Origin of the sequence: Limnohabitans sp. MMS-10A-192 (assembly GCF_003063335.1) — a bacterium.
Classification (GTDB): Bacteria; Pseudomonadota; Gammaproteobacteria; order Burkholderiales; family Burkholderiaceae_C; genus Limnohabitans_A.
This window is the reverse complement of the sequence record NZ_NERX01000006.1, coordinates 56,367-167,602: the sequence shown is the minus strand read 5'-3', so window position 1 is coordinate 167,602 and position 111,236 is coordinate 56,367. Positions and strand designations below refer to the sequence as shown.

114 protein-coding genes and 1 tRNA gene (2 of these 115 cut by a window edge) are annotated in these 111,236 nt (G+C 60.3%); 74 read left to right on the top strand and 41 right to left on the bottom strand.

The features are described from left to right. The 5 genes in view from gspK to gspG are tightly spaced (each overlapping or abutting the next) and all read right to left on the bottom strand, a layout consistent with a single transcriptional unit that may run on beyond the window. On the bottom strand, window positions 1–464 hold the start of the coding sequence (gspK, locus tag B9Z43_RS13370; protein ID WP_108326436.1) for a type II secretion system minor pseudopilin GspK. The gene continues 502 nt to the left of window position 1, outside the view; 464 of the gene's 966 nt are visible here — the first part of the coding sequence; its start codon is at window positions 462–464; the stop codon falls past the left edge of the window. Continuing rightward, window positions 461–1,189 carry a type II secretion system protein J gene (locus B9Z43_RS13365; RefSeq protein WP_108326435.1) on the bottom strand — a complete coding sequence of 243 codons (729 nt, stop codon included), beginning with the start codon at window positions 1,187–1,189 and terminating at the stop codon, window positions 461–463. The genes gspK and B9Z43_RS13365 overlap by 4 nt, the downstream gene beginning before the upstream one ends. Further along, the gene (gene gspI / locus B9Z43_RS13360) at window positions 1,189–1,551 is read right to left on the bottom strand and encodes a type II secretion system minor pseudopilin GspI (RefSeq protein ID WP_233249975.1); all 363 of its coding nucleotides are present in this window, start codon (window positions 1,549–1,551) and stop codon (window positions 1,189–1,191) included. The genes B9Z43_RS13365 and gspI overlap by 1 nt, the downstream gene beginning before the upstream one ends. Further along, window positions 1,548–2,021, bottom strand: a complete 474-nt coding sequence (locus B9Z43_RS13355; protein WP_108326433.1) for a prepilin-type N-terminal cleavage/methylation domain-containing protein — start codon at window positions 2,019–2,021, stop codon at window positions 1,548–1,550. Before B9Z43_RS13355 ends, gspI begins: the two co-directional genes overlap by 4 nt. After that, window positions 1,996–2,433 carry a type II secretion system major pseudopilin GspG gene (gene gspG / locus B9Z43_RS13350; RefSeq protein ID WP_108326505.1) on the bottom strand — a complete coding sequence of 146 codons (438 nt, stop codon included), beginning with the start codon at window positions 2,431–2,433 and terminating at the stop codon, window positions 1,996–1,998. Before gspG ends, B9Z43_RS13355 begins: the two co-directional genes overlap by 26 nt. A 21-nt stretch (window positions 2,434–2,454) precedes the next feature. Between gspG and B9Z43_RS13345 the strand changes: the two genes are divergently transcribed. From B9Z43_RS13345 to B9Z43_RS13335, 3 genes are all read left to right on the top strand, one after another. Continuing rightward, window positions 2,455–2,913, top strand: a complete 459-nt coding sequence (locus tag B9Z43_RS13345; protein WP_108326432.1) for a type II secretion system protein N — start codon at window positions 2,455–2,457, stop codon at window positions 2,911–2,913. A 211-nt stretch (window positions 2,914–3,124) separates the two neighbouring features. Continuing rightward, window positions 3,125–4,873, top strand: a complete 1,749-nt coding sequence (locus B9Z43_RS13340; RefSeq protein WP_108326431.1) for an ATP-binding protein — start codon at window positions 3,125–3,127, stop codon at window positions 4,871–4,873. Continuing rightward, window positions 4,870–6,639: an ATP-binding protein gene (locus tag B9Z43_RS13335; protein ID WP_108326430.1), complete on the top strand. Its 1,770-nt coding sequence runs from the start codon at window positions 4,870–4,872 to the stop codon at window positions 6,637–6,639. Before B9Z43_RS13340 ends, B9Z43_RS13335 begins: the two co-directional genes overlap by 4 nt. A 107-nt stretch (window positions 6,640–6,746) precedes the next feature. On the opposite strand, the gene ilvA is transcribed toward B9Z43_RS13335, so the two are convergent. Further along, window positions 6,747–8,291, bottom strand: a complete 1,545-nt coding sequence (ilvA, locus tag B9Z43_RS13330; protein WP_108326504.1) for a threonine ammonia-lyase, biosynthetic — start codon at window positions 8,289–8,291, stop codon at window positions 6,747–6,749. A 308-nt stretch (window positions 8,292–8,599) separates the two neighbouring features. On the opposite strand from ilvA, the gene B9Z43_RS13320 reads away from it, so the two are divergent. Beyond that, window positions 8,600–9,049: an OsmC family protein gene (locus tag B9Z43_RS13320; RefSeq protein ID WP_108326428.1), complete on the top strand. Its 450-nt coding sequence runs from the start codon at window positions 8,600–8,602 to the stop codon at window positions 9,047–9,049. Window positions 9,050–9,078: 29 nt separating this feature from the next. Here B9Z43_RS13320 and B9Z43_RS13315 read toward each other — a convergent pair whose 3' ends face one another. The 4 genes from B9Z43_RS13315 to B9Z43_RS13300 form a co-directional block, all read right to left on the bottom strand. Then, window positions 9,079–10,047 carry a cupredoxin family protein gene (locus B9Z43_RS13315; protein ID WP_108326427.1) on the bottom strand — a complete coding sequence of 323 codons (969 nt, stop codon included), beginning with the start codon at window positions 10,045–10,047 and terminating at the stop codon, window positions 9,079–9,081. A 109-nt stretch (window positions 10,048–10,156) separates the two neighbouring features. Beyond that, the gene (gene groL / locus B9Z43_RS13310; RefSeq protein WP_108326426.1) at window positions 10,157–11,809 is read right to left on the bottom strand and encodes a chaperonin GroEL; all 1,653 of its coding nucleotides are present in this window, start codon (window positions 11,807–11,809) and stop codon (window positions 10,157–10,159) included. Between the two features lie 43 nt (window positions 11,810–11,852). Next, complete coding sequence (groES, locus tag B9Z43_RS13305) at window positions 11,853–12,140, bottom strand: co-chaperone GroES (protein WP_019426307.1); 288 nt, start codon at window positions 12,138–12,140, stop codon at window positions 11,853–11,855. 128 nt (window positions 12,141–12,268) lie between these two features. Then, window positions 12,269–12,922, bottom strand: a complete 654-nt coding sequence (locus B9Z43_RS13300) for a helix-turn-helix domain-containing protein (RefSeq protein WP_108326425.1) — start codon at window positions 12,920–12,922, stop codon at window positions 12,269–12,271. Between the two features lie 192 nt (window positions 12,923–13,114). Between B9Z43_RS13300 and B9Z43_RS13295 the strand changes: the two genes are divergently transcribed. Beyond that, window positions 13,115–13,945, top strand: coding sequence for a lysophospholipid acyltransferase family protein (locus B9Z43_RS13295; protein WP_108326424.1), 831 nt, complete (start codon window positions 13,115–13,117; stop codon window positions 13,943–13,945). Beyond that, window positions 13,942–14,805: a lysophospholipid acyltransferase family protein gene (locus B9Z43_RS13290; protein ID WP_108326423.1), complete on the top strand. Its 864-nt coding sequence runs from the start codon at window positions 13,942–13,944 to the stop codon at window positions 14,803–14,805. The genes B9Z43_RS13295 and B9Z43_RS13290 overlap by 4 nt, the downstream gene beginning before the upstream one ends. On the opposite strand, the gene B9Z43_RS13285 is transcribed toward B9Z43_RS13290, so the two are convergent. Together B9Z43_RS13285 and yihA are read right to left on the bottom strand one after the other, a co-directional pair. After that, window positions 14,799–15,749, bottom strand: coding sequence for an alpha/beta fold hydrolase (locus tag B9Z43_RS13285; protein WP_233249973.1), 951 nt, complete (start codon window positions 15,747–15,749; stop codon window positions 14,799–14,801). The two genes, B9Z43_RS13290 and B9Z43_RS13285, sit on opposite strands and share 7 nt — an antisense overlap. Before the next feature lie 49 nt (window positions 15,750–15,798). After that, on the bottom strand, window positions 15,799–16,539 hold the full coding sequence (yihA, locus tag B9Z43_RS13280; protein ID WP_369910293.1) for a ribosome biogenesis GTP-binding protein YihA/YsxC: 741 nt from the start codon (window positions 16,537–16,539) through the stop codon (window positions 15,799–15,801). Between the two features lie 97 nt (window positions 16,540–16,636). Between yihA and B9Z43_RS13275 the strand changes: the two genes are divergently transcribed. From B9Z43_RS13275 to ccsB, 3 genes are all read left to right on the top strand, one after another. Continuing rightward, a complete protein-coding gene (locus tag B9Z43_RS13275) occupies window positions 16,637–17,266 on the top strand; it encodes a cytochrome c (protein WP_108326421.1) in 630 nt (209 codons plus the stop codon). A gap of 178 nt (window positions 17,267–17,444) precedes the next feature. Continuing rightward, window positions 17,445–19,562, top strand: coding sequence for a cytochrome c biogenesis protein ResB (locus B9Z43_RS13270; RefSeq protein ID WP_108326502.1), 2,118 nt, complete (start codon window positions 17,445–17,447; stop codon window positions 19,560–19,562). Next, on the top strand, window positions 19,559–20,875 hold the full coding sequence (gene ccsB, locus B9Z43_RS13265) for a c-type cytochrome biogenesis protein CcsB (RefSeq protein WP_108326420.1): 1,317 nt from the start codon (window positions 19,559–19,561) through the stop codon (window positions 20,873–20,875). The genes B9Z43_RS13270 and ccsB overlap by 4 nt, the downstream gene beginning before the upstream one ends. A gap of 73 nt (window positions 20,876–20,948) precedes the next feature. Here ccsB and B9Z43_RS13260 read toward each other — a convergent pair whose 3' ends face one another. Next, on the bottom strand, window positions 20,949–21,344 hold the full coding sequence (locus tag B9Z43_RS13260) for a response regulator transcription factor (RefSeq protein ID WP_146183893.1): 396 nt from the start codon (window positions 21,342–21,344) through the stop codon (window positions 20,949–20,951). A 45-nt stretch (window positions 21,345–21,389) separates the two neighbouring features. After that, window positions 21,390–22,865 (bottom strand): ATP-binding protein, encoded by a 1,476-nt coding sequence (locus B9Z43_RS13255; protein ID WP_146183892.1) that lies wholly within the window; start codon window positions 22,863–22,865, stop codon window positions 21,390–21,392. Between the two features lie 83 nt (window positions 22,866–22,948). On the opposite strand from B9Z43_RS13255, the gene msrP reads away from it, so the two are divergent. After that, on the top strand, window positions 22,949–23,944 hold the full coding sequence (gene msrP / locus B9Z43_RS13250; RefSeq protein ID WP_108326417.1) for a protein-methionine-sulfoxide reductase catalytic subunit MsrP: 996 nt from the start codon (window positions 22,949–22,951) through the stop codon (window positions 23,942–23,944). Continuing rightward, window positions 23,944–24,567: a sulfite oxidase heme-binding subunit YedZ gene (locus B9Z43_RS13245; protein ID WP_108326416.1), complete on the top strand. Its 624-nt coding sequence runs from the start codon at window positions 23,944–23,946 to the stop codon at window positions 24,565–24,567. Before msrP ends, B9Z43_RS13245 begins: the two co-directional genes overlap by 1 nt. Before the next feature lie 6 nt (window positions 24,568–24,573). Here B9Z43_RS13245 and B9Z43_RS13240 read toward each other — a convergent pair whose 3' ends face one another. After that, window positions 24,574–25,536, bottom strand: coding sequence for a complex I NDUFA9 subunit family protein (locus B9Z43_RS13240; RefSeq protein ID WP_108326501.1), 963 nt, complete (start codon window positions 25,534–25,536; stop codon window positions 24,574–24,576). After that, window positions 25,533–26,747, bottom strand: a complete 1,215-nt coding sequence (locus B9Z43_RS13235; protein ID WP_108326415.1) for a M20 aminoacylase family protein — start codon at window positions 26,745–26,747, stop codon at window positions 25,533–25,535. The genes B9Z43_RS13240 and B9Z43_RS13235 overlap by 4 nt, the downstream gene beginning before the upstream one ends. Window positions 26,748–26,872: 125 nt before the next feature. On the opposite strand from B9Z43_RS13235, the gene B9Z43_RS13230 reads away from it, so the two are divergent. Beyond that, window positions 26,873–28,942, top strand: a complete 2,070-nt coding sequence (locus tag B9Z43_RS13230) for a molybdopterin-dependent oxidoreductase (protein WP_108326414.1) — start codon at window positions 26,873–26,875, stop codon at window positions 28,940–28,942. Window positions 28,943–28,990: 48 nt separating this feature from the next. Here the strand turns inward: B9Z43_RS13230 and lysA are convergent, their stop codons facing one another. Together lysA and B9Z43_RS13220 are read right to left on the bottom strand one after the other, a co-directional pair. Beyond that, on the bottom strand, window positions 28,991–30,280 hold the full coding sequence (lysA, locus tag B9Z43_RS13225; RefSeq protein ID WP_108326413.1) for a diaminopimelate decarboxylase: 1,290 nt from the start codon (window positions 30,278–30,280) through the stop codon (window positions 28,991–28,993). Continuing rightward, complete coding sequence (locus tag B9Z43_RS13220) at window positions 30,277–30,555, bottom strand: lipoprotein (protein ID WP_108326412.1); 279 nt, start codon at window positions 30,553–30,555, stop codon at window positions 30,277–30,279. The genes lysA and B9Z43_RS13220 overlap by 4 nt, the downstream gene beginning before the upstream one ends. Before the next feature lie 12 nt (window positions 30,556–30,567). On the opposite strand from B9Z43_RS13220, the gene cyaY reads away from it, so the two are divergent. Continuing rightward, a complete protein-coding gene (cyaY, locus tag B9Z43_RS13215) occupies window positions 30,568–30,897 on the top strand; it encodes an iron donor protein CyaY (RefSeq protein WP_108326411.1) in 330 nt (109 codons plus the stop codon). Between the two features lie 48 nt (window positions 30,898–30,945). On the opposite strand, the gene B9Z43_RS13210 is transcribed toward cyaY, so the two are convergent. Then, a complete protein-coding gene (locus B9Z43_RS13210; RefSeq protein ID WP_233249988.1) occupies window positions 30,946–33,255 on the bottom strand; it encodes a penicillin-binding protein 1A in 2,310 nt (769 codons plus the stop codon). Window positions 33,256–33,518: 263 nt separating this feature from the next. Between B9Z43_RS13210 and B9Z43_RS13205 the strand changes: the two genes are divergently transcribed. The 10 genes from B9Z43_RS13205 (at window position 33,519) to B9Z43_RS13160 (ending at window position 42,881) form a co-directional block, all read left to right on the top strand. Continuing rightward, entirely contained in the window at window positions 33,519–34,268 is a 750-nt protein-coding gene (locus B9Z43_RS13205) for a hypothetical protein (RefSeq protein WP_146183891.1), read from the top strand. 1 nt (window position 34,269) lies between these two features. After that, window positions 34,270–34,851 carry a PilN domain-containing protein gene (locus B9Z43_RS13200; protein ID WP_108326409.1) on the top strand — a complete coding sequence of 194 codons (582 nt, stop codon included), beginning with the start codon at window positions 34,270–34,272 and terminating at the stop codon, window positions 34,849–34,851. After that, window positions 34,848–35,831 carry a GspMb/PilO family protein gene (locus tag B9Z43_RS13195; protein WP_233253966.1) on the top strand — a complete coding sequence of 328 codons (984 nt, stop codon included), beginning with the start codon at window positions 34,848–34,850 and terminating at the stop codon, window positions 35,829–35,831. The genes B9Z43_RS13200 and B9Z43_RS13195 overlap by 4 nt, the downstream gene beginning before the upstream one ends. Further along, window positions 35,828–37,237, top strand: coding sequence for a type IV pilus secretin PilQ (locus B9Z43_RS13190; protein ID WP_108326407.1), 1,410 nt, complete (start codon window positions 35,828–35,830; stop codon window positions 37,235–37,237). The genes B9Z43_RS13195 and B9Z43_RS13190 overlap by 4 nt, the downstream gene beginning before the upstream one ends. 105 nt (window positions 37,238–37,342) lie before the next feature. Continuing rightward, window positions 37,343–37,897 (top strand): shikimate kinase, encoded by a 555-nt coding sequence (locus tag B9Z43_RS13185; protein WP_108326406.1) that lies wholly within the window; start codon window positions 37,343–37,345, stop codon window positions 37,895–37,897. Window positions 37,898–37,928: 31 nt separating this feature from the next. Further along, complete coding sequence (gene aroB / locus B9Z43_RS13180) at window positions 37,929–39,041, top strand: 3-dehydroquinate synthase (RefSeq protein ID WP_108326405.1); 1,113 nt, start codon at window positions 37,929–37,931, stop codon at window positions 39,039–39,041. Next, window positions 39,025–40,188, top strand: a complete 1,164-nt coding sequence (locus B9Z43_RS13175; protein ID WP_108326404.1) for a deoxyguanosinetriphosphate triphosphohydrolase — start codon at window positions 39,025–39,027, stop codon at window positions 40,186–40,188. Before aroB ends, B9Z43_RS13175 begins: the two co-directional genes overlap by 17 nt. A gap of 27 nt (window positions 40,189–40,215) precedes the next feature. Further along, complete coding sequence (locus tag B9Z43_RS13170; protein WP_369910285.1) at window positions 40,216–41,418, top strand: CynX/NimT family MFS transporter; 1,203 nt, start codon at window positions 40,216–40,218, stop codon at window positions 41,416–41,418. Window positions 41,419–41,448: 30 nt separating this feature from the next. Continuing rightward, a complete protein-coding gene (locus B9Z43_RS13165) occupies window positions 41,449–42,012 on the top strand; it encodes a DUF1415 domain-containing protein (RefSeq protein ID WP_108326402.1) in 564 nt (187 codons plus the stop codon). Beyond that, window positions 42,009–42,881, top strand: a complete 873-nt coding sequence (locus B9Z43_RS13160; RefSeq protein ID WP_108326401.1) for an SAM-dependent methyltransferase — start codon at window positions 42,009–42,011, stop codon at window positions 42,879–42,881. The genes B9Z43_RS13165 and B9Z43_RS13160 overlap by 4 nt, the downstream gene beginning before the upstream one ends. 8 nt (window positions 42,882–42,889) lie before the next feature. Here the strand turns inward: B9Z43_RS13160 and B9Z43_RS13155 are convergent, their stop codons facing one another. The 3 genes from B9Z43_RS13155 to B9Z43_RS13145 are packed head-to-tail and all read right to left on the bottom strand — an operon-like array spanning window position 42,890 to window position 45,543. Then, on the bottom strand, window positions 42,890–43,855 hold the full coding sequence (locus B9Z43_RS13155) for a tripartite tricarboxylate transporter substrate binding protein (RefSeq protein WP_108326400.1): 966 nt from the start codon (window positions 43,853–43,855) through the stop codon (window positions 42,890–42,892). A 28-nt stretch (window positions 43,856–43,883) separates the two neighbouring features. Continuing rightward, complete coding sequence (locus B9Z43_RS13150) at window positions 43,884–44,186, bottom strand: hypothetical protein (protein WP_108326399.1); 303 nt, start codon at window positions 44,184–44,186, stop codon at window positions 43,884–43,886. 1 nt (window position 44,187) lies between these two features. Continuing rightward, a complete protein-coding gene (locus B9Z43_RS13145) occupies window positions 44,188–45,543 on the bottom strand; it encodes an acyclic terpene utilization AtuA family protein (RefSeq protein WP_108326398.1) in 1,356 nt (451 codons plus the stop codon). Between the two features lie 111 nt (window positions 45,544–45,654). Between B9Z43_RS13145 and B9Z43_RS13140 the strand changes: the two genes are divergently transcribed. The 28 genes from B9Z43_RS13140 to tatC all read left to right on the top strand — a co-directional run bounded on the left by B9Z43_RS13140 (window position 45,655) and on the right by tatC (window position 69,869). After that, window positions 45,655–46,347, top strand: a complete 693-nt coding sequence (locus tag B9Z43_RS13140; protein WP_108326397.1) for a transposase — start codon at window positions 45,655–45,657, stop codon at window positions 46,345–46,347. A 135-nt stretch (window positions 46,348–46,482) separates the two neighbouring features. Continuing rightward, window positions 46,483–51,177 (top strand): glutamate synthase-related protein, encoded by a 4,695-nt coding sequence (locus B9Z43_RS13135; RefSeq protein WP_108326396.1) that lies wholly within the window; start codon window positions 46,483–46,485, stop codon window positions 51,175–51,177. A gap of 29 nt (window positions 51,178–51,206) precedes the next feature. Continuing rightward, complete coding sequence (locus B9Z43_RS13130; RefSeq protein ID WP_108326395.1) at window positions 51,207–52,688, top strand: glutamate synthase subunit beta; 1,482 nt, start codon at window positions 51,207–51,209, stop codon at window positions 52,686–52,688. A gap of 105 nt (window positions 52,689–52,793) precedes the next feature. After that, the gene (locus tag B9Z43_RS13125) at window positions 52,794–53,609 is read left to right on the top strand and encodes an ABC transporter ATP-binding protein (RefSeq protein ID WP_108326394.1); all 816 of its coding nucleotides are present in this window, start codon (window positions 52,794–52,796) and stop codon (window positions 53,607–53,609) included. Further along, a complete protein-coding gene (mlaE, locus tag B9Z43_RS13120; protein WP_233249972.1) occupies window positions 53,606–54,391 on the top strand; it encodes a lipid asymmetry maintenance ABC transporter permease subunit MlaE in 786 nt (261 codons plus the stop codon). The genes B9Z43_RS13125 and mlaE overlap by 4 nt, the downstream gene beginning before the upstream one ends. Window positions 54,392–54,401: 10 nt before the next feature. Next, window positions 54,402–54,881, top strand: a complete 480-nt coding sequence (mlaD, locus tag B9Z43_RS13115; protein WP_108326393.1) for an outer membrane lipid asymmetry maintenance protein MlaD — start codon at window positions 54,402–54,404, stop codon at window positions 54,879–54,881. A gap of 8 nt (window positions 54,882–54,889) precedes the next feature. Continuing rightward, window positions 54,890–55,609, top strand: a complete 720-nt coding sequence (locus B9Z43_RS13110) for a VacJ family lipoprotein (RefSeq protein ID WP_233249971.1) — start codon at window positions 54,890–54,892, stop codon at window positions 55,607–55,609. Window positions 55,610–55,671: 62 nt separating this feature from the next. Then, window positions 55,672–56,328, top strand: coding sequence for a phospholipid-binding protein MlaC (locus B9Z43_RS13105; protein WP_108326391.1), 657 nt, complete (start codon window positions 55,672–55,674; stop codon window positions 56,326–56,328). Window positions 56,329–56,348: 20 nt separating this feature from the next. Continuing rightward, the gene (locus tag B9Z43_RS13100) at window positions 56,349–56,630 is read left to right on the top strand and encodes a lipid asymmetry maintenance protein MlaB (protein WP_108326390.1); all 282 of its coding nucleotides are present in this window, start codon (window positions 56,349–56,351) and stop codon (window positions 56,628–56,630) included. A 93-nt stretch (window positions 56,631–56,723) separates the two neighbouring features. Further along, window positions 56,724–57,653 carry an ABC transporter ATP-binding protein gene (locus B9Z43_RS13095; protein ID WP_108326389.1) on the top strand — a complete coding sequence of 310 codons (930 nt, stop codon included), beginning with the start codon at window positions 56,724–56,726 and terminating at the stop codon, window positions 57,651–57,653. Beyond that, window positions 57,650–58,405, top strand: coding sequence for an ABC transporter permease (locus B9Z43_RS13090; RefSeq protein WP_108326388.1), 756 nt, complete (start codon window positions 57,650–57,652; stop codon window positions 58,403–58,405). The genes B9Z43_RS13095 and B9Z43_RS13090 overlap by 4 nt, the downstream gene beginning before the upstream one ends. A gap of 5 nt (window positions 58,406–58,410) precedes the next feature. Beyond that, a complete protein-coding gene (locus B9Z43_RS13085) occupies window positions 58,411–58,653 on the top strand; it encodes a BolA family protein (RefSeq protein ID WP_108326387.1) in 243 nt (80 codons plus the stop codon). 13 nt (window positions 58,654–58,666) lie between these two features. Then, a complete protein-coding gene (gene murA / locus B9Z43_RS13080) occupies window positions 58,667–59,932 on the top strand; it encodes a UDP-N-acetylglucosamine 1-carboxyvinyltransferase (RefSeq protein WP_108326386.1) in 1,266 nt (421 codons plus the stop codon). Then, complete coding sequence (gene hisG, locus B9Z43_RS13075) at window positions 59,929–60,570, top strand: ATP phosphoribosyltransferase (protein ID WP_108326385.1); 642 nt, start codon at window positions 59,929–59,931, stop codon at window positions 60,568–60,570. The genes murA and hisG overlap by 4 nt, the downstream gene beginning before the upstream one ends. A 5-nt stretch (window positions 60,571–60,575) precedes the next feature. After that, window positions 60,576–61,919 carry a histidinol dehydrogenase gene (gene hisD, locus B9Z43_RS13070; protein ID WP_108326384.1) on the top strand — a complete coding sequence of 448 codons (1,344 nt, stop codon included), beginning with the start codon at window positions 60,576–60,578 and terminating at the stop codon, window positions 61,917–61,919. Beyond that, window positions 61,916–63,001, top strand: coding sequence for a histidinol-phosphate transaminase (gene hisC / locus B9Z43_RS13065; protein WP_108326383.1), 1,086 nt, complete (start codon window positions 61,916–61,918; stop codon window positions 62,999–63,001). The genes hisD and hisC overlap by 4 nt, the downstream gene beginning before the upstream one ends. Continuing rightward, window positions 62,998–63,588 (top strand): imidazoleglycerol-phosphate dehydratase HisB, encoded by a 591-nt coding sequence (gene hisB, locus B9Z43_RS13060; RefSeq protein WP_108326382.1) that lies wholly within the window; start codon window positions 62,998–63,000, stop codon window positions 63,586–63,588. Before hisC ends, hisB begins: the two co-directional genes overlap by 4 nt. A 1-nt stretch (window position 63,589) precedes the next feature. Further along, complete coding sequence (gene hisH, locus B9Z43_RS13055) at window positions 63,590–64,246, top strand: imidazole glycerol phosphate synthase subunit HisH (protein ID WP_108326381.1); 657 nt, start codon at window positions 63,590–63,592, stop codon at window positions 64,244–64,246. Between the two features lie 41 nt (window positions 64,247–64,287). Continuing rightward, window positions 64,288–65,028, top strand: a complete 741-nt coding sequence (gene hisA, locus B9Z43_RS13050; RefSeq protein ID WP_108326380.1) for a 1-(5-phosphoribosyl)-5-[(5-phosphoribosylamino)methylideneamino]imidazole-4-carboxamide isomerase — start codon at window positions 64,288–64,290, stop codon at window positions 65,026–65,028. A 2-nt stretch (window positions 65,029–65,030) separates the two neighbouring features. After that, window positions 65,031–65,879 (top strand): D-hexose-6-phosphate mutarotase, encoded by an 849-nt coding sequence (locus tag B9Z43_RS13045; protein ID WP_108326379.1) that lies wholly within the window; start codon window positions 65,031–65,033, stop codon window positions 65,877–65,879. Between the two features lie 22 nt (window positions 65,880–65,901). After that, on the top strand, window positions 65,902–66,702 hold the full coding sequence (hisF, locus tag B9Z43_RS13040; protein ID WP_108326378.1) for an imidazole glycerol phosphate synthase subunit HisF: 801 nt from the start codon (window positions 65,902–65,904) through the stop codon (window positions 66,700–66,702). A gap of 2 nt (window positions 66,703–66,704) precedes the next feature. Continuing rightward, complete coding sequence (gene hisI, locus B9Z43_RS13035; RefSeq protein ID WP_108326377.1) at window positions 66,705–67,094, top strand: phosphoribosyl-AMP cyclohydrolase; 390 nt, start codon at window positions 66,705–66,707, stop codon at window positions 67,092–67,094. Between the two features lie 4 nt (window positions 67,095–67,098). Beyond that, the gene (locus B9Z43_RS13030) at window positions 67,099–67,476 is read left to right on the top strand and encodes a phosphoribosyl-ATP diphosphatase (protein ID WP_108326376.1); all 378 of its coding nucleotides are present in this window, start codon (window positions 67,099–67,101) and stop codon (window positions 67,474–67,476) included. Window positions 67,477–67,485: 9 nt separating this feature from the next. Next, on the top strand, window positions 67,486–67,848 hold the full coding sequence (locus B9Z43_RS13025) for a hypothetical protein (RefSeq protein ID WP_108326374.1): 363 nt from the start codon (window positions 67,486–67,488) through the stop codon (window positions 67,846–67,848). Window positions 67,849–67,866: 18 nt separating this feature from the next. Beyond that, complete coding sequence (locus B9Z43_RS13020; protein ID WP_108326371.1) at window positions 67,867–68,223, top strand: histidine triad nucleotide-binding protein; 357 nt, start codon at window positions 67,867–67,869, stop codon at window positions 68,221–68,223. A 96-nt stretch (window positions 68,224–68,319) separates the two neighbouring features. Then, window positions 68,320–68,547, top strand: coding sequence for a Sec-independent protein translocase subunit TatA (tatA, locus tag B9Z43_RS13015; protein WP_108326368.1), 228 nt, complete (start codon window positions 68,320–68,322; stop codon window positions 68,545–68,547). A 26-nt stretch (window positions 68,548–68,573) separates the two neighbouring features. Next, on the top strand, window positions 68,574–69,041 hold the full coding sequence (gene tatB / locus B9Z43_RS13010; RefSeq protein ID WP_108326366.1) for a Sec-independent protein translocase protein TatB: 468 nt from the start codon (window positions 68,574–68,576) through the stop codon (window positions 69,039–69,041). Window positions 69,042–69,083: 42 nt separating this feature from the next. Beyond that, window positions 69,084–69,869 carry a twin-arginine translocase subunit TatC gene (tatC, locus tag B9Z43_RS13005; RefSeq protein ID WP_108326363.1) on the top strand — a complete coding sequence of 262 codons (786 nt, stop codon included), beginning with the start codon at window positions 69,084–69,086 and terminating at the stop codon, window positions 69,867–69,869. Between the two features lie 68 nt (window positions 69,870–69,937). On the opposite strand, the gene B9Z43_RS13000 is transcribed toward tatC, so the two are convergent. Beyond that, window positions 69,938–71,089, bottom strand: a complete 1,152-nt coding sequence (locus B9Z43_RS13000; protein ID WP_108326360.1) for a S1C family serine protease — start codon at window positions 71,087–71,089, stop codon at window positions 69,938–69,940. Window positions 71,090–71,188: 99 nt separating this feature from the next. On the opposite strand from B9Z43_RS13000, the gene B9Z43_RS12995 reads away from it, so the two are divergent. Together B9Z43_RS12995 and pdxA are read left to right on the top strand one after the other, a co-directional pair. After that, the gene (locus tag B9Z43_RS12995; RefSeq protein WP_108326358.1) at window positions 71,189–71,941 is read left to right on the top strand and encodes a Nif3-like dinuclear metal center hexameric protein; all 753 of its coding nucleotides are present in this window, start codon (window positions 71,189–71,191) and stop codon (window positions 71,939–71,941) included. 14 nt (window positions 71,942–71,955) lie between these two features. Further along, entirely contained in the window at window positions 71,956–73,002 is a 1,047-nt protein-coding gene (pdxA, locus tag B9Z43_RS12990) for a 4-hydroxythreonine-4-phosphate dehydrogenase PdxA (protein ID WP_108326498.1), read from the top strand. A 12-nt stretch (window positions 73,003–73,014) separates the two neighbouring features. Here the strand turns inward: pdxA and mscL are convergent, their stop codons facing one another. Continuing rightward, entirely contained in the window at window positions 73,015–73,443 is a 429-nt protein-coding gene (mscL, locus tag B9Z43_RS12985; protein ID WP_108326356.1) for a large conductance mechanosensitive channel protein MscL, read from the bottom strand. Between the two features lie 146 nt (window positions 73,444–73,589). Between mscL and petA the strand changes: the two genes are divergently transcribed. From petA to B9Z43_RS12955, 6 genes are all read left to right on the top strand, one after another. Next, window positions 73,590–74,186: a ubiquinol-cytochrome c reductase iron-sulfur subunit gene (gene petA / locus B9Z43_RS12980; RefSeq protein WP_108326353.1), complete on the top strand. Its 597-nt coding sequence runs from the start codon at window positions 73,590–73,592 to the stop codon at window positions 74,184–74,186. 11 nt (window positions 74,187–74,197) lie between these two features. Next, a complete protein-coding gene (locus B9Z43_RS12975) occupies window positions 74,198–75,607 on the top strand; it encodes a cytochrome bc complex cytochrome b subunit (RefSeq protein ID WP_108326497.1) in 1,410 nt (469 codons plus the stop codon). A gap of 20 nt (window positions 75,608–75,627) precedes the next feature. After that, window positions 75,628–76,395: a cytochrome c1 gene (locus tag B9Z43_RS12970; RefSeq protein WP_108326351.1), complete on the top strand. Its 768-nt coding sequence runs from the start codon at window positions 75,628–75,630 to the stop codon at window positions 76,393–76,395. A 93-nt stretch (window positions 76,396–76,488) separates the two neighbouring features. Then, on the top strand, window positions 76,489–77,100 hold the full coding sequence (locus B9Z43_RS12965; protein ID WP_108326348.1) for a glutathione S-transferase N-terminal domain-containing protein: 612 nt from the start codon (window positions 76,489–76,491) through the stop codon (window positions 77,098–77,100). Between the two features lie 18 nt (window positions 77,101–77,118). Further along, on the top strand, window positions 77,119–77,559 hold the full coding sequence (locus tag B9Z43_RS12960) for a ClpXP protease specificity-enhancing factor (protein WP_108326346.1): 441 nt from the start codon (window positions 77,119–77,121) through the stop codon (window positions 77,557–77,559). Between the two features lie 56 nt (window positions 77,560–77,615). Continuing rightward, window positions 77,616–77,691 (top strand) — tRNA-Thr (locus B9Z43_RS12955). A 54-nt stretch (window positions 77,692–77,745) separates the two neighbouring features. Here B9Z43_RS12955 and B9Z43_RS12950 read toward each other — a convergent pair. Beyond that, a complete protein-coding gene (locus tag B9Z43_RS12950) occupies window positions 77,746–78,054 on the bottom strand; it encodes a DciA family protein (RefSeq protein ID WP_108326343.1) in 309 nt (102 codons plus the stop codon). A gap of 223 nt (window positions 78,055–78,277) precedes the next feature. On the opposite strand from B9Z43_RS12950, the gene secA reads away from it, so the two are divergent. From secA to B9Z43_RS12930, 4 genes are all read left to right on the top strand, one after another. Next, on the top strand, window positions 78,278–81,016 hold the full coding sequence (secA, locus tag B9Z43_RS12945) for a preprotein translocase subunit SecA (RefSeq protein WP_108326340.1): 2,739 nt from the start codon (window positions 78,278–78,280) through the stop codon (window positions 81,014–81,016). An 80-nt stretch (window positions 81,017–81,096) separates the two neighbouring features. Beyond that, on the top strand, window positions 81,097–82,326 hold the full coding sequence (argJ, locus tag B9Z43_RS12940) for a bifunctional glutamate N-acetyltransferase/amino-acid acetyltransferase ArgJ (RefSeq protein WP_108326337.1): 1,230 nt from the start codon (window positions 81,097–81,099) through the stop codon (window positions 82,324–82,326). After that, entirely contained in the window at window positions 82,323–83,198 is an 876-nt protein-coding gene (locus B9Z43_RS12935) for an ATP-binding protein (protein ID WP_108326335.1), read from the top strand. Before argJ ends, B9Z43_RS12935 begins: the two co-directional genes overlap by 4 nt. Beyond that, window positions 83,195–83,662 (top strand): NUDIX domain-containing protein, encoded by a 468-nt coding sequence (locus B9Z43_RS12930; RefSeq protein WP_108326332.1) that lies wholly within the window; start codon window positions 83,195–83,197, stop codon window positions 83,660–83,662. The genes B9Z43_RS12935 and B9Z43_RS12930 overlap by 4 nt, the downstream gene beginning before the upstream one ends. Window positions 83,663–83,665: 3 nt before the next feature. Here the strand turns inward: B9Z43_RS12930 and B9Z43_RS12925 are convergent, their stop codons facing one another. Then, window positions 83,666–84,100, bottom strand: coding sequence for a DUF1841 family protein (locus B9Z43_RS12925; RefSeq protein ID WP_199222315.1), 435 nt, complete (start codon window positions 84,098–84,100; stop codon window positions 83,666–83,668). Window positions 84,101–84,418: 318 nt separating this feature from the next. Here B9Z43_RS12925 and pcaF point away from each other — a divergent pair, with 318 nt between their 5' ends. Next, entirely contained in the window at window positions 84,419–85,621 is a 1,203-nt protein-coding gene (gene pcaF / locus B9Z43_RS12920; RefSeq protein ID WP_108326327.1) for a 3-oxoadipyl-CoA thiolase, read from the top strand. A 65-nt stretch (window positions 85,622–85,686) separates the two neighbouring features. Here the strand turns inward: pcaF and B9Z43_RS12915 are convergent, their stop codons facing one another. The 6 genes from B9Z43_RS12915 to B9Z43_RS12890 all read right to left on the bottom strand — a co-directional run bounded on the left by B9Z43_RS12915 (window position 85,687) and on the right by B9Z43_RS12890 (window position 90,948). Beyond that, complete coding sequence (locus B9Z43_RS12915; RefSeq protein WP_108326325.1) at window positions 85,687–86,694, bottom strand: tripartite tricarboxylate transporter substrate binding protein; 1,008 nt, start codon at window positions 86,692–86,694, stop codon at window positions 85,687–85,689. 78 nt (window positions 86,695–86,772) lie between these two features. Then, window positions 86,773–87,222 (bottom strand): PaaI family thioesterase, encoded by a 450-nt coding sequence (locus tag B9Z43_RS12910; RefSeq protein ID WP_108326322.1) that lies wholly within the window; start codon window positions 87,220–87,222, stop codon window positions 86,773–86,775. Next, a complete protein-coding gene (locus B9Z43_RS12905; RefSeq protein WP_108326320.1) occupies window positions 87,219–88,070 on the bottom strand; it encodes a fumarylacetoacetate hydrolase family protein in 852 nt (283 codons plus the stop codon). Before B9Z43_RS12905 ends, B9Z43_RS12910 begins: the two co-directional genes overlap by 4 nt. 36 nt (window positions 88,071–88,106) lie before the next feature. Then, window positions 88,107–88,868, bottom strand: a complete 762-nt coding sequence (locus B9Z43_RS12900; protein ID WP_108326317.1) for an IclR family transcriptional regulator — start codon at window positions 88,866–88,868, stop codon at window positions 88,107–88,109. 11 nt (window positions 88,869–88,879) lie between these two features. After that, a complete protein-coding gene (locus B9Z43_RS12895; protein WP_108326314.1) occupies window positions 88,880–90,391 on the bottom strand; it encodes a bifunctional 3-(3-hydroxy-phenyl)propionate/3-hydroxycinnamic acid hydroxylase in 1,512 nt (503 codons plus the stop codon). Further along, window positions 90,388–90,948, bottom strand: coding sequence for a VOC family protein (locus B9Z43_RS12890; protein ID WP_108326312.1), 561 nt, complete (start codon window positions 90,946–90,948; stop codon window positions 90,388–90,390). Before B9Z43_RS12890 ends, B9Z43_RS12895 begins: the two co-directional genes overlap by 4 nt. A 148-nt stretch (window positions 90,949–91,096) precedes the next feature. On the opposite strand from B9Z43_RS12890, the gene B9Z43_RS12885 reads away from it, so the two are divergent. The 4 genes from B9Z43_RS12885 (at window position 91,097) to B9Z43_RS12870 (ending at window position 94,039) form a co-directional block, all read left to right on the top strand. Continuing rightward, complete coding sequence (locus tag B9Z43_RS12885; RefSeq protein WP_108326309.1) at window positions 91,097–92,077, top strand: tripartite tricarboxylate transporter substrate binding protein; 981 nt, start codon at window positions 91,097–91,099, stop codon at window positions 92,075–92,077. A 140-nt stretch (window positions 92,078–92,217) separates the two neighbouring features. Beyond that, window positions 92,218–92,592 carry a nuclear transport factor 2 family protein gene (locus tag B9Z43_RS12880; RefSeq protein ID WP_108326307.1) on the top strand — a complete coding sequence of 125 codons (375 nt, stop codon included), beginning with the start codon at window positions 92,218–92,220 and terminating at the stop codon, window positions 92,590–92,592. A 92-nt stretch (window positions 92,593–92,684) separates the two neighbouring features. Beyond that, window positions 92,685–93,386 carry a 3-oxoacid CoA-transferase subunit A gene (locus B9Z43_RS12875; RefSeq protein ID WP_108326304.1) on the top strand — a complete coding sequence of 234 codons (702 nt, stop codon included), beginning with the start codon at window positions 92,685–92,687 and terminating at the stop codon, window positions 93,384–93,386. A 5-nt stretch (window positions 93,387–93,391) separates the two neighbouring features. Continuing rightward, window positions 93,392–94,039 carry a 3-oxoacid CoA-transferase subunit B gene (locus B9Z43_RS12870; RefSeq protein WP_108326496.1) on the top strand — a complete coding sequence of 216 codons (648 nt, stop codon included), beginning with the start codon at window positions 93,392–93,394 and terminating at the stop codon, window positions 94,037–94,039. A gap of 43 nt (window positions 94,040–94,082) precedes the next feature. Here B9Z43_RS12870 and B9Z43_RS12865 read toward each other — a convergent pair whose 3' ends face one another. Continuing rightward, the gene (locus B9Z43_RS12865) at window positions 94,083–94,466 is read right to left on the bottom strand and encodes a hypothetical protein (protein WP_108326301.1); all 384 of its coding nucleotides are present in this window, start codon (window positions 94,464–94,466) and stop codon (window positions 94,083–94,085) included. Further along, window positions 94,463–95,854 (bottom strand): acyclic terpene utilization AtuA family protein, encoded by a 1,392-nt coding sequence (locus B9Z43_RS12860; RefSeq protein WP_108326299.1) that lies wholly within the window; start codon window positions 95,852–95,854, stop codon window positions 94,463–94,465. The genes B9Z43_RS12865 and B9Z43_RS12860 overlap by 4 nt, the downstream gene beginning before the upstream one ends. A 168-nt stretch (window positions 95,855–96,022) precedes the next feature. On the opposite strand from B9Z43_RS12860, the gene B9Z43_RS12855 reads away from it, so the two are divergent. Genes B9Z43_RS12855 through B9Z43_RS12830 form a run of 6 tightly spaced genes read left to right on the top strand, consistent with a single transcriptional unit; the run spans window position 96,023 to window position 102,663 of the window. After that, complete coding sequence (locus B9Z43_RS12855; RefSeq protein WP_108326296.1) at window positions 96,023–96,898, top strand: branched-chain amino acid ABC transporter permease; 876 nt, start codon at window positions 96,023–96,025, stop codon at window positions 96,896–96,898. A gap of 9 nt (window positions 96,899–96,907) precedes the next feature. Next, window positions 96,908–97,984, top strand: coding sequence for a branched-chain amino acid ABC transporter permease (locus tag B9Z43_RS12850; RefSeq protein ID WP_108326294.1), 1,077 nt, complete (start codon window positions 96,908–96,910; stop codon window positions 97,982–97,984). Beyond that, the gene (locus B9Z43_RS12845) at window positions 97,981–98,811 is read left to right on the top strand and encodes an ABC transporter ATP-binding protein (RefSeq protein ID WP_108326291.1); all 831 of its coding nucleotides are present in this window, start codon (window positions 97,981–97,983) and stop codon (window positions 98,809–98,811) included. The genes B9Z43_RS12850 and B9Z43_RS12845 overlap by 4 nt, the downstream gene beginning before the upstream one ends. After that, complete coding sequence (locus B9Z43_RS12840; protein ID WP_108326289.1) at window positions 98,808–99,599, top strand: ABC transporter ATP-binding protein; 792 nt, start codon at window positions 98,808–98,810, stop codon at window positions 99,597–99,599. The genes B9Z43_RS12845 and B9Z43_RS12840 overlap by 4 nt, the downstream gene beginning before the upstream one ends. 3 nt (window positions 99,600–99,602) lie before the next feature. After that, window positions 99,603–101,459 carry a long-chain fatty acid--CoA ligase gene (locus B9Z43_RS12835; RefSeq protein ID WP_108326286.1) on the top strand — a complete coding sequence of 619 codons (1,857 nt, stop codon included), beginning with the start codon at window positions 99,603–99,605 and terminating at the stop codon, window positions 101,457–101,459. A 37-nt stretch (window positions 101,460–101,496) separates the two neighbouring features. Further along, on the top strand, window positions 101,497–102,663 hold the full coding sequence (locus tag B9Z43_RS12830; RefSeq protein ID WP_108326283.1) for an ABC transporter substrate-binding protein: 1,167 nt from the start codon (window positions 101,497–101,499) through the stop codon (window positions 102,661–102,663). Between the two features lie 72 nt (window positions 102,664–102,735). On the opposite strand, the gene B9Z43_RS12825 is transcribed toward B9Z43_RS12830, so the two are convergent. The 7 genes from B9Z43_RS12825 to B9Z43_RS12790 form a co-directional block, all read right to left on the bottom strand. Continuing rightward, complete coding sequence (locus B9Z43_RS12825) at window positions 102,736–103,905, bottom strand: acyl-CoA dehydrogenase family protein (protein ID WP_108326281.1); 1,170 nt, start codon at window positions 103,903–103,905, stop codon at window positions 102,736–102,738. Further along, window positions 103,902–105,890, bottom strand: a complete 1,989-nt coding sequence (locus B9Z43_RS12820; RefSeq protein ID WP_108326278.1) for a biotin carboxylase N-terminal domain-containing protein — start codon at window positions 105,888–105,890, stop codon at window positions 103,902–103,904. Before B9Z43_RS12820 ends, B9Z43_RS12825 begins: the two co-directional genes overlap by 4 nt. Beyond that, the gene (locus tag B9Z43_RS12815) at window positions 105,887–106,690 is read right to left on the bottom strand and encodes an enoyl-CoA hydratase/isomerase family protein (RefSeq protein WP_108326275.1); all 804 of its coding nucleotides are present in this window, start codon (window positions 106,688–106,690) and stop codon (window positions 105,887–105,889) included. Before B9Z43_RS12815 ends, B9Z43_RS12820 begins: the two co-directional genes overlap by 4 nt. Then, on the bottom strand, window positions 106,687–107,859 hold the full coding sequence (locus B9Z43_RS12810; protein ID WP_108326272.1) for an acyl-CoA dehydrogenase family protein: 1,173 nt from the start codon (window positions 107,857–107,859) through the stop codon (window positions 106,687–106,689). The genes B9Z43_RS12815 and B9Z43_RS12810 overlap by 4 nt, the downstream gene beginning before the upstream one ends. Window positions 107,860–108,218: 359 nt before the next feature. Further along, complete coding sequence (locus B9Z43_RS12800) at window positions 108,219–109,829, bottom strand: acyl-CoA carboxylase subunit beta (protein ID WP_108326267.1); 1,611 nt, start codon at window positions 109,827–109,829, stop codon at window positions 108,219–108,221. Then, window positions 109,826–110,728, bottom strand: a complete 903-nt coding sequence (locus tag B9Z43_RS12795) for an SDR family oxidoreductase (protein ID WP_108326265.1) — start codon at window positions 110,726–110,728, stop codon at window positions 109,826–109,828. The genes B9Z43_RS12800 and B9Z43_RS12795 overlap by 4 nt, the downstream gene beginning before the upstream one ends. Then, a protein-coding gene (locus B9Z43_RS12790) for a TetR/AcrR family transcriptional regulator (protein ID WP_233249970.1) crosses the window boundary here: on the bottom strand, window positions 110,725–111,236 show its 3' portion. Its footprint extends 154 nt past the window's final position; the window shows 512 of its 666 coding nt (coding positions 155–666); the start codon falls outside the window, past its right edge; the stop codon is at window positions 110,725–110,727. Before B9Z43_RS12790 ends, B9Z43_RS12795 begins: the two co-directional genes overlap by 4 nt.

Sequence of the window (111,236 nt, the reverse complement as noted above, 5' to 3'; positions counted from 1 at the left end):
AGGCTCTCCAGTTCGCTCAATGGCAAGCTCAGGCGTTCAAACAGCCGCACCCAAATCGCCAGTTCGGGTACGGAAATCTTGCCGTTGTCCACGAGGTTGCGCACATTCAAGCGCGATTGTGCATCGTTGATGTAGCCCGATAAAAACACGTCGGCGTCGCCTTCTTGCCATTTCTGATCTTGCGACAAAAAGGTGGACAACTTCGATTCCTGGACTGGCAAAGCCCAAGGCTCACCCAGGTGGTCGACCATGCCGCCTTGTTGAGCGCGGGCGTCTTCTTGCAGGATCAGTCGTGTCCAGTCCATGGCGCCGGTCATCATCCAAGCGGTTTGGCTGCGACTGCGCTCTGCCGACTCGATTTCGACTTGTCGCCATTGCTGCCACAAGGCGGCACTGGTCAGGGTGGCCACCAAGGCCACGGTCAGCATGGCCACCAGCAAGGCTGCGCCTTTTTGCGCCTTCATGTCGCACCACCTGACAAGGTGGGGCGCACCCAATCCAGCGTCAGTGTGCCTGCGCCGACAGGCCCTTGGGGCAGGGTCAGAATCAGGCGCACAGCATCGGGTGTGCTGCCGGGCATGGGGGCAGGCGAGGCGTTGCCGGTATTGACCGCATCGCTGGACAAAGGGTTGGTCCAGCTGCCGCCACGGTGGACGAAGATTTGCCAGGCTGCCATCGGGTGGATCTGCACTTGGCCGTTGCGTGTGGCCTCGGTCGAGGTCTGCCCCCATTGTCCGGCCAGTGCCCAGGCGTTTTGCCAGTCAGAGCGCAAGGTCATGGGGGTGGATTGCCAACGTTGCCAGTCGCCGCCGCCTGTGCGGGCAGGGTTGCCCCGCCAAGTCCATGCCACCACCTGGATGGCTTCATCGGAGGCGTTGGCGCGGCGGGTTAGGCGCAAGACTTGACCATCCCAGTCCCAGCTGGACGTGCCTGGCAGCTCGCTCATTTGGTCCAGATCGGTTTGCCATTGGGCCAGACCTGCTTGCAGGGTGCGAATGTCGTCGGCACGGCTTTGCATGCCGCTTTGCGCGCGCAGCATGCCATCGAGCCCACGCCAGGCCATGAGCGACATGAGCGCCATCACGCTGATGGCCACCAGCACCTCGATCAGGGTGAATCCATGCGACTTGGCCGGGCGAACAAAGCGCCGCCATCCGGTGTTAGCGCAGTGCCTGTGTTTGGGGTTCATCAGTTGCGCCCCATCACCGTCGAGACCTGCAGTACAAATTCCCCTTGACTGAGCACCCTGGCATCCACCCGCCGGAAGTTGGGGTTTGGTGTGGTTTTGACCTGCATCTCCACCTGCATGGCCCGTCCAGCTTGCGTGCATTCCACCTGGCTGTTGCCTGTGTCGGGCAGCTGTCTGCGCAGGCGCAAGCGGATCAGTTCGTTGTCGGCGCACATCTGGCCCAACATGCTCAAAGTCTGCCGGTCTGCGTTGCGACTGAGTGAGCCCGTGGCCTTGAGTCCTGCCAGCAAGGCCACAGCCACAATGCCCAGCGCGACCAGGACTTCGATCAAGGTGAAACCTCGCGCGGACGTGCGGGTCATGGGCTTGTCCATCCAGGGCTGCGTTGCACACGAAACGGCCTGAGCCCATCGCTGCTGATCCAGAGGGTGAGCGATGGCCCTTGGGCCGGTGTGAGTGCGATGCTTTGCGGTGGAATCATCGGCTCAGGCCCCAACACCACAGGCTGGCTGGATGTGGCGCGGGTGGTCTCGCTGAGCCATCTTTGGGGCAGACCCGGGGGCGGCAGGCCTTCGAACACGAAGCCCGTCGGTGTGCTTCGCCAGACCACGGGCAGGCCACTGGCGCGGGCTTGCGCACGTGCGGTTTCCAGCAGCGCGGTCAGGCGCGTGGCATCCCTCTCCAGGGCGCTGTCGGCGCTGTCGCGCAGGGACAGGCTCACGCCCGCTGTGGCGATGGCGATGAGCGCCACCACCACCAGCAATTCCAGCAGGGTGAAGCCTTGGGCTGCAGGGGGGCTGTGCCGCTTATTGCCAGCTGCCGATGTCCGCATTGTTGCCCTCGCCGCCGGCTTGACCGTCAGCCCCAAAGGACAGCACATCCACCTCGCCTTTGATGCCGGGATTCATGTACTGGTAAGCGCGGCCCCATGGGTCGTTGGGCAGTTTGTCCAGGTAAGGCTTCCAGTTGCCGGGCACAGGCTCGGTGGCTGGTTTGGTGATCAATGCTTTCAGGCCCTGCTCGCTGCTGGGGAAGCGCTGGTTGTCCAGTTTGTAGAGTTTGAGCGCTTGCATCAGGTTACCCACATCGGTGCGGGCGGCGGTGATGCGAGCATCGTCAGCCCGGCCCAGGACGTTGGGTACGATCAATGCCGCCAAAACGCCGATGATGGCCAGCACCACCATCAGTTCGATCAGGGTGAAGCCGCGCTGGCGACGTGAGCGGTGAGACAGTGAGTTTTGCATGGCATCCATCATAATCTGCGCATGACCTCCATTCGCCACTTGAGCGCTCTTCGGCTGAGCCTTGCCCCCTTGCTGACGGGCTTGCTTTGGTGTGCTGCCGCACTGGGCGCGGGCTATTGGTTTTGGCATCTCCCCTTCGCATCGGCATCGTCGAGTGTGTCGACCCCATTGGCGCCCAACGAGACTTCAGTGCCTGCGGTCGGGCAATTGCCCCGAGCGTTGGGTGTGAGCGCGGCCAATGTGACGGCTGAAACAGATGCCCCTCGAGTTCAGTTGGTGGGGGTCATTGCCAGTCTTTCAGGGCAGGGCAGCGCCTTGATCGCCCTGGATGGTCAGGCGCCCAAGCCCTATCGTGTGGGGCAAGCCGTGGGCGAAGGCTTGGTTTTGCAGAGCCTCAGTCCCAAGCGAGCCCTGTTAGGGGCAAGCATGACAGGCCCCACTTTGCGGGATATTTCATTGCGCCAGGGTGCAACGCCCTGAGCCTTTGCCTGCTGGGCCGCAGGCCTGCGTGCAGTTCAATTCTTGATCATCGCCATACCGTGTGATTGACCGGTCGGCCTGCTTGTCGCGGCCAGAGGCATCACGCGCCCCTTTTTGGTTTGAAGGGGTATTCTTTTGAAGTAAGTCAAAAATCTGAGATACTGACAAAAAAGTATAAATTTTTAATTAAAATAAATTTAAAAGGGTGGTTATGCGTTTGGGGTTTGTTCGGCGGTTTTGTCAACTGTGGAGGTTGCCTTTCGCTCGTGCAGAAATGTTGCTGGTCTGCTTGGTGCTGATCGGTGGGACCTCGTTTCTTTTTGGCTTGTTGGTTGAACTGCCGTACGACGCTGCCTTGAATTTTCGCCTGAGTATTTTCTTGGCGCTGTGCCTGCCATTCGTTTATTGGCCCAGGTGCTACGAAGTGGTCGCCAATTTGTTGATCGGTTCGAGCCTGTTGACCATCTTTTTGATTGCGGCACAAACCGGCGGTATCAATTCAGTGACGCTGATGTGGCCCACCGCTTTGTCTGTCGTCGCTTTGCTCTTGATCGGACTGCGAGGAACAATTTTCTGGTTTTGCATGACCCTTGCATGCTTTTTGGCCTTGCATTACCTCACCGTCAACCATTGGATCTCCGGCAGCAATGCACATGTTTTTGACCATTACAACTGGGGTTTTCTGACGGTTTCAGTGCTGACCCTTTTGTTGATGGTGGGTGTACAGATGTATGACTATTTGCATTCCTTGCAAATGCGTCAACTGCAAGAGAGCAATCTTCAACTGAAGAGCACGCATGAGGCCTTGGTCCACATTCAGAATCTGCGCGATGAATTTGTGGCTTCTGTCGGACATGAGCTGAGAACGCCCATGAATGCCATTCTCGGTTTTAACGGCGTATTGCGCGATCAGATGGGACGTGATTCCAGCATGATCCCGACAGTCGATCACATCCATGATGCAACGCATCAGTTGCTGGGTCTGGTCAACGATGTCCTGGATTTTTCGCAACTACAAGCTGGAAAAATGCAATTGCACCCCAGCCCTTGCGATGTGACAGCGCTTCTGGAGCAGACCAGTGCGCCTTGGCAGTTGGCGGCCAAACTCAAAGGGATTGAGTTGATGCTGCTGGCTGCAAACGACTTCCCGGCGCGAATTTTGCTCGACGATAAAAAGTTCAAAAAAATCGTGGACAACTTGCTGGGCAACGCCATCAAATTCACGGCATCGGGTGCGGTGGTCCTGAAGTGGGGGCGTCAAGGGCCGTGGCTGAGAGTGGAGGTCAGTGATACAGGGCGTGGCATAGCCGAGAACATGCAAAGTCGAATTTTCAAAAGATTTGAGCGCGCAGACCTTGAGACCAACCGGAAATATGGCGGAACGGGGTTGGGCTTGGCCATTTGTGACGGCTTGGTCAATCTCCATGGTGGAACCATTGGGGTGAGCAGTCATGAAGGGTTCGGTTCGACCTTCTGGCTTCAAATACCGTTGCAAGAGGTGACCGCCGGTTCATCTTTGACGGCAACCGACGATGAGGTTCGAGCCATCCCCTCGGATACCGCGTTTCGTTTGCTGCTGGTGGATGACAACCAAATCAATTTGATGGTGGCCGAAATCCAATTGGCAAAAGCTTGGCCTCAAATCGACATCGTCAGTTGTTTGAGTGCCACAGAGGCGCTCAAAGCCGTTGAGCATTCCTGCTTTGATGTCGCTTTGGTGGACATGGTCATGCCGGACATTGACGGCATTGAGCTGACGGGTCGTTTGCGCGCGCATGGTAAGGCTGCTGTGGCGCAGATGCCCATCATCGCCTTTACGGCCAATGTGGAGTCGCATGAACGCCATCGTTGCTTCGATGCGGGTATGTGTGATGTGCTGACCAAGCCCATGGATGAGAAATTGATGGTGTCCATCATTTCACGAGCTTTACGCCAGCGTTATCCCGAGAGGTGCTTATGAAGACGCCTGGACAAAATGCTTTCATTCAGGCATTTCTGCCTTGGATGCCTGAGGCGTTCAGGACAGGAAAGAATCCTTATGTTTATGTGCTCGCATTGGCCTTGATTGGCCTCATGCTTGTTTATGCCGTGGTGAACCCTTATTCCAATGGCTGTCTTTATCCTTTGTTATATGCGTGTGCACTGATCGCGTTGATGGTGGGGGGCACTCATGGCCTGTCGATCCATCTGGGCATTCATCTGGCCTCGTTTCTAGGCTTGATCCTTTTCTTGTACGGCGTCTCGCAAACCGGGGGGATTTATTCGCCACAGCTGACTTGGTCTCTGGTGTTGCCTCTCACGCCTTTTTTTGTGATCAGTCGTCTCGCTGGCTATGCTTGGTTATTGATCACCTTGGCTGCTCAAATGGCTGTAGGGCTCATGACCCCGCATGGGTGGGTGTTTGAACCATTGGATTTGTCGAACGGCTACGCGTACACGTCTTTGGTGACTTATCTCGTGCTGACTGTGTTTCTGACGGTCGTGCCTGTTCTTTATGAGTGGATGAGCCGAGATGCTTTGAAAATCACGCAGCAACACAACGAGGCGTTGACGCAAAAGCGTTTTGAGTTGGAGCACATCTCCAAGATGCGGGAGCAATTCATCTCGACCATCAGCCACGAATTGCGAACGCCCATGAACGCCATCATGGGTTTCACGGCTTTATTGACCGCACATTTTCAGGACCATCCGGGTTTGCTCAAAATCCTCAAGCACTCAGAGCACTCGGCAGAGCACTTGATGACCGTCATCAACGACATCCTGGATTACTCCCAATTGCACACAGGGCGCTTGTCAGCGCATGCGGAGAAGTTCGAGTTGCGCGAGCTTGTTCACTATGCTTTCGAGTTGTTTTCTTTGCGGCTTGAAGACGGCGCAGTCGAATATGCTTGTGATGTTGCCGATGACGTACCCCAGTGGGTTTTGACCGATCGGCATCGCTTGATGCAAATCCTTGTCAATTTGTTGGGCAATGCGATCAAGTTCACTCACCAAGGACATGTCCATCTGCGGGTGGAGCAATGCAGTCAAGGCGTTCGCTTTTCTGTGGAAGACAGCGGCATTGGCATCACCGATGCGCAAAAACCGAAAATCTTCCAGAGATACAGCCAAGCCGATGAAACCATCCAGCAGCGGTTTGGCGGCAATGGACTGGGCTTGTCAATTTCCAAAAAATTGACGGAGCTGCTCGGCGGTGAGATGGGCTTTGACAGCACGCTTGGCGTGGGCTCGACGTTCTGGTTTGACTTGCCTTTGCTGGAACAGGGCGCTCCGCTGCGCACGGAACTTTCGCCGTTGCACAACACCATTGCTTCAGCAGGCCATGTCTGGCGGTTTTTGGTTGTGGATGACCATTTGGTCAACCGTCTTTTGGTCAAGCAGGTGTTGATGAATGCTTGGCCTTTTTGTGAGGTATTGGAGGCGGAAAATGGCGCACAAGCCATTCGTCAACTTGAGGCTCAGAAAGTCGATCTGGTGTTCATGGACATGGTCATGCCTGTGATGGATGGGACCGAAGCGACGCGTGTGATCAGGGCCAGAGCGCTGGGTGGTCAAGAGTTGGAGATCATTGGTTTGACAGCCAACGTCAATCTGGTTGATTTGGAAGTTTTTCGTGCGGCAGGTTTGAACGACGTCATTCTCAAGCCATTTCAAGCGAATGTCTTGCTTGCATCCATTGACCGGGTTTTGAAATCAAAAATGAATTTGAGTGACAACGCGACTTGATTCTCAGACTCCGGCTGCAGGTGTGCTCATCCACAGGACACCAACCCTCATGCGGGGATGGGTGCACACGCGATCTTTGATGCGTGTTGCCCGCCTTGCCCTGAGCATCAACTGCGCAAAAACATCCGGTATGCCGGATTGAGCGTCTCTTCCGCGTACGGATACCCCAACGCATCCAGGAACTTGGCAAAGGCCTTGTCGTCCTTGGGTGGCACTTGCAGGCCGACCAGGATGCGTCCGTAGTCGGCGCCCTGGTTGCGGTAGTGGAACAAGCTGATGTTCCAGCCCGGGCGCATCAGGCTCAGGAACTTGAGCAAGGCGCCGGGACGCTCGGGGAACACAAAGCGCAGCAGGCGCTCGTCTTGCGATAAGGCGGAATGGCCGCCCACCATGTGGCGGATGTGTTCTTTGGCCAGGTCGTCGTGGGTCAGGTCGATGGCCGCAAATTTTTGTTTGTTGAAGTTGGCGGTGATCTTGGTGCTCTCGCCTTTGCCATGCGTGCTCAGGCCCAGGAACACATGGGCCTTGTCGGCATCGCTCATGCGGTAGTTGAACTCGGTCACATTGCGCGGGCCGCCAGGCAGGCTGCCGATCAGTTCCAGAAAGCGCTTGAAGCTGCCGCGCTCTTCGGGAATCGTGACCGCAAACAAGGCTTCTTTTTCTTCGCCCACGTCGGCACGTTCGGCCACAAAGCGCAAGCGGTCAAAGTTCATGTTGGCGCCGCACAAGATCGCGGCGTAGGTTTCGCCCTTCGTTTTGTGTTGGGCCACGTATTGTTTGATCGCGGCCACGGCCAGCGCGCCTGCGGGCTCCACGATCGAGCGGGTGTCCACAAAAATGTCCTTGATGGCGGCGCAGACCGCATCGGTGTCCACGGTCATGTATTCGTCGACCAAGGCCCGCGAGACGCGGAAGGTTTCTTCGCCCACCAGCTTGACGGCGGTGCCGTCCGAGAACAGGCCCACATCGGGCAAGGTCACACGCTTTTTGGCGTTGACCGACTGGATCATGGCGTCCGAGTCGTTCATCTGCACACCGATGACTTTGACTTCGGGGCGCACGGCTTTGATGTAGTTGGCCACGCCGCTGATCAGACCGCCGCCGCCGATGGCGACAAACACCGCATCGAGTGGGCCCTGGTGCTGGCGCAACATTTCCATGGCGATGGTCCCTTGACCGGCAATCACGTCCGGATCGTCAAAGGGGTGCACAAAGGTCAGGCCTTGCTTCTTTTCGAGCAGCACCGAGTGGTTGTAGGCGTCCGAATAACTGTCACCAAACAGCACCACTTCGCCGCCTAGGCCTTTGACCGCATCGATCTTCACTTGCGGTGTGGTGGTGGGCATCACGATCACGGCGCGGGTGCCCAGCTTGCTGGCGCTGAGCGCCACGCCCTGGGCGTGGTTGCCTGCCGAGGCGCAGATCACGCCCTTCTTGAGCTGCTCAGGCGTCAGGTGTGCCATCTTGTTGTACGCGCCGCGCAGCTTGAAGCTGAAGACAGGCTGCTGGTCTTCGCGCTTGAGCAGCACCTTGTTGTGCAGGCGGCGGGACAGGTTTTTGGCGGTCTCCAGCGCCGACTCGGTCGCCACGTCATAGACCTTGGCGTTGAGGATTTTCTTGAGGTAGTCGGCAGGTTTGAGGTGTTTGGTCATCGCAGGCGGCATGCGGCACAAGGGCGCAGCATTCAATCAGTGTGACCCTGATGATAACGGGCCAAAAAAAATGCCCCGATCCTTGCGGTTCGGGGCAAATCCACCTTTTCGGAGGGTGGAGGAGACAAAAGGTGCATGCAAAAAAGCACGCATGTTCGAAATTGTAGCGGTGTTTTTGTTGCATTGCAGCAAGTTGGCGCGCTCAAATTGCAAAAACATGTAAAGCCAGTGCGGGAAATCCGTTTACGATCCATGCCCAATGCTTTGTCGGACGTCGTTCGCAAGGCGCTCAGCACAAGGAAAACAACATGGATTGCACAGTCACCTGGACCGGCGCGGCCGGAACCCGCTCAGGCATGGGCTTTTTGGCCGAAACCGGCTCGGGCCATGTCATCGCCATGGACGGCGCACCGGACGCCGCCAAACCTGAAAACGGGGGCCAGAATCTGGCGCCCCGTCCGATGGAAACGCTGCTCGCCGGGACTGGTGGTTGCACGGCGTATGACGTGGTCTTGATCCTCAAGCGCGGTCGCCACGATGTGCGTGGCTGCAGCGTCAAGCTGAGCAGCGAACGCGCCGAAGTGGACCCCAAGGTGTTCACCAAGATCAACATGCACTTCACCATCACCGGCAAAGGCGTACCGGCCAGCGCGGTGGAGCGTGCCATCGCCATGAGCCACGAGAAGTACTGCTCGGCCAGCATCATGTTGGGCAAAACCGCAGACATCACCACCAGCTTCGACATCGTCGAAGCCTGAGTGCGGATGCCCCACCGAGCGGGAGGGGCTCAGTGTGTGTGGCCGCGGTGGTCGTTGACTGCAGCAGGTCTTGCAGGTGTGTGGGCGACGGGCGCGGCAGCCTGGCTCACTTCAACCTTGCCGCGCATGCCGGCTTCGTAGTGGCCCGGAATCAGGCATGCCATTTCCACCGTTCCTGCGGCAGTGAAACGCACCACCAACTCGCCTGTTTGGCCGGCGGCCACGGTGATTTCCACGCCCTGTCCGTGTTCGTGATGACCATCGTTGCTGGCGCCGGCAGCCAGCTTCATGCCTTGCGCGTGGGCTGCAATTTCTTGCGCGCTGCCCAGCACCATTTCATGGGCGGTTGCGCCTGCGTTGTGCACCACAAAGCGGATGGTCTCGCCCGCTTGCACGGCAATCGATGAAGGGCTAAAGCGCATCTGGTCGTCCATGCGCACCGCGATGCTGCGTGTCACCACCAGGGCTTGCAGTGCTGTCTCATGGCTTGTGGCGTCTGTGGTTTCGCCGTGGCTGTGGCCGGTGGCTGCCCAGTCGGGGTGGCCTTGCAGCCATTGCGACGCGCCATAGCTGCCAGCGCTCACCAGAGCGCCCAGCACCAGCACATAAACCGTTGCAGCGCGTTGCCATGCACGGCGTGCACTCAAGGCCAAGGCCAGCACGGACACGATGAAGCCCAGTGGCACCACCCAGGCACTGCGGGCCGGGGAGTCCGGAAAGTGCTGTAGACCGCCGGTGAAAAAGCCCAAACCGATTGACAGCAAGGAGCCCAGCACCAGGGTTTGAAGCAGGCTGGTGCGTTCGGTGGTGCCCTTGGGCCCGGTCAGTCGGTGTTCCAGCCAGGCGCCCAGCACGAACAGCACGATGCCAATTGCCGCTGTCCAGAGCGAGCGCTCGCCGCTGAAAAAGCCGTGGTTGACGGCCCCTGAAATGAAACTGATGCCCGAGTACTTGAGCAGCATCGCGCCGTGCTGGTGTTGAAAGGATGCAGTGGTCATGTCGTCTCCAATCCATGAAGTGTACGGACAAGAAAAAAGCCCCACGATTTCTCGTGGGGCTTTGGCGTCTGGATCCCGGATCGCGTCCGGGATGACAGGCAGGGGCTTGTTACATGCCCATGCCGCCCATACCACCCATGCCGCCCATACCACCCATGTCGGGCATACCGCCAGCAGCTTCGTCTTTCGGAGCTTCGGACACCATGCACTCGGTGGTGAGCATCAAAGAAGCCACAGAAGCGGCGTTCTGCAAAGCAGTACGGGTCACTTTTGTAGGATCCAGAATACCCATTTCGATCATGTCACCGTAGGTGTCGTTGGCAGCGTTGAAGCCGTAGTTGCCTTTGCCAGCCAACACAGCGTTCACCACCACCGATGGCTCGCCACCGGCGTTGTACACGATCTCGCGCAGAGGCGCTTCGATGGCTTTCAACACCAGTTTGATACCGGCGTCTTGGTCAGCGTTGTCGCCTTTGATGGTGCCAGCCGTTTGACGAGCACGCAGCAGAGCCACGCCGCCACCAGCCACGATGCCTTCTTCCACAGCAGCGCGAGTGGCGTGCAGGGCGTCTTCCACGCGGGCTTTTTTCTCTTTCATTTCGACTTCGGTGGCAGCGCCGACCTTGATCACGGCCACACCGCCAGCCAACTTGGCCACGCGCTCTTGCAGCTTCTCGCGGTCGTAGTCAGACGTGGCTTCTTCGATTTGCACGCGAACTTGTTTGACGCGGGCTTCGATGTCGCCAGCTGCACCAGCGCCGTCGATGATGATGGTGTTTTCCTTGCCCACTTCGATGCGCTTGGCTTGGCCCAGATCGGCCAAAGTCACTTTTTCGAGGGTCAGGCCGACTTCTTCAGCGATCACTTTGCCGCCGGTCAAGATGGCGATGTCTTCCAACATGGCTTTGCGACGATCGCCAAAGCCTGGAGCCTTGACAGCCACGACCTTCAAGATGCCACGGATGGTGTTGACCACCAAAGTGGCCAAGGCTTCGCCTTCGACTTCTTCGGCAATGATCAACAGAGGACGGCCAGCTTTGGCAACAGCTTCCAGTGTGGGCAGCAGATCGCGGATGTTGCTGATCTTCTTGTCGAACAACAACACGAAGGGGTTGTCCAACAAAGCGGCTTGCTTTTCTGGGTTGTTGATGAAGTAAGGCGACAGGTAGCCGCGGTCGAATTGCATGCCTTCCACAACGTCGAGTTCGTTGTTCAAAGACTTGCCGTCTTCCACAGTGATCACGCCTTCTTTGCCCACTTTGTCCATGGCGTTGGCGATGATCTCGCCGATGCTGGTGTCAGAGTTGGCAGAGATCGAACCGACTTGGGCGATTTCTTTGCTGGTGGTGGTGGCTTTGGTGGCCTTCTTCAGCTCTTCGATCAGGGCTGTAACAGCCTTGTCGATGCCGCGCTTCAGATCCATCGGGTTCATGCCCGCGGCCACGTACTTCATGCCTTCGCGGACGATGGCTTGAGCCAAAACGGTGGCAGTCGTTGTGCCGTCGCCAGCGTTGTCAGAAGTCTTGGAAGCGACTTCCTTGACCATCTGTGCGCCCATGTTTTGCAGCTTGTCTTTGAGTTCGATTTCCTTGGCCACGGACACACCGTCCTTGGTCACGGTGGGGGCGCCGAACGAGCGCTCCAGAACCACGTTACGACCCTTTGGGCCCAAAGTCACTTTGACCGCGTTGGCCAAAATGTTCACGCCTTCAACCATGCGTGCGCGGGCTTCGCCGCCGAAAATTACGTCTTTTGCTGCCATGTGAATAGCTCCTGAATGTATTTAAAAAGTGAGAAAGTGCGACTTATTCGACAACGGCGAACAGGTCTTCTTCTTTCATGACCAACAGCTCATCGCCACCGACCTTGACGGTCTGGCCGCTGTACTTGCCGAACAACACGCGGTCGCCGACTTTCACGCTCAGGGCTTTGGTCTCGCCTTTGTCGTTGGTCTTGCCTGGGCCGACGGCCAAGACTTCACCTTGATCAGGCTTTTCTGCAGCCGAGTCGGGGATCACGATGCCCGAGGCTGTTTTGGTTTCGCTTTCGATACGCTTGACGATCACGCGATCGCCCAAAGGACGCAGTTTCATGGAATCTCCTGGATTTGAAACAAGTTTTTAAAACGAAAGCACCGAATAAGTGCTCATTGACTCTGAGGAGGGGTATTGTTAGCACTCAACTCCATCGAGTGCTAATGATAAGGCCTTTTGAGCGCATTTCAAGGGGTTCGCTGTTTGGCAGGGCTCTGAATCTGAACCGGCTGAGCAGGGGTGCTCAGGGTGGGTGTCGATGTGGGGTGGAGCGCCTGAGTCTGATGCGGGTGGTGCTCGGTGGTGCCCAGCAAATAGCCAAATACCAGGTCGGGGCTGATGTCGCTGGGCACCTGTGACACATGGCTGGCGTTTCGCAAAGCGCTGCCAGGGGGCATGGCGCTGCTGTTGTAAATGATGATGTGCGCGTCGCGAGCCGTCGTCTCTTGCAGGTGCATGGGCGCATCATGGACCCAGGCGATGCGGGCATCGATGAACAGCGCGCTGATGGGGCGTTGAATCCCCATCAGGTCCAGGGGCTGTGTGATCACTTTCACCTCAGACCACTGGCTCAGTTGTGTGAGTGTGCTCGTGATCTGGTCGCTCGCATGCAAGATGCAAATCATCGCAGATGCTGCTGGCGTGGGGGGGCTGGCAAAACCCCGCGTTTGGCAAAACTGCTGGAGTGATGCCGACAAAATCCGCCGATGGCCGCCCTGGGTCACAAACGCTTGGAGTGCACCGGTTTCGACCATGCGTTGCACGGTTCCCACGGACAGCCCCAGGTACTTGGCGACCTCGCTGGTGCTGAAGTAAGTGGGGGACAGTTTGTCGTTTTTCATGTGGCTTCCTCGGTGCGTGGGTGGAAATGATGTCTTTGAAGCATTTACCTGTTTTGATGATATGGAGCCTTGGCGCCTTGGTGTGGGTGTGGAACCGGTAGTTCGCCGTCTAAAACCGGTAGATGGCGCTTGGCGAGCAAGCTTGGTCGGTGTGATGTCCGGACCCGTGTCAGTTCAGGGCAAAATCACCCCATGTTGAGATGGTTTCGTTTCTTTTCGCTTTGGCCTTTGTGGGCCCTGCATGCCATGGGCTGGCTGGGCGGCTGGCTGGCGTGGGCTTTGTCGCCCACTTACCGTCGCCGATTTTTGGACAACGTTCGCCAGGCTGGCTTGGGTTGGCGTTGCATTTTGGGCGCTGTGGGCCAAGCCGGTCGCATGTCGGCCGAGTTGCCCCGTTTGTGGCTGGGGCGCCCTGCGCCCTTGCAATGGGCCGAGGACCAAGCCGCTGTGGATGCCTATGCCTCGGGCAAAGGCGTGTTGTTTTTGACACCCCACATGGGCTGTTTTGAAATCACGGCGCAGGCTTTGGCGATGCGCTTCGGTGGACAGTACGGGCCGTTGACAGTGCTGTATCGCCCTGCGCGCCATGCGGGCCTGGGTGAGGTGATGGAGCAGGCACGCAATCGCCCTGGGCTGGAGGCTGTACCGACCACCTTGGCAGGCGTGCGTCAGATGATCAAGGCCCTGCGTGCAGGCCATGCCGTAGGTTTGCTGCCCGACCAGGTGCCGCCTGAAGGCATGGGCCAATGGGCGCCGTTTTTTGGAAAGCCCGCTTACACCATGACCTTGGCGGCCCGATTGGCGGCGCAAACGGGCGCACGTGTGGTTCTGATCTGGGGTGAGCGGTTGAGTTGGGGCCGTGGTTACTTGGTGCACACGCAATCCATGGGACACGATTTGTCGGCCGATATGGATGTGGCTGTGGTGCAAATCAACCAGGCCATGGAGCGCGTGATTTTGAGCTGCCCCCAACAATACCTCTGGGGTTATGCCCGGTACAAATCGCCCAGGCAGGACGCATGATTTCTTTTTTCATCGCCTGCATGCGTTGGATGTCCAGCTGGCCCTTGTCGCGGGTGCGAGCCGTCGGCAGTGCCTTGGGTTGGCTGCTGTGGTGCACGGCGCGCTCACGCCGTCATATCGTGCTGACCAATTTGCGGCTGTGCATGCCGGGTGTCAGCCATGCCGAGCGCCTGGCCTTGGCACGTGCGCATTTTCGACTGGTCGGCCAGTCCTTGATGGACCGAGCCTGGTTGTGGCATGCCCCTGAATCGGTGGTGCGTTCCCGCTTGCGTTGGTGTGGTGGGCCGCAGGCTCTGGATGCTGCCCAGCCCGTGGTGATGTTCGCGCCCCATTTTGTGGGCCTCGATGCAGGTGGCACGGCGGTGGCCATGCATGCCAAGCAGCCTGTAGCGTTTATCTATGTGACCCAAAGCAATCCGCAGTTGGACGCATGGGTCAGGCAAGGCCGCGAGCGCTGGGGCAGTGTCAAGCCGTATTTCCGTCATGAAGGCATTCGAAAAATCATCGTGGGCCTCAAGCGCGGCGAGCGACTGCACTTGTCGCCCGACATGGATTTGGGACCGGAAGATTCTATTTTTGTGCCCTTCATGGGGGTGAATGCGGCCACGGTGCCATCGCTTTCGCGCATGGCCAAACTGGTGGGTGCGAAGGTGGTGCCAGTGATCACGCGGCTGACTGCGCAGGGCTATGACGTCGAAGTGGGCGAGCCTTGGGTCAACTTTCCCAGTGATGACGCTCAGGCCGACACCGCTCGCATGAACGAGTTGCTGGCACGGTACATTGCGGTGGACCCGGCCCAATACTACTGGGTGCACAAGCGCTTCAAGACCCGGCCTGAAGGCGAGCCCGGTCTTTATTGAGCGGGCGTCAAGAAGCGGCTGATTTCTGCGATCACGCGTTGGGCGTCTTCATGCACCACCCAGTGCGTCGCGTTGTCAATCGGCACAATTTTCAAATCCGGGATGTGCTGCTCCAGACCTTGGCTCAGGCCAGGCCCCAAAGCGATGTCGTCTTGTGCCCACAGCACCAGTGTGGGCACATCAACGCGCAGGATCTCGGGGGGCAGCACCATGCCGGAGATCAAGTCCTCGGTTTCTGAGGCCGGCCGCAGAGGTGATGCGCGGTAGTAATTCAAGCTCCCGTCCAGTCCTTGGCGCCAGACATGGCGATAGCGCGCCTCCATCTCCGGGGTAAGCCATGGCGCGGCTTTGGCCGCCAGGCTGTGCGTGCCGCCCAGTTGAGCGTCGTCACCCCGCAAAAAACCAAACAGCTGGGCAAAGTCGTCGGCGGCCAGTTGTGCTGCTGCATCGGCTTGCACCAGAAAAAGCATGTATGCACTGGCCGCTTGTTGGACGGGATCATTTTGCAAGGCCTTCAGGAAGGGGCCTGGATGCGGCGAATTGATGATCACCAGTTGGCGCAGGCGATTTGGGTGCACGTTGGCCACACTCCAAGCCACCGCGCCGCCCCAATCATGGGCCACCAATGCGGCCAAGGGCTGATCGGGACCGCATTCGGCGTCGATCAGGGCCGCGATGTCCTGCACCAGAAATTTGGCGCGGTAGTCTTTCACATCGGTGGGCGCGCTGGAGTGTTCGTAGCCGCGCATATTGGGTGCCACGCATCGGTAGCCACCGTTTTCCGGCCGCGAAAAGTGTTCGAGCAGCTCGTCCCACACAAACGCAGCTTCCGGGAATCCATGCAAGAACATCAACACGGGGCGGCCTGTGTCGCCGCAAGCCCTGCAACTGAGGGTGATGCCGTGGGGCAGCGCTTGCTGCCAAGTTTGGATGCTGGGATTCAAAAGGGGATCACTCCATGCCATGAAGCGATCCGCTGTGATCCTGCTCAGATCACTCGTCCAGCGCTTCGGGTTCGTCTTCAGGGGGCTCGGCAGGGGCGGCAGCCGGTGCACCGTCTTTCGGGTGCGTCCAGTCCCACAGCAGCTGAGCCACATCGTCCACGCCCTGTTTTTTCAGGGCCGAGAAGAGTTTGACCTCACCGCCGCCCGCTTGCAGTCGCGCGATCGACAAGGCTTTGGCCTGCTCGGCGCGGGTGAGCTTGTCGGCCTTGGTCAGGATGATCAGGAACTTCAGGCCTTGCTCCACCCGCGGACGGATGACTTCCAGCAGGATGTCGTCCAGCTCGGTCAGACCGTGGCGCGGGTCGCACATCATGACGATGCCCATCAGGTTTTCGCGGCTGACCAGGTAATTGGCCATGACCTGTTGCCAGCGCAGCTTGTCCATCTTGGCCACAGCGGCATAGCCGTAGCCCGGCAAGTCGGCCAGCACAGCGTCGGTGATGCCCTGTTTGCCCAGTGCAAACAGGTTGATGTGCTGGGTGCGGCCGGGTTTTTTGGAGGCAAAAGCCAGTTGCTTTTGCTGCGTCAGGGTGTTGATGCAGGTGGATTTGCCGGCATTGGAACGGCCCACAAAGGCGATCTCGGGGGTGTCCAGCGCGGGCAAATGGTGCAGTTGCGCGGCGGTGGTCAGAAAACGGGCCGTGTGCATCCAGCCCATGGGCGTCACAGCGGCGGGGGCCGCTGCTGTAGCTTTGGGGGAGGGGGTTGAGGCGCGGGGGCTGGAGCTCATAAATAGGGGGACCTTGGGTCGTCAGGAAACTGACGCAGACCTCATTGTAGAATCCTTGGGTTTTGCGCCCCTTCTTCCAACCCTTTGGACGACGCCCATGAAGTCAATTGTTTCCGTTCTGATGTCTGCCACCCTGTCCGTTGTTGTGGCGGGTTCTGCATTGGCTGCCGGCCCTGCGCCTGCTGCCGCCAAGCCTGATCTGGCCAAAGGTGAAGCCGCTTTTGCGATGTGTGTGGCTTGCCACGCCGCCGATGGCAATTCGACCACGCCGGTCAACCCCAAGCTGTCTCAGCAGCACCCCGAATACCTGATCAAGCAATTGAATGAATTCAAATCGGGCAAACGCGCCAATGCCGTGATGAGCGGCATGGTCGCTGGCCTGAGCGATGCGGACATGACCAACATCAGCTACTGGCTCGCCTCCAAGCAAGCCAAGCCCGGCTTTGCCAAGGACAAGGACACCGTGGCCTTGGGCGAGCGCATCTACCGCGGTGGCATTCCAGACCGTCAGATCGCCGCTTGCGCCAGCTGCCACTCGCCCAATGGCGCCGGCATGCCTGCCCAGTACCCCCGTGTTTCGGGTCAGCATGCTGACTACACGGCCGCGCAATTGGTCCAATTCCGCGATGGCGTTCGCAAGAACAGCATCCAGATGACCCAGGTCGCGGCCAAGATGAACGACCGTGAAATCAAGGCTGTGTCCGACTACATGGCCGGTCTGCGCTGAACGCTTGGGCCTCGGGGCTTGTCCCCGGTGGTGATGGGGCCTTCGGCCTCCCTACCTGAGGCTCGGTCACAATCGGTCACCCGGCTGTGCATTTGAACTGACAAGGCCGGTTTTCCGGCCTTTGTCGTTTCTGGCCCTTTCTTCTTTTTCTGTGGCGCGCTGCCCGCATTTCTGCACCATGACCATCGATTTCTCCAGCACCGAATCCGAACGTGGCACTCCTCGCTGGCAAGCCGTGATGGAGTTGCTGTCGTCGATGCGTTTTGCGATTTCGCTGTTGACCATCATTTGCATCGCATCGGTCATCGGCACGGTGCTCAAGCAAAACGAGCCATCTGGCAATTACATCAACCAGTTCGGGCCTTTCTGGGCCGAGGTGTTCGCCTCGCTCAAGTTGCATTCGGTCTACAGCGCCTGGTGGTTCTTGCTGATCCTGGCTTTCTTGGTGATCAGCACCAGTTTGTGCATTGCCCGCAACACCCCCAAGATCCTGACGGACCTGAAGTCCTACAAGGAAAACATCCGCGAGCAAAGCCTCAAGGCCTTCCATCACAAAGCCGAAGGCGTTTTGAATGAAACGCCCGAAGCCGCGGCGCATCGCCTGGGCCAGTTGCTGGCCACCGGCGGCTGGAAGGTGAAATTGCAGTCGCGTGACACGGCCCAGGGGCAAGGCTGGATGATCGCGGCCAAAACCGGAGCGGCCAATAAACTGGGTTACATCGCTGCGCATTCGGCCATCGTGCTGGTGTGCGTGGGCGGCTTGCTCGATGGCGATTTGATGGTGCGTGCCCAGATGTGGTTCGGCGGCAAAGCCATTTACAACGGCGGTGGCTTGATCGCCGATGTCCCCGCGCAGCACCGCTTGTCAGAGCGCAATCCGGCATTTCGTGGCAACTTGATGGTGGCCGAGAACACCGCGTCCAGCACCGCCATCCTGAGCCAGTCCGATGGCATCTTGTTGCAAGAGTTGCCTTTTACGGTCGAGCTCAAGAAATTCATTGTCGAGTACTACTCGACCGGTATGCCCAAGTTGTTTGCCAGCGACATCGTGATCCACGACAAAGCCACGGGCGCCAAGCAAGACGCCCGTGTCGAAGTGAACCATCCGGCCAATTACAAAGGGATCGAAATTTACCAGTCCAGCTTTGACGATGGTGGCTCCACCGTCAAACTTCAGGCGGTCCCCATGTCGGCGGCCACAGCACCTTTCGACGTGGAAGGCGTCATTGGCAGCAGCACCGATTTGAGCAACGGCAAAGACAAAATGCGCCTGGAGTTCACCGGTCTGCGCGTGATCAACGTCGAGAACATGGCGGGCAGTGCTGCCCAGGGCGTCGATGTGCGCAAGGTGGATTTGCGCAGCGCGATCGACCAACGCATGGGCGCTGGACACAAAACCAGCGAAACCAAAGAGTTGCGCAATGTGGGGCCGAGCGTCAGCTATAAGCTGCGCGATGGTGCGGGGCAGGCGCGTGAATACAACAACTACATGGCGCCGGTGGACACGGGCGATGGCGTGCCAGTGTTCTTGCTGGGCATGCGAGAGAACCCCAGCGAGCCTTACCGGTACCTGCGTCCACCTGCAGACGAGAACGGCGAGCTGACGGGGTTCATCCGTTTGCGCGCGGCCTTGGCCGATGCCGCTTTGCGTGAACGTGCGGTGCAGCGTTATGCCCTCAAGGCGGTGGATCCGCAACGCCCAGACCTCAGTCGCCAATTGGCCGATTCGGCGGCACGCGCTTTGGGCTTGTTTGCCGGTTTGGAAAAGGTCAAAGGTCAGCAAGTCGCGGGCCTGCAGGCCTTGTCGGATTTTCTGGAAACCAATGTGCCCGAGGCTGAGCGTGCCCGTGCTGGTGAAATGTTTGTGCGCATCTTGAATGGCGCCTTGCTCGAGCTTGACACGGTGGCCCGCGAACAGACCCGCGCCAAGCCCTTGCCCTCAGACAAGATCCAAGGCTTCATGGCCCAGTCGGTGCTGGCGCTCAGTGATGCGCCTTTCTACCCGGCACCCATGACCTTCATGCTCAAGGACTTCAAGCATGTCCAGGCGAGTGTTTTTCAGGTGGCCAGAGCCCCCGGCAAAAACGTGGTTTATCTGGGCTGTCTCTTCCTGATTTTGGGCGTTTTTGCGATGCTCTACGTGCGTGAGCGTCGCCTGTGGGTCTGGCTGTCTGCGCAAGGCGATGGGGCGCATGCCAGTTTGGCCTTGTCGTCCAACCGCCAGACCATGGACCTTGACCGTGAATTTGACCAATTGGCCACCCGTTTGCTAGGCCGTCCAGAGAGTATGAAATGACTTCGACAGTGACTTTGAATCCGGGCTATTTTTCCCGCCGCAGCTTGGCCGATTGGGGCTTTGCCCTGTTGGCCGTGCTGGGCGTGGCGTGGGCTTTTTCGCGCTACAGCCAAGCGATGGATGTGTACGAACAAGGCATTCTGCTGGCCAGCGTGCCCGCTGCTGTGGCGCTGGCCTGGTTTTGGCGATCCACCCGCACACTGATGCTGGCGGTGGCCGTCTTGTCCTTGCTGGCGATCTATGCCTACCAAGGCGATCTGGCCCGTGCCGAGCAGGTCTTCTGGCTCAAATATTTCCTGTCCAGCCAGTCGGCCATTTTGTGGATGAGCATGGTGTTTTTCATCAGCACCGTGTTTTATTGGGCGGGCATGTTCACCAAAGGGCAAGGGCATTCACTGGAAACCCTGGGCTCTCGCATGGCTTGGCTGGGCGTGGCGCTGGCGCTGATCGGCACCATGGTGCGTTGGTATGAAAGCTATTTGCTCGGCCCAGACATTGGCCACATCCCGGTGAGCAATCTGTACGAAGTCTTCGTCATGTTTTGCTGGATGACCACGGGCTTTTACCTGTACTACGAAGACCATTACCAAACCCGTGCTTTGGGTGCGTTCGTGATGCTGGTGGTCAGCGCGGCCGTGGGCTTTTTGCTGTGGTACACCCTGGTACGCGAAGCACATGCCATCCAACCGCTGGTGCCCGCGCTCAAAAGCTGGTGGATGAAGCTGCATGTGCCTGCCAACTTCATTGGTTATGGCACTTTTGCACTGGCTGCGATGGTGGCTTTTGCTTACCTGATCAAGCAGCAGGCCCACGAAACCCGCTGGCACAAGCTGACCCCCATCTGGTTGTTGGGTGTGGCGTTGTGTTTTGTGCCGATCGCCTTCCGTGTGCGTGTGGCGGCCGAGGCGGGGGGTAGCTACTGGCTGGGTTATGCCGCTGTTTCCGTGTTGATCATTGCCGGCATCTTGTTGGGTCGCCGCCGCATTGCCGAAAAGTTGCCCGCACTCGAGGTGTTGGACGACGTGATGTACAAGTCCATCGCGGTTGGTTTCGCTTTCTTCACGATTGCCACCGTGCTGGGTGCCTTGTGGGCGGCTGAAGCCTGGGGCGGCTACTGGAGCTGGGATCCCAAGGAAACCTGGGCCCTGATCGTTTGGCTGAATTACGCCGCCTGGCTGCACATGCGCCTCATGAAGGGCTTGCGTGGCACGGTGGCCGCATGGTGGGCCTTGGCGGGCCTGGCGGTGACCACTTTCGCCTTCTTGGGGGTGAACATGTTCCTGAGTGGTTTGCACAGCTACGGGACGCTGTAAAGGCGTTCAGCAGCACCACGAAAAAAGGCCCCCTGTGTAAACAGTGGGCCTTTTTTCATGCTGCGCTTGCGTTTTAACCCGTCGTTGAGGCCTGCGTGGGCAGCAGCTGCAAACCGCGCTCAATGGCTTGCAGCAACTGCTGTGTGCTGAAGGGCTTCCACAGAAAATCGACAGCCGTGGATGATTGTGCCGCCGTGGTTTCGTGTGGCTGGCATTCTCCGCTCATGAAAATGACCGGGAACTTCAGGCCTTGAGCCTGTAAACGCTTGTGCAATTCCAAGCCACTCATGCCCGGCATGCGTACATCCAAAATGAGAAGTCGCGGTGCTTGTGGGACTTCGGCTTGAAGAAATGCTGCGGCGCTTTCATGGGTACGCACCTCAAAGCCGTGGCTTTTGAGCACCAGCGTCAACATTCTCCGAATGTCCGGGTTGTCGTCGACGACTTCAATGAGGGCAGTTTGGGTCACGGCTAAATCAATAAAATCAACAAAAATGGATTGTATAAGTAAATTTCAGGATTCAGTAAGTTTTAGCCAAAGCTGAACCACGGCGCCTGTGCTTTTGGCGGACGGTTGGTTGCCGATGACGGTCTGCCCATCCCACATGCGGACCATGCTTTGGGTCAACAGCAAGCCCAAACCCATGCCGTGCGGTTTGGTGGTTTGAATGGGGGCGTCCAGTTGCGCCAAAAGCTCGTCGCTGAAGCCGGGGCCGTTGTCTTCAATTTGCAGGACAAGCCAGTTTTTGTCGTCCTTGATCTGCGAGAACACGCTCACCTTGATTTCAGGTTGAATGGTGGCCTTGCTTTCCAGCGCATCCAATGAGTTGCCCACGGTGTTGAAGACGATGCGTTGCAACATCACCTCGTTGGACATCGCCAGGTCATTTTCAGCCAACTGGTTGCGGTAAGTCAGAGTGATCTTGCGCTGATGGGCTTCGGCTCTCAATATGGGCAAGATCGGCTGCAGTGCCAAATGCGGGCTGATGGCACAAACGTGGTCTTGTCCCTGAACCATCAAGCGGCGCAGATGGCTGACCATTTCTCCGGCTTTGCTGGACAGGGTTTGCAAATCATGGATGCTGCCCAGCAATTGGTTGGCGCTTTTGCCGGGGGTGGCCTGGGTTTGCAGCTCGAACAGGCCAAATTCCAAGGCCTGCAGTGGCTGGCTGATGTCGTGCACCAGCATGGCCGAGAACGACGACAAGCTGCTGATGGCAGAAACACGGGCGTTGACCATCATCAATTGATCGCGCTCCTTGACCAGCTGCTGCGACTCCTGGGCCAGCATCTCTGCGGCCAGTTGCTTGGCTTCCACTTCGCGGGTTTTGAGGCGCATTTTGTCCAGCACATAACCCCAGTAGCCAAACGAAATCAAGATCAGGGTCAGGACCGTGCTCAACACCAGAAAATTGCTGTTCCAGGTGAATGCAGCGACCTGGAATGAGGCTGGTGGTGCGCCTGAAGCGATCATGCCCAGCCGCAGCAGGTGACCGGACATCAGCAGCAGCAAGGCAGTGATGATCAGGTAAAGGCTGCGGGTATGGTGGCGCTGGATCAGGCGGTAAGACAGGACAGTGGCAGCAGCGGCAAACAACAAGAACATGCTGGACAGGCTCACCAAGCCCCAGGTGGGGTACAAGCCCTTGAATGTGATGACGCTGAAATATGCCCCCCCAAACATCACGCACACCCCCAGAATCCACCAGGGTCTGCGTGAGCTGTAAAGGTCGCGGGCCAAGGCCTCCAGCATCAGCAAGTTGGATGCCAAATAGAACACGGCCAGCAAGATGACGTTGGTGTCGCTGTAGGCCAAGGTATTGCGGGCAGACAGCGAAAACCCCACGCTGTAGCAAGCCACGCCAGCCAACCAGATGCGAGCAGGGCTGTCTCGGTAGCCTGACAGCATGGCCCATGTGCCCAATGGCAGCACAGTGTGCAGGGCAATCACAATCAGTGCCAGTAATTCGTGGGCCGGATGTATCAACAAGGCAGTGCTTTCTGACAGAGGCTGCAAGGGGCAAGGGAAATCGGCACAATGCAAAAGTCTTGAATTGTTCAAGGAAAGTTCACATGATCATCCGTTCCAACAACGCTGGATTTGCCCATGCCGTTGCCAGTGAAATCACCCCGCAGGGCGTCTACCTTTCCCGCAGAAGCATCATACGCGGCATGGCGCTCGGTGCAGCTGGCTTGGGCTTGTCGGACTGGGTGGGGCGCGAAGCATGGGCGCAAACCATTCGTCCGGGGGCTTTGCCTGCCATGAGCTTTGTACCCTCCACGGCGGCCGGTGCGGTGGTGATGGACAAGCCCACGGCCTACAAAGACGCGACCACCTACAACAATTTCTACGAATTTGGCACCGACAAGTCCGATCCGGCTCGCCGGGCGAGTACTTTGAAGACGGATCCTTGGAGTGTCGAGATCGAAGGTTTGGTGAAAAAACCGGGCCGCTACGCGCTGGAAGACTTGATGAAGTGGGGCGCGATGGAAGAGCGCATTTACCGACTGCGCTGTGTGGAGGGTTGGTCCATGGTTATTCCCTGGGTGGGTTATTCGCTGGCGGATTTGATTCGCCGTGTGGAACCGCAACCGGGTGCCAAGTTTGTGGAGTTCGTGACCCAGGCTGACCCCAAGACCATGCCCGGTGTGCGTGGCGGCGCGCTGGATTGGCCCTATGTCGAGGGCTTGCGCATGGACGAAGCCATGCACCCGCTGACCTTGCTGGCGTTTGGCATGTACGGAGAAGTCATGCCCAAGCAAAACGGCGCGCCGCTGCGCCTGGTGGTGCCCTGGAAATATGGTTTCAAGAGCGGCAAAAGCTTGGTCAAGATTCGTTTTACCGACAAGCAACCCGTATCGTCTTGGGAAAAAGCCGCGCCACAAGAATATGGGTTTTATTCGAACGTGAACCCCTTGGTGGATCACCCCCGCTGGAGCCAGGCCACCGAGCGCCGCATTGGTGAAGACGGCTTGCTTGCCAAAAAGCGCAAAACGCTGATGTTCAACGGCTACGAAGCCCAGGTGGGTCAGCTGTATGCGGGCATGGATTTGAAGAAATTCTTCTGATGCCCGTGTGGGGTCGAAAACTGCTGCTCACGCGCCCTGCGTGGTGGTTGGTGTTGTGCCTGGGTTTGATGCCCTTGTTGCATCTGGTCTGGCTCACTTGGCAGGATGGCTTGGGGGCCAATCCGGCCGAGTATTTGATTCGAGCCACGGGCGACTGGACCTTGCGGGGCTTGTGTCTGGGGCTGGCCATCACCCCCGTGCGGGTGCAATGGGGTTGGCCAGAGCTGGCCCGGTTTCGTCGCCTGCTGGGTTTGTTGACGTATTTGTACGCCTGCCTGCACCTGACGTGTTATGTCCTGTTTGACATGGGCTTGGATCTGCAAGAGATCGCCCTGGATGTGCTCAAGCGTCCCTTCATTTGGGTGGGCTTGTGTGCCTGGCTGCTGCTGAGCGTGATGGCAGCCACTTCATTCAACCGTGCGGTGCGTTGGCTCGGCGGTATGCGGTGGAGAGCGCTGCACCGCGTGGTGTACGGCGTGGCGGTCTTGGCGGTGTTGCATTTCTGTTGGATGCGTGCAGCCAAAAGCAACTTCAACGAGGTGCTGGTGTATGCCTTGGTGCTGGCGGCACTCTTGGCCTGGCGGCTTCAGCGTGCTTGGCCAAAGCGCCGTCCTGCGGCATAGCCCGCTTCAACGCCCTGAACGGGCACGCCAGGCGTTGAGCCTGGAGCGCGGACCACGCTGGCCCAAATAGCCGGGTGCGACACCGGCTGCACTGCTGGCCTGGATGCCCAAGTCTTTCAAGCCAGGCCATTGCCCCGATGCGACGTTGTCCACCTTCATGGAGGCCAGGTTGTCGCGGCTCATCAAGGGCTCGCCAGGGGCCAGCTCCATGAACACCGCCTGCAGCCAGCCCATCCAGGCAGGCAGGGGCAGCACAGGGCGGCCTTGGCCACCCCGGATGCCCGCCCACTGACCGGATCGGTGCACCAGCTCGCCCAGGCTCATCACATCGGGTCCGGCCAGTTCGTAGGTTTGACCGATGGTGCGGCTGTCTTTCAGACAGCTCACCACCGCCCTGGCCACATCGCCCACCCAGACGGGCTGAAAGCGGGTGGCCGAACCCGCCAGCGGCATGAAGGGCAGCACGGTTTGCAAGTCGGCAAACAGGTTCAGGAATTGGTCGTCTGCGCCAAAAATCACGCTGGGTCGCAACACCGTCAGGTCCAGCCTGGCGTTGCGCAGGACGGTCTCGCCTTGTGCCTTGCTGCGTTGGTAAAGCGATGGCCCTTGCGCATCGGCGCCCAAGGCACTGATGTGCACCAGACGCTTCACGCCTGCATGTGCCATGGCCTCGGCCAGCAGGCCAGGCAAACGCACGTGCACTTGTTCAAAGCGTTTTTCATCGCCATGCAAGACCGCCACCAGATTGACCACGGCATCGTGACCCGGCATCAAACGGGCCAGGTCGCTGGCGCTGTGCACAGAGGCTTCCACCACAGTGAGGCCAGGCAAGTTTTGAATGGCTGCGGCCCGGGTCGCCCGGCGTGTGGGCACGGTGACGCGCCAGCCCAGACGGGCCAGCTGTTCGCACACTTGCCGACCGACAAAACCCGTGCCACCCAAAACCAGAATGCGCGGGGGATGGTTCATGGCTGGCTCTGGGCGGCTTGGCTCAGCCACTGTGTGGCCAGCTCCACCCAATAGGTGCCGCCCAGAGGGATCAGGTCGTCGTTGAAGTCGTAACTGGGGTTGTGCAGCGTGCAGGGGCCGCTGCCGTGGCCCATCTCGCGGTGGGCACCGTCACCGTTGCTGATGAACACATAGGCCCCGGGTTTGGCCTGCAGCATGTAAGAGAAATCTTCCGCGCCCATGGTGGGCTCTTGCACCAGCACATTCGCCTCGCCCACGATGCCGCTCATGACTTGGCGTGCAAAGTTGGCTTCGGCGGCGCTGTTGATGGTGGGTGGGTAATTGCGCTCGAATTCGAATTCGCATTCCGCCTCAAAGGCGGCGCAAATCGACTCGGCGACTTGCTTCATCCGCGACTCGATCAGGTCCAGCACCTCGATGCTGAAAGTGCGCACCGTGCCTTGCAGCTCGCACGAATCGGGCACCACGTTGGTGGCTTGGCCCGCGTGGATCATGGTGACCGAAATCACACCCGCGTCCACCGGCTTTTTGTTGCGGGTGATGATGGTCTGAAAGCCCTGCACCATTTGGCAGGCGATCGGCACCGGGTCGATGCCGTTGTGTGGCAGCGCGGCGTGGCTGCCTTTGCCGCGGATGGTGATCTTGAATTCGTTGCTCGACGCCATCACCGGCCCTGCGCTGACGGCAAAGGTGCCTACGGGTGCGCCGGGCCAGTTGTGCATGCCGAACACGGCTTGCATCGGGAACTTGTCGAACATGCCGTCCTTGATCATCTCGCGGGCACCGCCGCCGCCTTCTTCTGCGGGCTGGAAGATCAGATACACCGTGCCGTCAAAGTCGCGGTGCTTGGCAAAATGCTTGGCCGCTGCCAACAGCATGGCGGTGTGGCCGTCATGGCCGCAGGCGTGCATCTTGCCGTGGTGCCGACTGGCGTGTGCAAAGGTGTTGAACTCCTGCATGGGCAAGGCATCCATGTCGGCGCGCAGGCCAATGCCGTGCCCGCAAGCGCCGCCGTCACGCCCATGCACGATGCCCACCACGCCGGTGGTGCCCATGCCTCGGTGAATGGGGATGCCCCAGTCGATCAGCTGTTGGGCGACCACGTCGGCGGTGCGCACTTCTTCAAAAGACAGTTCGGGGTGGGCGTGGATGTCTTTGCGGATGGCTGAGATGCTGGCCGCGTCGTGGAGGATGGCGTCGATGAGCTTCATGCAGACAGTCTAGCGAGACTTTGGGACACTTGCCATCACCCCTGCGTCTTTGGGGGGCTTGTGCCGCAGCCGATGGGGGGCTTCGGTCACAATGGCTCACTGGAATTGCTTGTTCTCTCAAAACCATGACCACTGCCGACCCTGCTCAGACCGTGGTGCGAGGCGCTTGCCCGCACGATTGCCCAGACACCTGCGCCTTGCTGACCACGGTGGAAAACGGCCGAGCGGTGCGCGTGCAGGGCAACCCCGCGCACGCCGCGACCGACGGGGTCTTGTGCACCAAGGTCTCGCGGTATGCCGAACGCACCTACCACCCTGAACGGGTGTTGCAACCTTTGAGGCGTGTGGGCCCCAAGGGCACAGGCCAGTTTGAGCCGGTCGGCTGGGACGAGGCGCTGGACGAGATCGCCGCCCGCCTGAAAACCATCGCGGCGCGCGATCCGCAGGCCATCTTGCCCTACAGCTATGCGGGCACCATGGGCCTGGTGCAAAGTGAATCGATCGCGGCGCGGTTTTTTCACCAGTTGGGCGCTTCCTTGCTGGACCGCACGATTTGTGCATCGGCCGGGGCCGAAGGCCTCACGCAGACGCTGGGCAACAAGGTCGGCATGCCGGTGCGCATGTTTGCCGAGTCCAAACTGATCGTGATTTGGGGCAGCAATTCGATCGGCAGCAACCTGCATTTCTGGCGCATCGCGCAAGAAGCCAAACGTCAGGGCGCCAAGCTGGTGTGCATTGACCCGCGCAAGAGCGAAACGGCCGACAAATGCCACGAGCACATCGCCATTCGGCCCGGCACAGATGCGGCACTGGCCTTGGCGCTGATGCATGAGTTGATCGTCAATGACTGGCTCGATCAGGACTACATCGACCGCCACACCCTGGGTTGGGAGGGGCTGCGTGAACGCGCCCTGCAGTGGTCGCCCGAGCGAGCGGCCGAGGTGTGTGGTGTGCCTTCAGCCCAAATCCGGCAGCTGGCGCGCGATTGGGGCACCACCCCGGCCGCAGCGATCCGATTGAACTACGGCATGCAGCGTGTGCGCGGTGGCGGCAATGCCGTGCGTGCCGTGGCGTGCCTGCCAGCACTGACGGGCGCATGGCGACACCGCGGCGGCGGCGTGCTCATGAGCAGCTCGGGCCATTTCCCAGTGCGGCGTGCGGCTTTGCAGCGGCCCGATTTGCTGGGCCAGCGGCGTCCGCGCACCATCAACATGTCCACCATCGGAGATGATTTGCTGCGCCCCGCTTCTGCGGAGTTTGGTCCGCAGATCGAGGCCTTGATTGTCTACAACAGCAACCCGGTGGCGGTCGCCCCCGAGTCGGGCAAGGTGGTGCAAGGCTTTGGCCGCGAAGACCTGTTCACCGTGGTGCTGGAACACTTTCAGACCGATACGGCCGACCATGCCGACTTCATCTTGCCTGCCACCACGCAGCTGGAGCACTGGGACATCCACACCAGCTATGGCCACACCGATGTCTTGCTCAACCGCCCGGCCATTGCGCCCGTGGGGCAGGCGCGCACCAACACCGACATCTTCAGGGCACTGGCTCAGCGCATGGGTTTTGACGATCCGTGTTTTGCTCAGAGCGACGAAAGCCTGTGCCGCAGCGCCATCGGCGATGCGGAGGACTTCGAGCAGTTGCTGGCGCATGGTTTTGCGTCCTTGCCTGTGCCCGATGCGCCCTTTGCGCAAGGCGGTTTCCCGACGCCTTCAGGGCGATGCGAATTTTTCAGTCAGCGCTTGGTGGACCAGGGGCTGGACGGCTGGCCAGACCATGTGCCCAACTACGAAGTGCCGCAAGCCGGTGGGCGCTACCCGCTGGCGATGATTTCGCCACCGGCGCGGAACTTCCTGAATTCAACTTTTGTGAACGTGCAAAGCCTGCGCGACATCGAAGCCGAACCCGTGTTGGAGATGCACCCGCAAGACGCGGCCGAGCGTGGCATTGCCGATGGTGCGGTGGTGCGCGTGTTCAACGACCGGGGCACTTACCACTGCAAGGCCCGCATCAACCAGCGGGCGCGTTCGGGCGTGGTCAATGGCCTGGGCATCTGGTGGCGCAAGCTGGGGCTGAACGGCACCAACGTCAACGAACTGACCAGCCAGCACCTGACCGATCTGGGGCGAGCGCCCGTGTTTTACGACTGCCTGGTGCAGGTGGCCTTGCTGGACTCAGCGGCCCAGTCGGCATAAAAAAGGGGCTGAAATTTCAGCCCCTTTGTGCATGGTAGCCTCAGGAGATCAGTCGACCAGCTGCTCCAGCGCGAAGGTGTCGAACGCCGATTCGCGTTGGCGGATCAGGTGGGTTTTTGTGCCGTCCACCAAGACTTCTGCGGCGCGGCCACGGGTGTTGTAGTTGCTGGCCATGCTCATGCAGTAAGCGCCCGCCGACAGCACGGCCAGAACGTCACCGGCTTGCACCAGCAGCTGGCGGTCGCGGCCGATCCAGTCGCCGCTCTCGCACACAGGGCCGACCACGTCATACACCGTGCCTTCGCCGGCCTGCGCTGTGACGGGCACGATTTGGTGGAAGGCCTGGTACATGGCCGGGCGTGGCAGATCGTTCATGGCCGCATCGACGATGCAGAAGTTCTTTTGCTCACCGGGCTTGAGGTACAGCACCTCGGTCAGGCACACGCCTGCATTGCCCACCAGCGAGCGGCCCGGCTCGATCATCAGCTGGCGCTGGCCGTAGCCGCGTGCGTCCAGCTTGGCCAGCAACTGCGCCCACAGTGCATCGGCCTCGGGTGGGGTATCGCCGTTGTAGTTGATGCCCAGACCGCCGCCAAAGTCGATGTGGTGGATGGCAATGCCCGCCGCTTCGATCTCGGCCACCAAATCCAGCACGCGGTCCATGGCGTCCAGGTAAGGCGTCATTTCGGTGATCTGCGAGCCGATGTGGCAATCGATGCCCACGACCTGCAAGCCCGGCAGGCTGGCCGCGTGGCGGTAGGCGCGCAAAGCGTCTTCGTGGGCGATGCCGAATTTGTTGCCTTTCAGACCTGTGGAGATGTAGGGGTGGGTCTTGGGGTCCACGTTGGGGTTCACGCGCAGGCTGACCGGGGCTTTGAGGCCCATCGACGCGGCCACATCGCTCAGCACATCGAGTTCGGCTTCGCTTTCGACGTTGAAGCAACCAATGCCCACTTTCAGGGCTTGCTTCATCTCGGCGCGGGTTTTGCCAACACCCGAGAAAATCACCTTGGCCGGGTCACCGCCAGCGGCCAGCACACGGGCCAGTTCACCTGCTGACACGATGTCAAAACCGCAACCGGCATTGGCAAACACTTGCAGTACGGCCAGGCTGGAATTGGCCTTCATCGCATAGCAAATTTGGGCTTGGCGTCCGGCAAAGCCCCGCTGGTAGGCCGCCAAGGCCGACAGCATGGCGGCTTTGGAATACACAAACAGTGGGGTGCCATGCGCGCGGGCCAGGTCAGACAGGCGAACGCCTTCGACCATGAGCTCACTGCCTTGGTAAGCGATGTGGGGTTGGCCGGGCAAGGCGAGGGCGTTGGATGTGGCGGTCATGGTTTCAAAAAGGAGGCGGAAGGGGTGGTGTCGTTGTCGGCGTCTGGCATGGCCGTCCGTTCTGCCGCAGGCGCAGTCCCGGAAGCATTGGATGGACGGTTTGTTCGTTGCGGCGCGGTGTGCCAGGGATTGAGACTTTGCGGCAAGGTGGCACGCCCGGCCGAGGCAGGCGTGTCGGGCAATTTGAGCGGGCCTTTTTGGCCGCATGCGCTCAACACGACCGCACAACCGACAAGGGCAAGCGTGGTGACTAGAATCTTCGGTACCTTCAACATGCAGCGATTGTAATGACCGACCTTGAATTCATGGACCAAGCCGAGCGCCTGCTCGCTGGCGTAGAGATTTGTTGCGATCGCCTGAACGACGACACCGATGCCGACATCGACAACCAGCGTGTTGGCGGCATGGTCACTTTGACCTTTGCCAACCGCAGCCAGATCGTCATCAATTTGCAAAAACCCCTGCACGAAGTGTGGTTGGCGGCCCGTTGCGGCGGCTTTCATTACCGCTTTGATGGCCAAGCCTGGCAGGACACCAAGGGTCAAGGCGAATTTTGGACCAGCCTGACGCGTTATGCATCAGACCAGTCTGGTTTGAGACTCGCATTCAGCGCCTGAGGCGTTCACGGTCAGCGCAAGCGCCCTGCCCCACAGGATGCCAACGGCTCAGTTGCGGAAAAGATCGAGGATTCGGTTCTTTTCTTCGCCGGGTGGCAATGCGGCAGGTTTCGCGGCGGTGCCTTCACTGCCGACACCCAAGGTGGTGACGCTGCCATTTCGGGCCAGTTCTTCAAACAACCAATCCCCGCCAACATTGATCAAACCTTCGGGGACGACTGGTGCCGAGATCGGGATGGTCCTCAGTGCAGTTTCCATGAAGTTGATCCAAACGGGCAGGCTCAAGCCGCCGCCAGTTTCGCGGTCGCCGAGTTTTTTTGGGGTGTCGTAGCCGATCCAGACTACTGCGGCGAGGTTGGGCTGGTAGCCTGCAAACCAGGCATCCATGGAGTCGTTGGTGGTTCCGGTTTTGCCGTAAATGTCGCTGCGTTTGAGTGTGGCTTGCGCGCGTGCTGCCGTGCCAGAGCGGGTGACTTCTTGCAACAAGCTGGTCATGACAAATGCGTTGCGTGCCGGAATGGCTCGTTGAGCTTCATCCGGTTGTGTTGGTGCAGGGCTTTCGACCAAGGCGCGGTCTTTGTAATCGGCGATACGGGTGATCAAATGAGGTTGCATCCGGTAGCCACCGTTGGCAAATACGGCATAGCCGCTGACCAACTGCATCGGTGTCACCGATCCCGCACCCAAAGCCATGGTCAGGTAGGGAGGGTGTTTCTCTTCGTCAAAGCCAAAGCGCCCGATCCAGTCCTGAGCATTGCGCGTGCCCACCGACTGCAAAATTCGGATAGAAATCATGTTCTTCGATTTGGCCAGACCTCTGCGCAGGGTCATGGGTCCTTCAAACGTGCCGTCGTAATTTTTGGGCTCCCAAGGTTGGCCGCCAGTCACGCCGGCATCAAAGAACATGGGGGCATCGTTGATCACGGTGGCTGGCGAAAAACCTTTTTCCAAGGCTGCAGAATAGATGAACGGTTTGAAACTTGAGCCCGGTTGGCGCCAGGCCTGGGTCACGTGGTTGAATTTGTTTTTGGCAAAGTCAAACCCGCCGACCAGTGCCCGGATCGCTCCGGTTTGAGGGGTGACGGCCACAAAAGCGCCTTCTACTTCTGGCAACTGGGTGATTTCCCAGCCCACTTTGGGTAATTGAGAAATCCGGATGATTGCACCTCTGCGCACTTGCTTCGCAGGAGCCGCTTTCTCGGACAGACCAGACTGGGCAGGCTTGAGACCTTCGCCAGTGATGGTGATTTGTTCGCCGTTTTGGCGTACCACCACCACTTTGCGTGGGGACGCTTCGAGCACCACCGCAGACATGACATCACCGTTGTCAGGGTGATCTTCCAGTGCGTCATCGATGACGTCTTCCATTTGTTTGGGATCTTCGGGCAGATCCACGAACTTTTCAGGGCCACGGTAAATCTGGCGTCGCTCGAAGTCCATGATGCCTTGACGCAATGCCTTGTAGGCAGCCATTTGCTCGGTAGACTGAATCGTGGTGTAAACGTTCAAACCGCGGGTATAGGTGTCTTGACCATATTGAGCAAAGACCATTTGGCGCACGGTTTCCGCCACATATTCGGCATGCAAAGTCCGTTTGTCGCCTGAGGTGCGCAATGCCAAGGGTTCCGCTTTGGCCGTTTTGGCTTGTTCTGCAGTGATGTACCCGTTCTCTTCCATGCGCTCGATGATGTAGAGCTGGCGCGATCGGGCGCGCTTTGGGTTGCTGATCGGGTTGTAGGCCGAAGGCGCTTTGGGCAATCCAGCCAGCATCGCTGCTTCAGCGATGGTGATCTCTCGCAGTGACTTGCCAAAATAAGTTTCAGCAGCCGACGCGAAACCATAAGCCCGATTGCCCAAGAAGATCTGGTTCATGTAGATCTCAAGGATTTGGTCCTTGCTCAGCATGTGCTCGAGCTTGTAGGTCAGCAAAATTTCATAAATTTTGCGGGTGTAGGTTTTTTCGGATGACAGGTACACATTGCGTGCGACCTGCATGGTGATGGTGGATGCCCCCTGGCTCTTGACCCGACCGATGTTCGCAATGCCTGCCCGCAGGATGCCTAAATAATCGACGCCACCGTGTTGGTAAAAGCGGTTGTCTTCAATGGCCAGCACTGCATTTTTCATGACATCTGGGATGTCCTTGATCGGTGTGAGGTGGCGGCGCTCTTCACCGAACTCGCCCATCAACTGGTTGTCTGCCGTGTAAATTCGCAAGGGCAATTTGGGCTTGTAATCTGCGAGATCCGAAATATCCGGCAGGTTAGGGTAGGCCACGACCATGGCCACACCAACGACCAGCAAGAGGGCCAGCAGACCCGCCACCATGATCCCAAGACCCCATAAAACGATCTTCATCAACCATGAAGCCACTGAGGCAGACTTCAAAGGGTGGCTGGCGTGTTCGGATTTGTGATCGGTTTTGTCTTGGATTGTCATAGGGGCATCGGCAGGGCAAGCCGGTTGGCCACCTCGTTGCATTATAAAAATCTTGGGCCGCTTGGGTGGGTTTGTTTTGTAAAAGTGAATTCTTTGGATTGAAAAAATATTGTGTCAATTTGCTTTCCCTGCTACAAAAGACACCGTAGAGGGCCAGTAAGGCCCCGTCAGGGAGGCCCGTGATGCAAGCTTTGAAATGGTTATGGCCAAGGATAGGCGCTCGTTCTGTTCGTTTGGCGTGGGGTCTGACCCCTGCCGGGACATCTTGGGCCTTGGTCGGCTTGGCGCGTGTCAGTCCGGGTTTGGCGCGTGTGCATGCTTCAACCATTTTGCAAGGCCCGGCAGATGCGGGCTTGCTTGATTCGTCTTGGTTGAGTCCGGCTTTGGCCGAGATGGGGCGTGGACGGCGGCTGGCACGTCACAGGCTGTGCATGAGCATGTCCGCTCCCGATTTGGTGACCGGCGAGTTCAGTGGCCCGGCAAATTTGTCCTCCGATGGTTGGCCTGCCGAGGTTCAGTTGGAGGTGGCCCAAGCCCTTGGCTTGCCGCCTCAAGAAGTGAATTTCGATTTTCATTCGGAACCCGGCAATGTTGATGGGGGTGTGAGGCTTCGCTGGGCTGGCTGTCCGAGGTTACGTGTATCCGAGTACCAACGCTGGAGTGCAGGTGCAGGCTGGCAGTTGGTCAGCGTCGAGCCCGCAAGCGATGCTGCTCAGCGTGCCGCCAATGCCTTGGTGGGTGGTTTACCCCGTTTGCTGCAGCAGGCGCCTCAGGATTGGCAGTTTCGCTTGAACCTTGAGCGTGAACCGATGAAGTCAGATGGAGCCGGTCAACAGGCGTCTCGAACTGCCGCAGGACTTTTGGAGGCCTTGGCGACCCCTGTCGGGCCTCGGCTGGTGGCTGCAGGATTGGCTCTGAAAGCGTGGCTCTGAGATGGTCGGCCTGAATTTATTGCGTTTCCCAACACTGGAGCGCCAGCAACAATCAAGGCGGCGGTGGCTGTTCATCGGGGCGGGGCTTGTTCTGGGTGGTGTGTTGGCTGCAGGCGGTTTGTCGGTGCTGGCTGGACAAACTGAGCAGTTGAAGTTGCAGACACAGAAGGTTCAAAACCAATTGGCTGAGAGCAAACGTGCGGCGCAAACACGCCAACAGCAGCAGATGGACCTGCAACTGGTCGGTCAGCAGTTGCGGCAACTGACGCACTTGAAATCGCAACAAGAAGCTTGGGTTGAAATGCAAAGCAGCCTGCTGGATGTGATCCCGGGTCAGGGTGTCCGGTTACAACGGTTGCAAGTGGAAGCAGGGCGTATAGACCTGCAGGGCCATGCGGCGCATGTGCCGGCCATGAGCCTTGTTGCACAAATGCTGGCTGAGCGCTGGGGCACCCCGCTGCACTTGCAAAGTGTGGAGACCGGTGGGGCTGCCACTGGGGCGTCCGCGTTCTCGTTTGCCTGGCAAGGCCAATGGTCGGCGTTGGACCTGGGCCCGGGACCATCCCGCAAAGGCCAGCCATGACTGCCCGGTTCTCTCCAGTTTTCAGTGCAGAGGCATGGAGCCGTGTTCAGCGTGGGGTTGTGCGTCAAATGCGGCGATGGGTTTGGGGCCTTGGCGGACTTGTATGGGGCGCTGGTGGTGTGTTCTGGTTGGCCAGTGAGGTCTGGGATGCGCATGACCTGGCGCAGCAGGCCTTGGCTCAGGCCCAGTCGCAGTGGCAAGTCCAGGTCCAGACCCAGACCCAGACCCAGACGGTGTCTTCTTCACAACGCGAGCGGCCTGAGTGGCTTGTTGATGAAGCACTTTGGGGTCGCCTGCCCAGCAGACTGCCCACAGACCTCGCTTCAGGGCTTCAGCAGGCCTTGCAGCAGCACGGATTGACCGTCCTGTCTTTGCGTGCCATGCCAGAGGTTCCAATGGGACCGTTGCAAAGTCAAACGCTGGCCTTGCGCTTGAATGGCCATTTTGCCGATTGGGTGCGTGGCTGGAAGGCCTTGGCTGCATCCGGACCTGTGCTGACGATCGAGCGCATGAGCGTTGTGCCGTTGACGCAGATCCAAGGTGTTCAGTTGGATCTGGTCTTGCGCGTCTGGTTCAACCCTGCCTCTGCGGGCGATGTGGCCTTGCCTGCATGGCCGTCCAGCAGGGCTTGGGCAAAGTCCGGTGACGCTGATGCAGATTCGCGGCCGCTTGTCTTTGCGTTGGCCGCAGAGGCTGATTCAGCCTCCTCAGTCACCCGGACGTCAGCACCGCAGGCGTCTGTGTTGACAGATGACCCCATGACTTGGCCAGTGGAGCGCATCCGTTTGCTGGGCACTTGGCATGCCAGCGGAAGTTGGCAAGCGGTGCTCAGTGCAGGTGGCGTGTGGGTGCCTGTGCGGCTGGGGCAGCGCATGTCGCGCGAAGGTCATCAGGTGCATGCGATCCGCCGTGATGCGGTTGTATTGGGCACGGCGCAGGGGCAAAAAATCGAACTCAATGTGTCAGGAGGTGGGCGATGAGACATGAACATTGGTCATGGGCGGCTTGTGCACTGGTGGTCGGTTGGTCAACTGCGAGCTGGGCACAATCGCCGTCCCCTGTCATCGATCTGGATGGTGCCCATCCGGTCGTTCGTTCGGCAGTCACCGCAGATGGGGCGCCCATCAGCCTGAACTTCCAGAACATCGATATCCGTGCCTTGTTGCAGGTGTTCGCCGAATTCACAGGGCTGAATTTGGTGGTGTCTGATGCAGTCAGTGGCCAGATCTCCGTGAGACTGCTGGATGTGCCTTGGGTTCAGGCTTTGGGCGTTGTCCTGGAATCCAAAGGCTTGGCCTCACGCCGTGAGGGCAAAGTGATGTGGGTGGCCCCCAGGGATGAGTGGACTTCGCGTGAGAAAAAACACCTGGAGGCACAGACGGCGCTCGAATCGGTGAGTCCTTTGCAGATGCTGTCACTGCGCTTGAAATACGCCCGAGCCACCGAAGTGGTGCAACGGTTGTCCGGTACGGCAGGCGCTGGCACCCCTGTTGCGCGATGGCTCAGTCCTCGGGGAACGGCGCTGGCAGAACCTCGGACCAATCAGCTGTTCATACTGGATGTGCCAAGTCGTTTGGCCGAAGTGGGGCAGATGATTCAGAAATTGGATGTGCCTGTTCGACAGGTTTTGATCGAAGCACAAATCGTCGAAGCCGACGACCAGTTTGGCCAATCGCTGGGGGTGCGTTTGGGCTTGGGTTCAGCTGGACGGATGGGCAACAAGAACTTGAATTTGGGGGCAAGCAACGCCACCACAGGTGCAGGGGTGGTCACTGGTCATCAAGTGAATCTTCCTGCGGGCAGTGCCGGGCAGACGCTGAATGTGCCATCGGCTTTTGCGGTTTCCCTGTTCAATGCAGCGGCGGACCAGTTCATCAACGTGGAAATTTCCGCACTGGAGGCCGATGGTCGCGGCAAGGTGGTGTCGCGCCCCAGGGTGATCACGGCAGACCAGACCAAGGCCCTGATTGAACAGGGTACGGAGTTGCCTTACCAAATGTCGTCCGGCATTGGCGTGACAGCCATCACTTTTCGCAAGGCCAATCTCAAGCTCGAGGTCACGCCGCAAATCACGCCAGAGGGGGCGGTGGTGCTCGATGTAGATGTGAACCGGGACAGCGTCGGCCAGCTCACCCCAGCAGGTTATGCCATCAACACCAAGCACGTCAAAACCCAGGTGCAAGTGGACAATGGCGGCACGGTGGTACTGGGCGGCATTTACGAAGATGCCGAGCGCAACGACGAAGCCAAAGTGCCAGGCTTGGGTGATGTGCCCGGACTGGGGTGGCTGTTCAAAAACCGCAACCAAACGCGGCGCAAATCGGAGCTGCTGATTTTCCTCACACCGCGTGTGGTGACGGACGTGGCCACTGCGCCAGCGCTTTGACGCGCGCTGTCTGGGGGCTGCTGTCGGGTCGAATACACTTGGTGCCTCTGTTCGGGCGGCCCATTTGTCGCGGTGCTGTCCCGAGTTTTTGTGTGAGATTTCCCTTTGAGCATCATCTTCGTGGGCCTTCCGGGCTCGGGCAAAACCACCATCGGCAGGCAATTGGCTCGCCGTTTGGGCCTGCCTTTTGTGGATTCCGACCATGTGATTGAAGACCGTTTGGGTTGTTCGATCAGGGAATTCTTCGCCCGCGAAGGGGAAGACAGCTTCCGCGATGTGGAGCAGCAAGTGCTGGATGATCTGAGCCAGCATCACCAAGGCGTGCTGGCCACGGGCGGGGGCTCGGTTTTGCGCGAAGTCAACCGCCGCCATCTGCACGACCGTGGCCATGTCATTTACCTGCGCTCTGCGCCGGAAGACGTTTACCGCCGGGTGCGTCACGACACCGGCCGCCCCTTGCTGCAGGTGGACGACCCGATGGGGCGCCTGCGGGCACTGTACGAAGCCCGTGATCCGCTGTACCGCGCCACCGCACACCATGTCATCGACACCGGCCGCCCCTCGGTGTCCACCTTGGTCAACATGATCATCATGCAACTCGAGTTGTCGGGCCAGTTGCCTGCACAGCCAGAGAGCCCTGCATCTCAAGTTACACGCTGAGCAGACCACCAAAGCCCTACACTTGAGGGCTATGTCCGAGTCCACCATTTCCCTTGAGCAGGTCGCCATTTCGCTGGACGACCGCAGTTACGACATCCACATTGGCCAGCGCCTGCTGGGCCGCGCTGAGACTTGGGCCGGTTTGCCCAAGGCCCAGACGGCCATGATCGTGACCAACGACACCATTGCGCCGCTGTACGAAGCTGCTTTGCGCGCCGCCATCAGCCCGCTTTACAAGCAAGTCCACACCGTGGTGCTGCCGGACGGCGAGGCGCACAAAGACTGGCAGACCTTGAACCTGATTTTTGACGCGCTTTTGTCCAAGGGCTGCGACCGCAAGACGGTGCTGTTTGCGTTGGGCGGTGGCGTGATCGGTGACATGACCGGCTTTGCTGCGGCCAGCTACATGCGCGGCGTGCCCTTTGTGCAGGTGCCGACCACGCTGCTGTCGCAGGTGGACTCCTCGGTGGGCGGCAAAACCGCCATCAACCACCCGCTGGGCAAGAACATGATCGGCGCGTTCTACCAGCCGGTGCGGGTGATTTGCGATCTGAACACCCTGACCACTTTGCCTCGGCGCGAGCTGAGTGCGGGCCTTGCCGAAGTCATCAAGTACGGCCCGATCGCCGACATGGCGTTTTTTGATTGGATCGAGGCCAACATCGACGCGCTGATGGCGCAAGATCCGGCCGCGCTGGCGCACGCCGTCAAGCGCAGCTGCGAAATCAAGGCCTGGGTCGTCGGCCAGGACGAACGCGAAGCGGGCCTGCGCGCCATCCTCAACTTTGGCCACACCTTTGGCCATGCCATCGAGGCGGGTTTGGGCTTTGGCGTCTGGCTGCATGGCGAGGCTGTGGGCTGTGGCATGGTCATGGCGGCCGAGTTGTCGCACCGTCTGGGCAAGGTCGATGCCGCTTTTGTGGCACGCCTCAAAGCCCTGATTGAACGCGCGGGCTTGCCAGTGCGTGCGCCGCTCATCGATGCGAGCGACAACGCCGGGCACTACATCGCCCACATGCGCCTTGATAAAAAAGCCGAAGCCGGCGACATCAAGTTCGTTGTGATCGACGGTCCTGGTCAAGCCACCGTGTGCGGTGCGCCCGATGACATGGTGCGCGATGTGATCCATGCTTGCTGTGCCTGAAGTTTTGAACGCCACCGGCTTGGCACCCTGGGCCAGCCACCCTTCGCAAACCCGTGGCCGACGCCATGCCGAGCCGCCCGCACCCACGCGCAATGCCTACCAAAGGGACCGCGACCGCATCGTGCACTCGACGGCCTTTCGGCGGCTGGTCTACAAAACGCAGGTGTTTCTGAACCACGAAGGTGATTTGTTCCGCACGCGTCTCACGCATTCGCTGGAGGTGGCGCAGCTGGGCCGATCGATTGCCCGGGTGCTGGGCTTGAACGAAGACCTGGTCGAGGCGATCGCGTTGGCACATGACTTGGGCCACACGCCATTTGGCCATGCCGGGCAGGATGCGCTGCACGAATGCATGGCCGAGCAAGGCGGGTTTGAGCACAATTTGCAAAGTCTGCGCGTGGTCGATGCGCTGGAAGAGCGCTATCCCGCTTTTGATGGCCTCAACCTGAGCTTTGAAACGCGTGAGGGCATTCTCAAGCACTGCTCGCGGGTCAACGCCGAAGCCATCGAAGCCCAAGAGCCCGGGGGGATCGCGCAGCGTTTTCTGGACCGAACGCAGCCGAGTTTGGAGGCGCAGTTGTGCAATCTGGCCGATGCGATCGCCTACAACGCCCACGACATCGACGACGGGGTGCGCTCGGGATTGCTCTCGCTGGACCAGATGCACGAAGTTCCCCTGTTTGACCATTATTTGCAGCAGTCGCTGGCCGAGCATCCGCAACTGCGTGACAAGCCTCGGCGTTGGCTTTACGAGAGCACACGCCGCATGCTCAGTGAGCAGGTTTATGACGTGATCGACACCACGCGTGCGGCGATTGCTGCAGCCGGTATTCAGACAGCCGATGAGGCGCGACTGGCCGGGTCATTGGTGCGCTTTTCTGACGAGATGAAGACGCGCAGCTCCGAGCTCAAGAAATTTTTGTTTGCGAGTTTGTACCGACATCCACAGGTCACACAGATCATGGGGCAGGCGCAGCAGGCCGTGCGTGAATTGTTTGAGGCGTACCTCTCGCAGCCTCAGGAGATGCGCGCCGAATTCGCGGCCCGCGAAGACCGTCACCGCGCGGTGGCTGACTACATCGCGGGCATGACCGATCGCTTTGCGCTGCGTGAACATGAACGCCTCACAGGGCGCAAGTTGTTGTGAACGGCCTTGGGGGGCTGATCCATGGTGATGGCTTCTTCTAAACACAGCGCTTGGCTGGTCGTCGCGGCTGGCGGCGTGGCCGCCTTGCAGGTGGGCAAGTTGCCGCCCGCTTTACCGGCCTTGCAGGCCGAGCTGGGGCTCACGCTGGTGCAGTCGGGTTTTTTGTTGTCCACCGTGCAGGTGGCGGGTTTGAGCCTGGCCGTGTTCATTGGACTTTTGGCCGATGGCATGGGGCTCAAGCGCAGCATGGTGCGCGGCCTGTGCCTGCTGGCGCTGGCCAGCGGCCTGGGCGGCTTTGCCACCTCGGTCACGGCACTGCTCGTCTTGCGCGCCATTGAGGGCCTGGGCTTTTTGCTGGTGGCGCTGCCTGCGCCCGCCTTGATTCGCCGCCTGGTCCCGCCTGTGCAGCTGCCCGGCATGTTGGGTGTGTGGGGCGCCTACATGCCCACCGGCACCGCGCTGGCGCTGTTGCTGGGGCCCTTGTTCATTCCGGCTTGGGGTTGGGGCGCCTGGTGGTGGCTGTTTGCAGCGGTGTCGCTGGCCATGGCGCTTTGGCTTTACCGGGCCGTGCCTGCAGACCCTGCTGTCCAGGCAGCCCATGCAGGGCAGGGCGCATGGCGCCGTTTGCGTTTGACCTTGGGCACACCCGGCCCCTGGCTGGTGGCGCTCACTTTTGGCATGTATTCGGGCCAGTGGCTGGCGGTGGTGGGTTTTCTGCCATCCATCTACGCGGCGGCGGGCGTCAGCGGCGCGTTGCTGGGCGTGCTCACGGCCTTGGCCGCTGCCGTCAACATGGCAGGCAACATGGCTTCGGGCCGCTTGCTGCAACGCAGCTGGGCGCCACGCTCGACCTTGTGGCTGGGCTTTGGCGCCATGGCGTTGGGCAGCACGCTGGCTTTTGCCACCTTCACCGATGCTTGGCCTTGGCTGCGTTTTGCCGGGGTTCTTTTGTTTTCGGGTGTGGGCGGTTTGGTGCCGGGCACTTTGTTCAGCCTGGCGGTGCGCCTGGCGCCGGGCGAGCAGCAGGTCGCCACCACCGTGGGCTGGGTGCAGCAGATGTCGGCATTGGGTCAGTTTGTGGGGCCGCCCGTGGTGGCCGCTGTGGCGGCGCGTGCGGGCGGTTGGCAGTTCACGCCGCTGGTCACCGTGGGCTGCTGCGTGGTGGGTGCGGGGTTGGCTTGGTTGGCTGGGCGCTTGTTGGCGCGCCAAGGCGTCAGAGCAGGCTTCTGAGGGGTTGCGCCGCACAGGCACAATCGACGCATGACCGAGATTTCTCCCACACCACACATCGAAATTGCCGACACCGTGCGCTGGCTGGAGCGCGCCGTGATCGGCCTGAACCTTTGCCCCTTTGCCAAGGCCCCGCACGTCAAAGGCCAGATCCATTACGCCGTCAGCGAAGCCAAAGGTCTCGAAGGCCTGCGTGACGAACTGATCGAACAACTCCAGGCGTTGGCCGTTCTGCCTGCCGAAGAGCGAGAGACCGTGCTGCTGATCGTGCCGCAGATGCTGCGCGATTTTTTGGAGTTCAACGACTTTCTGGATGAAGCCGATGCGGTGTTGCAAGAGCTCGACTTGGAAGGTGAATTTCAGATCGCGAGTTTTCACCCGGACTTCCAGTTTGCGGACACCGAGCCGGACGACATCACCAACTTCACCAACCGCTCGCCTTACCCCACGCTGCACCTGATCCGCGAAGCCAGCATCGACCGGGCGGTCGAAGCGTTCCCTGAAGCCGAGATGATTTACGAAACGAATATGGCGACGATGGAAAAGCTGGGGCTGGATGGCTGGAAGGAACTGGATGTGGGGCCCACGCCATGAAGAAAAAAACACAGGCTATTGACAGCCAGGCCTTGCCGCCCGAAGTGCGCCCTGGTCAATCGGTCGAGCTGCTCAAGCAACTGCACATCCTCACCCGCGACGGCAAGCTCAACCAGGACTCGCGCCGCAAGCTCAAGCAGGTTTACCACCTGTTCCAATTCATCGAAAAACTGCTGCTGGAGCTGCCCGCCAGCGACAGCGGCCCCACGTTGGCCGACCACGGCGCGGGCAAGTCCTACCTGGGTTTCATCATTTACGACCTGTTTTTCAAAGCGCTGGGTCGGGGCACGATTTATGGCATTGAGACCCGCAGTGAGCTGGTGGCGTCGTCACAAGCGCTGGCCGAGCGGCTGCACTTTGAGCGCATGCGGTTTTTGAATGTGAGCGTGGCCGAGTCGACGCAAAGCGCCGAGCTGCCCGAGCAGATCGACGTGGTCACCGCGCTGCACGCTTGCGACACCGCGACCGACGATGCCATCGCCTTTGGCCTTCAAAAGAAAGCCCAATACATGGTGTTGGTGCCTTGCTGCCAGGCCGAGCTGGCCCGGGCCCTCAACCAGAACAAGGCGCTGAACCTGCAGCGCACGCCTCTGGCCGAACTCTGGCGCCACCCCCTGCACACGCGCGAAGTGGGCAGCCAACTCACCAACGTGCTGCGCTGCCTGTACCTGGAGTCACAGGGCTACGCCGTCACTGTGACCGAGCTGGTGGGTTGGGAGCACTCGATGAAGAACGAGCTGATTTTGGCCAAGTACACCGGGCAGAAAAAGCGTTCAGCTGCGGAACGCTTACAAGCGCTGCTCAAAGAGTTTGGACTGGAAGCCATGCTCAAGCACCGTTATCCAGCCCTGGATGTGTCGCCCGTCTGAGTGGAGAGTCACTCTGCTTCGATTTTCGCGTCACGAATCGCCTTTGCCCATTTGACGGTTTCGGCCTTGTTGCGCTGGGCCAGGGCTTCTGGGGTGCCGGGGGCGGTTTCAAAACCAATGGCTGCGAACTTCTCTTGGATGTCTTTGTCGTTGGCTGCGGCGTTCAGGGCCTTGTTCAGCTTGGCGATCACGTCGGCAGGGGTGCCCGCCGGTGCGAACATCGCAAAGTAGGCGATCAGTTCGTAGTCTTTCAGGCCCAGGGCTTCGTTCACGGTGGGCAGCTCGGGGATGGCCTTGGAGCGCTGCATGGATGTGACGGCCAGGCCGCGGATCTTGCCCGCTTTGACTTGCGGCAATGTCACCGCAAAGTCGGCGGAGAACAAATTCACTTGCCCGCCGATCAAGTCGGTCATGGCCGCAGGCCCGCTCTTGTAGGGCACATGCGTCATTTGGATGCCCGACATGCTCATCAGCACTTCGGTTGAGACGCGTTGCGATGTGCTGGCGCTGGCAAAGGTGAGCTGTGTCGGTTTGGCCTTCGCCAAGGCGACCAGCTCCTTGAGGTTTTTGGCGGGCACGTCGTTGTTGACCGTGATGATCAGGGGCACCGATCCCATGTAGCCAATGGGCGCAAAAGCCGTGTCCTGGTCGTAGGGCAGCTTTTTCATCAGGCTCTTGAGTGCGGCATTGGTGCTGTTGGTGCCGACCATCAGGGTGTAGCCATCGGGTGCGGCTTTGGCCACGGCGTCGGCACCCAACATGCCGTTCACGCCGGCCTTGTTCTCGATGATGATGGGCTGACCCAGTTGCTCGGACATTTTCTGCACAAAGGCGCGGCCGATCTGGTCGGTGGCGCTGCCCGCCGCAAAAGGCACGATGGCCTTGATGGGTTTGCTCGGGTAGCTTTGCGCGTGGGCTGTGGCGGTGGCCAGCAGCGCAGCGGTCAGCAAGGTGGCGAGATGGATGGTCTTCATGGGTCGTTCCTGGTTCAAGGGTCTGGGCTTATTCAATCACAAGGCTCAGCAGTTTGGCACTCAGGCATTTCCCGTGGGCGTCCAGTGCCAGCGAACGGGTCACGCCGCCGCCCAAGGCCTGGTGCATGACGAAGTTGAGCGCGCCCAGCTGGGGCAGGCTGTAGCGTTCGACCGGGCCGTGCACGATGCCTGCATAGTGCTGGCGCACTCGCTCAGGCGTGAGCGCTTTTTCGAGCAGGGCAAAGTCTTTGGGGTCGTAGGCAATCACCGACAGGGTGGAGCGGTTGCCCTTGTCTCCGGTGCGGGTGTGGGCGATGTCGCGCAGCAGCATGTCAGAGTCCTTCGGTGTTGAGCAGCGCGGTGCGCGTGTGCACCGCGCTGCGGGGCATCAGCACGGCCGCAGCGGCGATGACTTCGCGCACCGAGTGCGTGGCGCCACCGCCGCCCGCCGGGCCGTTGAGGTAAAGCGCTTCAACTTCATGCGCCACGTGCTGAGCCTCACGCTGCGTGGGCACGCGCAGCGCCACGCGGGCGCGCACTTCGGCCGGTTCTGTGTGTGTGATCGGTTCGCCCGCGATGGCGTTGACGCCGATCAGGTCATAGCGGCCTTCGTGCTGTGCGTAGCCTGCATCGGCCAGCCGCGTGCGCACCAGATCGAGCGCCAGTTGCCCGCGTGCCAGTGCGCCCGGGCCTGCGTAAGAGATTTGTCCCTCGCCGATGAAGCCATCGCGGTAACCCAGGGTGACTTTCAGCGTCTCGGTGCGTGGGCTGCCGTTGCCGCCCGTGACCTGCACGCGGTCAGGGCCGATCTGCGTGAGCTGCACCTGTGAAAAATCGGCCACCACATCGGGCTGCAGATAGCGTGCGGGGTTTTCGATTTCGTAGAGCAATTGTTCGGTGCACGTGGCCACCGTGACGCAACCGCCCGAGCCCGTCACCTTGGTGATGACGGCATCGCCCGAGGCGCTGACCTCGGCCAGCGGAAAGCCCAGCCGGGCCATGTGGGGTACGTCCTTGAAACCCGGGTCGGCAAAGTAGCCACCGGTGATCTGCGCCGCGCATTCGAGCAAATGCCCGACCAGCACGCCTTTGCCCAGGCGCGCCCAGTCGTCCAGCGCCCAGCCAAAGTGGTGGATCAAGGGCGCGAGGAACAGGGCAGGGTCGGCCACGCGGCCGGTGATGATGACGTGGGCGTCGGTCTGCAAGGCGGGCAGCAAGGCCTCAGCGCCCAGATAGGCGTTGGCCGAGATCAGCTGCGGCTGCAGGTCGGCCAGGGTTTGGCTCGATTCAAGCACGGGCAGCGAAAGGTGGCCTGCCGTCAGCGTGGTCAGCACATCGTCGCCCAGCACCACAGCCACCTTGACCTGCCGCAGACCCAGCTCGCGCGCGATGGCCAGCACCGCGTGCCCGGCTTGCAAAGGGTTGGCTGCGCCCATGTTGCTGATGATGCGGGTGCCGTTGTCCATACAGGGTTTGAGCACTGCCCGCATGCGATCGGCCAGCATGGGGTCAAAGCCGCGATCGGGATGCTGGCTGCGTTCGAGCTGAGCCAGCGCAATCGTGCGCTCAGCCAAGCATTCAAAAACCAGATAGTCCAGCTGCCCCTTCTCGGCCAGCTCCACCGCAGGCGGGATGCGGTCGCCCGCGTAGCCCGCTCCCGTGCCGATGCGTAAAGTTCTTGAGTTCATGCGCTGAGCCTAAAGCCAAAAACCATCGGTGTCAGTCACGAGCATGGCGTTTTGATTTAATTGGGGTCAGAGTCCAATTAAACTGTTTCTTTTGACCGTTCCTCGCAACCAATGGCCCGCCAACCCCGCCTCACCGTCGCCGCTTATCCGCACCACGTCATCCAGCGCGGCAATGACCGCCAGGCCATCGTGCGTGATGACGCTGACCGGGAAAAAATGCTGACGCTGCTGGGTGAGCAAGCGGCGATTTTCAAAGTGGCCATTCATGCGTACGTGATCATGGACAACCATTTCCATTTGCTGGCCACGCCTGAAACGGATGAAGGTGTACCCAAACTCATGCAAGCCGTGGGGCGCAGTTATGTGCGTTACTTCAATTTGCGCCATCAGCGGACCGGCACTTTGTGGGAAGGCCGTTACCGCAGCAATTTGATTGAGAGTGAGCGCTATCTTTTGGCTTGCATGGTCTACATCGATCTGAACCCGGTGCGTGCCGGCATGGTGGCGCAGGCGGCCGACTTCAAATGGTCCAGCCACAGGCACTGTATTGGGCAGGTGAGCGACAAATTGGTGACGCCACACGCCCTGTTTTGGGGCCTGGGCAATACGCCATTTGCGCGTGAAGCGGCCTACCTCGAACTGGTTCACACAGGGTTGGCGGCATCGGAAAAAGACCAACTCACCAAAAGTGCCTTGTCGGGATGGGCCATGGGTTCCCCCCAGTTTGTGCAAGAGTTGCAGCAGTCCACGCCGCGCAGGCTCTTGCCAGCCAGGGCGGGACGGCCTTTCAAAAAGACAGAGTGATGAATCTGTCCCCAATTAATCTCAACCGAAAAAGAAATTCAAATTAATTGGGATCTGACCCCAATTAATTGTCTTGGCATGGTTGCTGCAGTGCAGTAAACTCGTCCCCCTGCGTAAAAACCCTAGGAGTGCGCCATGTCCACGGCAGCCGATAAAGAACATTTCCAATCCACCGGTCTGTATGACCCGGCCAATGAACACGATGCATGTGGTGTCGGTTTTGTCGCGCACATCAAAGGTCACAAGACCCATGCGATCGTGACGCAGGCCCTCAAGATTCTTGAAAACCTGGACCACCGGGGTGCTGTGGGTGCCGACGCGCTCATGGGCGATGGTGCCGGTATCCTGATCCAGCTGCCCGACGCGTTGTACCGCGAAGAGATGGCCAAGCAGGGCATCAACCTGCCGCCTTTCGGTGAGTACGGCGTGGGCATGGTCTTTCTGCCCAAGGAACACGCTTCACGCATGGCCTGCGAGCAAGAGTTGGAACGCGCTGTCAAGGCCGAAGGCCAGGTGGTGCTCGGCTGGCGCGATGTGCCGGTCAACCGCGAGATGCCCATGTCGCCCCGCGTGCGCGAAAAAGAGCCGATCATGCGCCAGATCTTCATCGGCCGCGGCGCCGATGTGATCGTGCAAGACGCGCTGGAGCGCAAGCTGTACGTGATCCGCAAGACCGCCAGCGCCGCCATCCAGGCGCTGAACCTGACGCACAGCAACGAGTACTACATCCCCAGCATGTCCAGCCGCACCGCGGTCTACAAGGGCCTGCTGTTGGCTGATCAAGTGGGCACCTACTATCTGGACTTGCAAGACGAGCGTTGCGTTTCGGCTCTGGGCCTGGTGCACCAGCGCTTCTCCACCAACACCTTCCCCGAGTGGCCATTGGCCCACCCTTACCGCTATGTGGCGCACAACGGCGAGATCAACACCGTCAAGGGCAACTACAACTGGATGAAGGCCCGCGAAGGCGTGATGTCTTCGCCCGTGCTGGCTGCTGACCTGCAAAAGCTCTACCCCATCAGCTTCGCCGGTCAGTCCGACACCGCCACTTTTGACAACTGCCTGGAATTGCTGACGATGGCGGGCTACCCCATCAGCCAGGCCGTGATGATGATGATTCCCGAGCCGTGGGAACAGCACACCACCATGGACGAGCGCCGCAAGGCCTTCTACGAATACCACGCTGCGATGCTCGAGCCATGGGATGGCCCCGCATCGATCGTGTTCACCGACGGCCGCCAGATTGGCGCCACGTTGGACCGCAACGGCCTGCGCCCTTCGCGCTACATCATCACCGACGACGACATGGTCATCATGGGTTCGGAAACCGGCGTTCTGCCGATCCCCGAAAGCAAGATCGTGCGCAAATGGCGTCTGCAGCCCGGCAAGATGTTCCTGATCGATCTGGAACAAGGCCGCATGATCAACGACGAAGAGTTGAAGGCCGGTTTGGCCAGCGCCAAGCCTTACAAGCAGTGGATCGAGAACCTGCGCATCAAGCTCGACGACGTGGCCGCTGCCCCAGTGCAAGCGCCCGCTGCTGATGTGGCTTTGCTCGACCTGCAACAAGCCTTTGGCACCACACAAGAAGACATCAAGTTCTTGCTGGCCCCCATGGCCTCTGCCGGTGAAGAAGCCATTGGCTCCATGGGCAACGACAGCCCGCTGGCCGTGCTGTCCGACAAGAACAAGCCGCTGTACAACTACTTCAAGCAGTTGTTCGCGCAAGTGACCAACCCGCCGATCGACCCGATCCGCGAAGCGATCGTGATGTCGCTGGTGTCCTTCATCGGCCCCAAGCCGAACCTGTTGGACATCAACCAGGTTAACCCACCGATGCGTCTGGAAGTCAGCCAGCCGATCCTGGACTTCGCCGACATGGCCAAGCTGCGCAACATCGAGCAAGCCACCAAGGGCAAGTTCAAGAGCGCCACGCTGGACATCACCTACCCCGCGATGTGGGGCCGCGAAGGCGTGGAAGCCAAGCTGGCCTCGCTGTGCGCTGAAGCCGTGGACGCCATCAAAGGCGGCCACAACATCCTGATCATCAGCGACCGTGGCGTGAACGCCACCCAAGTGGCTGTGCCCGCACTGCTGGCCCTGTCGGCCATCCACCAGCACTTGGTGACCGAAGGCCTGCGCACGACGGCTGGCTTGGTGGTCGAAACGGGTACCGCCCGCGAAGTGCACCACTTTGCCGTGTTGGCAGGTTTTGGTGCCGAAGCTGTGCACCCCTACCTGGCCATGGAAACCCTGGCCGCTTTGCACAAAGAGCTGCCCGGCGATTTGTCGGCAGAGAAGGCCATCTACAACTACGTCAAGGCGATCGGCAAGGGCCTGTCCAAGATCATGTCCAAGATGGGCGTGTCGACCTACATGTCCTACTGCGGTGCGCAGTTGTTTGAAGCCATTGGCATCAACACCGAAACCATCAACAAGTACTTCACCGGCACGCCCAGCCGCGTGGGCGGCATCGGCGTGTTTGAAATCGCCGAAGAAGCCTTCCGCATGCACGCCGCAGCCTTTGGTGACGATCCTGTGCTGGCCACCATGCTGGACGCGGGTGGTGAATACGCTTGGCGTGCCCGTGGCGAAGAACACATGTGGACCCCTGACGCGATCGCGAAGTTGCAGCACTCCACCCGTGCCAACAACTTCAGCACCTACAAGGAATACGCGCAGATCATCAACGACCAAAGCAAGCGCCACATGACGCTGCGCGGTCTGTTCGAGTTCAAGATCGACCCTTCCAAGGCCATCCCGCTGGAGCAGGTCGAGCCTGCGGCCGAGATCGTCAAGCGTTTCGCCACCGGCGCGATGTCGCTGGGTTCGATCTCCACCGAAGCGCACGCCACTTTGGCCGTGGCCATGAACCGCATCGGCGGCAAGAGCAACACCGGCGAAGGCGGTGAAGACGCCAACCGTTACCGCAACGAACTCAAGGGCATCCCGATCAAATTGGGCGACTCTTTGAAGAGCGTGATCGGCGAAGCCAACGTCGAAGTGGACCTGCCTTTGCTGGCCGGTGACTCGCTGCGTTCGCGCATCAAGCAAGTCGCTTCGGGCCGTTTCGGTGTCACTGCCGAATACCTGTCCAGCGCTGACCAGATCCAGATCAAGATGGCCCAAGGCGCCAAGCCCGGTGAAGGTGGCCAGCTGCCCGGCGGCAAGGTCTCCGAATACATCGGCAAGCTGCGCCACTCGGTGCCCGGTGTGGGCCTGATTTCGCCACCACCACACCACGACATCTACTCGATCGAGGACTTGGCCCAGCTGATCCACGACCTGAAGAACGTCGCGCCGCACAGCGACATCAGCGTCAAGCTCGTGTCTGAAATCGGCGTCGGCACGATTGCTGCCGGTGTGGCCAAGTGCAAGGCCGACCACGTCGTGATCGCCGGTCACGACGGTGGCACGGGCGCTTCGCCTTGGTCCTCGGTCAAGCACGCGGGCTCGCCTTGGGAAATCGGTTTGGCCGAAACCCAGCAGACCCTGGTGCTCAACGGCCTGCGTGGACGCATCCGTGTGCAGGCCGATGGCCAGATGAAGACCGGCCGCGACGTCGCCATTGGCGCCTTGCTGGGCGCGGATGAATTCGGCTTTGCCACCGCTCCGCTGGTGGTCGAGGGCTGCATCATGATGCGCAAGTGCCACCTGAACACCTGCCCCGTGGGCGTGGCCACACAGGACCCCGCCCTGCGCAAGAAGTTCACCGGCAAGCCTGAGCACGTCGTGAACTACTTCTTCTTCATCGCTGAAGAAGTGCGTCAGATCATGGCCCAGCTGGGCATTGCCAAATTTGACGACCTGGTGGGCCGTGCCGATCTGCTCGACATGCGTGCTGGCGTGAGCCACTGGAAGGCCCGCGGTCTGGACTTCGGCCGCTTGCTGGCCGTGCCGCAAGTCACGATGGACGCCGACGTGCGCCACGTGCAAACCCAAGACCACGGTCTGGCCAAGGCCTTGGACAATGTGCTGATCGCCAAGAGCCGCGCTGCCATCGACAAGGGCGAAAAAGTGCAGTTCATGGAAGCTGCCCGCAACGTGAACCGCTCGGTCGGTGCCATGTTGTCCGGCGCGGTGACCAAGGTGCACCCCGAAGGTCTGCCTGACGACACCATCCGCATCCAGCTCGAAGGCACAGGCGGTCAGTCGTTTGGCGCTTTCTTGTGCAACGGCATCACGCTGTACCTGATCGGCGAAGCCAACGACTACACCGGCAAGGGCTTGTCGGGTGGCCGCGTGGTGGTGCGCCCGAGCCTGGACTTCCGTGGCGTGGCCTCGCAAAACATCATCGTGGGCAACACCGTCATGTACGGTGCGACCACCGGTGAGGCCTTCTTCGCTGGCGTGGCTGGCGAGCGTTTCGCTGTGCGCCTGTCGGGTGCCACGGCGGTGGTCGAGGGCACGGGCGACCACGGTTGTGAATACATGACCGGCGGCACGGTGGCCGTGCTGGGCAAGACCGGCCGCAACTTTGGCGCGGGCATGAGCGGTGGTATCGCTTATGTCTACGACGAAGACGGCGAGTTCGCTTCGCGCTGCAACACCGCCATGGTCAGCATGGAAAAGGTGCTGTCGGTGGCCGAGCAGGAAGCACAGATTGACCGCAATGTCTGGCACCGTGACCAAGCTGACGAAGCGCAGCTGAAGAAACTGCTGGAAGACCATGTCAAGTGGACCGGCAGCCAGCGCGCCCGCGAGTTGCTGGACAACTGGGCCACGGCCCGCGCCAAGTTCGTGAAGGTGTTCCCGAACGAATACAAGCGTGCTCTGGGTGAAATCAACGCCCGCAAAGCAGCCAAGGCCGCAAAGCCTGTGGCCGCCTGAGCCCCAAGTCAAGAATCGAAGGAAACATCATGGGAAAAGTCACAGGCTTCATGGAATTTGAGCGCATCGAAGAGGGCTACAAGCCCGTCACCGAGCGTTTGAAAAACTACGGCGAATTCGTGATCGGTCTGACCGAAGAGCAAGCCAAAACCCAGGGCGCACGTTGCATGGACTGCGGTACACCGTTTTGCAACAACGGCTGCCCCGTCAACAACATCATCCCGGACTTCAACGACCTCGTGTACCACGGCGACTGGAAGAACGCGATCGAGGTGCTGCACAGCACCAACAACTTCCCCGAGTTCACCGGCCGCATCTGCCCCGCACCTTGCGAAGCCGCTTGCGTGGTCAACTTCAACGGCGACGCCGTGGGCATCAAGTCGATCGAGCACGCCATCATCGACCGCGCCTGGGCCGAAGGCTGGGTCACACCCCGTCCCGCCAAAGTCAAGACGGGCAAGAAAGTCGCCGTGATCGGCGCAGGCCCTGCAGGCCTGGCCGCTGCGCAGCAGCTGGCCCGCGCTGGCCACGACGTGACCTTGTTCGAAAAGAACGACCGCGTCGGTGGTTTGCTGCGTTACGGCATCCCTGACTTCAAGATGGAGAAAACGCACATCGACCGCCGCGTCAAGCAGCTCGAAGCCGAAGGCGTGAAGATCCGCACCAGCGTGCTGGTGGGCGAATGGCCAAAAGACTCCAAGGTCACCAACTGGGCCAAGGAAACCGTCAGCGCCGAGCAGCTCAAGAAAGACTTCGACGCCGTGCTGCTCACCGGCGGCTCCGAGCAGTCACGTGACCTGCCCGTGCCCGGCCGCGAGCTGGACGGTGTGCACTTTGCGATGGAGTTCCTGCCCCAGCAAAACAAGGTCAACGCGGGCGACAAGCTCAAGGGCCAACTGCGTGCGGACGGCAAAAACGTCATCGTGATCGGCGGCGGCGATACCGGCAGCGACTGCGTGGGCACCAGCACACGCCACGGTGCTGTCAGCGTGACCCAGTTCGAGGTGATGCCCGAGCCACCCGAAAAAGAAAACAAGCTGATGGTCTGGCCCTACTGGCCCATGAAGCTGCGCACCAGCTCCAGCCACGACGAGAGTGCCGAAAAAGGCCTGTTGCAACGTGAGTTCGCCATTTCCACCAAAGAGTTCATCGGTGAAAAAGGCAAGCTCACCGGCCTGAAGACCGTGCATGTCGAGTTCAAAGACGGCAAGATGGTCGAAGTGCCCGGCACCGAGAAAGAATACAAAGCCGACATGGTTTTGCTGGCCATGGGCTTCACCAACCCGGTCGCCACCGTGCTCGACGCCTTCGGCATCGACAAAGACGCCCGTGGCAACGCCAAAGCCAGCACCGACTTCACAGGCGGCTACGCCACCAACGTGAACAAAGTGTTCGCCGCCGGTGACATGCGCCGTGGCCAGTCTTTGGTCGTGTGGGCCATCCGTGAAGGCCGTCAAGCCGCACGCGCGGTGGACGAGTTCCTGATGGGGCAAAGCGACTTGCCCCGTTGAGGCCATTTCGTTCTAGGTACAATCCCTAGAACACCAAGGTTTACATTGTGTTCACTTTGGTTCGCTAAGATCACAAGAGCCGGTTTTCCCGGCTCTTGCTTTTTCATGAATACGCCCAATCCATCCACCCTCGTTGAACTGCGTGACCTGAGCTTTGGCTACGGTGAGCGTTTGATTTTGAAAAATCTGAGTTTCAAAATCCCGCGCGGCCAAGTCACGGCCCTGATGGGTGTCTCGGGTGGTGGCAAGACCACCGTGCTTCGCCTCATTGGTGGGCAAATCCGGGCGCAGCAGGGACAAATGCTGCTGGATGGCCATGATGTGGGCCGCATGCAGCAAACCGAGCTGTACGCCGCACGCCGTCGCATGGGCATGTTGTTCCAGTTTGGTGCCTTGTTCACCGACATGAGCGTGTTCGACAACGTGGCGTTCCCCTTGCGGGAGCACACGACTTTGTCGGAGGACCTGATCCGCGACATCGTGCTCATGAAGCTCGATGCGGTGGGTTTGCGTGGCGCACGGGATCTGAAACCGTCCGAAATTTCCGGTGGCATGAGCCGCCGTGTGGCCTTGGCACGCGCCATTGCGCTCGATCCCGACCTGATCATGTACGACGAGCCCTTTGCGGGTCTGGATCCGATTTCCTTGGGCACAGCGGCGCGTTTGATTCGCCGCCTGAACGACAGCTTGGGCATCACCAGCGTGATCGTCTCGCACGATGTGACCGAAACCTTCGAGATCGCCGACCATGTGGTGATCTTGGCCAATGGCGGCCTGGCCGCGCAAGGCACGCCTGCTGAGTTGCGTGCGAGCACCGACCCCCTGATCCACCAGTTTGTGCATGCGCTCAGCGATGGGCCTGTGCCTTTCCACTACCCCGCACCGACCGCTGCCGAAGATTACGACCGGAGGTCTGCATGAATGTGATCCAGATGCTGGGTGCATTGGGCGCGGCCACCCGTGAGGCCTTGGCCGATTGGGGCTTTGGCGCCCGTTTGTTTTTCAAGCTGCTCAAGATGTCGGGGGCGGCGCTCAAGCGCTTTGGCTTGGTGCGTGACCAGGTGCATTTTTTGGGCAACTATTCGCTGGCCATCATCACGGTGTCGGGTTTGTTTGTGGGCTTCGTGCTCAGCTTGCAGGGTTACTACACCTTGCAGCGCTATGGCTCGGCAGAGGCTTTGGGTTTGCTGGTCGCACTCAGTCTGGTGCGTGAATTGGGTCCCGTGGTTGCGGCCCTTTTGTACGCAGGCCGCGCCGGTGCATCGCTCACGGCCGAGATCGGTTTGATGCGCGCGGGTGAGCAGCTCACCGCATTGGAGATGATGGCCGTTGATCCGGTGCAACGCATTTTGGCGCCCCGCTTCATGGGCGGCGTGATCGCTTTGCCTTTGCTCACGGCAGTGTTCAGCGCCGTCGGTATTTTCGGTGGCTATGTGGTGGGGGTGCTGCTCATCGGTGTCGATGCGGGCTCGTTCTGGAGCCAGATGCAAGGTGGCGTGGATGTGTTCAAGGATGTTGGCAACGGCATCGTCAAGAGCATTGTGTTCGGTGTGGCCGTGACCTTCATCGCCTTGTTGCAAGGTTATGTGGCCAAGCCCACCCCCGAGGGGGTGGCCAGTGCCACCACCCGCAGTGTGGTGGTTTCTTCTTTGTCGGTTTTGGGTCTGGACTTCATCCTCACCGCGATGATGTTCAGCATTTGAGGAGGACGACATGCAGCGTTCAAAAAATGATATTTGGGTGGGTTTGTTTGTCTTGCTGGGCGCAGTGGCCGTGCTGTTTCTGGCGCTCAAGTCGGCCAATTTGCTGAGCTTGAATTTCCGTTCGGACTACGAAGTCAGCGCCAAATTCGACAACATCGGTGGCCTCAAGCCGGGTGCTGCCGTCAAGAGCGCAGGCGTGGTGGTGGGTCGTGTCAAGACCATTGCCTTCGATGGTGAGTCTTTCCAGGCCAAAGTCATTTTGGCTTTGCAATCGGAAAACCAATTTCCTCAAGACAGCTCGCTCAAGATCCTCACCAGCGGCCTGTTGGGTGAGCAGTACCTCGACATTGCGCCCGGCGCCGATGAAAAGAACCTAGCTGCAGGCGACAAGATCGGTTCCACACAGTCGGCGGTGATCCTGGAAAACCTGATCAGCCAGTTTCTTTACAGCCAAGCTGAAAAACCCAAGACGGAAGGCAGCAAGCCATGAGTCCAGAGATGAAGCGCTGGCTTGCAGGCTTGGCTGCGGTCGCGTTGTTGTCCTTGCAAGGTTGTGCCAGCGTCAAGAGCGCTGATGCACGCGATCCATGGGAGTCGATGAACCGCAGCGTTTACAACTTCAACGATGCCGTCGACACGCTGGCCATCAAACCCGTTGCACAAATTTATGTGAATGTGGTTCCCAGTTTTGTGCGAACCGGTTTGCACAATGTCGTGAGCAATTTGGGCGATGTCTGGTCCATGGCCAACAGTGCCATGCAGTTGAAAGGCCAGCATGCGGCAGAGAGCTTCATGCGTGTGACGGTGAACACCGTGTTTGGCTTGGGTGGCTTGCTCGACATTGCGACAGAAATGCGTCTGGAGCGGCACAAGGAAGATTTTGGACAAACCTTGGGCCATTGGGGTGTGAAGCCGGGGCCCTATGTGGTGCTGCCCATCTTGGGGCCTTCGACCTTGCGTGACGGTCTGACATTCCCTGTGGATTACCAAGGCGATGCAACGCGTCAGTTCAGCGATCAAGCCACGCGCAGCAGCCTGACCGCCGTTCGCATCGTGGACGTGCGTGCCAGTTTGCTCAAAACCGTGGACACGGTCAAAGAAGCCTCACTCGATCCTTACTCGTTTGTTCGCGACGCCTATTTGCAAAAGCGGGAAAACGATGTGTATGACGGCAACCCGCCGTCCAGTTTTGATTACAGCGATGTCGATGCTCAGTGAGTGCATTTGGCCTCGTTACAGTTGCTCACAAGCGCTTGTTCAATCGCCCTTATAGTTTCCGCATGAAGAATTCAATTGCCCTCTTTTCATTGAACCGCCGCCAGATTTTGGGTGCGGCCTTCGCAGCTGCTGTGATGTCATCGACCGGTGCCGCTTGGGCCGCCGATGAGGCCGCTGAAGTGTTCATCAAACGCATCACCAATGAAACGCTGGACATCATCAAAGCCGACAAAGCCCTGCGCAATGGCGATGTGAACAAATTGACGCAACTGGTCGATGACAAGCTCATGCCGCATGTGAACTTCCGCCGCATGACGTCTTTGGCGACCGGCCCTGCTTGGCGCAAAGCCACGCCCGAGCAGCAAAAACGCTTGCAAGACGAATTCAAAATTTTGTTGGTCCGCACCTATGCCGGCGCACTCAGTCAGGTCAGCGACCAGGTGGTGGTGGTCAAGCCCTTGCGTGGTGGACAGGAAGACAAGAACTTGGTGGTCAATACCGAGGTGCGCGGCAAGGGCGATCCGATCCAGCTCGATTACCGTCTGGAAAAAACACCAGGCGAAGGTGCTGGTTGGATGATTTTTGACCTGAACGTGCTCGGCGTTTGGTTGATCGAGAACTACCGCACCCAATTCACCAAGGAAATCAATGCAGGCGGCATTGATGCGCTGATCGCCAGTCTGGCGGCGCGCAACAAGTCCAATGCCCGCAATTCTTGATCCACGCTGGAGTCGAGACCATGAATGCTTTGAAGTTGCCGCCCAGTTTGATGCATGAGCAAGCCGATGCGTGCTTGTCACAGTGGATCCGTCAGCTTCAATCGCAAGCGTCTGAGCCAGAGCCCGTGTTGGTCGACGCCTCCGCGCTCAGCGACTTTGACTCGTCGGCCTTGGCTGTTTTGTTGGGCTTGCGTCGTGTGGCAAAGGCCCAAGGGCGTTCGGTCTTGGTCGAGGGCATGTCGGCCCGTTTGAGCGAATTGGCCACTTTGTACGGCGTGCTCGACCTTTTGCAGCCTGCCTGAGCTTGTTTTGGGGTCAAATCCCCTCTCTTTTTGCCTTGTTCCAGGCCATTGAGCCGCCTTCATGTGGGCCAGCACTTAAAATAAGCCCCTCCCATGTCTGCGCTCTCATTTCAAACCGTCTCGAAAACCTACCCTGCCAAACAGGCGGGCGCTGCCGCATTCCGTGCGCTCGATCAGGTCAGCTTTGAAGTTGAAGAGGGCGAGTTCTTTGGTTTGCTGGGCCCCAATGGCGCTGGCAAGACCACCTTGATCAGCATCCTGGCAGGCTTGACCCGTGCCAGCCAAGGGCAGGTTCTGGTGCATGGCCACAATGTGCAGAGCGATTACGCAGCCGCACGCCGCTTGTTGGGTGTGGTCCCGCAAGAGCTGGTGTTTGACCCTTTTTTCACCGTCCGCGAATCCCTGAAAATCCAGTCGGGTTATTTCGGCGTCAAGAAAAACGACGCTTGGATTGACGAGCTGCTCGACAGCCTGGGCTTGACCGACAAAGCCCATGCCAACATGCGCCAGCTCTCGGGCGGCATGAAGCGGCGTGTGCTGGTGGCGCAGGCCTTGGTGCACAAGCCGCGTGTGATTGTTCTGGACGAGCCCACGGCGGGCGTGGACGTTGAACTGCGTCAAACACTTTGGCAGTTCATTGCCAAACTCAACAAACAAGGCCACACCGTCTTGTTGACCACCCACTACCTCGAAGAGGCCGAGGCCTTGTGCGGCCGCATCGCCATGCTCAAGCGCGGCGAGATGGTGGCGCTGGAGAAAACATCGGTCTTGCTCAAGTCCGCCACCAGCCAGGTGCTGCGCTTCAAGCTCGATGGCGAGTTGCCCACTGCGGTGGCTGCTGTGGCGCGTGTCACAGGCCGCATCGTGCAGGTCCCTGTCAACAATGCGCTGGACATTGAGACCTGCCTGAACACGGTGCGATCAGCGGGTCTGGTGGCCGAAGACGTCGAGATTCGCCAGGCCGATCTGGAAGACGTGTTCCTCGAAGTGATGAACCGCAACCAGTCTGGAGCCAAGAAATGACAGGTTGGCAAACCCTGCTTTACAAAGAAGTCCTGCGCTTTTGGAAAGTCGCTTTTCAGACCATCGCAGCGCCGGTGTTGACCTCTGTGCTCTACATGCTGATCTTCGGCCATGTGCTCGAAGACCACGTCAAGGTGTACGACCAGGTGGCCTACACCTCGTTCTTGCTGCCGGGTCTCATCATGATGGGTGTGTTGCAAAACGCCTTTGCCAACAGCTCGTCCAGCCTGGTGCAAAGCAAGATCATGGGCAACCTCGTGTTTTTGTTGCTCACCCCCCTGTCGCACCGCAGCTGGTTTGTGGCCTATGTGGGCTCTTCGGTGGTGCGTGGCCTGGCCGTGGGCCTGGGCGTGTTCGTCATCACCGGCTGGATGGTCAATATCCAGTTCGTCTACCCCTTGTGGATTTTGGCTTTTGCCATCATGGGCGCGGCCATGATGGGGGCTTTGGGGGTCATTGCCGGTCTTTGGGCTGAGAAGTTTGACCAGATGGCCGCTTTCCAGAACTTCATCATCATGCCCATGACCTTTTTGTCGGGCGTGTTTTATTCCATCCATTCGCTGCCCGCTTTCTGGCAGCAGCTGAGCCACCTCAACCCGTTTTTCTACATGATCGACGGTTTCCGTTACGGCTTTTTTGGACAGAGCGATGTGTCGCCCTGGACAAGCCTGGGCGTGGTGGCCACGGCCTTGGCCCTGGTCAGTGGCGTGACCCTTCACCTTTTGCGCACCGGCTACAAGATCCGGAGCTGAACACCATGAATGCAGAGCAACTTCGTTCCATCATCGCTGCCGGTCTGGCCTGTACGCACCTGGAGGTCGATGGGGACGGGCGCCACTGGAGCGCGGTGGTCGTGTCCGAAGCATTTACAGGACTGCGTCTGATCGCGCGCCACCAAAAGGTGTATGCGACCTTGGGTCAAAAAATCCAGACCGACGAGGTGCATGCCTTGTCGATGAAAACCTACACCCCCGCCGAATGGGCGGCATTGCCTCGCTGAGCTTGACAAGAACATGGATAAACTGAAAATTCGCGGCGGCAATCGCCTCCACGGCGTGCTGGATGTGGCCGGCGCTAAAAATGCAGCCTTGCCTGAGTTGTGCGCCGCCTTGCTCAGCGCCGAGCCGGTCACCTTGGTCAATGTGCCGCGCCTGCAGGACGTGGCCACCATGCTCAAGCTGATCCGCAACATGGGTGTGACGGCAGAGCACCATGAAGACGGTCGCGTCACACTTGACGCGGGTGGTTTGAACAACCCTGAAGCACCTTATGAGCTCGTGAAAACCATGCGCGCTTCGGTGCTGGCACTGGGCCCCTTGCTTGCCCGTTTTGGCCGGGCCAAGGTGTCCTTGCCCGGTGGTTGCGCCATCGGTTCGCGCCCAGTGGACCAGCACCTCAAGGGCTTGCAGGCCATGGGCGCCGAAATCACGGTCGAACATGGTTACATGCTGGCCAGCTTGCCTGCAGGCCGCACGCGTCTCAAGGGGGCCCACATCACGACAGACATGGTCACCGTGACCGGCACTGAAAACTTCATGATGGCTGCGGCTTTGGCCGAGGGCGAGACGGTGCTCGAAAACGCAGCGCAGGAGCCCGAAATCACCGACTTGGCCGAGATGCTCATCAAGATGGGAGCCAAGATCGAAGGCCACGGCACCAGCAAGATCCGCATCCAGGGTATAGAGCGCTTGCACGGTTGCGAGCACCAGGTGGTGGCCGATCGGATTGAAGCCGGTACTTTTTTGTGTGCGGTGGCAGCCACGGGTGGTGACGTGGTCTTGCGCCATGGCCGAGCTGACCATCTGGACGCGGTCATCGACAAACTGCGTGATGCGGGTGCGACCATCGAAGCAGGGGCCGATTTCATCCGCGTGAAGTCCGAAGGCCGTTTGAAGGCCCAGAGCTTTCGCACCACCGAATACCCAGGCTTTCCGACCGATATGCAGGCGCAGTTCATGGCGCTGAACTGCATCTCGCAAGGCGCGAGCAAAGTGACCGAAACCATTTTCGAAAACCGCTTCATGCACGTCAACGAGCTGGTGCGCCTGGGTGCGCACATCCAGATCGACGGCAAGGTGTCGGTGATCGAAGGGGTGGAAAAGCTCTCAGGCGCCACTGTGATGGCGACCGACTTGCGTGCATCGGCGAGCCTCGTGATCGCCGGGCTCGTGGCCGAAGGTGAAACCATCGTCGACCGCATCTACCACTTGGACCGCGGCTATGACCGCATGGAAGCCAAACTCCGCGCCGTGGGCGCCGACATCGAAAGAGTGAAATGATCACGCTGGCCCTGTCCAAAGGACGCATCTTTGACGAAACCTTGCCGCTGCTCAAAGCCGCAGGCATCGAGGTGCTGGAAGACCCCGAGAAATCCCGCAAGCTGATCTTGCCCACCAACCAGGCCAATGTGCGCGTGGTGCTGGTGCGCGCCAGCGACGTGCCCACTTATGTGGAATACGGTGGCGCCGACCTGGGTGTGACCGGGCTCGATACCCTGATCGAGCACGGCGGCCAAGGCCTGTATCAGCCGCTGGACCTGAACATCGCCAAATGCCGCATGAGCGTGGCGGTGCGTGCCGACTACGACTACGCCGCGCAGGTGCGCACGGGCGCGCGCCTGAAGGTGGCGACCAAATACACCACGATTGCCCGCGACTTCTTTGCCACCAAGGGTGTGCACGTGGACATGATCAAGCTCTACGGCAGCATGGAACTGGCCCCTCTCACAGGGCTGGCCGACGCCATCGTCGACTTGGTGTCCACCGGCAACACGCTCAAGGCCAACCATTTGGTTGAAGTCGAACGCATCATGGACATCAGCTCGCGCTTGGTCGTGAACCAGGCCGCGCTCAAACTCAAGCAAGCACCGATCCGCGCCATCATCGACGCCTTTGCGGGCGCGGTGAAGAAAGACTGAACAACATGGGCCTGCAAGCCAAACCTTTGCAACTGAACACGGCGGATGCCGGTTTTGAAGCGGCCTTTGCGGCCCGCCTGCATTGGTCTGCTGACACCGACGCCGCCATCGAGCAGCGCGTGGCCGACATCCTGGCCGATGTGCAACAGCGCGGCGACGCGGCTGTGCTCGAGTACACCCAGCGTTTTGACAGCCTGCAAGCCGTCGACGTGAAGGCCTTGGAGATCACCCAAGCCGAGCTGCAAGCCGCTTTGGACAGCCTGCCCGCCGTGCAGCGCGAAGCCCTGCAAGCGGCCGCCGCCCGTGTGCGCAAGTACCACGAAGCGCAAAAGAAAGCATCGGGCGAAAGCTGGTCTTACCGCGACGAAGACGGCACCTTGCTCGGGCAAAAAGTCACGCCACTCGACCGCGTGGGCATTTACGTGCCCGGTGGCAAAGCCGCTTACCCCTCGTCGGTGTTGATGAACGCGATTCCGGCCCATGTGGCGGGTGTGCAAGGAATCATCATGGTCGTGCCCACGCCCAACGGTGTGCGCAACCCGCTGGTGCTGGCCGCCGCCTGTGTCGCGGGCGTGAGCCGTGCCTTCACCGTGGGTGGTGCGCAAGCCGTGGCGGCGCTGGCCTATGGCACGGCCACCATCCCCAAAGTGGACAAAATCACCGGCCCGGGCAACGCCTATGTGGCCAGCGCCAAAAAGCGCGTCTTTGGCACCGTGGGCATCGACATGATCGCTGGCCCATCTGAAATTCTGGTGCTGGCCGACGGCACCACACCCGCCGACTGGGTGGCGATGGACCTCTTTAGCCAGGCCGAGCATGACGAGCTGGCGCAAAGCATTTTGCTGTGTCCTGATGCTGCCTACATTGCCGAAGTGCAAGCTGCCATTGACCGCTTGCTGCCCGAGATGCCGCGCCGCGAGATCATCGCCAAATCGCTCAACGACCGGGGCGCTTTGATCCTGACCCGCGACATGGCAGAAGCCTGCGCCATCAGCAACCGCATCGCGCCCGAGCACCTCGAAGTCTCCAGCCGCGACCCGCACCGCTGGGAGCCGCTGCTGCGCCACGCGGGGGCCATCTTCTTGGGCGCGTTCACCAGCGAATCGCTGGGCGACTACTGCGCTGGCCCCAACCACGTGCTGCCCACCAGCGGCACGGCGCGCTTCTCGTCGCCGCTGGGCGTTTATGACTTTCAAAAGCGCAGCAGCCTGATTGAGGTGAGCGAAGCGGGTGCACAGCCACTGGGCCACATTGCCGCCGAGCTGGCTTATGGCGAAGGCCTGCAAGCCCACGCCCGCGCCGCCGAACTCCGTTTGAACCCTGTGCCCCCGATGCGAGACCCGAAATGAGCAACGTCAGCCCCCAACTCATGCAACGCATCCGCCAAGACGTGCAGTCCATGCACGCGTACGCCATCCAGGATTCGGTGGGCATGGTCAAGCTCGACGCGATGGAGAACCCGCACCGTCTGCCCGCCGATTTGCAAAAGTCATTGGGCGAGCGACTGGGCGCTTTGGCCTTGAACCGCTACCCCGATGGCCGTGTGAATGACCTGCGCCATGCGCTGACAAGTTACGCAGGCATGCCCGAAGGCTTTGACATCATGCTGGGCAACGGCTCGGACGAATTGATCTCTTTGTTGGCCATGGCCTGCGATGTGCCCGGCGCTTCCATCCTGTCGCCTTTGCCGGGCTTTGTCATGTATGCCATGAGCGCCCAGTTGCAAGGCTTGGCTTTCCACGGCGTGCCGCTCACGGCCGACTTTGAGCTCGACGAAGCCGCCATGCTGGCCGCCATTGCCGAGCACAAGCCGTCCATCGTCTACCTGGCTTACCCCAACAACCCCACAGGCAACCTCTGGAGCGACGACACGATCGAAAAGATCGTGCAGGCCCAGGGCGCGCAAGGCGGCCTGGTGGTCATGGACGAGGCCTACCAGCCTTTTGCCAGCAAGAGCTACATGGACCGCATCACGCGCCACTCGCACGTTTTGCTCATGCGCACGCTGAGCAAGTTTGGCCTGGCCGGTGTGCGCTTGGGCTACATGGTGGGCCCCAAGGCTTTGGTGGCCGAGATCGACAAGGTGCGCCCGCCCTACAACATCAGCGTGCTCAATTACGAGTGCGCCCTGTTTGCGCTGGAGCATGCCGAGGTGTTTGCCGCGCAAGCCAAAGAACTGCGCGAGCAGCGTGCCCGCCTCTTGAAAGAGCTGGCCGCCTTGCCCGGCGTGCAGCCTTTCCCCAGCGAAGCCAACATGATCCTGGCCCGCGTGCCCGATGCGGCCAAAACCTTTGAAGGTTTGAAGTCGCACAAAGTGCTGATCAAGAACGTTTCTAAAATGCACCCACTGCTGGCCAACTGCTTGCGCCTGACGGTCGGCACCGCCGCAGAAAACGACCAACTCCTTGCCGCTTTGAAAGTCTCCTTATGAACCGCACAGCAAATGTGACCCGCAAGACGGCCGAGACGAACATCCGCGTCGCCATCAACCTGGACGGCACGGGGCAAGCCAAATTGGCCAGCGGCATCGGTTTTCTGGACCACATGCTCGACCAGATCGCCCGCCACGGTTTGATCGATTTGGACATCGCTTGCGAAGGCGACCTGCACATCGACGGCCACCACACGGTGGAAGACATCGGCATCACCTTGGGCCAAGCCTTTGCTCAGGCCATTGGCGACAAAAAAGGCATCCGCCGTTATGGCCATGCCTATGTGCCGCTCGATGAAGCTTTGAGCCGCGTGGTGGTGGACTTTTCCGGTCGCCCCGGTCTGCACATGGATGTGAACTTCACCTCTGGCTCATTGGGCTCGCTTGACACCCAGCTGGTGTACGAGTTCTTCCAGGGCTTTGTGAACCATGCCCTGTGCACGCTGCATATTGACAACCTCAAGGGTGTGAATGCGCACCACCAGTGCGAGACCATCTTCAAGGCCTTCGCACGAGCCATTCGCGCTGCGCTTGAACTCGATTCCCGCTCGGCGGGTGTGATCCCTTCCACCAAAGGCAGCCTCTGACATGAGCGTCAATCGCGTTGCAGTGGTGGACTACGGCATGGGCAACTTGCGCAGTGTGGCGCAGGCGGTGATCCATGCGGCTTCCAGTGTGGACCATGCCGAAGTGACGGTCACGTCGGACCCGCAAGTGGTGCGTGATGCGCACCGCGTGGTCTTGCCAGGGCAGGGCGCCATGCCCGACTGCATGCGCGAGCTGCGCGAGTCAGGCCTTCTGGACGCTGTGCTTGAAGCCGCCGCCAGCAAGCCCCTGTTTGGCGTGTGCGTGGGCATGCAAATGCTGCTGGACCACAGTGCAGAAGGCGATACGCCCGGTCTGGGTTTGATCCCCGGTGATGTCATCAAATTTGATCTGGCCGGCCGCACCCAACCCGATGGCACCCGCTACAAAGTGCCGCAGATGGGCTGGAACCAAGTTTGGCAAGCCACGCCTGCCCACCCGCTGTGGCAAGGCATCGAAGACGGCAGCTGGTACTATTTTGTGCACAGCTTTTATGCCCAGGTGGCCAACCCGGCGCACAGCGCGGCAGAAACCGATTACGGTGGCCGCTTTGCTTGCGCCATTGCCCGTGACAATATTTTTGCCACCCAGTTTCACCCTGAAAAAAGCGCGGCCCAGGGCTTGGCGCTGTTTCGCAATTTCCTCCACTGGCAGCCTTGATCCAAGGCTTGCTGATTTTTTTCACCTGCATTTAACTCGCCATGATTCTGATCCCCGCCATTGACCTCAAAGACGGCCACTGCGTTCGCCTCAAGCAAGGCGATATGGACCAAGCCACAACGTTCGGGGAAGACCCCGCTGCCATGGCGCGCACTTGGCTCGAAAAAGGCGCTCGCCGCTTGCACTTGGTGGATCTGAACGGTGCCTTCGCGGGCAAGCCGCAAAACTTCGGCGCCATCAAGTCCATCCTCAAGGCCGTGGGCGACGACATCCCGGTGCAGCTGGGCGGCGGCATCCGCGATCTGGACACGATTGAAAAATACATCGACAGCGGTTTGCAGTACGTGATCATTGGCACCGCTGCGGTGAAGAACCCCGGCTTTTTGAAAGACGCCTGCACCGCCTTTGGCGGCCACATCATCGTGGGCCTGGATGCCAAGGACGGCAAAGTGGCCACCGACGGCTGGAGCAAGCTCACCGGTCACGAAGTGGTGGATCTGGCCAAGAAGTTCGAAGACTGGGGCGTCGAGTCCATCATTTACACCGACATCGGCCGCGACGGCATGCTGAGCGGCATCAACATCGATGCCACCGTCAAGCTGGCCCAAGCCTTGACCATCCCCGTGATTGCATCGGGCGGCCTGTCCAACATGGCCGACATCGAGCAGCTGTGCGCGGTGGAGGGCGAGGGCGTCGAAGGTGTGATCTGTGGCCGTGCGGTGTATTCCGGCGACCTGGACTTTGCGCTGGCACAGCAACGCGCCGACGAGCTGAACGGCTGAACATGAGCACAGGCGCCACCAGCCGCGATGTGCTGTTCGCGGGACTGCCTGCCACCGAGTTGCAATTGCCCAATGGTGATCGGGTGGTCGTGGCGCACCACGGTGCCCATGTGTTGTCCTGGGTGGCAGGAGGCCGTGAGCGTCTGTACCTGAGTCCTCAAAGCGTGATGGATGGTCAGGCGGCCATTCGCGGCGGTATTCCCGTGTGTTTTCCCCAATTCAACCAACGCGGTGATTTGCCCAAACATGGTTTTGCACGCAACCAATCGTGGACGGTCAAACCCGCGCGACTGGAAGCCGACCAGGCCCATCTGGTGCTGGCGCTGGACGACAGCGCCGCCACACGCCAATGGTGGGACCAGTCCTTTGAAGCGCTGTTGCTGATCGAATTGACGCCTGGCGCATTGCAGGTGGACTTGGCGGTGCGCAACACCGACAGCCAGCCGCTCAGTTTCACCGGGGCCTTGCACACGTATTTCGCGGTCAGTGACGTGGCGCAGGCCCGATTGTTCGGCCTGGGTGGTCAGGCCGAATGGGATGCGGTCAAAGACCGTCACGCCACGGCTGCGCCCGAGTTGCGCTTTGTCGGCGAGTTTGACCGCGTCTACGCCGCCGCCCCGCAAGGCTACGAACTGCAAGACGGCCCACACACCCTGTCGATCGAGCAAGACATGGATTGGGCCCAGACCGTGGTCTGGAACCCGGGTGCTGCCAAATGCGCAGCCCTTGCCGACATGCCTGCCGACGGCTGGCAACACATGCTGTGCGTGGAGGCGGCGCAGGTGTATGAACCCGTCTGCATTGCGCCGGGCGATTTCTGGCAGGGCGCACAACGCCTGCGCGTGCTCTGATTTTTTGAAAAGATAGCTTCCCATGCTGGCCAAACGAATCATTCCCTGCCTTGACGTGACCGGTGGTCGCGTGGTCAAGGGTGTCAACTTTGTCGAACTGCGCGATGCTGGAGACCCGGTTGAAATCGCAGCCCGCTACAACGAGCAAGGCGCAGACGAACTCACGTTCTTGGACATCACCGCCACCAGCGACGGCCGCGACGTGATCCTGCACATCATCGAAGCCGTGGCCAGCCAGGTGTTCATCCCGCTCACCGTGGGCGGGGGAGTGCGCACCGTCGAAGACGTGCGTCGCTTGCTCAACGCAGGCGCCGACAAAACCAGCTTCAACTCGGCTGCGATTGCCAACCCGCAAGTCATCCGAGAAGCCTCGGCCAAATACGGCGCGCAGTGCATCGTGGTCGCCATTGACGCCAAGCGCCGCACGCTTGACGACGAACAGCGCATCGGCACCCATGGTTTGCCCATGGGTCCCGGCTGGGACGTGTACAGCCACGGAGGCCGCAAAAACGTAGGCTTGGACGCGGTGGCCTGGGCCACCCAAATGGCCGAACACGGCGCAGGCGAAATCCTGCTGACCAGCATGGACCGCGACGGCACCAAAAGCGGCTTTGACCTGCAACTGACCCGCGCCGTGAGCGACGCCGTCAGCGTGCCTGTGATTGCATCTGGCGGCGTGGGCAACCTCGACCACTTGGCCGACGGCGTGAGCATTGGCGGCGCCGACGCCGTGCTGGCGGCCAGCATCTTTCATTACGGTGAATACACCGTCCAACAAGCCAAGCAACGCATGCGTGAGCGCGGCATAACGGTCAGGTTGTGAACATGAACTGGCTCGATCAAATCCAATGGGACGACAAAGGCTTGGTGCCTGTCATCGCCCAGGAAAAAGACACTGGCGACGTGATGATGTTCGCGTGGATGAACCGCGAGGCGCTGCAAAAAACGGCCGAGCTCAAGCGGGCGGTGTATTTCAGCCGTTCGCGCAACAAGCTCTGGTTCAAGGGCGAGGAGTCCGGCCATGTGCAGACGGTGCATGACATCCGCATCGATTGCGACAACGATGTGGTCTTGCTCAAAATCACCCAGCTGGGGCACGAGCCGGGCATCGCTTGCCACACGGGCCGCCACAGCTGCTTTTTCCAGAGCTTGCAGTCCGATGGCTGGCACGCGACCGACCCGGTCCTGAAGGACCCTGAAACCATTTACAAGTAAGCCCATGAGCGCACCCAATTCATCCGATACGCTGGCCCGTTTGGCGGCCATCATCGAAAGCCGCAAAGCGGCCAACGGCGGCGATCCCGAAAAAAGCTATGTCGCCCGCTTGCTGCACAAAGGCCCAGACGCCTTTTTGAAGAAAATTGGCGAAGAAGCCACCGAAACCGTCATGGCCGCCAAGGATGTTGACCACGGAGGCGATGCATCCAAGCTGGTCTATGAAGTGGCCGATCTGTGGTTCCACAGCATGATCGCGCTGGCGCATTACGGTTTGACCCCCGCGGATGTGGTCAACGAGCTGGCTCGCCGCGAGGGCCTGAGTGGCCTCGAAGAAAAAGCCCTGCGCAAAGCGCAAGCACGCGAAGCCGCAGGCGAGTAAGCTGCAGCCATGAACACACCATCGTCCGACGACAACAACCTGACCGTCAGTTGGGTCAGCTACATCCTGCACTTGATCGTGGCTGTCAGTGCGGTGACCCCGGGTGGGCAAATGGGACCGGCATTGTTGGTGGTCGCCTTGGTCATTGATCTGGTTAAAAAGGGCGATGTCACGGGTTGGGAGGCCAGCCATTTCAGCTTCCGCATTCGCACCGTGCTTTGGGCGGCAGTGTTGTACCTCATCACGGTGCCTTTGTGGTTTTTCTTTTTGTTCCCCGGCTGGGTGGCTTGGGGGCTGATTTCCATCTGGTTTTTGTACAGGATTGTTCTGGGCATGGTGCGCCTGAATGCGCAACGCCCTGTGACCGAGTGATCCGAAAGTGTGTGAACGATGAGCGATTCGAACTGTATTTTTTGCAAAATCATCGCGGGGCAGATCCCTTCGCGCAAAGTGCATGAAGACGAGCATGTCTTTGCTTTCCATGACATTTCGCCCTGGGCGCCTGTGCACTTCCTGATCATCCCGAAGCTGCATGTGCCTTCGATGGCCCATTTGACGCCTGAGCATCAAGCCCTGATGGGCCACATGATGACTTTGGTGCCCAAATTGGCGCTGCAAGAGGGCTGCAAGCCTTACCCAGAGGGCGGATACCGAGTTGTGCTCAATACCGGGGCTGAAGGTGGTCAGGAAGTTCATCACTTGCACATGCATGTGATGGGTGGGCCTCGCCCTTGGCTCAAGGGCTGAGACCCCGGTTTACGTATTCAATTCCCGACTTGATCAAGGTCGTTCAGATTCGTGGGGTGTCTCCCCTTAGAATTCAACAAACATTAGGAGTTTTCCATGGGTTCTTTTTCCATTTGGCATTGGTTGATCGTCTTGCTCATCGTGGTCATGGTCTTTGGCACTAAAAAGCTCAAGAACATGGGCTCAGACTTGGGCGGTGCCGTCAAAGGCTTCAAGGATGGCATGAAAGATGGTGGTGCATCTGCTGCAGACGACAAGTCGGTGGCCGCACCGGCAGTGGCTGAAAAAGCCACCATTGACGTTGAAGCCAAGACCAAGTCTTGATCGCTTGAAACAACGAATGCGCTGCTGTGCTTGACTTAGGCATCTCCAAAATGGCGCTGATCGGGGTGGTGGCGTTGATCGTCATCGGCCCCGAAAAGCTGCCCAAGGTCGCGCGCACTCTGGGGGCCTTGATCGGAAAAGCCCAGCGGTATGTGTCTGACGTGAAAGCCGAGGTCAATCGGTCCATGGACCTTGAAGAGCTCAAAAAGATGAAGGAGACGATGGAGACCGCCGCCCGTGATGTCGAGCAGTCGGTTCAGACCACCGCTTCTGAATTTGAAAAAGATTGGGCAGAAACCACGGCTGGCTTGGCCAGTGAATTGCCTGAACTGGAGTCGCCGCCACCCAGTTACAAACATCCGGACAAAAATTGGCGTCTCAAGCGTGGCGCTGTACCTCAGTGGTACAAGGCGCGCTCGGGTGTGCGCACCAAGGCGCTCTCTGGTGCGGCCCGCGTGGCGCGCTACAGGCCCAAGTCTCTCAACACTTTGTGACGGGTGTGCCCCTTTGGGGCAGGCCGTCCAATCCATTGCCCTATGTCCGACACCAACCCTCAAGACGAACTCTCTGGTTCTGAACAGCCCTTCGTTGCCCATCTCATTGAACTGCGGGATCGACTGGTTCGTGCGGTCGCTGCGATAGCTGTGGCTGCTGCGGTGTTGGCTATTTTTCCCGGCCCGGGTGAGTTGTACGATATTTTGGCCCAACCACTGGTGGCGCACTTGCCCAAAGGGGCCACCTTGATCGCCACTTCGGTGATCTCTCCGTTCATGGTGCCCCTGAAGATCATGTTGATGGCCGCCTTTTTGCTGGCCTTGCCGGTGGTGCTGTACCAGGTGTGGGCTTTTGTGGCGCCTGGCTTGTATGCCCATGAAAAAAAGTTGGTTCTCCCTTTGGTGGTTTCCAGCACGCTCTTGTTCTTGATCGGTGTTGCGTTTTGCTATTTCTTCGTCTTTGGACAAGTCTTTGCGTTCATCCAGGGCTTTGCACCGAAGAGCATCACCGCCGCGCCTGACATTGAGGCCTATCTGAGTTTTGTGCTCACCATGTTCTTGGCCTTTGGTCTGGCTTTTGAAGTGCCTGTGGCCGTGGTGGTCCTGGCCCGCATGGGCGTGGTGACTGTGCAAAAACTCAAGGACTTTCGGGGCTATTTCGTGGTGCTGGCTTTTGTGATCGCTGCCGTGGTCACGCCGCCCGATGTGGTGTCCCAACTGGCCTTGGCCATTCCCATGTGCTTGCTGTATGAACTGGGCATTTGGGCGGCGCAGATTTTCATCAAGCACACCCAGGCGCCCGAAGAGGCTGAAGAAGCCAAAGCTTGATTTGAGCGACGGATGTCATGAAAAAAGGGAGCGTGAGCTCCCTTTTTTGCGCCTGTTGGGGTCCGATGTCAGCGGTTGGGTTTGCGTTGTGTGGGGCGCTCGGTGGGCGTCAGGCGCAAGACCAGTTCACCATGCCGGCGCCAGACCTTCACATCGGTGGCGCTGCCCGGTTGCAAGTTGGCCACTTGCGTCAGCAGCTCCGACACATTGCCCACGTTCTGGCCTCCGACTTGAACGATCACGTCACCAGGGCGGATGCCAGCTTTGGCCGCGGGACCGTTTTGCAACACGCCAGTGATGACCACGCCTTGCGGCAAGGCCTGCTTGCCAGCAGCGGGCAACTGGAAGCTCTCGGCCAATTCGGGCGTCAGGTCCTGGGGCTCCACGCCGATCCAGCCGCGTGAGACTTTGCCATTTTTGAGCAGGTCTTGCATGACTTGCTGTGCGGTGGACACGGGAATGGCAAAGCCAATGCCCATGTTGCCGCCAGAGCGAGAATAAATCGCGGTGTTGATGCCCATCAGATGGCCATGCACATCGACCAATGCGCCACCTGAATTGCCAGGGTTGATGGCCGCGTCGGTCTGGATGAAGTTCTCGAAGGTGTTGATGCCCAGTTGACTGCGTCCCAGTGCGCTGACGATGCCCGATGTCACGGTCTGGCCCACGCCAAAGGGATTGCCAATGGCCAGCACCACGTCGCCGACTTGCAAATCCTGGGGTTGGCCGAGCACGATGACCGGCAATTTGTCGAGCTGGATTTTCAGCAGCGCCAAATCGGTGTCCGGGTCGGTGCCGATCACTTTGGCCGCTGCACGTCGGCCGTCCGCCAAAATGACCTCGATATCGTCAGCGTCTTCGACCACATGGTTGTTGGTCAGGATATGGCCTTCGGGGCTGACGATCACGCCGCTGCCCAGACCGCCTGTGTTCTCTTCCGTGTCACCCTCGAAAAAGCGCGACCATGGATCGGTGTTGCGCGATGTGCGGTTTTTGCTGGTGCTGATGCTGACCACTGCGGGTGATGCTTTTTGGGCTGGAGCACTCAGGCTGCCGGCGGCGCGACTCAAGGGCGAGCCAGCGGGCGCTTGCAACAGCGTCATGCCGTCGGCCGAGCGTTGCGCGCTGCGCAGCCATTCGGGCTTGAGTGTGGCCACCACAAACCAGGCGGCCAACAAGACGGTGACCCACTGAGAGAAAAAGAGCCAATAACGTTTCATGCAAGCGATTGTCCTTGATCTTTTCCTGTGCGTGTTCAGAAGGTGTCAGGTCCAGACCGCCTTGGGCCACAATAGAAGCCATTGCCAAGAGATGCTCACATGACCGATGCCAAAACCCTGGGCCTGGCGCTGGATGCGCTGCTGGAGCCGGACAAGTTCAAAGATTACGGCCCCAATGGCCTTCAGGTCGAGGGCGACCGCGAGGTGCGCCTGCTGGTCAGCGGTGTGACCGCCAGCCGGGCCCTTATCGAGGCCGCCATCGAGGCGAACGCCGATGCCATTTTGGTCCACCATGGTTTGTTTTGGCGTGGGCAGGATGGCCGAGTGACTGGCTGGATGCGGGAGCGACTGCGCTTGCTGCTGGCACATGGCATCCATCTTTTCGCGTACCACTTGCCTTTGGATGCGCATGCGGAATTGGGCAACAACGCACAATTGGGGCGCCTGTTGGGCTTGCAGTCAGACGGACGCTTTGGTGAGCAAAATCTTGGATTTATCGGCCAGGGCGATCAAACTTGGGACACAGCCCAGAGCCTGGCCGATCACGTGGCGCGGGTGTTGGGGCGGCAGGTGACTTGTGTCTCTGGCTCCGAGCGTCCAATTCGCAGAATCGCTTGGTGCACCGGTGGCGCGCAAGGCTACTTTGAATCGGCCATGGCGGCGGGGGCCGATGCATTCATCACCGGGGAAATCTCCGAGCCGCAAGCCCATTTGGCGCGAGAGTCCGGTGTGGCCTTTTTGGCCTGCGGGCACCACGCCAGCGAACGGTATGGTGCGGCAGCCGTGGGCGCGCGCATCGCCCAGGACCTGGGGTTGGCCCACCAATTCATCGAAATCGATAACCCCGCTTGATGGGGTGGACCGACATGACGCTACTGCCTTTGGCCATCACCCCGGGCGATCCGTGTGGGATCGGCCCTGAAATCATCGCCCGCGCATGGCGTGATGCGCCCTCTGCAACGCGCCACTGTTTTGTGGCAGGCGATGTGGGCGTGATGCGCCGAGCCATGGCTTTGGTGCAAGCGGCACCGGCTTTCGCGGTGTGCGAAATCGACAGCCCGGCACAAGCCTTGACCGTGCCGCCCCGTTGCTTGCCGGTGCTGCAGGTGGTGCCCACAGCGCCTGCCCTGCCTTGGGGGCTGGTGGATGCGCGTGCGGGTCAGTTGGCTGGTGAGGCCGTCTTGTGGGCCACGCGTGCTGCCTTGCGTGGCGAGGTGGCGGGGCTGGTGACTGCGCCCTTGCACAAGGAGGCTTTGCATGCCGCGGGTGCCCCTTATGACCAGTATCCCGGGCACACCGAATTGCTGCAGGCCGAAGCCGCTCGGCATGCGGGCGTATCGCTGGCGCAGATGCCGGTGCGGATGATGCTGGCCAATGAGGAGTTGCGCACGGTACTGGTCAGCATCCATGTGTCCTTGCGCGAAGCATTGGATGCGATCACGTTTGAGCGTGTCTTGCAGACCTTGCGCATCAGCCATGTGTCGCTGTCGCGGGTGTTGGGACGCGCACCACGCATGGCGGTGGCGGGCGTGAACCCCCATGCAGGGGAGGGCGGCTTGTTTGGCCGCGAAGAAATTGAAGTGTTGCACCCGGCCCTCGAACAAGCTCGCGCCGAAGGCCTGGATGTGCATGGGCCCTATGCCCCAGACACCGTCTTCATGCGGGCACGGCGGCAAGCCGATGGCCGCCGCGAGTTCGATGTGGTGATCGCGATGTACCACGACCAGGGCTTGATCCCGGTCAAGTATTTGGGGGTGGAGCAGGGTGTGAACGTGACCTTGGGCTTGCCACTGGTCAGGACCAGTCCTGACCACGGCACCGCCATGGATCTGGCGGGTCGCGCCGTGGCCGATGCCAGCAGCATGGTCCAGGCCATCCGCATGGCCTGGCAGCTGGTCAGCGGTGTTCGCTGACCGCGCGGTGCATCAAGCTTTGTTCTTGAGGCTGTCGCGGATTTCGCGCAACAACAAAACATCTTCAGGCGTGATGGCTTCGGATGGCGCTGCGTCCACTGGTTTGGATGCCACCATTTTGTTCATTTGACGGATCATCACAAAGATGATGAAAGCCAGAATGATGAAGTTCAGTGCAACCGTGATGAAACTGCCGTAGGCGAAGACTGCCCCCATTTTTTTGGCTTCAAGCAGGGACAGGCCTGCTGCTTGTCCTGCCAATCCCAGGTAATAGTTGGAAAAGTCGAGCCCTCCAAAGGCCTTGCTGACCAGCGGCATGATCAGATCGCCAACGGCGGAGTCGACAATTTTGCCAAAGGCGCCTCCGATGATCACGCCGACCGCGAGGTCCATGACGTTGCCCTTCACGGCGAAAGATTTGAACTCTTGGAAAAATGACATGGAAATCCCCTTTAGAAAATGTGGATCATAAAGTTTATTATTTTCCAAGGTCCAATGGTGTGGGCTCAAGCTTTGTAAGTCGGTAGCCTGTTTCACTCCGCTACAATCCCGGGTTGACCCCGATAACGACTCGCTAGAGGAATCCCATGAGTGACACCCCAGTCGACAGCAGCAAGCGGACGTGGCTGATTGCCTCCACTTGCGCAGGCGCCGTAGGCGCTGGCTTTGTGGCCACCCCCTTCGTCAGCAGCTTCCAACCCTCCGAACGTGCTAAAGCCGCTGGCGCAGCCGTCGAAGTGGACATCTCCGCCCTCAAAACGGGTGAGAAGCTCACTGTCGAGTGGCGCGGCAAACCAGTTTGGATCATGAAGCGCTCGCCTGAGCAACTCGAATCCTTGAAAAAGGTCGAGGGCAGTCTGGCCGACCCGACATCCAGTCGCAATGCTTACCCCACGCCTGAATACGCCAAGAACGGTCACCGTTCGATCAAGCCTGAAATCATGGTGGCTGTGGGTATTTGTACCCACTTGGGCTGCTCGCCTGGAGACAAATTTGCAACCGGTGCCCAGCCCTCGCTGCCGGATGACTGGCAGGGTGGTTTCCTCTGCGCATGCCATGGTTCGACGTTCGACCTCGCTGGTCGCGTTTTCAAGAACAAGCCTGCCCCTGACAACCTCGAAGTGCCTCCGCACATGTACCTGTCTGACACCAAGTTGCTCATTGGTGAAGACAAGAAGGCCTGATGGAGAACGACATGGCTGAATTCAAAGAAATTTCCCCAAACGCCCCCGCTGGCGAAAAACTGCTCAACTGGGTGGACAACCGCTTCCCCGCTTCCAAGCTGTACAAGGAGCATTTGAGCGAATATTACGCACCGAAGAACTTCAACTTCTGGTACATGTTTGGCTCTTTGTCCCTGTTGGTGTTGGTCATCCAGATCGTCACCGGGATTTTCCTGGTCATGCATTACAAGCCTGATGCGGCTGTGGCTTTTGCCTCTGTCGAATACATCATGCGCGATGTGCCTTGGGGCTGGTTGATCCGCTACATGCACTCCACAGGCGCTTCAGCTTTCTTTGTGGTGGTGTACCTGCACATGTTCCGTGGCCTGATGTACGGCAGCTACCGCAAGCCGCGCGAGCTGGTCTGGATCTTTGGCTGCGCGATCTTCCTGTGCCTGATGGCCGAAGCCTTCATGGGCTACCTGCTGCCATGGGGCCAGATGTCCTACTGGGGCGCTCAGGTGATCGTGAACCTGTTCTCGGCCATTCCTTTCATCGGTCCAGATCTGGCTTTGCTGATCCGTGGCGATTTCGTGGTGGGCGATGCCACCTTGAACCGCTTCTTCAGCTTCCACGTGATTGCTGTGCCTTTGGTCTTGCTGGGCCTGGTGGTGGCGCACATCATCGCCCTGCACGAAGTGGGCTCCAACAACCCCGATGGCGTCGAAATCAAGGGCCCCAACGCCCCCAAAGATGCTCAAGGTCACCCACTGGACGGTATTCCTTTCCACCCCTACTACTCTGTGCACGACATTTTTGCAGTGAGCCTGTTCCTCATGGTGTTCTCTGCGATCGTGTTCTTTGCGCCTGAGTTTGGTGGCTACTTCCTCGAGTACAACAACTTCATTCCGGCCGATCCGCTGACCACACCGTTGCACATCGCACCTGTCTGGTACTTCACGCCCTTCTATTCCATGCTGCGTGCCATCACCAGTGAGATGATGTATGCCTTGATCGCTTGCGTGGTCATTGGTGCTGTCCTGGCTGTGGCCAAAGGCAAGCTGCCACAGTTGCTCAAGGGCGCTGTGATCGGTGCTGCGGTGGTGGTTTCCGCCATGATGCTGGCCATCGATGCCAAGTTCTGGGGTGTGGTCGTCATGGGTGGCGCTGTTGTCATCCTGTTCTTCTTGCCATGGCTGGACAACAGCCCCGTCAAGTCGATCCGCTACCGTCCTGACTGGCACAAATACCTGTACGCCGTGTTCGTGGTCAACTTCCTGATCCTGGGCTACTTGGGTGTGCAGCCTCCATCGCCTATTGGTGAGCGTGTCTCTCAAGTCGGTTCCTTGTTTTATTTCGGCTTCTTCCTGTTGATGCCTTGGTGGAGCAAGCTGGGTACGCCCAAGCCCGTTCCTGACCGCGTGACCTTCACGCCTCACTGAGATCACGGAGATTCAAGAACATGAAAAACATCAAGAAACTCGCGTTGGGCTTTGTGATGGCCCTCGGATTAGTCACAGGTGCACAGGCTTCCGGTGGTGACACCATCGCTTGGGACAAGGCGCCCTCCAAAACCAATGATCTGGCCGCTTTGCAAAATGGCGCCAAGTTGTTCGTCAACTATTGCCTGAACTGCCACTCAGCCGCTTTCATGCGTTACAACCGCTTGAAAGACATCGGTTTGACCGAGCAGCAAATCAAGGACAACTTGTTGTTCGCCTCCACCAAGGTGGGTGACACCATGAAGGCCGCGATCGATCCGCTGCAAGCCAAGGAATGGTTCGGCAAGAACCCACCTGACCTGACCTTGATGGCGCGTTCGCGTTCGGGCCATGGCGGTACGGGTGCAGACTACCTCTACACCTACTTGCGCACCTACTACCGTGACGCGACCAAGCCAACCGGCTGGAATAACTTGGCTTATCCCAACGTGGGTATGCCCAATCCCCTGTGGGAGTTGCAAGGTGAGCGTCAACCGGTGTACGAAGAAAAAGAAGAGCATGGCCATACTGTGCAAATCTTCAAGGGCTGGAAGCAAGCCAAACCTGGCACGATGACACCTCAGCAGTACGATACCGCCGTGGGTGATCTGGTCAGCTACATGCAGTGGATGGCCGAGCCAGCACAGAACAGCCGTGTGCGCATTGGCGTGTGGGTGCTGTTGTTCCTGGCGTGTTTCACCTTCATCGCCTGGCGCTTGAATGCCGCTTATTGGAAAGACATCAAGTAATTGATCTTCCACCCGGTCTTTGAGCCGGGTCTTGTGGAGTGGTGGGCCTTTGTGGCCTCCCACTCTTTTTGATTTTTTGAGGAGCTTCCCGCCATGATGGTGCTTTATTCCGGAACCACTTGCCCTTTTTCACACCGCTGCCGCTTTGTGTTGTTTGAAAAAGGGATGGACTTCGAGATCCGTGATGTGGACCTCTACAACAAGCCCGAAGACATCAATGTGATGAACCCCTACGGCCAGGTGCCCATCCTGGTTGAGCGGGACCTCATCCTGTACGAGTCGAACATCATCAACGAGTACATCGATGAGCGTTTCCCTCATCCGCAATTGATGCCTGGCGACCCGGTCGATCGCGCACGTGTTCGTTTGTTTTTGCTGAACTTTGAAAAAGAGTTGTTTGCCCACGTGGTCACACTGGAAAACCGCACCCTCAAAGGCAACGACAAGGCACTGGAGAAGGCACGCGCTCACATCCGTGATCGCCTGACCCAGTTGGCCCCCGTGTTCCTGAAAAACAAGTTCATGCTGGGTGACAACTTCTCGATGCTCGACGTGGCCATTGCGCCGCTGCTGTGGCGTCTGGACTACTACGGCATCGAGCTGAGCAAGAACGCAGCACCTTTGCTCAAGTACGCCGAGCGCATTTTCTCGCGTCCGGCCTACATCGAAGCACTGACCCCCTCCGAGAAAGTCATGCGCAAGTAATTGCCTGTGAGGACCGACATGTTCAGCGATACCGAACTGCCATCGACCCGCCCGTATTTGATTCGGGCTCTGTATGAGTGGTGCTCCGAGAACGGCTTCACGCCCTATGTGGCGGTCAAGGTCGATGGCTCGGTGCAGGTGCCGCGCGAATATGTGCAAGGTGGCGAGATCGTCCTGAATGTCAGCATGGACGCCACCAGCTCGCTCAAGCTGGGCAATGAGTTCATTGAATTCAAAGCCCGGTTTGGCGGCAAGCCGCGCGACATCATGGTGCCCATTCACCGTGTGATGGCCATCTATGCCCGTGAAAATGGTCAAGGCATGGCGTTCCCGGTCAGTGATGAAGAGACAACGCCAGCCAGCTTGACGGCAGTGGACAAGCCCGGCGTCGATGGCGCTGATGGCGAACCCACGCCTCCACCGGTTTCGGGTCGTCCCGCTTTGACGCGGATAAAGTAAAAAATTACGCGGGCTCAGCCAAAGTGCTGTACTTCGCGCGTTAGAATCTAGCCCGTGCCGCTTTAGCTCAGTTGGTAGAGCACCCGCCTTGTAAGCGGTAGGTCGTCAGTTCGAATCCGACAAGCGGCACCACAATCAAAAAGCCCCTGATCGCAAGATCAGGGGCTTTTTCTTTGGGGTGGATGATCAAAGGCTCCGGTTTTGAACCTTGATGCGGATGGCGCTCACATGCAGGCCCTTCTGGTTCAAATGCGCCTGCAGCGCTGGCGTCATTTGGCGCAATTTGGCGGCAACAGCATTGGAGCTGACCAGCAGACACCAAGAGCCTTCTTCAATCGGGCCTGCCTGAACACTGGCCCTCAAAGGAGCAGGCAAGAGGCTGCGGATGGCCAGCAGGCGTTCGGATGATTCGCGCACACGGCTGGCCAGCAGTGCAAAAGTGGGCGACTCTTGCACAGCTTGTTGCAGGGGGATGGGGTGGTGGCGTCTTTGCATGGTGAACCGAGGCCAAAGCATTATCACGCACGGCCTGATCGCAGGCGCGGCCCCTACTCTGAAGGAGTGCCCATCAGAGGCTAAAATGATTCATTGGCCTGGCAGGGCCACGTCATGATGCGCAAGACTTGAATTCTTGGGCTGTGACTTCAATTGAACCTTTTAACTTGACAGGACAGACGGTCTGTTCCTCAGCCCCAAGCTGAAGGTGGATCTCGTAGACATGGCCATCCCATTCCTCACCAAAATTTTCGGCAGCCGCAACGATCGTCTGCTCAAGCAATACCGCAAAACGGTGGAGCGCATCAATGCCCTGGAAGCCGGTCTCGAAGGTCTGAGTGACGACGAGCTGCGCGCCAAGACCGAAAGCTTCAAGCAACGCGTGGCCGCTGGCGAAACGCTCGATGCCTTGTTGCCCGAAGCTTTTGCGGTGGTGCGTGAAGGCTCCAAGCGCGTCATGAAGATGCGTCACTTCGATGTGCAATTGGTCGGCGGTATCGCACTGCACAACGGCAAGGTCGCCGAGATGCGCACGGGTGAAGGCAAGACGCTCACATCCACTTTGCCTGCTTATTTGAACGCCTTGGCAGGCCGCGGCGTGCACGTGGTCACCGTGAACGATTACCTGGCCAGCCGCGATGCGCAGTGGATGGGCAAGCTGTTCAATTTTCTAGGTCTGTCGGTGGGTATCAACTTGGCGCAGATGTCCCGCGAGGAAAAGCAGGCCGCTTACAACTCGGACATCACCTACGGCACCAACAACGAATACGGCTTTGATTACCTGCGCGACAACATGGTCTATGAAGCACAAGACCGTGTGCAGCGCCCGCTGAACTACGCCATCATCGATGAGGTCGACTCGATCCTGATCGACGAAGCCCGCACACCACTGATCATCAGCGGGCAAGCCGAAGACCACACCGCCACCTATTTGGCGATGAAGCAGGTCATCCCGATGCTCAAGCGCCAGGAAGGTGAAGCCGATCCCCGCACGGGCGAAGGCATCATCACACCCGGTGACTTCACCGTGGACGAAAAATCACACCAGGTGTTTCTGACCGAAGACGGTCATGAAAAAGCCGAAGCCGTGCTGGCCCAACTGGGCTTGATCCCGGAAGGCGCGAGCCTTTACGACCCGGCCAACATCACCTTGATGCACCACCTGAATGCTGCGCTGCGCGCGCAACACCTGTACCACCGCGACCAGCACTATGTGGTGCAAGACGGAGAAGTGGTGATCGTGGACGAATTCACGGGCCGCTTGATGAGCGGTCGCCGCTGGAGCGATGGCCTGCACCAGGCCGTGGAAGCCAAGGAAGGCGTGCAGATCCAGGCCGAGAACCAGACCATGGCCTCGATCACCTTCCAGAACTATTTCCGCCTGTACAACAAAATCGGCGGCATGACCGGTACGGCCGACACCGAGGCTTATGAGTTCCAGGAAATTTACGGTCTGGAGACCGTGGTCATCCCGCCACACCGCAAGAGCCAGCGCGAAGACCAGCTTGACCGCGTCTACAAGACCTCCGATGAACGTTACACCGCCGCCATCACAGACATCCGTGAATGCCACGAGCGCGGCCAACCTGTGCTGGTGGGCACCACCTCGATCGAGAATTCGGAGCTGATCTCGCAATTGCTCACGCAAGCGAAATTGCCGCACCAGGTGCTCAACGCCAAGCAGCACGCCCGCGAAGCCGACATCGTGGCGCAAGCCGGTCGTCCGGCCATGATCACGATCGCCACCAACATGGCCGGTCGTGGCACCGACATCGTGCTGGGTGGCAACATCGAAAAAGATGTGCAGGCCATCGAAGCCGACGAGTCCTTGTCCGAAGCCGATCGCCAAGCCAAAGTCGCCGCCTTGCGCGAACAATGGAAACTGACACATGAGCAAGTCAAAGCCAACGGCGGCTTGCGCATCATCGCCACCGAGCGCCACGAGTCACGCCGCATCGACAACCAGTTGCGTGGTCGTTCGGGCCGCCAGGGTGACCCCGGTTCTTCGCGCTTTTATTTGAGTCTGGACGATCCGCTGATGCGCATCTTTGCGGGCGACCGCGTGCGCGCCATCATGGACCGTCTGAAGATGCCAGAAGGCGAAGCCATCGAAGCGGGCATCGTGACCCGCAGCATCGAAAGCGCCCAGCGCAAGGTCGAGTCGCGCAACTTTGACATCCGCAAGCAATTGCTCGAATACGACGATGTCTCGAACGACCAGCGCAAGGTGATCTACCAGCAGCGCAACGACATCCTCGACGCGCAAGACATGGAAAGCCAAATCGCCTCACTGCGCGAAGGCTGCTTCACCGACTTGGTTCGCCAGTACGTGCCCGCCGAAACGGTGGAAGAGCAGTGGGACCTGGCCGCTCTTGAAAAAGTACTGGCCGATGAATGGCAACTGCCTTTGAACCTGCGTGAAAAAGTGCAGGCCTCCAACGCCATCACCGACGAAGAGATTCTGGAGACCGTGGTGGCTGCGGCCCACGCCCAGTTCCAGGCCAAGCTCGACCAGGTGGGCGCGGTCAACTTCACGCCGTTTGAACGCATGGTTCTGCTGCAAAGCATCGACACGCACTGGCGCGAACACCTGAGCGCGCTGGACTACCTGCGCCAAGGTATCCACCTGCGCGGTTATGCCCAAAAGCAACCCAAGCAGGAATACAAGCGCGAAGCCTTCGAACTGTTTGGCCAATTGCTGGACTCGGTCAAAAACGAAGTCACCCGCACCCTGATGTTGGTGCGCGTCGAGTCCGAAGCCCAGATTGAGCAAGCCGCGCATGACATCGAAGAGCGTGCCGAGCACATCAGCAACGTGACCTACAGCGCACCCGACGAATCGGGCGAGCCACAAACCGTCGCCGCAGCCGGTCAGCAGGACTGGGGCCTGGTGGGCCGCAACGATCCTTGCCCTTGCGGCAGTGGCAAAAAATACAAGCAATGCCACGGCAAGCTGGCCTGAGCATGTCTCAGCTGACAAAACGGGCTTCGGCCCGTTTTGTTTGTGGACTTTGATTTCATCTCCATTTTTGAAAGATCACCATGCCCGTGAATCTGCCTCAGATCGATCCCGCCCAATTGCACGCCGTTGCCGGTGTGCGTTGGGGCATTGCCGAAGTCGGCGTGCGCAAAGCCCATCGCAAGGACCTGAGCGTCATGCTGCTGGACGCAGGCGCCAGCGTGGCGGGGGTCTTCACCAGCAACCGCTATTGCGCAGCACCTGTGCAGCTGTGCCGTGAGCATCTGGCGCAAGGCAGCGCGGTGCGCGCTTTGGTCATCAACACCGGCAACGCCAACGCGGGCACCGGCGCCCCGGGCCTGGCCCATGCGCGCCAGACCTGCGAGGCTTTGGCCAGTTTGTTGCAATGCGCGCCTGCGCAGATCCTGCCGTTTTCGACCGGCGTGATCATGGAGCCGCTGCCGGTGGACCGCATCGTCGCCGGTTTGCCTGCTGCATTGGCCGACGCACAAGCGGCCCACTGGGCGCAAGCCGCCGAAGGCATCATGACCACCGACACCCAGCCCAAAGCGGCCAGCGTGCAGGTGCAGGTGGGTGGCAAGACCGTCAACATCACCGGCATCAGCAAGGGCGCGGGCATGATCCGCCCGAACATGGCGACCATGCTCGGCTTTGTGGCCACCGATGCGAACATCGATCCGGCCTTGTTGCCCGCCTTGGTCAAAACCTTGGCCGATGGGTCTTTCAACCGCATCACCATCGATGGCGACACCTCGACCAACGACTCCTTCATGCTGATTGCCACGCATCAGGCCGGTCACGCGCAGATCACCTCGCTGGACAGCGCGGACGGCCAGGCCTTGGCGAAGGGCCTGATGCAAGTGGCCCGCCAGTTGGCCCATGCCATCGTGCGCGATGGCGAAGGCGCCACCAAGTTCATCACAGTGCAGGTCGAAGGCGGCCGCACCGGCGAAGAGTGCCGCCTGGTGGCCTATGCCATCGCCCATTCGCCCTTGGTCAAAACCGCTTTCTTCGCCAGCGACCCCAACCTGGGCCGCATTCTGGCGGCGGTCGGTTATGCCGGCATTGCCGATCTGGACCAGGGCCTGATCGAGTTGCACCTCGATGATGTGCATGTGGTCTCGCAAGGCGGACGCCGCCCCGAGTACCGCGAAGAAGACGGCCAGCGCGTCATGAAGGGCAGCGAGATCACCGTGCGTGTGGGCCTGGGCCGCGGCAACGCCACCGACACGGTCTGGACCTGCGATCTGAGCCACGAGTACGTCACCATCAACGCGGATTACCGTTCATGAGCCAAACGCTGGAACAACTGCTGGCCAAAGTCAGCCAACTGGTGGACCGCATCGAATCGGTCTTGCCGCAACCCTTGTCCGCACCCGACTGGTCGCAAGCGATTGCCTGGCGTTACCGCAAGCGCTCGTCCGGTCACGGCGTGCTGGAGCCAGTGCGCCACGTGGCGGCCATGACGCTCGATGACCTCAAGGAAATCGACCAACAAAAAGAAAAACTGCAACGCAACACCGAGCAGTTCGTCAACGGTCGCCCAGCCAACAACGTGCTGCTGACCGGTGCGCGTGGCACCGGCAAATCCTCGCTCATCAAGGCGTGTTTGAACTCGTATGCCTCGCAAGGCTTGCGCCTGATCGAAGTGGACAAGGCCGATCTGACCGACTTGCCCGACATCATCGAAGTGGTCGCTTCGCGCCCTGAGAAGTTCATGGTCTATTGCGATGACCTGAGCTTTGAAGACGGCGAGCCTGGCTACAAGGCGCTCAAGTCCATCCTGGACGGCACGGTGGCGGCGTCCACCCCCAATGTGCTGATCTGCGCCACCAGCAACCGCCGCCATTTGCTGCCCGAGTACATGAGCGAGAACCTCACCTACAAACACACCGATGACGGTGAAGTGCACCCTGGTGAAGGCGTGGAAGAAAAAATCTCCTTGTCCGAACGCTTTGGTTTGTGGATCAGTTTCTACCCCTTCTCGCAAGACGAGTACCTGCACATCGCCGCGCAATGGCTGGGCAGCTTGGGTGCGACGCCTGCACAAATCGAAGCTGCCCGTGCCGACGCTTTGTTGTGGGCGCTGGAGCGCGGCTCGCGCAGCGGCCGTGTGGCCTACCAGTTCGCCCGCGACTACATGGGCCGTCAGGCGCTCGCATGAGCAGCTTGTTGGTGGCCGACGGCGAGCGCCAGCGCGAAGGCGGTAGCGACCGTCCCGTGGTCGACGTGGCCGTGGGCGTGCTCATGCAGGCCGATGGCCAGTTCTTGTTGACCTCGCGCCCCGAAGGCAAGGTCTATGCGGGCTACTGGGAGTTCCCCGGCGGCAAGCTCGAGGCCGGTGAAACGGTCGAAGAGGCCTTGCGCCGTGAGCTGCAGGAAGAGCTGGGCATCGTGATCGGTGCCGCGCAGATCTGGAAAACCCAGATGGTGGACTACCCGCACGCCTTGGTGCGGCTGCACTTTTGCAAAGTGTGGGACTGGCAGGGTGAATTGCAAATGCGCGAAGCGCAATCTCACGCTTGGCAGCAACTGCCAGTGGACGTGGTGCCGGTGTTGCCGGGCACCATCCCTGTGCTGACCTGGCTGGCCCAAGAGCGCCAGTTCAGCGGCGCCACGCACCGCTGAAAATCAGTCCTTGGTTGCGTGCCTTTGCACGCAGTCGATGTAGGCCGCACCATCGGGCATGCGGCCGGCGCGTTGGCTTTCATAGACCATGCGGCCCAGGCACTCCATGGCCTGGTGGTGGGCGTCGTGCAGTGAGTTGAGTTTGTGCGTCAGCAACTCCACCGCCTGGCGAATGCCACGTGGCTGGTCTATGCTGCATTGCTCGCTGATCGACAGGTGCATGGACAAATGCAAAAACGGGTTTTCCTTGTTAGGGTCCACTTTGAGCATGCTGGCCAGCGCGGCGTCCACATTCGCCAGTTCGGCGTGGTACTCAGGGTGCTCGTCGATCCATTGGCTCACCAGCATTTCCATCGGCTCCAGCGGGGCCGCTGTTTTGGCCTTGGCGTAAACGCCACAAAAAAATCGCCGCACATCGGCTTGTGAAGGTTGAATCAGCATGGGGTCGATTGTCCTTCATGTTGCCCTTTGTGGGCTGGTGGGCTGGGGTCAGGGGCTGGGGTTCAGAGGCGCTTCGCTTTGCCACATCACCCCAGCCCCTGACCCCAACCCACCAGCGTGGGCAAGGGGCAAATCAAGCCTGCGATCGAGCAAGGGGCCTGTGCGGCGCTGTTCGGGCGATGTGGCAAAGCGAAGCGCCTCTGAGCCCGGGCAGCGCCGCGCAGGCCCCTTGCGGATTCAAGCCCTAGAATGACTTCAGCATACGCATCAAACATGCAATAAAATGCATGCAACCCTAACCTGGAGACTCAAAACATGAACCAAGCCTACATTTGCGACGCCATCCGTACCCCCTTCGGCCGTTACGGTGGCGCTTTGAGCAGCGTGCGCACCGACGACCTGGGGGCTGTGCCCCTGCGCGCCCTGATGGCCCGCAACCCCAATGTGGACTGGGCTGCCGTGACCGACGTGCTGTACGGCAACGCCAACCAAGCCGGTGAAGACAACCGCAACGTGGCCCACATGAGCAGCTTGCTGGCCGGTTTGCCCATCGACGTACCTGGCGCCACGATCAACCGCCTGTGCGGCTCGGGCCTGGACGCCGTGGGCACGGCAGCCCGCGCCATCAAGGCCGGTGAAGCCGGTTTGATGATCGCCGGTGGTGTGGAAAGCATGAGCCGCGCCCCGTTTGTGATGCCCAAGGCCGAGAGCGCCTTCAGCCGCGCCAACGCCGTGTACGACACCACCATTGGCTGGCGCTTTGTGAACAAGCTGATGAAGGCGCAATATGGCGTCGACTCGATGCCCGAGACCGCAGAAAACGTCGCGACCGATTACAAGATCGAACGCGAAGCGCAAGACCTGATGGCCTACAACAGCCAGCTGCGCGCCGTGGCCGCCATCCAAGCCGGTCACCTGGCCCGTGAAATTGTGGGCGTGAGCATCCCCCAGAAAAAGGGCGATGCCATCCTTGTGGACACCGACGAACACCCCCGCGCCACCAGCCTCGAAGCGCTGGCCAAGCTCAAAGGTGTGGTGCGCCCGGACGGCACCGTGACCGCAGGCAACGCTTCGGGCGTGAACGACGGCGCTTGCGCCTTGCTGCTGGCCGATGAGGCCACCGCCGCCAAAAATGGTTTGACGCCGAAGGCGCGCGTGGTGGGCATGGCCACCGCCGGTGTGGCCCCCCGCATCATGGGCATTGGCCCCGCGCCTGCCACGCTCAAAGTGTTGGCCCAAACCGGTCTGACGCTGGACCAGATCGATGTGATCGAGCTGAACGAAGCCTTTGCCGCACAAGGCCTGGCCGTGCTGCGCATGCTGGGCTTGAAGGACGATGACGCCCGCGTGAACGCCTGGGGTGGCGCGATCGCACTGGGTCACCCCCTGGGTGCTTCAGGTGCGCGCCTGGCCACCACCGCCATCAACCGCTTGCACAGCACCGGCGGCCGTTATGCGCTGTGCACCATGTGCATCGGCGTGGGTCAGGGCATTGCGCTGATCCTTGAACGCGTCTGAACCTGAGGCGGCAGCCAGTGCGCTGCCGCTGGGTCAAGTGCGCATCAGCAGGGCCCGATCGCTGATCACTGGGCCTCGATCTTGCGTTCGGTCACGATGCGGCTGAGCTGACGGATCTCGCTGTCCACGCGGTTTCGGAATTCTGCAGGCGTGCTCGCCTGCGGGTGACCGCCCCAGTCGGTCAGGCGTTGCTTCACCGCAGGCAGCTCCAGCACTGCGCGCAGTTCGCGGTTGAGCCGATCGAGCACGGCTGGCGGTGTGCCTTTGGTGCCCGCAACACCCAGCCATGAGTCGAACACCACCCCTGGAAAACTGTCCGCCACAGAAGGCACGCCCGGCAGGGCGTTCTGTCCTGCTGGTGCGGTGGTCGCGAGCACGCGTACCCGGCTGTCCTTGAACAGCGGCGCTGTGGTGGTCATGGTGTCGATCATCACGTCCACCCGACCGGCCAGCAGCTCCATCATCGGCGCCGTGCCGCCCTTGAAAGGCACATGCGTGGCCACACCGCCGCTTTCGGCCATCAGCCATTCGCCAAACAAATGCATGGCCGTGCCCACGCCCACCGAGGTGTAGGTGTAGCGGTTGGGCTCGCTTTTCACGCGCTGGATGAAATCACGGAACGAGGTGATCGGCGAGTTCGGTTTGACCGACAAGGTCAGCGGGTAGGTGGTGACGGTGGAGACCCAGGCGAAGTCATTGACCGGATCGAAGGGCAGGTTCTTTTTCATCGCGGCATTGCTCGAATGCCCGCTGGGCAGCAGCACCAGCGTGTAGCCGTCGGGCGTGGCTTTGGCCACCGCATCGGCGGCGATGTTGCCGCCTGCACCTGCCCGGTTCTCTACCACCACGGGCTGGCCCAGCCGTTCGCCCAGTGGCGTGGCGATCAAGCGCGCCACCATGTCGCTGCTGCCGCCTGGCGCAAAGCCCACCAACAGCTTGATGGGCCGCGTGGGCCAAGCGTCCTGCGCGTGTGCTGCGCCCAAGCTGGCCATCAGGCCCAGGGCCAGAACCCATGAGCGGCCCAGCGTGTGGCCAAGGCGGCTGAGAGGGGAATGAATCGTGGAACTGTTCATCGGGCGTTCTCCTGAAAAGGGATGTGGGTCTGATGGGACGAGAACATGTGACGGGTCATGCTGATGAGGATCGTGGTCTTACGAGGGCACCGAGACAATCTTGCACACCGCCACCGCGGTGGCCACTTCCTTGCCGTCCTGCAGCAATGTGCCCATCGCATGGCAGACATCGCGGCCACGGCGCAGCATGCGCGCTTCGCCCTGCAGCGTGCCCACCTGCGCCGGGCGCAGGAAGGACACGTTCAGGTTGAGTGTGGCCACGCCTTGCCCTGCAGCCAGGGTGGCATCCACCAAGCTGGCCGTGAGGTCATCGAGCATGGCGCTCAGCATGCCGCCTTGCACGGTGCCCGCTGGGTTGCGGAAACCCGCCTGCGCTTCGTAGTTGGCACTCAGGCTGCCAGCGGCCGCGTCCACCGCAATGATCCGGCTGCCCAGCAGCGTGAGCACTGGCGCAGGGGGCGTTTCGCCGCGCAACATGCGGCTGAAATAGCCTTGGGCATCGGCCGTTGAAAACGCCTCTTGGCTCATGCGTCGTCGCGGATGCCGTTGCGCAGCGTGCCGATCGCGTCCACCACGATCTCGCACACATCACCGGGTTTCATGAAGATCTGCGGCGTGCGCTTGTTGCCCACGCCACCGGGAGTTCCGGTCACGATCACGTCGCCGGGCGACAGCGGGATGAAGGTCGAGATGTAGGCGATCTGGCGCGGGATGCTGTGGATCATCTTGTCGGTGGTGGTGTCTTGCAACACCTGGCCGTTGAGCACAGTTTGCAGGCGCATCACTTGTGCAGGCGCGATCTCGTCGCTGGTGACCATCCAGGGGCCAAAGCCTCCGGTTTTGTAGAAGTTCTTGCCGGGTGTCCACTGCGAGGTGGCGATTTGCCAGTCGCGCACCGAGCCATCGTTGTAGCAACTGTAGCCCGCAATGTGGTCCCAGGCGTTTTCTTCTTGGATACGGCGGCCGCCCTTGCCAATGATCACGGCAATCTCGGCTTCATAGTCCAGGCGGTGCGACTCGGGCGGGCGCACGATGTCCTGGCCGTGCGCGACCTGCGAGTCGGCCAGGCGCAAAAAGATCACCGGCGTTTCGGTCACTTCGCGGCCGGTTTCGCGCACGTGCTCGCCGTAGTTCAAGCCGATGCAAAAAATCTGGCCCGGGTTGGGGATCACGGGCAAGAGTTGCAGTTGCGAGAACTTGTGCGTGGGCGGGTTAGCCTTGGCTGCCTCGGCTGCTGCGCCAAACAGGTTTTTGGCGATCAGGGTTTTCAGGTCGGGCGCTTGTGCGCCCAGGATTGGGGTCAGGTCGAGCACGTCGTCGCCGTTCACGACGCCGTAGGAGGGCACGCCCTGGTTCAGGAAGCTGATGAGTTTCATGGTCTGGCTTTCAGGTGAGTCAAAAAAGGAAAAAGCTCAGCTCAGCCGCGCGGAAATTTCTTGCGCGGCCCGCTGGATGAGGGGGGTGAGTTTGCTGCGGTCGATCACGGCCATGCGTTGCACGCTGGTCACGAGCGAGAGGGCGGCGATCACGCTGCCATCGGCTTGGTGCAACGGCACGGCCACAGCGGCCAGATTGGATTCGAGTTCGCCCTCGGAGAAGTAGTGGCCGTTTTTGCGGATTTGACTGAAGTAGCGGCGAAACGCCGACCAATCGCTCGGCAAGCCTGCGGCGGCAATGTCTTCGGTGTGGCTGTCGAACAATTTGTGCAAGGCGGGGGGCGTCCAGCCCGCCAGGATGACTTTGGGCGCAGCCCCTTGAAACAAGGGGCGCGGGCGTCCACGGCCATAACTCAGACTGGCCGGCATGGAGCCCAGTTCGCGGTGGGTGTCGAGCAATTGGTTGCCATGCATGCTGGAGACGACACAGTCAAAACCGGTCTGGGCCACCAGCTCTTTCATGAAGGGGATGCCGCATTGCAGCACCGGGTCGGCCTGACGTATCAAGTGGTCCAGCACGACGATGCGAGGCCCGAGCGCAAATTGGGCATCGCTGCCGCGCCGCAGCAGGCCTGCATCGCTGAGGGTCTTGAGGTAGCGGTAGCTGGTGGGCAGTGAAACGCCCAGCGTCTCGCTGATGTCCTCGGCGCTCCAGTGCAGGCGCTGGTCGGAGAACAGGTCGAGCACGCTGAGCATGCGGGCGAGGCTGGTGTCGGTTTTTTCTGCTTTATCGGTCATGGTGTGGCAGTTCAACAGCCGTGGGCCAAGGCTGCCGCAACGGGCAGCAAGGCACTGAGTCGATCAAGTTCGGCACTGTTTTGGGCCACACCCAAGACGTAGCGGTCAGGGCGCAGCAGCACGGCACGCACGCCTTGCTGTTCGAGCCAGGCTTTGACCTCGGGCTCGCGCGCAGGCACGGTGACCACGCCTTGCGCCTGCCAACGTTCGCGGGTGTCATCGCTGACGGCGGCCAACACGGTGTCCTCGCCCAAGACAGCAAAGTTCAAGCCCAACAACGTGTCCAGCAGGCAGCCATTGGCCAGCGTGGGTTGCGGGAAGACCTGTGCCACAGCTGCCTGCTCACCTTGCCAGACGCCAGGGCCCAGGCGCGGCGCCGGGAACTGGAAGATCTCGGGCTGACCGGCTTTGAACTTGGCATCGCGTTCGAGAGCCGCCTGCGGGTCGGTGGTCTGGATGATGTCGCCCAGCTTGACGGCCAGGTCGATGAAGGCCTGCACATGCGGGGAGCGTTCGCTTTCGTAGGTGTCCAGCAACGCATCGTCTGCACGGCCGCGCAGCACGGCGTTGAGCTTCCAGGCCAGGTTGGACACATCGCGGATGGCCGCACACATGCCCTGTCCCAGGAAGGGCGGCGTCTGGTGCGCCGCGTCACCGGCCAGCATCAAGCGGCCTTGGCGCCAGCCCTCGGCGATCACCGAGTGGAAGGTGTAGATCACGGCGCGTTCGATGTCGGCTTGGCTTGGCGTGACCCATTTGCGCACCAGCTTCCACAGGGTTTCGGGCTGGACCATTTCCTCGGGTTTGTCACCGGGCATGAGCATGATTTCCCAGCGGCGGCGGTTGCCGGTCACGTTGCAATACGTCATGGGGCGTGCCGGGTCGCAGTGTTGCACCGTGTGGTCAGGCAGGCCGGGGACGTCGGTTTTGAGCCGCACATCGAACACCAGCCAGGGCTGGTGCAGGCCCAGATCGCGCATGCGGGTGCCCAGCACTTTGCGCACCATGGACCGTGCGCCGTCGCAGCCGACCACATAGCGGGCCTGCACGGCTTGGGTGTTGCCGCTTTGCAGGTCTTTCACCTGCAGGGTGGCGAGTTCGGTGCCGTCTTCAAGCGATGTGACCTCATGGCTTGTGCGCACCTGCACTTGCGCAAAGCGCTGCAGGCCGCTTCGCAGCACGGCTTCGAGCTCGGGTTGGTGAAAGTAGTGGTTGGTGGCGCAGCCATGCGGGCCGCGTTCCTGGGTGCCCGCGCGGATCAGCAAGGTCTCACCCGCGGCGTTGTTGAAGTACATGCCCTTGAGGCCCGGGCGCGAGATGGTCTCGACCTGTGGGCGCAGACCAGCGGTCTCGAACACGCGCATGGTTTCACCGTCGAAATGGATGGCGCGGGGCAGGGGGTAGATCTCGGCCTCGCGCTCAAGCACCAGCACCGACAGGCCGTATTGCCCCAGCAAGTTGGCCAGTGTGGCACCTGCAGGCCCGTAGCCGATGATGGCGACGTCAAACACCGTCTGGTTCATGCCTTGTACCCCATGAGCGCTTGCATTTCCGTGATCCACTGAGTGCGGCTGCGGAATTTGGGTCGGCTGCGTGCCAAGGCTTCGGCGGCAGCCATGACGGCTTCATCGCTTTGGTCCAGATCGATCGGCTCGCGAAGAGGTTGCTCGCAGTACCAGGGCATGTCCAGAAACACCTCCAGTCGATTACCTTCTGGGTCGCGAAAGTAGATCGACACCGCATTGCCGTGGGTGGCGCAGACCAGATCGCTCACATCGGGGTCGGCGGTCACCCGGTCACGCACCGTGCGCAGTGTGGCCAGGTCGGGTACGCGCAGCGAAATCTGGTTGATCACGCTGAACGACAGGTCTGTAGGACGGCCCGTAGCCAGCACGATCTGGTGGTGTTCGCAAGGATCCCGGCTGAGGAACACCAGTTGCACGGGCCCTAAGTCGCCGCGGTCGGTTTCAAAGAAGCACATCACCTCTTTGTAAAAGCGGGCCATGCGTTCGAGGTCACGCACATAGAAGCCCATGTGGCTGAAAGACAGGGAATTTTTCTGACCAAGAGGGTTCGACATGCTCACTCCATTTGCGAAATTTGCATTGATTCTATTTTGATTGATGAATAAAAAACTAATGGTTTATCCCATGGTGATAATTTATTTGATTTGAAAGAATGCTGCCAGACCCTATGGTCTTGACCATCCACAAACAGGAGACACTCGCATGAATTGCACCACCCGCCGCATGGGCCTGGCCACTTTGGCCTTGGCTTTGTTCAGTGCCTTGCCCGCCATGGCCCAGGACTATCCGATCAAGCCGATCAAGATCATTGCCCCTTTCCCCGTGGGCACAGGCCCGGACGCCAACACCCGCGAAATTGCGCTGGAGTTGTCCAAAGCCCTGGGGCAATCGGTGGTGGTGGAAAACCGTCCGGGCGCATCCACCATGATTGGCATGGAAGCCGGTGCCAAAGCCACACCCGACGGCTACACATTGGTGATGGGTTCGACCACCTCGATGTCGGTGTTGCCCTACACCTATGGCGCCAAGGTGCCTTACAAAGTGGAGCGCGACTTTGTGCCCATCAGCGTTGTCGGGCTGTTGAACACGGCCCTGACAGCCCATCCGAGCGTGCCCGAGAAAAATGCGAAGGAGCTGATCGAGCGTCTGAAAAAGCAGCCGGGCTCGTTGACGGCGGCCACATCGGGTGTGGGCAGCTACTCCCATCTGGCCGGTGAGTGGTTCGCCTCGAACGCCGGGGTCAAGATCGATTTTGTGCCCTACAACACCTCGAGCCCTTATGCAGATTTGGTCGCAGGGCAAGTTAACGTGATTTTTGACGCCTTGCCCGCTGCCATTGGCAACGTCCGGGCGGGCAAGCTCAAAATTTTGGCGCTGACGGGCAAGACGCGTCACCCCAACTTCCCGGATGTGCCCACCTTTGCTGAGGCGGGATTGCCAGACTACAGCCCCACCGCCTGGATCGGTTTGTTTGCGCCTGCTGGCACACCTGCCGCCGTGGTGGCCAAACTGGGCGAGGCCATGCAAAAAGCCACCGCGCAGAATCCCGAGTTGATCGCTAAATGGCGTTCTTACGGCGGTGACTTGAAGGGGCAGACTTCGGCCGAATTTGCAGCCTTTCTCAAACAAGACGATGCCCTGTGGGGCCCAGCCATTCGCAAGGCCGGCGTGAAGCTGGACTGAGCGCAAGAAGACCCGGCGGCGTCACATCCAGACGATCGGGACGGTGAGGGGCTGTGGGGGCCTGCGGCATGACTGACAGCGCAAGTTGAGCGGTTTCATGCTGAGGGGCCCCGCTCGAACATCAAAATGGAATCAATCAAATGAGCGCATTGATCGCTGAAGAGCAACGCCGCCAAGCCATGCTGAACGGTGACATCGCGGCCCTGGATGGGCTGCTGTCCGATGGTTTGGTCTACGTGCATTCCACTGGGGCGCGCGATAGCAAGACCACCTATCTGGCCAAATTGGCCAGTGGCAGCTTGAAGTACCTGAGCTTGTCTTTTGAAGACTTGCAAGTGCATGCGGCAGGCTTGGGACATGTGGTGACCGGACGCATGTCGGCCGATGTCAGCAAAGACGGTCAGTCCAAGGCGGTGCGCAGCTTGTTCATGACGGTGTGGATGCCCGAGTCTGGCGCAGAGGGGCCGCAAGGCCTGCGAATGCTGGCACACCAGGGCACGCCTTGTCCCGCTTGATCGCTATCGGCAAATCCCCCATGCATTTCTGCGGACATGCCAGCTTGGTACATACTTGCATGCATGACCCTCAACGCTTTTGAAGTGCAAACATGATCGACAAGATAGCTTTAAGCATGGCCGATGCACTGGGGCCGGTGGCCGATGGCTCGACGGTGCTCATTGGTGGATTTGGCACCGCAGGTATTCCCAATGAATTGATAGACGGCTTGATCGCGCAAGGCGCCAAGGGCCTCACCGTGGTCAACAACAACGCTGGCAATGGCGACACTGGTCTGGCTGCTTTGCTCAAGGCCGGCTGCGTGCGCAAGATCATCTGCAGTTTTCCGAGGCAGACCGATTCGCATGTCTTCGACAGTTTGTACCGCAGTGGTCAGATCGAGCTGGAACTCGTGCCGCAGGGCAATTTGGCCGAGCGCCTGCGCGCTGCGGGCGCGGGCATTGGCGCTTTCTTCACGCCCACCGGTTTTGGCACCGAGCTGGCACGTGGCAAGGAAACCCGTGAAATCCAAGGGCGCCAGTATGTGCTCGAATATCCGATCTACGGTGATCTGGCACTGATCAAGGCCGAGCGTGGTGACCGTTGGGGCAACCTGACTTACCGCAAGGCGGCGCGCAATTTCGGACCTGTGATGGCCACAGCGGCCAAGCACACGGTGGCCACGGTGCACGAGGTGGTGCCGCTGGGCGCGCTGGACCCTGAAACCATCGTGACGCCGGGCATCCATGTGAGCCGTGTGTTGCAGATCGAACGTGTGGCCACCCAGGGTGGCGGATTCAAGAAAGCGGCCTGATGAACATGAACACTTCTTACCAACGCCGCAGCAAGGATGAACTGGCCAGGCGCGTGGCGCAAGACATCCACGATGGCGCTTGTGTGAACCTGGGCATCGGCATGCCCACGCTGGTGGCCAACCACATCCCGGCGGGGCGTGAGGTCATTTTGCACAGCGAAAACGGCATTCTGGGCATGGGCCCGGCACCCGCCGATGGCGAGGATGATTACGACCTCATCAATGCCGGTAAACAGCCCGTGACCTTGTTGCCGGGTGGCGCATTTTTTCACCATGCCGACAGCTTTGCCATGATGCGCGGCGGGCATCTCGACATTTGCGTGCTGGGTGCTTTTCAGGTTTCGGCCACAGGCGATTTGGCCAACTGGAGCACGGGCGAGGCCGGGGCCATTCCGGCTGTCGGCGGCGCGATGGACCTGGCGGTTGGGGCCAAGCAAACCTGGGTGATGATGGACCTGCTGACGAAGGCAGGCGAGAGCAAGTTGGTGCAGACCTGTACCTACCCCCTGACCGCGATTGGCTGCGTCAAACGCGTTTACACCGACTTGGCAACACTGGCATGCACCCCACAAGGCTTGAAGCTGGTGGACAAGGTGGATGGCCTGGATTTGGCCCAGTTGCAGCAATTGGTAGGACTGCCCATTTCTGAATGAGGCAGTCTGGCGTGGTTGGCAGTGCGCTGAAGATGGACACGTTTTAAGCGTCAGGCCACCAGCCCCTTCGGGGGCTTTTTTGCGCCTGCTCGAATTCTTCGGTGCTGAGCTCGATCTCCATGCGCAAAAGCGCTGCGCCCATGGCTTTGCCCAGGTTGTCCAGCCGCAGATTGCGCGCACCGCCGCCTTGCAGGGCGCCATGCAGCACCAGCTTGATGGCCAGGATGTTGGGCAGCGGCCAGACATCGACATGGCCGGGCAACCAGGGCGCAAAGTGTGCTTGCACTTTGGCGGCCGTCACCTCGCGTTCGAGGATGCGGTAGCCCGCTTCGTTCCAGGCGAACAGGCCGAAGTCCACCCAGTCGGCTTTGTCGCCGCTGCGGGCGTGGGCCAGTTGCACCAAGGGGATGCGCAGTGTTGTGCTCATGGCTGCACCTCCAGCATGTCAACGCGCGCGTGTACGTGCTCACGCGCAATCAAGGTCGGCCAGATGCCCAGCAGCTCGCTGGTGTTGTTCAGGCCCTGAAATCCACAGGTGTAAGCCGGGCCGCTCAAGGCCATCCACGGGAACAGCCGGCCAAAGCCATCGGCTGCGGCTTTGCTCGGCGTGCGCAGCACCATGCGCACCCAGATCTCGTTGCGTTGATTGAGCTCGGCGGCGGCAGGCAAGGGGGCCAAGGCCCCGTGGGCCGAGTTCAGGCCGGGGTATTCCACAAACAATTCGTCGAAAGGAATTTTCCTCTCGCGCAATTGCTCGCGGATGATGCGCTCAGCCGCTTGCACTTTGTCCCAGGCGTCGGGCCATGAGAAGCCCCAGGTGATCTCAGCCTTGAAGCCATCCTTGAAGCCCGCCACCACCTTGAGCTGGTCGGTGGGGGGCGTGCCTTGTGCGCCGGTCAAACGCACACGGTGCTGGCCTTCGTCGTGCAACTGGATCTGGCCCATGTCGAGCACCACATCGGGTGAAAAATACGCGTGCGGGTTATGCACTTCGTACAGCAGTTGTTGGCGCACGGTGTCAAAGTTCACCAGCCCACCTGTGTCCGGGGCCTTGGTGATGATGGCCGTGCCATCGGCAAACACTTCGGCGATGGGGTAGCCGATGTGGCCCAGATCCGGGATGCTTTGCCAGTGGCCTTGGTCGCCAAAATTGCCGCCGCTGCCCTGGCCCGAGCATTCCAGCAAATGCCCCACCGTCAGGCCTTGAGCCAGGCGGTTGAAGTCTTCTGGCGTGCGGGCATCGCCCAGCTTCCAGCCCAGGCCATGCACCAAAGGGCCGAGGAACAAAGCCGCATCGGCCACGCGCCCGGTGATCACGATGTCGGCGCCTTGCGCCAGCGCATCCACGATGGGTTGCGCACCGAGGTAGGCGTTGCCAAACACCAAGCGCTCGCGCACGCTGCTCACTTCTGCGCCATGCATCATGTGGTCAAAGCGCGCTTGCGCATCTTGCAAGAGGTGCAGCACATCGTCGCCTGAGACCACGGCAATGCGTGGGTGCCAGCCTTTGGCGGCCAGTGCGGTGCGCACGGCCTGCGCCGCGCCCATGGGGTTCAGGCCGCCCGCGTTGCAGACGAACTTCACGCCGCGCGATTGCATCAAAGGCCACAGGCGCATGAGCATGGGGATCACGTCGCGGGCATAACCCAATGAGGGGTCGCGTTGTCGGTCTTTTTGCAAGATGGCCAGCGTGAGTTCGGCCAGGTGGTCGCTGGCGATGTAGTGCACATCGCCGCGCTCAATGCTGGCGACCACAGGCTCCCAGTTGTCGCCATAAAAGCCCAGGCCAGAACCAATGCGTATGGATGTTGTCATGCGTCGATCTTGCTGCCATGCGCGTGACGTTGGATGGGGGACAACCCCTAGCGAAAGTCTCGTGAAAGACATACATAATCGCACGACCGTTCGCAAATGCTGTTACCCGAACCTCGGGCTCCATCGCAGCAGATGCATGACGACAGAAGTACAAAAAAGGAGACAAGCGTGCAAGTGCTGCAACTGCTTATCAGCGGTGTGGCTCAGGGCTGTATCTATGGACTCATTGCCCTGGGTTTCGTGCTGATTTACAAGGCCACCGAAACGGTGAGCTTTGCCCAGGGCGACCTGATGATGGTCGGCGCCTTCGCGGGTTTGGCTGCCATGACCTGGATGGGTTTCCCATTCTGGCTTTCGGTGCCTGCGGCCATTGTGGCCATGGGCATTTTTGGCGTGTTGCTCGAGCGCCTGGTCATCCGGCCCATCTTGGGGCAACCGGCTTTTTCGATTGTCATGCTCACCATCGGGGTGGGCTATGTGCTGCGCGGCCTGATCACCATGATCCCCGATGTGGGCACCGACACCCACACCATGCCCGTGCCTTATGCCGGGCAGGTCTTGCAAATGGGCGGGCTCGTGGTGGCGGCTGAGCAGTTGGTGGTGATTGCGTTCACCACCGTGCTGTGCCTGGGCTTGTTTGCCATGTTCAAGTACAGCAAGCTGGGCATCGCCATGCAGGCCTCCTCGCAAAACCAGCTGGCGGCCTACTACATGGGCATTCCGGTGCAAAGTCTCAATGGCTTGGTGTGGGGCCTGGCCGCAGGTGTGGCGGCGGTGGCGGGTTTGCTGCTGGCGCCCATCACTTTTGTGCACGCCAACATGGGCTTCATTGGCCTGAAAGCATTTCCTGCAGCCGTGGTGGGTGGCTTCGGCAGTCTGCCCGGCGCCATCGTCGGTGGTCTGGTGATCGGCGTCGTGGAGTCGTTGTCCGGTTTCTATTTGCCCGAAGGTGTGAAAGACATTGCGCCTTACATCGTGGTCTTGCTCATGCTGGTGCTCAAGCCCAATGGCTTGTTCGGCGAAACACTGCGCAAGAAAGTCTGAGGCCCGAGCATGCGATTCATTTTCAAAACCCAATACAACCAGGACATCACGCTGGCCAAGCACGGCGGCCATGTCTTTTGGTACAGCTTGCTGGCGCTGTTCCTGATCGCCGCCCCCTGGGTGGTGGCTGAATATTGGCTGGCGCAATTGACCTTTGTGTTGATCTACGCGGTGGTGGGCTTGGGCCTGATGCTGCTGGCCGGTTTCACCGGTTTGTTCTCCATGGGGCATGCGGCCTTTTTGGGCGTGGGCGCCTACACCGAAGCGGTGATGGTCAATGCCGGGGTGCCCTTTCCCTTGGCCTTGATTTGCGCAGGTTTGTTCTCCGCCATCGCGGGTGTCATCGTGGGCTTGCCTGCGCTGCGCGTCAAAGGCATTTACCTGGGCATGGCCACGCTGTCGTTTGGCTTCATCGTCGAAGAAGGCATTGCCCGTTGGGAACACATGACCGGCGGCAACGCTGGCCTGAGTGTCAATCCACCGGCCATGATGGGCTGGACACTGGACAGCACCGAGTCTTTCTATTACCTCTGCTTGGTGGTGACCGTAGGCGCTACGCTGGCCATCCTCAACTTGCTGCGTTCGTCTACCGGTCGGGCTTTTGTGGCCATCCGCGACTCGGAGATCTCGGCGCAAAGCATGGGCATTCACCTGGCCCGCTACAAGACTTTGTCGTTCGCTTTGTCGGCCGCGCTGGCGGGCATTGGCGGCGCTCTGTATGCGCACAAGATCCAGTTCCTCTCGCCAGACCAGTTCAACATCATCCAGTCGATCGACTTGCTCTTGATGGTGGTGATCGGTGGTTTGGGCTCGGTGCATGGTGCGTTTTTGGGTGCGATCTTTTTGATCGTCATGCCGCAGCTGATTGCCATGGGCAAAGACTTTTTGCCTGCCGCCATTGGCGGTGCCACCGGCCTGCAAGGCACGGTCTACGGCATTGTGCTGATCGCCTTTGTGTTGTTTGAACCCATGGGCTTGTACGGTCGCTGGCTCAAGGTGCGCACCTGGTTCCAGCTGTTCCCGTTCTACCGCCGTGGCATGTTCAAACGCCAGAAATCCTTCCAGAAGTCGGACCGCCTCAAATGAACGACGACATCCTCCTTTCTGCTCAGAACCTGAGCGTCCGCTTTGGCGGTGTGCTCGCCGTCAACAACGTCAGCTTCGACGTCAAGCGCGGCGAAGTCTTCACCCTGATCGGCCCCAACGGCGCGGGCAAAACCACGGTGTTCAACCTGATCAGCCGCATCTACACGCCCACCACGGGCACGATCGACTACGCAGGCCCCGAGGGCACGCTGCGCCTGACCGACCAGCCAGCGCACAACATTGCTGGCCTGGGCATCGCGCGCACGTTTCAAAACATCGAGTTGTTCGAGCACGCCACCGTGCTGCAAAACCTGTTGATCGGTCGCCACACGCACCGCAAAACCGGTTTGTGGAGCGAGATGTTTTTCAGCAGCAAAACCCGTGCTGCCGAAATCGAAGCGCGTGAAAAGGTCGAAGAAGTCATCGACTTCCTGGATCTGCAACACCACCGCGATTCCATGGTCGCAGGCTTGCCCTACGGCGTGCGCAAAGTGGTCGAGTTGGCCCGCGCCCTGTGCACCGAGCCCAAGCTGCTTTTGCTGGACGAGCCTTCTTCGGGCCTGAACGTCGAAGAAACCGAAGACATGGCCTTCTGGATTTCCGACATCCAACACGAGTTGGGCATTTCGGTGCTGATGGTCGAACACGACATGGGCCTGGTTTCCAAAGTGTCTGACCGCGTGCTGGCCATGAGCCAGGGCCAGGAGCTGGCCACCGGCACGCCCAGCCAGGTGCAAAGCGATCCCGGCGTCATCGAGGCTTATCTGGGTTCGGTGGACGATGTGTCTGCGCTGCGCCGCGAAAACCACAAAGCGGAGGCCGCATGAACACCGCCGTGAACGAAGACAACATCGTCCTCAAACTGCTCAACGTGGAAAGCGCCTATGGCCCGATCAAGGCCATCCGGGGCGTGAGCTTGCAGGTCAAAAAAGGCGAGATCGCCACCGTGCTCGGCTCCAATGGTGCGGGCAAGACCACCATCCTCAAAACCATCAGCGGCATCATCGACCCGCGCAAAGGCTCGGTCGAATTCAAAGGCCAGAACATCACCGCCATGGACCCGGCGCACATCGTGCAACGCGGTCTGATGCATGTGCCCGAAGGCCGCGAGGTGTTCCCGCTGCTGTCGATCCGCGACAACCTGCTGATGGGTGCTTTCACCCGCAACGACCGCGATGGTGTGGCCCGCGACATGGAAGTGGTGTTCAACTACTTCCCCATCTTGCGCGAGCGTGCCGCGCAAGACGCGGGCTTGCTCTCGGGCGGTCAGCAGCAAATGCTGGCGATCAGCCGGGCCCTCATGGCCAACCCTGATCTGATCTTGCTGGATGAACCCAGCTTGGGCCTGAGCCCGAAGCTGACCAAAGAGATTTTCGAGATCGTGGTGCGTATCAACCGCGAGCGCGGCACCACCATCTTGCTGGTCGAGCAAAACGCCAACATGGCGCTCAATGCCTCGGACTACGGCTATGTGCTGGAAAACGGCCGCATCGTGATGGAAGACAGCTGTGCCCGCTTGCGCGAAAAGGACGACATCAAGGAGTTCTACCTGGGCATGAAGGAAGAAGGCGTGCGCGCTGACCGCCGCTGGAAAAAGAAGAAAACCTGGAGATAAGAGATGAGCAACCTCTGGGACGTCTCGGGCATTGCGCCCAACAAAAATATTGTCATGGCGGGTGAAACCATTCCCGCGATTTTCTGGAACGCCGTGGCCGCCCGTGGCCCCAATGTGTGGATGCGCCAAAAAGAACTGGGCATCTGGCGCAGCTGGACCTGGAACGAAACCGCTCAGGCCGTGCGCGAGATTGGCCACGGCCTGATGTCCTTGGGATTTGAGGCCCACCACACCGCGTCCATTTTGTCCAACACCAACATCGAATGGGTCTTGTGCGACCTCGCGGTGCTGAGTGCTGGCGGCGTGGCCAACGGCATCTACCCCACCGACGCCGCAGATCAGGTGCATTACCTGAGCGAAGACTCGGGCACATCCGTGCTGTTTGTCGAAGACGACGAGCAACTGGACAAAGCGCTGGCCGTGCGCGACAAATTGCCGCTGCTCAAAAAGATCGTCGTGTTCGACATGGACGGTCTGCGCGAGTTCCATGACCCGCAGGTCATCAGCCTGGATGACTTGCGCGCCTTGGGCCGTGAGCACCTGAAAGCCCATCCCGACATGCTGGTGCAGCGCACGCAGGCCTGCCGCGCCGAAGACCTGGCCATTTTGGTCTACACCTCGGGCACCACCGGCAAGCCCAAGGGCGCCATGCACAACCACCGGGGCCTGGTGCACAGCGTGCGCGGCTACAACACGCTGATCGCGCGTGACGAGACCGACGAGTGCATGTGTTTCTTGCCCTTGTGCCACATTGCCGAACGCATGGGCGGCGAGTATTTCTCGCTCTACACCGGTGCCAAACTCAATTTTGTCGAGAACCCCGAAACCGTGCCCGAGAACGTGCGCGAGATCGCGCCCACCGTGTTCACCGGTGTGCCGCGCGTGTGGGAGAAGTTTTATTCCGGCGTGATGATCGCGCTCAAAGAGGCGGGCGGTTTTCAGCAAGCTGTTTATGGCTGGGCCATTGGCGTGGGCCAGCAGGTGGCCGAGTTGGTGTTGGCGCGCAAGCCTGTGCCTGCGCACCTGAAGGCGCGCTTTCATGTGGCGCGCTGGCTGGCACTGAACAATGTGCGCAAGATGATCGGCATCCACCGCGCCCGCTTTCTGGTCACGGGGGCTGCACCCATCTCGCCCGATCTGGTGCGCTGGTATCTGGCATTGGGCCTGCCCATGCTGGAAGTCTGGGGCATGACCGAAACCTGTGGCGCTGCCACCGGCGTGCCTGCCGACCACATCAAGCCCGGCTCCATTGGCCCTGCCGCCGACTTCAACGAAGTGCGTCTGGACCCGGTGACCGGTGAGATCCTGGTGCGCGGCATCAACGTCTTCATGGGCTACCTGAACCTGCCCGAGAAAACAGCTGAGACCATTGACGCGGACGGCTGGCTGCACACCGGCGACGTGGGTGTGGTCGACGAGGAAGGGTTTTTCCGCATCACCGATCGGATGAAAGACATCATCATCACGGCAGGGGGCAAGAACATCACCCCGAGCGAGCTGGAAAACGAAATGAAATTCTCGCCCTACATCACCGACGCGGTGGTCATTGGCGACAAACGGGCTTACCTCACAGTGATCATCATGATCGATCAGGAAAACGTGGAGAAATACGCACAGGACAACGATGTGCCTTTCTCCAACTACGCCAGCCTGACCCGCGCTGCCGAGGTACAAGACCTGATCCAAAACGAGCTCGAGCGCGTCAACAAGAAATTTGCACGCGTCGAACAGATCAAGAAATTCTGGCTGCTGGAGACGCAACTCACGGCCGAAGACGAAGAGCTGACCCCCACCATGAAGCTCAAGCGCAAACTGGTTCAACAAAAGTACGCGCCACAAATTGAAGCGATGTACCGCTGACCGATTCACCTTTCACTTACAACAGGAGACAAGCCCCATGAAAATCCAACTCAGTCTGATCGCCGCGGCGATGGCACTGGCCGCAGGCAGCGCCTCGGCCCAAACGCAAGGCGTGAGCAAAAACGAAATCGTCATCGGCTCCATCCAGGACTTGTCCGGCCCCTTGGCCGGCTTTGGCAAACAAGTGCGTCTGGGCATGATGCTGCGTGTGGACGAAGTCAACGAGCAAGGCGGCATCAATGGCCGCAAGGTCAAGCTCTTGGTGGAAGACTCGGGTTATGACCCGCGTCGCGCTGTGCTGGCTGCACAAAAACTGGTCAACCAAGACAAGATCTTTGCCATGGTGGCCCACATCGGCACCGCGCAGAACATGGCCGCCATGCCTGTGCAGTTCCAGAAGAACGTGGTCAACTTCTTCCCCGTGACCGCAGCGCGTGAAATGTACGAGCCCTTCCACAAGCTCAAGTACTCGTTCGCCGCCACGTATTACGACCAGATGCGCCAGGCCGTGCCAACCCTGATCAAGGAAAAAGGCGCCAAGCAAATTTGTGCGATGTACCAGGACGATGAATTCGGTCTGGAAGTCTTCCGCGGTGCGGAAGCCGGCTTGAAGGAAGCCGGCCTGCAGTTCGCTGAAGTCACCACCTACAAGCGCGGCGCGACCGACTTTGCATCGCAGATGCAAAAGCTGGCCTCCGCCAAGTGCGACTTCGTGGTCATGGGCACCATCATCCGTGAGACGATTGGCGGCATCGCCACCGCACGTCGTCTGGGATTCAACCCCACTTTCGTCGGTTCGAGCGCGGCATACACCGACTTGATCCACAAGTTGGGTGGCCCCGCCATGAATGGCTTCTATGCCACCATGACTTCACAGCACCCCTATCTGGACGAGGCCTCGCAGCCCATCCGCTTCTGGGCCAACAAGTACAAAACCATGTTCAACGAAGACCCCACCGTCTTCTCGGCCTATGGCTACGGCGCCGTGGATTCGTACTTGCGTGCGGTTGAAAAAGCCGGTGCCAACCTGACCACCGAAACCTTCATCAAAGCCATGGACACCATGAAGATTCCTTCGGACATCTTCGGCAGCCCCGAGATGACGTTCAGCCCCACCAAGCGTTTGGGCAACAACATCTCGCGCATGTCGCAGATCCAGGAAGGTCGCTGGAAAGTTGTGGCCGACTACCCCAAGGCCAAGTGATCGATGCAGCGCAAGCTGCATGAAAAAAACCGCCAGCGCCTGCAAGGGCCTGGCGGTTTTTTCTTGGATGCTTCAAATGCCCAGTTGCTTGGCCGCCAGCTCTTTCATGATCTCTTCGGCCCCGCCGCCGATCATCATCACCTTGACTTCGCGGTAAACCCGCTCGCTCACGGTGCCGCGCATGAAGCCCATGCCGCCCAGCAGTTGCACGGCGGCGTCGGCGCAAAACTGCATGGTCTGGGTGGCGTGGTTTTTCAGCAGGCACACCTGCGCCACCCACTCGGCACCGGTCTGGCCTGCATCGGCCTGCTGCGTCACGGAATCCACCCAAGCTTGCGTGGACGAGATGCGCATTTGCATGTCCATCAACTTGTGGCGGATCGCCTGCCGCTCGATCAGGGCCGCACCAAAGGTCTGGCGCTGGCGTGCCCAGTCCAGCGCTTCGTCAAAACAAGCCTGCGCAAAGCCCAGCGCCATGGCCGACATGGCCAGGCGCTCGCCATTGAAATTGCCCATGATCATCTTGAAGCCCGCGCCTTCTTCGCCCAGGCGGTAGCGCTGGGGCACGCGCACGCCGTCAAAGTGCAGTTGCGCGGTGTCCGAGCTGTGCCAGCCCATCTTGTGCAATCGTGTGCGTGTGATGCCGGGCGTGCCTGCAGGCACCACGACCATCGAGATGCCGCTGGCCCCCTTGCTGGTCGGGTCGGTGCGCACGGCCAGCGTGATCCAGTCGGCGCGCAGGCCTGAGGTGATGAAGACTTTTTCGCCGTCGATCACATAGTCGGCCCCATCGGCGCGGGCGGTGGTGCGAAGGCTGGCAACGTCCGAGCCGCCACCGGGCTCGGTGATGGCCAGCGCCGCGATGCGCTCGCCGCGCAGCACGGGTGGCACCACTTCGGCTTGCAACTCGGCGCTGCCATGCGCCATGACCGGCGGCAAGCCGATGTTGTGTGAAAACAAGCTGGCCATCACGCCGCCGCTGCCGCCGTGACGCGCCAGGGTTTGCGACAGCATGTTGCGTGCGCGCCAAGGTGCGGGCGTGCCGCCCAGGTGTTCGGGGTAGCCCAGGCCCAGCAGGCCCAGCGCGGCGGCTTGCTTGTAGAGGCTGCGGTCAAATTGACCGGCTTCTTCCCACGCGGGTACATGTGGGGCGATGGCTTGTTTGGCAAAGCGCTCCACCGTGGCTTGCAGGCTTTGCAGGTCTTCCGTTGTGAACTCAGTTGTGAAATCAGCGGTGTTCATGCGGCGTCCTTCCATTGCACCAGCACTTGGCCGGGGCCCACTTGTTGGCCGACGCTGGCCGAGAGGCTGTGCACCACCGCATCGCGTGGGGCGCACAAAATGTGCTCCAACTTCATCGACTCGATCACCAGCACGGCATCGCCTTGTTTGACTGATTGGCCTTCTTGCACATGCAGCGCGATCAATTTGCCGTTGAAGGGTGCCCGCAGCGACTGCGCCGCTTGGGCACTCGCCCCTGTGCTGGGGGCGCTGTGGCTTTGGTCGGTGAGCCACAGCTCAAAACATTCGGGGCCTTGCAGTTGCACATGCCAGCGCTGGACCGCACCCGTGCAGGCCACTGCATGGGCTTGCCAGTGCTTGCCGTTCAGCGCGATGTGCAGCAGATCGTCGCTGCGTTGTACGCGTGCCTCGTGCGTGGCATCTCCAGTTTCAATGCGCACTTGTTCCCGACCCAGCTCCTGCAAGCGCAGCGACAAGACCTCTTCACCCAGGCCCATGCGCACAGGCCGCTTGAAGGGGCAGGGCATCGCGGCGGCGGGTGATTGCTGTGCATAGAGCACAGCCAGCACGGCCACGGTGCGAGCGTCGTCCGTGGCTTGCAGACATTCGCGCACTGTGTCGGCTTGTTCGGCCAAAAACGGAATCAAAGCCTCGCCTGCAGCAAACGTGGGGTGTTGCAAACAAGCGGCCAAAAACGCCCGGTTGGTGGGCAAGCCCAGCAGCGTGGTCTGGTTCAGGCCTGCGCACAATTTGTCGATGGCCTCGCTGCGTGTGGGCGCGTGCGCAATCAATTTGCCCAGCATCGAATCGTAGTGCGGCGTGACCACCGCGCCTGCGTGCAGCGCATGGTCAAAGCGCAAGCCCTCAGGTGCTGCAAAGGCTTGCACGGTGCCGGTCTGCGGCGTGAAGTGTTCGTCTTCAGCGCACAGGCGCACTTCGATGGCATGGCCTTGCAGCTGCACATCGGCTTGCGCCAACGGCAGCGGCTCGCCGCGTGCGATGCGCAGTTGCCATTCCACCAAATCGAGCCCCGTGAGCATCTCGGTCACCGGGTGCTCCACCTGCAGCCTGGTGTTCATCTCCATGAGATAAAACGGTTTGTCCGCTTGGGCTTCGTCCAGCAAAAACTCCACCGTGCCCGCGCCCACATAGCCCGCCGATTGCGCCAGTGCGATGGCCGCTTGCCCCAGTTGCTCGCGCAGCGCAGGCATCACAGCCGGGCTGGGCGATTCTTCGATGATCTTTTGATGCCGCCGCTGCACCGAGCAATCGCGCTCACCCAGGTGGATGCAGTGGCCGTGCGCGTCGGCCATGATTTGCACCTCGATGTGGCGGGGGCGCAGCAAGGCGCGCTCCATCAACAAGTCGCCGTTGCCGAACCCGGCCAGCGCTTCAGAGTGGGCGCTTTGCAGCGCGGGCAGCAGTTGCGCCATGTCGGTCACCAGGCGCATGCCGCGCCCGCCGCCCCCGGCCACGGCTTTCACCATGAGCGGCAAACCCAGCTGCTGCGCTTGTGCAGTGAAGGTGGCGTCACTTTGGTCTGCGCCAAAGTAGCCCGGCAGCCAGGGCACGCCGTGCGTCATGGCCAATGCTTTCGCGGCCGATTTGCTGCCCAGTGCCCGGATGGCCGTGGGTGGTGGCCCGACCCAAGTCAGGCCCGCGTCGATCACCGCTTGCGCAAACTCGGCGTTTTCGCTCAAAAAACCATAACCCGGGTGCACCGCATCGGCCCCGGTGGCCTTGGCGGCTGCCAGCAGTTTGTCGATGCGCAAATACGAGTCAGCGGACAGCGTGCCACCCAAAGCGACGGCGGTGTCGGCTTCTTGCACATGCAAGGCTTCGCGGTCGGCGTCTGAATAAACGGCCACCGTCTGAATGCCCATGTGGCGGGCGGTGCGGATCACCCGGCGGGCGATCTCGCCCCGGTTGGCGATCAGCAGGCGGGTGACCTTATTGGGCAAAGTGGTGGACAAGGTCGAGGTCATGCGGAGTCCTTGCCAGAAAGTGTCCAAGGTGCAGGCTGTTTGCGTGCAAACGCGGCCAGGCCTTGCGCGGCTTCGGCGCTGCGCAGGCCTTGGGCAAATGCTTGGGCCGCCGCATCGCGCAAATCAGGCACTGGGCCACGCAGCTGCCGCAGCAGTTGTTTGGTGCTGGCCACCGCGCCGGGGGCAGCGCGCATGAGGCGCGTCAGTGTTTTTTGCCACGCTGCATCGCTGTCCTGTTCGATCACCTCGTTGACCAAGCCCACTTGCAGCGCTTGCGCTGCGGTGTAGCTCAGGCCTTGCAGCAGGCACTGGCGTGCGGCGCTTTCGCCAAGGCGTTGCCACACAAACGGCGCAATCTGCGCTGGTGGCAAGCCCAGGGTGACTTCGGGGGTGCCCAGCACCGAGCGGGCTGTGGCCACCACATGGTCGGCGCAGCACACCAGGCCAAAACCGCCGCCCATGGCCGCACCGTCCACCCGGCACACCAGCAGCTGGGGCAGGGCACTCAGGGCGTGCAGCAAGTCGCCAAAGCCACGGTTCATGGCCAGCAGCGGGTCGGTTTCACCAGTCTGCAAAGGTTGACCGATCAGGCTGGCAAAGCCGCCCAAACTGCCCCCCGCGCAAAAGGCACCGCCCGCACCGGTCAGCACCACGAAGCGCAGCGAGGGGTCTTGCGCCGCACGCCCACAGGCTTGCAGCAAGCCGTCCACCACCGCGTCGCTCAGGGCGTTGCGTGTGGCCGGGTCGTTCATCGTCCAGGTCTCGACCGCGCCCTGGCGCTCGATCAACAAAGTGCTCATGCTTGTGGCCGCTTGGCAATGCCCATCATCTTGGACAGGATGCCCAGCATCACCTCGTCGGCCCCGCCGCCAATGGAGGCCAGACGGCCATCGCGGTACATGCGCGAGACTTTGTTCTCCCAAGTGAAACCCATGCCGCCCCAAAACTGCAAGCAGGTGTCGGGCACGGTGCGGTTCAAGCGGCCCGCTTTGAGCTTGGCCATGGTCGCCCACTCGGTCACGTCTTCACCGGCGATGTAGTGCTCGCAGGCCTGGTAGGTTAGAGCCCGCAGGCATTCCACATCGGCCTTGAGTTCGGCCAGCTTGAATTGCACCCACTGCTGGTCGGCCAGTGTGCTGCCAAACAGCTTGCGTTCTTGCGCCCACTCCACCGTCCACTGGATGCAGTTGGTCAGCGACTGCAGCGTGCTGGCCGCGCACCACAGGCGCTCTTCCTGGAACTGCTGCATCTGGTAGATGAAGCCCTGGCCCTCGGCCCCGATGCGGTAGCGCTGCGGCACGCGCACTTCGTCAAAATAAATCAGGCCTGTGTCGCTGCTGTTCATGCCGATCTTTTTGATCTTCTTGCCCACCTCGATGCCGGGCAACAGCTTGCCGTTTTCCCGCATGGGCACCATGACCAGGCTCTTGTTCTTGTGGATGGGACCTTCGCCGGTGTTGACCAGCATGCACATCCAGTCGGCCTGCAGGCTGTTGGTGATCCACATTTTTTGGCCACTGATCACGTAGTCTTCGCCGTCCTTGCGCGCCACGGTCTTGATGCCCGCCACATCGCTGCCTGCACCGGGCTCGCTCACGCCGATGCAGCCGACCATGTCACCCGCAATCGCGGGGGCCAAAAACTGCGCACGCAATTCGTCGCTGCCAAATCGGGCGAGCGCGGGTGTGGCCATGTCGGTTTGCACGCCAATCGCCATGGGAATGCCGCCGCAGTCGATGTGGCCCAGGGCTTCGGCCATGGCCATGCTGTAGGAATAGTCCAGCCCCGCCCCGCCAAAGGCTTCGGGTTTGGTCAGGCCCAGCAGGCCCAAATTGCCCATCTTCTTGAAGACCTCATGCGCCGGAAAAATCTCGGCCGCCTCCCACTCGTCCACATGGGGGTTGATCTCGGCTTCGATGAAACGCTTGAGCGTGTTCTGGATCTCGCGGTGTTCGTGGGTGTATTGCATGGGGTGTCTCCTGGTGCGTGGGGTGTTTATGGAACTGTCTTGCCGGGGATGATGCAGAGGCCTGTCATGCCGGGCTTGATCCGGCATGCATGTGTGAAGGGGGATGGGCCCCGGGTCAAGCCCGGGGCGACAGAAGGCGAAGTCAATCCCGGGGTGACAGAGAAGAGTGTTGTGTGCGGGGTGACACAGAAACTTGTCATGCCGGACTTGATCCGGCATCCATGCGTGAAGGGGGATGGACCCCGGGTCAAGCCCGGGGTGACAGAAGGGGAAGTCAAGCCTGGGGTGACAAGGGAAGGTGTCATGCCTGGGGTGACGACGGAGGGTGGCGTGCGCGAAATTTCAGGCATGAAACATCCTCACATGCGAGCCACGCCAAACGTCATGGCGCGGGCTTGACGGGCTGCAGCTTCCAAGCAGGTGTCCAGACAAAAGCTCAGCACGCTGCGGGTGTCGCGCGGGTCGATCACACCGTCATCCAGCACCAGGCCGCTGGTGTAGAAAGCATCGGCCTGCGCTTCAAACAAGGCCACGATCTTGTCGAACTGGGCCTGCATTTTGTCGGGGTCGGGCGTGATGCCTTTGCGGGCCATGCCGGCTTCGGCCACGATCTGCATGGTGCGGGCGGCTTGCTCGCCGCCCATCACCGCTGTCTTGGCCCCCGGCCAGCTGAACAAAAAGCGCGGCGCATAACCTCGCCCGCACATGCCGTAATTGCCCGCGCCAAACGAGGCCCCGCACTGGATGGTGATTTGCGGCACGGTGGCGCTGGTCACGGCTTGGATCATCTTGGAGCCGTGCTTGATCATGCCGCCTTGCTCGCTGTCTTTGCCCACCATGTAGCCGGTGGTGTTTTGCAGATAGACGATGGGGTGACCCAGTTGGCACATCCACTGGATGAAGTGCGTGGCCTTGTTGGCCCCGGCCACATCGATGGGGCCGTTGTTGCTGATGATGCCCACCGAATGCCCGCCGATGCGGGCCTGCGCACACACCGTGGCCGCGCCAAACAGCGGTTTGAACTCCAGAAAATCCGAGTCGTCCACCAAGCGCAAGATGACTTCGCGCATGTCGATGGGTTCGCGGTGGTGGGCGGGCATCAGGCCCAGCAGTTCTTCGGCGTCCAGGCGCGGGGGCTTGGCATCTTTGCGCGTGCTGTGCGCTGGCCAATCCCAACGCGCCACCACATCGCGGGCCGTGCCCAGCGCGTGGCGGTCGTCTTCGCACAGGTATTCACCCAAGCCCGAGACGCTGGTGTGCATCTCGGCCCCGCCCAGATCTTCTTCGGTCGCCACTTCACCGGTGGCGGCTTTGAGCAAAGGGGGCCCCGCCAGAAAGGCGCGCGACCTGCCGCGCACCATGATCACGGTGTCACTCAGCCCCGGCATGTAGGCCCCGCCTGCGGTGCCCGAGCCGTGTTGCACGGTGAGCACCGGCAGGCCCGCCGCCGACAAGCGCGCCAGGTTGCGAAACAAGCTGCCCCCCAGCACAAAGCCCTCGACCTTGTACTGCATCAGGTTGGCCCCGGCGCTTTCGACCAGGTGCACAAACGGCAATTTGTTTTCCAGGGCCAGCTCTTGCACGCGCAAGATTTTTTCAAGGCCCCGCGCCTGAATCGCCCCGGCTTCGATGCCCGAGTCACTGGCCACCACCATGCAGCGCATACCACTGATGAAGCCAATGCCCGCGATCATGCCGCCGCCGGGCACCGACTTGGCCGGATCGGGGGTGTCTTGCATGAAGCCCGCCAGCGCGCACAGCGGCAAAAACGGTGCGCCGGGGTCCAGCAGCAAGGCCACACGTTCACGCGGCAGCAACTGCCCGCGTTTGTCGAAGACTGGTTTGGATTGGGCCGAGGCAAGCGCTGCGCGCTCTTGCAAGGCCTGCCACTGCGCCAAGCGGGCCAGTGCGGCCTCGCGCCGCTGCTGGGCCACGGGGCTGTGCGGGTTCCAGGTGGATTCGAAATTCATTGGAAAACCTTGGGGGTCACGGCGCGGTGAAAGCCGTCAAAGGGTTTGACGGCATCGCGTGTTTGCACATCGGGCTTGGCCACGGCCTGCTGCCAGCCCATGCGCATTTGCGGGCGCGCACCGTCCACGCGCAGCACCGTGCCGCTCACAAAGCTGGCCGCAGGCGAGAGCAAAAACACAATCGCTGCGGATGTTTCGGCCTCGGTGCCAAAGCGGCCTTGCGGCACCGTGTTGCGCATCTCGCGCAGCATGGGGCCAGCCTCAGGCGGGTAGTGGTCCATGCCGCTGCTGGCGATGTAGCCGGGGGCCACGGCGTTCACACGCACGCCCTGCGCTGCCCATTCGAGCGCGGCCGTTTCAGTAAAGCTGACCATGCCCGCCCGTGCCGCGCCGCTGTGGCCCATGCCCGGCATCGAGCCCCACATGTCGGCCACGATGTTGACCACCGCGCCGCCGTGCTGTTGCATGCTTTGGTTGAAGCACTCACGCGCCACCAAAAAGCCGCCGGTGAGGTTGGTGTCGATGACGGCTTGCCAGCCTTTGGCGCTGGTCTTGGCCAAGGGCGAGATGTATTGACCGCCCGCGTTGTTGACCAAGCCGTGAATGCGGCCGTGCTGCTGCACCACCTGCGCGACCATGGCTTTCACATCGTCTTCGCGCCGGATGTCGCAGCTGTGCCAACTGGCTTGACCGCCGTCGCCCGTGATCTCTTGCGCGGTGGCGGTCAGCTTGTCGGGGTTGCGGCCCACCAGCACGACGTGTGCGCCCAGGCTGGCCAGCTCGTGCGCGGTGCAGCGGCCAATGCCCGAGCCGCCGCCGGTGACCAGGATGACTTGCCCGCTGAGGAGCCCGGGGGAAAAGACCGATCGGTAAGGGGCTGCAGGGGGCGAGGTGTTCATGCGGTGTCTCGTAAAAAAAGTTGCAGGGCGGTGTCGGTCAAGTCGTCCAGCGAAGCTCGCTTGGCCTTGCCGCTTTGGCGCGGGGCTTCGTACCACTGCACCGACCAATTCAGGGCGCCAAAAATCATCAGCCGCGCGAGACCCACCGGCGCTTGCAATTGGCCGCTGTCTTGCAGGGCTTGCAGCACCGGTATCCAGGCGGCTTCGTAATCGTCTTTGAGTTCGGTGATGGTCTTGCGTTGTGCAGGCGCCAGCGAACGCCATTCGTAGAGCATCACCGGGATGAAGTCGCTGTCGGGGCCGAGCAGCACATCGAAGTGGTGACGGATCAGGCTGCGCAGGCGTTCGCGCGCGCTTTGTGTGGGTGTGGCTTGACCGCAGGCGGCCAGCTGGCGAGCGATGGCCTGCTTCATGCCTTCGACCATCACGGCCAGCAAGAGGTCTTGCTTGTTGCCAAAGTGGTAGAAGGGCGAGCCTGACTGCATGCCGACTTTGGCCGCGATCTCGC

Coding starts and splice junctions, on each gene's coding strand:
- B9Z43_RS13365 (WP_108326435.1), bottom strand. CDS start 1,189: ATGAACCCCAAACACAGGCACTGCGCTAACACCGGATGGCGGCGCTTT.
- gspI (WP_233249975.1), bottom strand. CDS start 1,551: ATGACCCGCACGTCCGCGCGAGGTTTCACCTTGATCGAAGTCCTGGTC.
- B9Z43_RS13355 (WP_108326433.1), bottom strand. CDS start 2,021: ATGCGGACATCGGCAGCTGGCAATAAGCGGCACAGCCCCCCTGCAGCC.
- gspG (WP_108326505.1), bottom strand. CDS start 2,433: ATGCAAAACTCACTGTCTCACCGCTCACGTCGCCAGCGCGGCTTCACC.
- B9Z43_RS13345 (WP_108326432.1), top strand. CDS start 2,455: ATGACCTCCATTCGCCACTTGAGCGCTCTTCGGCTGAGCCTTGCCCCC.
- B9Z43_RS13340 (WP_108326431.1), top strand. CDS start 3,125: ATGCGTTTGGGGTTTGTTCGGCGGTTTTGTCAACTGTGGAGGTTGCCT.
- B9Z43_RS13335 (WP_108326430.1), top strand. CDS start 4,870: ATGAAGACGCCTGGACAAAATGCTTTCATTCAGGCATTTCTGCCTTGG.
- ilvA (WP_108326504.1), bottom strand. CDS start 8,291: ATGACCAAACACCTCAAACCTGCCGACTACCTCAAGAAAATCCTCAAC.
- B9Z43_RS13320 (WP_108326428.1), top strand. CDS start 8,600: ATGGATTGCACAGTCACCTGGACCGGCGCGGCCGGAACCCGCTCAGGC.
- B9Z43_RS13315 (WP_108326427.1), bottom strand. CDS start 10,047: ATGACCACTGCATCCTTTCAACACCAGCACGGCGCGATGCTGCTCAAG.
- groL (WP_108326426.1), bottom strand. CDS start 11,809: ATGGCAGCAAAAGACGTAATTTTCGGCGGCGAAGCCCGCGCACGCATG.
- groES (WP_019426307.1), bottom strand. CDS start 12,140: ATGAAACTGCGTCCTTTGGGCGATCGCGTGATCGTCAAGCGTATCGAA.
- B9Z43_RS13300 (WP_108326425.1), bottom strand. CDS start 12,922: ATGAAAAACGACAAACTGTCCCCCACTTACTTCAGCACCAGCGAGGTC.
- B9Z43_RS13295 (WP_108326424.1), top strand. CDS start 13,115: ATGTTGAGATGGTTTCGTTTCTTTTCGCTTTGGCCTTTGTGGGCCCTG.
- B9Z43_RS13290 (WP_108326423.1), top strand. CDS start 13,942: ATGATTTCTTTTTTCATCGCCTGCATGCGTTGGATGTCCAGCTGGCCC.
- yihA (WP_369910293.1), bottom strand. CDS start 16,539: ATGAGCTCCAGCCCCCGCGCCTCAACCCCCTCCCCCAAAGCTACAGCA.
- B9Z43_RS13275 (WP_108326421.1), top strand. CDS start 16,637: ATGAAGTCAATTGTTTCCGTTCTGATGTCTGCCACCCTGTCCGTTGTT.
- B9Z43_RS13270 (WP_108326502.1), top strand. CDS start 17,445: ATGACCATCGATTTCTCCAGCACCGAATCCGAACGTGGCACTCCTCGC.
- ccsB (WP_108326420.1), top strand. CDS start 19,559: ATGACTTCGACAGTGACTTTGAATCCGGGCTATTTTTCCCGCCGCAGC.
- msrP (WP_108326417.1), top strand. CDS start 22,949: ATGATCATCCGTTCCAACAACGCTGGATTTGCCCATGCCGTTGCCAGT.
- B9Z43_RS13245 (WP_108326416.1), top strand. CDS start 23,944: ATGCCCGTGTGGGGTCGAAAACTGCTGCTCACGCGCCCTGCGTGGTGG.
- B9Z43_RS13240 (WP_108326501.1), bottom strand. CDS start 25,536: ATGAACCATCCCCCGCGCATTCTGGTTTTGGGTGGCACGGGTTTTGTC.
- B9Z43_RS13235 (WP_108326415.1), bottom strand. CDS start 26,747: ATGAAGCTCATCGACGCCATCCTCCACGACGCGGCCAGCATCTCAGCC.
- B9Z43_RS13230 (WP_108326414.1), top strand. CDS start 26,873: ATGACCACTGCCGACCCTGCTCAGACCGTGGTGCGAGGCGCTTGCCCG.
- lysA (WP_108326413.1), bottom strand. CDS start 30,280: ATGACCGCCACATCCAACGCCCTCGCCTTGCCCGGCCAACCCCACATC.
- B9Z43_RS13220 (WP_108326412.1), bottom strand. CDS start 30,555: ATGTTGAAGGTACCGAAGATTCTAGTCACCACGCTTGCCCTTGTCGGT.
- cyaY (WP_108326411.1), top strand. CDS start 30,568: ATGACCGACCTTGAATTCATGGACCAAGCCGAGCGCCTGCTCGCTGGC.
- B9Z43_RS13210 (WP_233249988.1), bottom strand. CDS start 33,255: ATGAAGATCGTTTTATGGGGTCTTGGGATCATGGTGGCGGGTCTGCTG.
- B9Z43_RS13205 (WP_146183891.1), top strand. CDS start 33,519: ATGCAAGCTTTGAAATGGTTATGGCCAAGGATAGGCGCTCGTTCTGTT.
- B9Z43_RS13200 (WP_108326409.1), top strand. CDS start 34,270: ATGGTCGGCCTGAATTTATTGCGTTTCCCAACACTGGAGCGCCAGCAA.
- B9Z43_RS13195 (WP_233253966.1), top strand. CDS start 34,848: ATGACTGCCCGGTTCTCTCCAGTTTTCAGTGCAGAGGCATGGAGCCGT.
- B9Z43_RS13190 (WP_108326407.1), top strand. CDS start 35,828: ATGAGACATGAACATTGGTCATGGGCGGCTTGTGCACTGGTGGTCGGT.
- aroB (WP_108326405.1), top strand. CDS start 37,929: ATGTCCGAGTCCACCATTTCCCTTGAGCAGGTCGCCATTTCGCTGGAC.
- B9Z43_RS13175 (WP_108326404.1), top strand. CDS start 39,025: ATGCTTGCTGTGCCTGAAGTTTTGAACGCCACCGGCTTGGCACCCTGG.
- B9Z43_RS13170 (WP_369910285.1), top strand. CDS start 40,216: ATGGCTTCTTCTAAACACAGCGCTTGGCTGGTCGTCGCGGCTGGCGGC.
- B9Z43_RS13165 (WP_108326402.1), top strand. CDS start 41,449: ATGACCGAGATTTCTCCCACACCACACATCGAAATTGCCGACACCGTG.
- B9Z43_RS13160 (WP_108326401.1), top strand. CDS start 42,009: ATGAAGAAAAAAACACAGGCTATTGACAGCCAGGCCTTGCCGCCCGAA.
- B9Z43_RS13155 (WP_108326400.1), bottom strand. CDS start 43,855: ATGAAGACCATCCATCTCGCCACCTTGCTGACCGCTGCGCTGCTGGCC.
- B9Z43_RS13150 (WP_108326399.1), bottom strand. CDS start 44,186: ATGCTGCTGCGCGACATCGCCCACACCCGCACCGGAGACAAGGGCAAC.
- B9Z43_RS13145 (WP_108326398.1), bottom strand. CDS start 45,543: ATGAACTCAAGAACTTTACGCATCGGCACGGGAGCGGGCTACGCGGGC.
- B9Z43_RS13140 (WP_108326397.1), top strand. CDS start 45,655: ATGGCCCGCCAACCCCGCCTCACCGTCGCCGCTTATCCGCACCACGTC.
- B9Z43_RS13135 (WP_108326396.1), top strand. CDS start 46,483: ATGTCCACGGCAGCCGATAAAGAACATTTCCAATCCACCGGTCTGTAT.
- B9Z43_RS13130 (WP_108326395.1), top strand. CDS start 51,207: ATGGGAAAAGTCACAGGCTTCATGGAATTTGAGCGCATCGAAGAGGGC.
- B9Z43_RS13125 (WP_108326394.1), top strand. CDS start 52,794: ATGAATACGCCCAATCCATCCACCCTCGTTGAACTGCGTGACCTGAGC.
- mlaE (WP_233249972.1), top strand. CDS start 53,606: ATGAATGTGATCCAGATGCTGGGTGCATTGGGCGCGGCCACCCGTGAG.
- mlaD (WP_108326393.1), top strand. CDS start 54,402: ATGCAGCGTTCAAAAAATGATATTTGGGTGGGTTTGTTTGTCTTGCTG.
- B9Z43_RS13110 (WP_233249971.1), top strand. CDS start 54,890: ATGAAGCGCTGGCTTGCAGGCTTGGCTGCGGTCGCGTTGTTGTCCTTG.
- B9Z43_RS13105 (WP_108326391.1), top strand. CDS start 55,672: ATGAAGAATTCAATTGCCCTCTTTTCATTGAACCGCCGCCAGATTTTG.
- B9Z43_RS13100 (WP_108326390.1), top strand. CDS start 56,349: ATGAATGCTTTGAAGTTGCCGCCCAGTTTGATGCATGAGCAAGCCGAT.
- B9Z43_RS13095 (WP_108326389.1), top strand. CDS start 56,724: ATGTCTGCGCTCTCATTTCAAACCGTCTCGAAAACCTACCCTGCCAAA.
- B9Z43_RS13090 (WP_108326388.1), top strand. CDS start 57,650: ATGACAGGTTGGCAAACCCTGCTTTACAAAGAAGTCCTGCGCTTTTGG.
- B9Z43_RS13085 (WP_108326387.1), top strand. CDS start 58,411: ATGAATGCAGAGCAACTTCGTTCCATCATCGCTGCCGGTCTGGCCTGT.
- murA (WP_108326386.1), top strand. CDS start 58,667: ATGGATAAACTGAAAATTCGCGGCGGCAATCGCCTCCACGGCGTGCTG.
- hisG (WP_108326385.1), top strand. CDS start 59,929: ATGATCACGCTGGCCCTGTCCAAAGGACGCATCTTTGACGAAACCTTG.
- hisD (WP_108326384.1), top strand. CDS start 60,576: ATGGGCCTGCAAGCCAAACCTTTGCAACTGAACACGGCGGATGCCGGT.
- hisC (WP_108326383.1), top strand. CDS start 61,916: ATGAGCAACGTCAGCCCCCAACTCATGCAACGCATCCGCCAAGACGTG.
- hisB (WP_108326382.1), top strand. CDS start 62,998: ATGAACCGCACAGCAAATGTGACCCGCAAGACGGCCGAGACGAACATC.
- hisH (WP_108326381.1), top strand. CDS start 63,590: ATGAGCGTCAATCGCGTTGCAGTGGTGGACTACGGCATGGGCAACTTG.
- hisA (WP_108326380.1), top strand. CDS start 64,288: ATGATTCTGATCCCCGCCATTGACCTCAAAGACGGCCACTGCGTTCGC.
- B9Z43_RS13045 (WP_108326379.1), top strand. CDS start 65,031: ATGAGCACAGGCGCCACCAGCCGCGATGTGCTGTTCGCGGGACTGCCT.
- hisF (WP_108326378.1), top strand. CDS start 65,902: ATGCTGGCCAAACGAATCATTCCCTGCCTTGACGTGACCGGTGGTCGC.
- hisI (WP_108326377.1), top strand. CDS start 66,705: ATGAACTGGCTCGATCAAATCCAATGGGACGACAAAGGCTTGGTGCCT.
- B9Z43_RS13030 (WP_108326376.1), top strand. CDS start 67,099: ATGAGCGCACCCAATTCATCCGATACGCTGGCCCGTTTGGCGGCCATC.
- B9Z43_RS13025 (WP_108326374.1), top strand. CDS start 67,486: ATGAACACACCATCGTCCGACGACAACAACCTGACCGTCAGTTGGGTC.
- B9Z43_RS13020 (WP_108326371.1), top strand. CDS start 67,867: ATGAGCGATTCGAACTGTATTTTTTGCAAAATCATCGCGGGGCAGATC.
- tatA (WP_108326368.1), top strand. CDS start 68,320: ATGGGTTCTTTTTCCATTTGGCATTGGTTGATCGTCTTGCTCATCGTG.
- tatC (WP_108326363.1), top strand. CDS start 69,084: ATGTCCGACACCAACCCTCAAGACGAACTCTCTGGTTCTGAACAGCCC.
- B9Z43_RS13000 (WP_108326360.1), bottom strand. CDS start 71,089: ATGAAACGTTATTGGCTCTTTTTCTCTCAGTGGGTCACCGTCTTGTTG.
- B9Z43_RS12995 (WP_108326358.1), top strand. CDS start 71,189: ATGACCGATGCCAAAACCCTGGGCCTGGCGCTGGATGCGCTGCTGGAG.
- pdxA (WP_108326498.1), top strand. CDS start 71,956: ATGACGCTACTGCCTTTGGCCATCACCCCGGGCGATCCGTGTGGGATC.
- mscL (WP_108326356.1), bottom strand. CDS start 73,443: ATGTCATTTTTCCAAGAGTTCAAATCTTTCGCCGTGAAGGGCAACGTC.
- petA (WP_108326353.1), top strand. CDS start 73,590: ATGAGTGACACCCCAGTCGACAGCAGCAAGCGGACGTGGCTGATTGCC.
- B9Z43_RS12975 (WP_108326497.1), top strand. CDS start 74,198: ATGGCTGAATTCAAAGAAATTTCCCCAAACGCCCCCGCTGGCGAAAAA.
- B9Z43_RS12970 (WP_108326351.1), top strand. CDS start 75,628: ATGAAAAACATCAAGAAACTCGCGTTGGGCTTTGTGATGGCCCTCGGA.
- B9Z43_RS12965 (WP_108326348.1), top strand. CDS start 76,489: ATGATGGTGCTTTATTCCGGAACCACTTGCCCTTTTTCACACCGCTGC.
- B9Z43_RS12960 (WP_108326346.1), top strand. CDS start 77,119: ATGTTCAGCGATACCGAACTGCCATCGACCCGCCCGTATTTGATTCGG.
- B9Z43_RS12950 (WP_108326343.1), bottom strand. CDS start 78,054: ATGCAAAGACGCCACCACCCCATCCCCCTGCAACAAGCTGTGCAAGAG.
- secA (WP_108326340.1), top strand. CDS start 78,278: ATGGCCATCCCATTCCTCACCAAAATTTTCGGCAGCCGCAACGATCGT.
- argJ (WP_108326337.1), top strand. CDS start 81,097: ATGCCCGTGAATCTGCCTCAGATCGATCCCGCCCAATTGCACGCCGTT.
- B9Z43_RS12935 (WP_108326335.1), top strand. CDS start 82,323: ATGAGCCAAACGCTGGAACAACTGCTGGCCAAAGTCAGCCAACTGGTG.
- B9Z43_RS12930 (WP_108326332.1), top strand. CDS start 83,195: ATGAGCAGCTTGTTGGTGGCCGACGGCGAGCGCCAGCGCGAAGGCGGT.
- pcaF (WP_108326327.1), top strand. CDS start 84,419: ATGAACCAAGCCTACATTTGCGACGCCATCCGTACCCCCTTCGGCCGT.
- B9Z43_RS12915 (WP_108326325.1), bottom strand. CDS start 86,694: ATGAACAGTTCCACGATTCATTCCCCTCTCAGCCGCCTTGGCCACACG.
- B9Z43_RS12910 (WP_108326322.1), bottom strand. CDS start 87,222: ATGAGCCAAGAGGCGTTTTCAACGGCCGATGCCCAAGGCTATTTCAGC.
- B9Z43_RS12905 (WP_108326320.1), bottom strand. CDS start 88,070: ATGAAACTCATCAGCTTCCTGAACCAGGGCGTGCCCTCCTACGGCGTC.
- B9Z43_RS12900 (WP_108326317.1), bottom strand. CDS start 88,868: ATGACCGATAAAGCAGAAAAAACCGACACCAGCCTCGCCCGCATGCTC.
- B9Z43_RS12895 (WP_108326314.1), bottom strand. CDS start 90,391: ATGAACCAGACGGTGTTTGACGTCGCCATCATCGGCTACGGGCCTGCA.
- B9Z43_RS12890 (WP_108326312.1), bottom strand. CDS start 90,948: ATGTCGAACCCTCTTGGTCAGAAAAATTCCCTGTCTTTCAGCCACATG.
- B9Z43_RS12885 (WP_108326309.1), top strand. CDS start 91,097: ATGAATTGCACCACCCGCCGCATGGGCCTGGCCACTTTGGCCTTGGCT.
- B9Z43_RS12880 (WP_108326307.1), top strand. CDS start 92,218: ATGAGCGCATTGATCGCTGAAGAGCAACGCCGCCAAGCCATGCTGAAC.
- B9Z43_RS12875 (WP_108326304.1), top strand. CDS start 92,685: ATGATCGACAAGATAGCTTTAAGCATGGCCGATGCACTGGGGCCGGTG.
- B9Z43_RS12870 (WP_108326496.1), top strand. CDS start 93,392: ATGAACACTTCTTACCAACGCCGCAGCAAGGATGAACTGGCCAGGCGC.
- B9Z43_RS12865 (WP_108326301.1), bottom strand. CDS start 94,466: ATGAGCACAACACTGCGCATCCCCTTGGTGCAACTGGCCCACGCCCGC.
- B9Z43_RS12860 (WP_108326299.1), bottom strand. CDS start 95,854: ATGACAACATCCATACGCATTGGTTCTGGCCTGGGCTTTTATGGCGAC.
- B9Z43_RS12850 (WP_108326294.1), top strand. CDS start 96,908: ATGCGATTCATTTTCAAAACCCAATACAACCAGGACATCACGCTGGCC.
- B9Z43_RS12845 (WP_108326291.1), top strand. CDS start 97,981: ATGAACGACGACATCCTCCTTTCTGCTCAGAACCTGAGCGTCCGCTTT.
- B9Z43_RS12840 (WP_108326289.1), top strand. CDS start 98,808: ATGAACACCGCCGTGAACGAAGACAACATCGTCCTCAAACTGCTCAAC.
- B9Z43_RS12835 (WP_108326286.1), top strand. CDS start 99,603: ATGAGCAACCTCTGGGACGTCTCGGGCATTGCGCCCAACAAAAATATT.
- B9Z43_RS12830 (WP_108326283.1), top strand. CDS start 101,497: ATGAAAATCCAACTCAGTCTGATCGCCGCGGCGATGGCACTGGCCGCA.
- B9Z43_RS12825 (WP_108326281.1), bottom strand. CDS start 103,905: ATGAACACCGCTGATTTCACAACTGAGTTCACAACGGAAGACCTGCAA.
- B9Z43_RS12820 (WP_108326278.1), bottom strand. CDS start 105,890: ATGACCTCGACCTTGTCCACCACTTTGCCCAATAAGGTCACCCGCCTG.
- B9Z43_RS12815 (WP_108326275.1), bottom strand. CDS start 106,690: ATGAGCACTTTGTTGATCGAGCGCCAGGGCGCGGTCGAGACCTGGACG.
- B9Z43_RS12810 (WP_108326272.1), bottom strand. CDS start 107,859: ATGCAATACACCCACGAACACCGCGAGATCCAGAACACGCTCAAGCGT.
- B9Z43_RS12800 (WP_108326267.1), bottom strand. CDS start 109,829: ATGAATTTCGAATCCACCTGGAACCCGCACAGCCCCGTGGCCCAGCAG.
- B9Z43_RS12795 (WP_108326265.1), bottom strand. CDS start 110,728: ATGAACACCTCGCCCCCTGCAGCCCCTTACCGATCGGTCTTTTCCCCC.